Annotated in this window: 96 protein-coding genes and 3 pseudogenes (2 of these 99 cut by a window edge); 46 read left to right on the plus strand and 53 right to left on the minus strand. The window is 63.7% G+C overall.

All coding sequences use genetic code 11. The features are described 5' to 3' along the window. The 4 genes from ACVWYQ_RS24720 to ACVWYQ_RS24735 form a co-directional block, all read right to left on the minus strand. A protein-coding gene (locus ACVWYQ_RS24720) for a PAS-domain containing protein (protein WP_404545242.1) crosses the window boundary here: on the minus strand, positions 1-1613 show its 5' portion. Its footprint begins 1255 nt before the window's first position; the window shows 1613 of its 2868 coding nt (coding positions 1-1613); its start codon is at positions 1611-1613; the stop codon falls past the left edge of the window. A 228-nt stretch (positions 1614-1841) separates the two neighbouring features. After that, positions 1842-2717 carry an acyl-CoA acyltransferase gene (locus ACVWYQ_RS24725; RefSeq protein WP_275501853.1) on the minus strand — a complete coding sequence of 292 codons (876 nt, stop codon included), beginning with the start codon at positions 2715-2717 and terminating at the stop codon, positions 1842-1844. A gap of 41 nt (positions 2718-2758) precedes the next feature. Further along, positions 2759-3739, minus strand: a complete 981-nt coding sequence (locus ACVWYQ_RS24730) for an amino acid--[acyl-carrier-protein] ligase (protein ID WP_456726470.1) — start codon at positions 3737-3739, stop codon at positions 2759-2761. Positions 3740-3794: 55 nt separating this feature from the next. Further along, a complete protein-coding gene (locus ACVWYQ_RS24735) occupies positions 3795-5012 on the minus strand; it encodes an acyl-CoA dehydrogenase family protein (RefSeq protein WP_456726471.1) in 1218 nt (405 codons plus the stop codon). A gap of 360 nt (positions 5013-5372) precedes the next feature. Here ACVWYQ_RS24735 and ACVWYQ_RS24740 point away from each other — a divergent pair, with 360 nt between their 5' ends. The 3 genes from ACVWYQ_RS24740 to mtnA all read left to right on the plus strand — a co-directional run bounded on the left by ACVWYQ_RS24740 (position 5373) and on the right by mtnA (position 7744). Continuing rightward, positions 5373-5645, plus strand: coding sequence for a phosphopantetheine-binding protein (locus tag ACVWYQ_RS24740; protein WP_404545247.1), 273 nt, complete (start codon positions 5373-5375; stop codon positions 5643-5645). An 86-nt stretch (positions 5646-5731) separates the two neighbouring features. Next, a complete protein-coding gene (locus ACVWYQ_RS24745; protein ID WP_456726472.1) occupies positions 5732-6607 on the plus strand; it encodes an S-methyl-5'-thioadenosine phosphorylase in 876 nt (291 codons plus the stop codon). 30 nt (positions 6608-6637) lie between these two features. After that, positions 6638-7744, plus strand: coding sequence for an S-methyl-5-thioribose-1-phosphate isomerase (mtnA, locus tag ACVWYQ_RS24750; protein ID WP_456726473.1), 1107 nt, complete (start codon positions 6638-6640; stop codon positions 7742-7744). Positions 7745-7864: 120 nt separating this feature from the next. Here the strand turns inward: mtnA and ACVWYQ_RS24755 are convergent, their stop codons facing one another. After that, complete coding sequence (locus tag ACVWYQ_RS24755) at positions 7865-8500, minus strand: HAD-IA family hydrolase (RefSeq protein ID WP_271541764.1); 636 nt, start codon at positions 8498-8500, stop codon at positions 7865-7867. 104 nt (positions 8501-8604) lie between these two features. Between ACVWYQ_RS24755 and ACVWYQ_RS24760 the strand changes: the two genes are divergently transcribed. Next, positions 8605-9363, plus strand: coding sequence for a S1 family peptidase (locus tag ACVWYQ_RS24760; protein ID WP_404545254.1), 759 nt, complete (start codon positions 8605-8607; stop codon positions 9361-9363). 125 nt (positions 9364-9488) lie between these two features. Then, positions 9489-10991, plus strand: a complete 1503-nt coding sequence (locus tag ACVWYQ_RS24765; protein ID WP_456726474.1) for a flavin-containing monooxygenase — start codon at positions 9489-9491, stop codon at positions 10989-10991. A gap of 131 nt (positions 10992-11122) precedes the next feature. Here ACVWYQ_RS24765 and ACVWYQ_RS24770 read toward each other — a convergent pair whose 3' ends face one another. After that, positions 11123-12049, minus strand: coding sequence for a response regulator (locus ACVWYQ_RS24770; RefSeq protein WP_456726475.1), 927 nt, complete (start codon positions 12047-12049; stop codon positions 11123-11125). Then, positions 12033-15404, minus strand: coding sequence for a hybrid sensor histidine kinase/response regulator (locus ACVWYQ_RS24775; protein ID WP_456726476.1), 3372 nt, complete (start codon positions 15402-15404; stop codon positions 12033-12035). Before ACVWYQ_RS24775 ends, ACVWYQ_RS24770 begins: the two co-directional genes overlap by 17 nt. A gap of 169 nt (positions 15405-15573) precedes the next feature. Between ACVWYQ_RS24775 and urtA the strand changes: the two genes are divergently transcribed. The 9 genes from urtA (at position 15574) to ACVWYQ_RS24820 (ending at position 26658) form a co-directional block, all read left to right on the plus strand. Continuing rightward, entirely contained in the window at positions 15574-16833 is a 1260-nt protein-coding gene (gene urtA / locus ACVWYQ_RS24780) for an urea ABC transporter substrate-binding protein (RefSeq protein ID WP_456726477.1), read from the plus strand. A gap of 145 nt (positions 16834-16978) precedes the next feature. Beyond that, positions 16979-17905 carry an urea ABC transporter permease subunit UrtB gene (urtB, locus tag ACVWYQ_RS24785; protein WP_036002129.1) on the plus strand — a complete coding sequence of 309 codons (927 nt, stop codon included), beginning with the start codon at positions 16979-16981 and terminating at the stop codon, positions 17903-17905. A gap of 17 nt (positions 17906-17922) precedes the next feature. Then, complete coding sequence (urtC, locus tag ACVWYQ_RS24790) at positions 17923-19065, plus strand: urea ABC transporter permease subunit UrtC (protein ID WP_456726478.1); 1143 nt, start codon at positions 17923-17925, stop codon at positions 19063-19065. Positions 19066-19075: 10 nt separating this feature from the next. Continuing rightward, positions 19076-19831 carry an urea ABC transporter ATP-binding protein UrtD gene (gene urtD / locus ACVWYQ_RS24795; RefSeq protein WP_271541778.1) on the plus strand — a complete coding sequence of 252 codons (756 nt, stop codon included), beginning with the start codon at positions 19076-19078 and terminating at the stop codon, positions 19829-19831. A gap of 11 nt (positions 19832-19842) precedes the next feature. Then, complete coding sequence (gene urtE / locus ACVWYQ_RS24800) at positions 19843-20532, plus strand: urea ABC transporter ATP-binding subunit UrtE (RefSeq protein ID WP_036002119.1); 690 nt, start codon at positions 19843-19845, stop codon at positions 20530-20532. 27 nt (positions 20533-20559) lie between these two features. Beyond that, positions 20560-21789: a formamidase gene (gene fmdA / locus ACVWYQ_RS24805; protein WP_028133835.1), complete on the plus strand. Its 1230-nt coding sequence runs from the start codon at positions 20560-20562 to the stop codon at positions 21787-21789. A gap of 108 nt (positions 21790-21897) precedes the next feature. After that, positions 21898-22275: an FmdB family zinc ribbon protein gene (locus ACVWYQ_RS24810; RefSeq protein WP_157285380.1), complete on the plus strand. Its 378-nt coding sequence runs from the start codon at positions 21898-21900 to the stop codon at positions 22273-22275. 34 nt (positions 22276-22309) lie between these two features. Further along, positions 22310-23350, plus strand: a complete 1041-nt coding sequence (locus ACVWYQ_RS24815) for an aliphatic amidase (RefSeq protein ID WP_404545264.1) — start codon at positions 22310-22312, stop codon at positions 23348-23350. Positions 23351-23667: 317 nt separating this feature from the next. Continuing rightward, positions 23668-26658, plus strand: coding sequence for an autotransporter outer membrane beta-barrel domain-containing protein (locus ACVWYQ_RS24820; protein WP_404545265.1), 2991 nt, complete (start codon positions 23668-23670; stop codon positions 26656-26658). A gap of 101 nt (positions 26659-26759) precedes the next feature. On the opposite strand, the gene ACVWYQ_RS24825 is transcribed toward ACVWYQ_RS24820, so the two are convergent. From ACVWYQ_RS24825 to ACVWYQ_RS24840, 4 genes are all read right to left on the minus strand, one after another. Beyond that, a complete protein-coding gene (locus tag ACVWYQ_RS24825) occupies positions 26760-27584 on the minus strand; it encodes an MlaD family protein (RefSeq protein WP_404545268.1) in 825 nt (274 codons plus the stop codon). Positions 27585-27729: 145 nt separating this feature from the next. Further along, the gene (locus ACVWYQ_RS24830; protein ID WP_404545269.1) at positions 27730-29946 is read right to left on the minus strand and encodes an acetate--CoA ligase family protein; all 2217 of its coding nucleotides are present in this window, start codon (positions 29944-29946) and stop codon (positions 27730-27732) included. A gap of 134 nt (positions 29947-30080) precedes the next feature. After that, entirely contained in the window at positions 30081-30650 is a 570-nt protein-coding gene (locus ACVWYQ_RS24835) for a class GN sortase (protein ID WP_271541788.1), read from the minus strand. A gap of 175 nt (positions 30651-30825) precedes the next feature. Continuing rightward, a complete protein-coding gene (locus tag ACVWYQ_RS24840; protein WP_404545271.1) occupies positions 30826-33090 on the minus strand; it encodes a marine proteobacterial sortase target protein in 2265 nt (754 codons plus the stop codon). Positions 33091-33275: 185 nt separating this feature from the next. Between ACVWYQ_RS24840 and ACVWYQ_RS24845 the strand changes: the two genes are divergently transcribed. From ACVWYQ_RS24845 to ACVWYQ_RS24890, 10 genes are all read left to right on the plus strand, one after another. Continuing rightward, a complete protein-coding gene (locus ACVWYQ_RS24845; protein WP_271541792.1) occupies positions 33276-34046 on the plus strand; it encodes a helix-turn-helix domain-containing protein in 771 nt (256 codons plus the stop codon). A gap of 130 nt (positions 34047-34176) precedes the next feature. Further along, positions 34177-35313, plus strand: coding sequence for an acyl-CoA dehydrogenase family protein (locus ACVWYQ_RS24850; RefSeq protein ID WP_404546411.1), 1137 nt, complete (start codon positions 34177-34179; stop codon positions 35311-35313). A gap of 121 nt (positions 35314-35434) precedes the next feature. Beyond that, the gene (locus ACVWYQ_RS24855; protein ID WP_404545273.1) at positions 35435-36598 is read left to right on the plus strand and encodes an acyl-CoA dehydrogenase family protein; all 1164 of its coding nucleotides are present in this window, start codon (positions 35435-35437) and stop codon (positions 36596-36598) included. Next, positions 36598-37254, plus strand: a complete 657-nt coding sequence (locus ACVWYQ_RS24860; RefSeq protein ID WP_404545276.1) for a glutathione S-transferase family protein — start codon at positions 36598-36600, stop codon at positions 37252-37254. The genes ACVWYQ_RS24855 and ACVWYQ_RS24860 overlap by 1 nt, the downstream gene beginning before the upstream one ends. Before the next feature lie 184 nt (positions 37255-37438). Then, positions 37439-38239, plus strand: coding sequence for a helix-turn-helix transcriptional regulator (locus ACVWYQ_RS24865; protein WP_404545277.1), 801 nt, complete (start codon positions 37439-37441; stop codon positions 38237-38239). Positions 38240-38437: 198 nt separating this feature from the next. After that, entirely contained in the window at positions 38438-39304 is an 867-nt protein-coding gene (locus ACVWYQ_RS24870; RefSeq protein ID WP_404545280.1) for a BKACE family enzyme, read from the plus strand. A 121-nt stretch (positions 39305-39425) separates the two neighbouring features. Then, positions 39426-41042, plus strand: coding sequence for an acyl-CoA carboxylase subunit beta (locus ACVWYQ_RS24875; RefSeq protein WP_404545283.1), 1617 nt, complete (start codon positions 39426-39428; stop codon positions 41040-41042). Then, positions 41039-43015: an acetyl-CoA carboxylase biotin carboxylase subunit gene (locus ACVWYQ_RS24880; RefSeq protein WP_404545285.1), complete on the plus strand. Its 1977-nt coding sequence runs from the start codon at positions 41039-41041 to the stop codon at positions 43013-43015. Before ACVWYQ_RS24875 ends, ACVWYQ_RS24880 begins: the two co-directional genes overlap by 4 nt. Before the next feature lie 244 nt (positions 43016-43259). Continuing rightward, positions 43260-44063, plus strand: coding sequence for a hypothetical protein (locus tag ACVWYQ_RS24885; RefSeq protein WP_456726479.1), 804 nt, complete (start codon positions 43260-43262; stop codon positions 44061-44063). A 107-nt stretch (positions 44064-44170) separates the two neighbouring features. After that, entirely contained in the window at positions 44171-44926 is a 756-nt protein-coding gene (locus ACVWYQ_RS24890) for a ThuA domain-containing protein (RefSeq protein ID WP_456726480.1), read from the plus strand. A gap of 370 nt (positions 44927-45296) precedes the next feature. Here ACVWYQ_RS24890 and ACVWYQ_RS24895 read toward each other — a convergent pair whose 3' ends face one another. Together ACVWYQ_RS24895 and ACVWYQ_RS24900 are read right to left on the minus strand one after the other, a co-directional pair. Further along, positions 45297-45692, minus strand: coding sequence for a hypothetical protein (locus ACVWYQ_RS24895; protein WP_456726481.1), 396 nt, complete (start codon positions 45690-45692; stop codon positions 45297-45299). Positions 45693-45857: 165 nt separating this feature from the next. Further along, positions 45858-46046 carry a hypothetical protein gene (locus ACVWYQ_RS24900; RefSeq protein WP_456726482.1) on the minus strand — a complete coding sequence of 63 codons (189 nt, stop codon included), beginning with the start codon at positions 46044-46046 and terminating at the stop codon, positions 45858-45860. A gap of 399 nt (positions 46047-46445) precedes the next feature. Between ACVWYQ_RS24900 and ACVWYQ_RS24905 the strand changes: the two are divergent. Next, positions 46446-47796 (plus strand): annotated as a pseudogene (locus tag ACVWYQ_RS24905) (transposase). 137 nt (positions 47797-47933) lie between these two features. Here the strand turns inward: ACVWYQ_RS24905 and hisN are convergent. Then, positions 47934-48710: a histidinol-phosphatase gene (gene hisN / locus ACVWYQ_RS24910; RefSeq protein ID WP_271541815.1), complete on the minus strand. Its 777-nt coding sequence runs from the start codon at positions 48708-48710 to the stop codon at positions 47934-47936. Between the two features lie 627 nt (positions 48711-49337). On the opposite strand from hisN, the gene ACVWYQ_RS24915 reads away from it, so the two are divergent. From ACVWYQ_RS24915 to ACVWYQ_RS24925, 3 genes are all read left to right on the plus strand, one after another. Continuing rightward, positions 49338-50687 (plus strand): APC family permease, encoded by a 1350-nt coding sequence (locus ACVWYQ_RS24915; protein ID WP_456727205.1) that lies wholly within the window; start codon positions 49338-49340, stop codon positions 50685-50687. 293 nt (positions 50688-50980) lie between these two features. Then, the gene (locus tag ACVWYQ_RS24920) at positions 50981-51331 is read left to right on the plus strand and encodes a hypothetical protein (RefSeq protein ID WP_456726483.1); all 351 of its coding nucleotides are present in this window, start codon (positions 50981-50983) and stop codon (positions 51329-51331) included. Between the two features lie 536 nt (positions 51332-51867). Then, complete coding sequence (locus tag ACVWYQ_RS24925) at positions 51868-52290, plus strand: nuclear transport factor 2 family protein (protein WP_271541821.1); 423 nt, start codon at positions 51868-51870, stop codon at positions 52288-52290. A gap of 151 nt (positions 52291-52441) precedes the next feature. Here ACVWYQ_RS24925 and ACVWYQ_RS24930 read toward each other — a convergent pair whose 3' ends face one another. Continuing rightward, a complete protein-coding gene (locus ACVWYQ_RS24930; RefSeq protein ID WP_404654594.1) occupies positions 52442-53413 on the minus strand; it encodes a LysR family transcriptional regulator in 972 nt (323 codons plus the stop codon). Between the two features lie 95 nt (positions 53414-53508). On the opposite strand from ACVWYQ_RS24930, the gene ACVWYQ_RS24935 reads away from it, so the two are divergent. The 3 genes from ACVWYQ_RS24935 to ACVWYQ_RS24945 all read left to right on the plus strand — a co-directional run bounded on the left by ACVWYQ_RS24935 (position 53509) and on the right by ACVWYQ_RS24945 (position 55905). Then, positions 53509-54402, plus strand: coding sequence for a TauD/TfdA dioxygenase family protein (locus ACVWYQ_RS24935; RefSeq protein WP_456726484.1), 894 nt, complete (start codon positions 53509-53511; stop codon positions 54400-54402). 11 nt (positions 54403-54413) lie between these two features. Beyond that, on the plus strand, positions 54414-55385 hold the full coding sequence (locus ACVWYQ_RS24940; protein WP_271541828.1) for a Bug family tripartite tricarboxylate transporter substrate binding protein: 972 nt from the start codon (positions 54414-54416) through the stop codon (positions 55383-55385). A gap of 232 nt (positions 55386-55617) precedes the next feature. Beyond that, positions 55618-55905 carry a hypothetical protein gene (locus ACVWYQ_RS24945; protein WP_271541830.1) on the plus strand — a complete coding sequence of 96 codons (288 nt, stop codon included), beginning with the start codon at positions 55618-55620 and terminating at the stop codon, positions 55903-55905. 144 nt (positions 55906-56049) lie between these two features. On the opposite strand, the pseudogene ACVWYQ_RS24950 reads toward ACVWYQ_RS24945, so the two are convergent. The 10 genes and pseudogenes from ACVWYQ_RS24950 to ACVWYQ_RS24995 all read right to left on the minus strand — a co-directional run bounded on the left by ACVWYQ_RS24950 (position 56050) and on the right by ACVWYQ_RS24995 (position 68468). Continuing rightward, positions 56050-57400, minus strand: a pseudogene (locus ACVWYQ_RS24950) (transposase). A gap of 160 nt (positions 57401-57560) precedes the next feature. Next, on the minus strand, positions 57561-58547 hold the full coding sequence (locus tag ACVWYQ_RS24955) for an ABC transporter ATP-binding protein (RefSeq protein WP_271546499.1): 987 nt from the start codon (positions 58545-58547) through the stop codon (positions 57561-57563). After that, a complete protein-coding gene (locus ACVWYQ_RS24960) occupies positions 58544-59551 on the minus strand; it encodes an ABC transporter ATP-binding protein (protein ID WP_271546497.1) in 1008 nt (335 codons plus the stop codon). The genes ACVWYQ_RS24955 and ACVWYQ_RS24960 overlap by 4 nt, the downstream gene beginning before the upstream one ends. Next, on the minus strand, positions 59551-60444 hold the full coding sequence (locus ACVWYQ_RS24965) for an ABC transporter permease (RefSeq protein ID WP_271546495.1): 894 nt from the start codon (positions 60442-60444) through the stop codon (positions 59551-59553). Before ACVWYQ_RS24965 ends, ACVWYQ_RS24960 begins: the two co-directional genes overlap by 1 nt. A gap of 192 nt (positions 60445-60636) precedes the next feature. Beyond that, the gene (locus ACVWYQ_RS24970) at positions 60637-61584 is read right to left on the minus strand and encodes an ABC transporter permease (protein WP_036045378.1); all 948 of its coding nucleotides are present in this window, start codon (positions 61582-61584) and stop codon (positions 60637-60639) included. A gap of 32 nt (positions 61585-61616) precedes the next feature. After that, entirely contained in the window at positions 61617-63215 is a 1599-nt protein-coding gene (locus ACVWYQ_RS24975) for an ABC transporter substrate-binding protein (protein ID WP_225114825.1), read from the minus strand. A gap of 435 nt (positions 63216-63650) precedes the next feature. Beyond that, a complete protein-coding gene (locus tag ACVWYQ_RS24980) occupies positions 63651-64805 on the minus strand; it encodes an iron-containing alcohol dehydrogenase (RefSeq protein ID WP_456726485.1) in 1155 nt (384 codons plus the stop codon). Positions 64806-65175: 370 nt separating this feature from the next. Next, on the minus strand, positions 65176-65421 hold the full coding sequence (locus tag ACVWYQ_RS24985; RefSeq protein ID WP_193760713.1) for a PilZ domain-containing protein: 246 nt from the start codon (positions 65419-65421) through the stop codon (positions 65176-65178). 310 nt (positions 65422-65731) lie between these two features. Continuing rightward, positions 65732-67081, minus strand: coding sequence for a DUF2235 domain-containing protein (locus ACVWYQ_RS24990; RefSeq protein WP_456726486.1), 1350 nt, complete (start codon positions 67079-67081; stop codon positions 65732-65734). An 883-nt stretch (positions 67082-67964) separates the two neighbouring features. After that, entirely contained in the window at positions 67965-68468 is a 504-nt protein-coding gene (locus ACVWYQ_RS24995; RefSeq protein WP_456726487.1) for a hypothetical protein, read from the minus strand. Between the two features lie 256 nt (positions 68469-68724). Between ACVWYQ_RS24995 and ACVWYQ_RS25000 the strand changes: the two genes are divergently transcribed. After that, complete coding sequence (locus ACVWYQ_RS25000; protein ID WP_456726488.1) at positions 68725-69405, plus strand: hypothetical protein; 681 nt, start codon at positions 68725-68727, stop codon at positions 69403-69405. A gap of 177 nt (positions 69406-69582) precedes the next feature. On the opposite strand, the gene ftsZ is transcribed toward ACVWYQ_RS25000, so the two are convergent. From ftsZ to ACVWYQ_RS25015, 3 genes and pseudogenes are all read right to left on the minus strand, one after another. Continuing rightward, positions 69583-70839, minus strand: coding sequence for a cell division protein FtsZ (ftsZ, locus tag ACVWYQ_RS25005; protein ID WP_157288086.1), 1257 nt, complete (start codon positions 70837-70839; stop codon positions 69583-69585). A gap of 52 nt (positions 70840-70891) precedes the next feature. After that, positions 70892-71404 (minus strand): hypothetical protein, encoded by a 513-nt coding sequence (locus ACVWYQ_RS25010; RefSeq protein ID WP_456726489.1) that lies wholly within the window; start codon positions 71402-71404, stop codon positions 70892-70894. A gap of 116 nt (positions 71405-71520) precedes the next feature. Then, positions 71521-71712 (minus strand): annotated as a pseudogene (locus ACVWYQ_RS25015) (phospholipase effector Tle1 domain-containing protein); the annotation flags it as partial. 339 nt (positions 71713-72051) lie between these two features. Here ACVWYQ_RS25015 and ACVWYQ_RS25020 point away from each other — a divergent pair. After that, a complete protein-coding gene (locus ACVWYQ_RS25020) occupies positions 72052-72642 on the plus strand; it encodes a sce7726 family protein (protein WP_456726490.1) in 591 nt (196 codons plus the stop codon). Here the strand turns inward: ACVWYQ_RS25020 and ACVWYQ_RS25025 are convergent. From ACVWYQ_RS25025 to rpmB, 4 genes are all read right to left on the minus strand, one after another. Continuing rightward, on the minus strand, positions 72611-73630 hold the full coding sequence (locus tag ACVWYQ_RS25025; RefSeq protein ID WP_456726491.1) for a beta family protein: 1020 nt from the start codon (positions 73628-73630) through the stop codon (positions 72611-72613). The genes ACVWYQ_RS25020 and ACVWYQ_RS25025 overlap by 32 nt on opposite strands. A 41-nt stretch (positions 73631-73671) precedes the next feature. After that, the gene (locus ACVWYQ_RS25030) at positions 73672-74940 is read right to left on the minus strand and encodes a helix-turn-helix domain-containing protein (RefSeq protein WP_456726492.1); all 1269 of its coding nucleotides are present in this window, start codon (positions 74938-74940) and stop codon (positions 73672-73674) included. Further along, on the minus strand, positions 74937-75458 hold the full coding sequence (locus tag ACVWYQ_RS25035; protein WP_456727206.1) for a DUF6932 family protein: 522 nt from the start codon (positions 75456-75458) through the stop codon (positions 74937-74939). Before ACVWYQ_RS25035 ends, ACVWYQ_RS25030 begins: the two co-directional genes overlap by 4 nt. 102 nt (positions 75459-75560) lie before the next feature. Continuing rightward, a complete protein-coding gene (rpmB, locus tag ACVWYQ_RS25040; RefSeq protein WP_128266066.1) occupies positions 75561-75869 on the minus strand; it encodes a 50S ribosomal protein L28 in 309 nt (102 codons plus the stop codon). Between the two features lie 491 nt (positions 75870-76360). Between rpmB and ACVWYQ_RS25045 the strand changes: the two genes are divergently transcribed. The 5 genes from ACVWYQ_RS25045 (at position 76361) to ACVWYQ_RS25065 (ending at position 83276) form a co-directional block, all read left to right on the plus strand. After that, positions 76361-77176 (plus strand): DUF3108 domain-containing protein, encoded by an 816-nt coding sequence (locus ACVWYQ_RS25045; RefSeq protein ID WP_456727207.1) that lies wholly within the window; start codon positions 76361-76363, stop codon positions 77174-77176. Between the two features lie 733 nt (positions 77177-77909). Beyond that, positions 77910-81353 carry a helicase-related protein gene (locus tag ACVWYQ_RS25050; protein ID WP_456726493.1) on the plus strand — a complete coding sequence of 1148 codons (3444 nt, stop codon included), beginning with the start codon at positions 77910-77912 and terminating at the stop codon, positions 81351-81353. Between the two features lie 31 nt (positions 81354-81384). After that, entirely contained in the window at positions 81385-81636 is a 252-nt protein-coding gene (locus ACVWYQ_RS25055) for an RNA-binding S4 domain-containing protein (protein WP_074447665.1), read from the plus strand. A gap of 132 nt (positions 81637-81768) precedes the next feature. Further along, the gene (gene fdxA / locus ACVWYQ_RS25060) at positions 81769-82107 is read left to right on the plus strand and encodes a ferredoxin FdxA (RefSeq protein WP_018643465.1); all 339 of its coding nucleotides are present in this window, start codon (positions 81769-81771) and stop codon (positions 82105-82107) included. A gap of 344 nt (positions 82108-82451) precedes the next feature. Further along, entirely contained in the window at positions 82452-83276 is an 825-nt protein-coding gene (locus ACVWYQ_RS25065) for a CarD family transcriptional regulator (protein WP_074447640.1), read from the plus strand. An 84-nt stretch (positions 83277-83360) separates the two neighbouring features. On the opposite strand, the gene ACVWYQ_RS25070 is transcribed toward ACVWYQ_RS25065, so the two are convergent. Together ACVWYQ_RS25070 and ACVWYQ_RS25075 are read right to left on the minus strand one after the other, a co-directional pair. Beyond that, positions 83361-84755: an adenylate/guanylate cyclase domain-containing protein gene (locus ACVWYQ_RS25070; protein ID WP_456727208.1), complete on the minus strand. Its 1395-nt coding sequence runs from the start codon at positions 84753-84755 to the stop codon at positions 83361-83363. Positions 84756-84791: 36 nt separating this feature from the next. Beyond that, entirely contained in the window at positions 84792-85163 is a 372-nt protein-coding gene (locus tag ACVWYQ_RS25075; RefSeq protein ID WP_275501450.1) for a winged helix-turn-helix transcriptional regulator, read from the minus strand. A gap of 108 nt (positions 85164-85271) precedes the next feature. Here ACVWYQ_RS25075 and ACVWYQ_RS25080 point away from each other — a divergent pair, with 108 nt between their 5' ends. Next, the gene (locus ACVWYQ_RS25080) at positions 85272-85976 is read left to right on the plus strand and encodes a glutathione S-transferase family protein (RefSeq protein WP_404545324.1); all 705 of its coding nucleotides are present in this window, start codon (positions 85272-85274) and stop codon (positions 85974-85976) included. Between the two features lie 184 nt (positions 85977-86160). Here ACVWYQ_RS25080 and ACVWYQ_RS25085 read toward each other — a convergent pair whose 3' ends face one another. Genes ACVWYQ_RS25085 through cyoA form a run of 7 tightly spaced genes read right to left on the minus strand, consistent with a single transcriptional unit; the run spans position 86161 to position 93097 of the window. Continuing rightward, on the minus strand, positions 86161-86694 hold the full coding sequence (locus ACVWYQ_RS25085; protein ID WP_057028497.1) for a response regulator transcription factor: 534 nt from the start codon (positions 86692-86694) through the stop codon (positions 86161-86163). Then, positions 86684-88087 carry an ATP-binding protein gene (locus tag ACVWYQ_RS25090; RefSeq protein ID WP_198399954.1) on the minus strand — a complete coding sequence of 468 codons (1404 nt, stop codon included), beginning with the start codon at positions 88085-88087 and terminating at the stop codon, positions 86684-86686. The genes ACVWYQ_RS25085 and ACVWYQ_RS25090 overlap by 11 nt, the downstream gene beginning before the upstream one ends. Beyond that, on the minus strand, positions 88059-88910 hold the full coding sequence (locus tag ACVWYQ_RS25095; RefSeq protein ID WP_404545327.1) for an SURF1 family protein: 852 nt from the start codon (positions 88908-88910) through the stop codon (positions 88059-88061). The genes ACVWYQ_RS25090 and ACVWYQ_RS25095 overlap by 29 nt, the downstream gene beginning before the upstream one ends. Then, a complete protein-coding gene (gene cyoD / locus ACVWYQ_RS25100; protein WP_404545329.1) occupies positions 88907-89287 on the minus strand; it encodes a cytochrome o ubiquinol oxidase subunit IV in 381 nt (126 codons plus the stop codon). Before cyoD ends, ACVWYQ_RS25095 begins: the two co-directional genes overlap by 4 nt. Continuing rightward, entirely contained in the window at positions 89284-89913 is a 630-nt protein-coding gene (cyoC, locus tag ACVWYQ_RS25105; protein ID WP_157286618.1) for a cytochrome o ubiquinol oxidase subunit III, read from the minus strand. Before cyoC ends, cyoD begins: the two co-directional genes overlap by 4 nt. Next, entirely contained in the window at positions 89914-91911 is a 1998-nt protein-coding gene (gene cyoB / locus ACVWYQ_RS25110; RefSeq protein ID WP_404545332.1) for a cytochrome o ubiquinol oxidase subunit I, read from the minus strand. A gap of 25 nt (positions 91912-91936) precedes the next feature. Beyond that, positions 91937-93097 (minus strand): ubiquinol oxidase subunit II, encoded by a 1161-nt coding sequence (gene cyoA / locus ACVWYQ_RS25115; protein ID WP_404545335.1) that lies wholly within the window; start codon positions 93095-93097, stop codon positions 91937-91939. A gap of 181 nt (positions 93098-93278) precedes the next feature. On the opposite strand from cyoA, the gene ACVWYQ_RS25120 reads away from it, so the two are divergent. Next, the gene (locus ACVWYQ_RS25120) at positions 93279-94607 is read left to right on the plus strand and encodes an MFS transporter (RefSeq protein ID WP_157286616.1); all 1329 of its coding nucleotides are present in this window, start codon (positions 93279-93281) and stop codon (positions 94605-94607) included. Between the two features lie 59 nt (positions 94608-94666). Here the strand turns inward: ACVWYQ_RS25120 and ACVWYQ_RS25125 are convergent, their stop codons facing one another. Further along, positions 94667-95161, minus strand: coding sequence for a VOC family protein (locus ACVWYQ_RS25125; RefSeq protein WP_456726494.1), 495 nt, complete (start codon positions 95159-95161; stop codon positions 94667-94669). A gap of 300 nt (positions 95162-95461) precedes the next feature. Then, complete coding sequence (locus ACVWYQ_RS25130; RefSeq protein ID WP_456726495.1) at positions 95462-96007, minus strand: carboxymuconolactone decarboxylase family protein; 546 nt, start codon at positions 96005-96007, stop codon at positions 95462-95464. A gap of 127 nt (positions 96008-96134) precedes the next feature. Here ACVWYQ_RS25130 and ACVWYQ_RS25135 point away from each other — a divergent pair, with 127 nt between their 5' ends. Beyond that, complete coding sequence (locus ACVWYQ_RS25135) at positions 96135-97349, plus strand: acyl-CoA dehydrogenase family protein (RefSeq protein ID WP_456726496.1); 1215 nt, start codon at positions 96135-96137, stop codon at positions 97347-97349. Between the two features lie 139 nt (positions 97350-97488). Further along, positions 97489-98628: an acyl-CoA dehydrogenase family protein gene (locus ACVWYQ_RS25140; protein ID WP_456726497.1), complete on the plus strand. Its 1140-nt coding sequence runs from the start codon at positions 97489-97491 to the stop codon at positions 98626-98628. Positions 98629-98905: 277 nt separating this feature from the next. On the opposite strand, the gene ACVWYQ_RS25145 is transcribed toward ACVWYQ_RS25140, so the two are convergent. The 10 genes from ACVWYQ_RS25145 to ACVWYQ_RS25190 all read right to left on the minus strand — a co-directional run bounded on the left by ACVWYQ_RS25145 (position 98906) and on the right by ACVWYQ_RS25190 (position 110297). Continuing rightward, a complete protein-coding gene (locus ACVWYQ_RS25145; RefSeq protein ID WP_128266141.1) occupies positions 98906-99943 on the minus strand; it encodes an amino acid ABC transporter substrate-binding protein in 1038 nt (345 codons plus the stop codon). A gap of 130 nt (positions 99944-100073) precedes the next feature. Beyond that, positions 100074-100667 (minus strand): L,D-transpeptidase, encoded by a 594-nt coding sequence (locus ACVWYQ_RS25150; protein ID WP_109142148.1) that lies wholly within the window; start codon positions 100665-100667, stop codon positions 100074-100076. Between the two features lie 355 nt (positions 100668-101022). Next, complete coding sequence (locus ACVWYQ_RS25155) at positions 101023-101994, minus strand: hypothetical protein (RefSeq protein ID WP_456726498.1); 972 nt, start codon at positions 101992-101994, stop codon at positions 101023-101025. Positions 101995-102093: 99 nt separating this feature from the next. After that, positions 102094-102657 carry a redoxin domain-containing protein gene (locus ACVWYQ_RS25160; RefSeq protein ID WP_456726499.1) on the minus strand — a complete coding sequence of 188 codons (564 nt, stop codon included), beginning with the start codon at positions 102655-102657 and terminating at the stop codon, positions 102094-102096. A gap of 30 nt (positions 102658-102687) precedes the next feature. Further along, on the minus strand, positions 102688-103386 hold the full coding sequence (locus tag ACVWYQ_RS25165; RefSeq protein ID WP_456726500.1) for a cytochrome c biogenesis CcdA family protein: 699 nt from the start codon (positions 103384-103386) through the stop codon (positions 102688-102690). A 326-nt stretch (positions 103387-103712) separates the two neighbouring features. Then, positions 103713-104324, minus strand: a complete 612-nt coding sequence (locus ACVWYQ_RS25170; protein WP_456726501.1) for a sigma-70 family RNA polymerase sigma factor — start codon at positions 104322-104324, stop codon at positions 103713-103715. A gap of 405 nt (positions 104325-104729) precedes the next feature. Continuing rightward, complete coding sequence (locus ACVWYQ_RS25175) at positions 104730-105461, minus strand: response regulator (RefSeq protein ID WP_036020286.1); 732 nt, start codon at positions 105459-105461, stop codon at positions 104730-104732. Positions 105462-105486: 25 nt separating this feature from the next. Then, positions 105487-107232, minus strand: coding sequence for an ATP-binding response regulator (locus ACVWYQ_RS25180; RefSeq protein WP_157286606.1), 1746 nt, complete (start codon positions 107230-107232; stop codon positions 105487-105489). Next, entirely contained in the window at positions 107202-109232 is a 2031-nt protein-coding gene (locus ACVWYQ_RS25185; RefSeq protein WP_271546531.1) for a sensor histidine kinase, read from the minus strand. Before ACVWYQ_RS25185 ends, ACVWYQ_RS25180 begins: the two co-directional genes overlap by 31 nt. A 54-nt stretch (positions 109233-109286) precedes the next feature. Beyond that, a complete protein-coding gene (locus ACVWYQ_RS25190) occupies positions 109287-110297 on the minus strand; it encodes a TRAP transporter substrate-binding protein (protein ID WP_338025316.1) in 1011 nt (336 codons plus the stop codon). 296 nt (positions 110298-110593) lie between these two features. Here ACVWYQ_RS25190 and ugpB point away from each other — a divergent pair, with 296 nt between their 5' ends. The 4 genes from ugpB to ACVWYQ_RS25210 all read left to right on the plus strand — a co-directional run. Beyond that, a complete protein-coding gene (gene ugpB / locus ACVWYQ_RS25195) occupies positions 110594-111916 on the plus strand; it encodes a sn-glycerol-3-phosphate ABC transporter substrate-binding protein UgpB (RefSeq protein ID WP_404545353.1) in 1323 nt (440 codons plus the stop codon). 250 nt (positions 111917-112166) lie between these two features. Continuing rightward, positions 112167-113123, plus strand: a complete 957-nt coding sequence (locus ACVWYQ_RS25200; RefSeq protein WP_271546440.1) for an aminoglycoside phosphotransferase family protein — start codon at positions 112167-112169, stop codon at positions 113121-113123. A 358-nt stretch (positions 113124-113481) separates the two neighbouring features. Continuing rightward, positions 113482-115101, plus strand: coding sequence for an ABC transporter substrate-binding protein (locus ACVWYQ_RS25205; RefSeq protein ID WP_275510929.1), 1620 nt, complete (start codon positions 113482-113484; stop codon positions 115099-115101). Positions 115102-115212: 111 nt separating this feature from the next. Continuing rightward, on the plus strand, positions 115213-115343 hold the 5' portion of the coding sequence (locus ACVWYQ_RS25210; RefSeq protein WP_456726502.1) for an ABC transporter permease. The gene runs 883 nt beyond the window's last position; only the first 131 of its 1014 coding nucleotides appear in the window; the start codon lies at positions 115213-115215; its stop codon lies beyond the right edge, outside the window.

Below are 115343 nucleotides of genomic sequence, written 5' to 3' on the forward strand. Positions count from 1 at the left end.
GGCAGGTCGGTGAGCGAATCGTGCCGCGCCATGTGGGCCACCCGGGCCTGGGCCTTGTGGCGCTCGGTGACGTCCTCATAGGTCACGACCCAGCCGCCATGCTCCATGCGCTTGTGATTCAGCTTGATGATGCGGCCGTCGTTCAAATGGCGGTGCAGCGTGTGCTCGCCCTCGCGCAGCCTCTCGACGTAGTCGGCATAGAGCTTGGCGCCGGTCATGTTCGGATGGATGCCGAGCTCGCAGGCGTGCTCCATGATCTCGCGCATCGAGACGCCTGGCTTCACGATCTCCGGCGCCATTCCGTACATCTCGATGTAGCGGCGGTTGCAGACGATCACGCGCAGGCTGCCGTCGAGCATGCACAGGCCCTGGCTCATGTTGTTCAGGGCCGCGTCGAACCGGCGGTACTGCTCGCTCAGCTCCTCGATCGCACGCTCGCGCTCGGTAATGTCCTCATAGGTGGCGACGAAGCCGCCTTCGGCCAGCGCGCAATAGCGTACCGAGATCACCGTGTCGTTCGACATGCGCCGGCGCATCGGCGAGGAATCACGGCTCGCGATCCGCGCGCGGGCGGCTTTGAGGATCTGCTGCGGGCTGTATTCCGGGGAGAACGCGCCGTTCGCTATGGATCGCTCGATCAGCTCGGCGAGGTGGGTGCCGGGGCGGGTCTCCTCCGGCGACAACAGGTAGATCTTGAGGTAGGTGGAGTTGCAGACCCGAAGCCGCATGTCGCTGTCGAAGAAGGCGAGCCCGTGCGCCATGTTCTCCAGCGCCGCATCGAGGATGAAATTCTGCTGCCGCAGCGTTTCCTCGTATTGCAGCCGCTCCGTGACGTCCTCGTGCACCGTCACCCAGCCGCCGTCGGGCAGGAAGCGGGAGACCGCCTGCACCATCCGTCCGTCGTAGCGCATCACCAGCAGCGTCTTCGGCTTCCTGCTGCGCACGTCCTCCAGCCGGCTCTGGTAGAATTCGTCGCCCGACATGCCCGGCAGGTTGCCGCGCGACATCCAGTGCTCGATCACCGTGGAATGCGCGACGCCGGGCTTCACGATCTCGGGGTCGAGGTTGTAGAGCTTCAGGAACCGTTCGTTGCAGACGACGACACGGCTGTCGACGTCGTACATGATCAGTCCGTGCGACATGTTGGCGAGCGCGTGCTGGCTGCGCTCGGTCTGCACGAGCAGTTCCGCTTCGAGCCGGGCGAGGCGGGTGACGTCGTCGCAGATCGTCATCCAGCCGCCGCCGGGGAGCGGCTTCAGCTCGAGCGACATGACGAGGCCGCTCGCCAGCATTTGCTCGGTGCGGAACGGCTTGCCCGCGGCGATCTGCGCCATCCGCGTCGAATACAACGCATCGAGCTGGTCTTGCGGAAAGTTGCCGCGGCTTGCGCTGTGCGCGAGCACCTCGCGATAGCTGGTGCCGACCCGCACGATTTCGGCCGACATGTCGAACAGCGTGAGATAGCGCTGGTTCGTCACCACGATCCGGTTGTCGGCATCGTAGACGCAGACGCCCTGTTCCATGTGGTCGAGCGCAAGCTGGCTCAGCGCGACCAGGGCGCCTGGGCCCTGCTCACGACCTGTACCAAGCTCGCTGTCGTGGGTCGACGTCATGGGTCGGCAGGGCCTCGGCGGGCAATAGACTTGATGCAACCTAATTCAGCCGCCGAGGCTAGCGAACAGGCCGGAAAATTCCCTTAAGCGCCGTAGTTTACGGAGGGTGACCGGCGATGGTGAGCGCACGCGTAAACGGCCCGCTGCCAAGGCGATACGCCGTAGCTCCGGACGAGCGCGGCGATATTCCCGCTCTGCTCGTACAGATTTACAGAGCCGGGCGTTGCTCTACGGCCCGTACAGCACGAGCTCCGTGTCGGTGAGGTCGCCGAGCTGTGGCTGGTGCGGGCCCCTGAAGTATTTCCGGCCGCGCCGCTCGGTGTAAATGCCGACGAGGCCGGGAACCGGACCGTTGGCATCGACGGCCACCGCGATCTTGCCGAGCCGCAGCAGCAGCCGTCCGATGCGGCCGGCGCATTCGGCAAATTCTGCGGTGCTCCGGCAATAGATCAGCTTCATGGCGGGCGGTGCGATGAAACCGCGGCGGATGCGCACCGGTTGCAGGATGAAGGGGAAGGTTCCCTTCGGCGTGCGGCAGACGAGGCTAAGGCAATTGTAGCGCGCATGTCGCGTTAAAAGCTCGGTCTCCGTCTCGGAAAGCCCCTTGATCTCCTTGGCGTGCGGCGGAATGACCTCGATCTCGTTCCAGCGCGGGACGCGCGCCAGCGCAGGGACCGAGAAGAATATGCCGCGGCAATAGGCGCGAAAGCCCTGCGTTTCGATGATCGGCCAGGTCCACTGCGCGGGGCTGATGTTGAAGTAAGTGACGTGCTTGTGCCGCTGGGCGATCTTGGTCAGCAGCGGTGCGTAGTTCCGGTAGGCCGGATCGACATACCAGCTCGACAGATTGCACCGGATGGCGGTCTCTTCGCCCTCCTTGCGCGAGGTGTAGATCAAGAGCAGCACGCCGACCGGCGTGCCGTCGTCGTCGAGCATGTAGCCGAAGCGCGGATAACCCTCCGGCACGGCCCGGAAGGCCTGTCGGCGCAGACCCTGGATCCAGTAGTCGCGTGAACGGCCGACGAAGCCGCGCGTCAGCAAGTCCGCGATCTTATCGACGTCGGACTCGGTGATCTCGCGGCATCGGACCTTGGTATGGATCACGCTCGTTTTGCCCGTGGAAATGGCCGGCCTCGTGAGTTGCTTCAGCGCCAGCCTTCGCCATGGGCCTCGGCCGCGACGGGCGGCTGCAGGCTCAGGACGTCCCGCACCTTGGCGGGCCAGGCGGAAAGATCGGTGCCGTGGGTGTGGAACATGGCGACGGCCAAGCGGTCCATGCCGAAGGCAACGCAGCCGGTGTGGGCCGGCTCGCCGTCGGCATCCTGAATTCCCCAGGTCGTGCCGAAATGCTCGCGATGATAGTTGAAGCTCATGCATGCCGTCGGCTGCTCTTCCGAGCGCAGCGGGATGAGCAGTTCGAACTTGAGCTGCTGCTGCTTCTGGCTCACCGCCTTCATTTGGCCGACCCGGCCGAAGAACGGATCGCTGGCATAGTCGACGCGGAAGGTGAGGCCGAGGTCGGTCGCGATCTTCTGCGCGCGCACCATCCAGCGCTCGCGGAAATCGGCGACGTCGTCGGGGCTGCCGATGCAGACATATTCGCGCATGCGGAACGATTGCAGCCGGTCGAGATGCTTCGACGGCTCGCGGCGGAAGCAATCCGCGGCAACGTCGAAGCGCAGGCCACCCTTCGGCAATTGGCCGCGGCTCGCCGCGATCGGATAGACCGGATAGCAGGCGGCCGGCGACAGCACGAGATCGGCCGGCGACAGCGAAGTCGTCCAGTCGCCGCCGGCATCGAAGCGGCTCACGGCGGCGTTGATCTCGCGTTCGGTGCCGTGCAGGCCGCAGACGCAGCCGAGCAGGTTGGGAAAGCTCTTGAGATAGCCGGATTTCTCCAGCTGCGAGCGGCTCATCACCGGCGGGAAGCGCATCACCTCGGTGCCGGCCTCGCGATGACCGGTGATCAGCGCGGCGAGCTTCTCGACGATGCTCTCATAAAGTGCGGTGCGAGCATAGACGCCGTCGGCGCCCATGCGGTGGAACAGCTTGTCGGCGAGATGATCGAGCGGATCGATCATCTGCGGCGCGGTGGTGGGCGAGTCGGGGAGGACGGCAATATTCATGGGTCGATGTCCTGCTATCTCAAAATTTTCTTGTTGAAGCGGTCGCGGAGGCACGTCAGTCGCGAAGGCTCGCCGGCACCCCGCTCATCAATGTCGATGTCGCGGCATTGGCCAGGATCCGGTCGTTGTTGATCATGATCGGCGACGACAGCACGTCGCGGAGGTGACGGCCCATGGTGAACTCGCCGTCGTTGCGATAGCCGGCAAGTCCCGCGGTGCGCATCGCGTGCATCACGGTCTCGACCGCGAGCTCGGAGGCCTGCACCTTCAAGAGCGTGATCGAGGACTGGAAGTCGAGCGAGCTCAGAGCACGCTCGTCGTGCTCGACGCGGGCGAAAGCGTCGATATTGGCTGATATCAGCGCGCGCAGCTTGGCCAGCGACATCTTGGCGGCGGTGAAGTGCGCCGCGGCCGGGGGCATCTGTCCGCCGGACGAGCGGGCCGCCTTGCGGATGAAGGCCTGCGCGCGCGTCACCGCCGCAGCGGCGATGCCGGCCCAGGCCGACGACCAGCACAGATGCGCGAACGGCGTCATGGTCTGGGCGTGGATCTTGTCATAGGATTCCGGGAAGACGCGGTCGGCGGGGCAGTCGACCTTCAGCTCGAACCCGGTCGAGCAGGTGCCGCGCATGCCGAGCGTTTCCCAGCCCAGCGTCCGCTTCAGCGAATAATCGTCCTTGGCGAGCGCCAGCAGCACCTGGTCGGAGGCGGCGGCTTCGGTGGCGCGGCGGGCGATGGTGACGAGGCCATCGGCTTCGGCGCCGTAGGAGATCACGGTGGCGTCGCGCACCAGCGAGACGGTATCGCCGGCATGGTCGACCGCAGCCGCGCTGGCGCGGATGTTGCCGCCGTTCTGGCCTTCGGTGGTGGAGGAGGCGAGCAGCCACTGGTCGCGGGCGACCCGGCGCATCATGGTCTCCATCCAGGGGATGCCATGGCCGTGCCTGATGACGCAGGCGACCTTGGTCTGGTGCATCGCGTAGATCATCGCCGTAGACGCGCAGGCGCGTCCGAGCGTGTAGCAGATGTCGGTGACGTCATGGATCGAAGCGCCGAAACCGCCGAACTCGACCGGGATCATCACGCCGAGCAGCTTCTGCTCACGCGCGACGTCGAAAGCCCGGTGCGGGAAGCGGGCGTCGCGATCGACCTCGTCGGCGTCGGCCGCGGCCGCTGCGGCGGTCCGGGCGGCGCGCTCGATCAGGGAGGGACCCTGCTCGAGAAAGCTTGCCTGCATTTCGTCGACAGTGAGGACTGCTTCACGCACGTTCATGCTCGTCCGCCTCCGGTTTGCCGTTCGAGATCGCCGGCATCATTCGCGATGCCGCTTGAGGCGATCCTCCAGCCATCTTTGCTTGTGAGACGAGGCTACGGATTTAATTCAAATTCGTCGATGAAATAGAGGGTAAACAAAACCCAATTCCGAACGAACAGTTAAGGTCCGGTTGTTCGCATCGCCGGATTTTCCGGTATCGCGTTAGGACTCTGGAAGAAGCCTGGATTTCGGACAATCTGAGTCATCGTTTACTAAGAATCGCAAAGTATTGGTGCCGCCCCATTGCAGGACCGGCAGCCCGCACCCATCGTAGCCGGCAGTTCGGTCCGACCTCGATAGACAGATGGGAATTTGCCGATGCAGGCCTTCGATACCGTTTTGCGCAATCGCATCATCAAGCTGGTGAAGGGCATCCTCGAGCAGAATTCGCTCGCCGCGGACGTTACGCCTTCGGCCAAGCTCGTCGATATCGGCCTGACCTCGATGGACATGGTCAATCTCATGCTCGGCGTCGAGGCCGAATTCGACTTCACCATTCCGCAGTCCGAGATCACGCCGGAGAATTTCCAGTCCGTGCAGACGCTGGAGCGGATGGTCGCGATGCAGCTCCAGCCGGCGACCGCCGCTTAACAAGGCGCATCTCCCCCCGTTCCAAATCCGCCGCAAAACTGGCATAGCTTAACCATGTCACATTTGGCGGACAGGGTGGAGCAGGCATGACGCAGGCGATATTGGGCATCATCGGCGGCTCGGGCATCTATGACCTGCCCGGCTTAGAGGGTGCGCGCGAAGAGGTGATCGAGAGCCCCTGGGGCGAGCCGTCGGCTCCTTTAAGGCGTGGCTCCATCGCCGGCCTGCCGATCGTGTTCCTGCCGCGGCATGACAAGGGGCACCGGCTGTCCCCCTCCGACATCAATTATCGCGCCAACATCGACGTGCTGAAGCGCGCCGGCGTCACCGATTTGATCTCGCTCTCGGCCTGCGGTTCCTTCAGGGAGGAACTGCCGCCGGGCACCTTCGTTCTCGTCGACCAGTTCGTCGACCGCACCCACAAGCGCGAGAGCTCGTTCTTCGGCCGCGGCTGCGTCGCGCATGTGTCGATGGCGCACCCGGTCTCGCCGCGGCTGCGCATCCATCTGGCGGCCGCCGCGGAGGCGGAAGGCATCGCGATCGCGCGCGGCGGCACTTATGTCTGCATGGAAGGGCCGCAATTCTCCACTTACGCGGAAAGCATGACCTACAAGACGCTGGGCTACTCGGTGATCGGCATGACCAATATGCCCGAAGCCAAGCTCGCCCGTGAGGCGGAGATCTGTTACGCCACCGTCGCGATGGTGACGGATTTCGACTGCTGGCATCCCGACCACGATGCGGTCACTGTGCAGGACATCATCCGCGTGCTGAATTCGAACGCCGACAAGGCGAAGGCGCTGGTGGCGCGGCTGGCCAAGGATTTTCCGCGTGAGCACGAGCCGTGCCCGATCGGTTCGGACCGTGCGCTCGACACCGCGCTGATCACGGCGCCGGAGGCGCGCGATCCCGAGCTCCTGAAGAAGCTCGATGCGGTGGCCGGGCGCATCCTGCGAGCGTGAGACGCAAGAAAAACGAAAAGGCAGAATGCCATGAAGGTCGACGGCAAGCATTTCCGCAGCATCTGGCGCGAGCGCGACGGCTGGTCGGTCGGAGCGATCGATCAGCGCCGGCTGCCGCATGAATTCGTCGTTGCGCGGCTGACCTCGTGTGAAGATGCGGCCGTTGCTATCAGGGACATGCTGGTGCGCGGCGCGCCGCTGATCGGCGCCACCGCCGCCTACGGCATGGCGCTCGCGATGCGCGAGGATGTCTCCGACGCCGGGCTGCAACGCGCTTATGACACCCTCGTCGTGGCGCGGCCGACCGCGATCAATCTGAAATGGGCGCTGGACGAGATGCGCGCGGCGCTCGCGCCGATCGATCCGGTGGAACGGGCGGAAGCGGCCTATGCGCGCGCCGACGAGATCGCCGAGCAGGACGTCGAGATCAATCGCGGCATTGCCGACAACGGCCTGAAGCTGATCGAGGCGACCGCGGCGAAGAAGCCGGGCGAGGTGGTCAACGTGCTGACCCATTGCAACGCCGGCTGGCTCGCCACCGTCGATTGGGGGACGGCGACGGCGCCGATCTATCTCGCGCATGAGCGCGGCATCAAGATCCATGTCTGGGTCGACGAGACCCGTCCGCGCAACCAGGGCGCCTCGCTCACGGCCTGGGAGCTTGGCCATCACGGCGTGCCGCACACGGTGATCCCGGACAATACCGGCGGGCACCTGATGCAGCACGGCATGGTCGATCTCGCCATCGTCGGCACCGACCGCGTCGCCGCCAATGGCGACGTCTGCAACAAGATCGGCACTTACCTGAAGGCGCTCGCGGCGCATGACAATGGCGTGCCGTTCTACGTCGCGCTGCCGTCGCCGACCATCGATTTCGCCGTTCATGACGGCATCCGCGACATTCCGATCGAGCAGCGCAGCGGCGTGGAGGTCACCGACATGACCGGCCGCACCGCGGACGGCCGGCTGGAGACGGTACGCATCGTGCCCGAGAACTCGCCGGTCGCGAACTACGCCTTCGACGTGACGCCGGCGCGGCTCGTCACCGGTCTCATCACCGAGCGCGGCGTGCTGAAGCCGGATCGCGCCGCGCTGGCGTCGGCATTTCCGGAACGGATCGCTGCTGCGGCGAAGTAGATTTGGTTGGGCGATATCTCGCCACAACCGTCATTGCGAGCGCAGCGAAGCAATCCAGACCTCCTCCGCGGAAAGACTCTGGATTGCTTCGCTGCGCTCGCAATGACGGCGTATGTCGAACTACCCCAGCTTCAATCCCGTCGCCGTCTCCAGCTCCGCGATCGCCTGCGCGCCGCTCGTGACCTTGATCGTGGTCATGCCCATCTGGCGCGCCGGCTTCAGGTTGACGCCGAGATCGTCGAGATAAACGCAATTGTTCGGGTCGACCTTCAGCGTCTCGACCATCATCTGGTAGATGCGTGGATCCGGCTTGCGCAGACCGATCTTGGCGGATTCGATGACGTGATCGAACAGCACCATGACTTCGGCGATGTAGAGGGAGCGCCCCGTCATGCTGCCGATCGCGTTGGCCGGCAGATTGTTGGTGATGCAACCGGTCTTGAATTGCGCCTTGATGCGCTTGAGGGCCTCGACCATCTCCGGGCGCAGATCGCCCTGCAGCAGCGGCAGCACGTCTCGGCCGCGCACCTCCGCGCCGAGCGCGAGCGATTCGGCGGCGAACATTGCGTCGAACGTCTCGATGTCGACCTCGGCCCGCTCGAATTTGGCCCAGGCGTTTTCCAAATGATTGGCGGCGTTGGTGCGCCGGATGATATCGGCGGGCAGGCCGCGCTCGGTCTCGAACCGTGTGAACGCCTCGAAGGGCGAGCTCGTCAGCACGCCGCCGAAATCAAAGATCACCGCCTCGATCGCCAATGTCCTGCCCTCGTCAATTGCTTTCCAAGAGGGCTAGCATGCGCTATCGGCAAGAGCCAGTCCGAAGCAATCGCCCGCCTTCACCGATGCCGATGCGTGTTCCCATGAAGAAGCTTGCCACCTTCATCGCAGTTGCGCTGCTGCTGACTGCGCCCGCTCACGCCATCGTCGGCGGTGGCACGCCGCAGGCCGATGGCGTCGCCCGCGCCGTCGTCACCATCGTCGGATCGCGCGGCAATTTCTGCACCGGCAGCCTGATCGCCCCGAGGCTGGTGTTGACGGTCGCCCATTGCGTGCAGCCCGGCGCGGATTACAAGGTCGTCGATCGCGGCGGCGACGGCCAACCGCAATTGCTGAACGTGCGCACCATCGCGATCCATCCGAACTTCAACATGCAGGCGATGCAGGCGCATCGCGCCACCGCCGACGTGGCGCTGCTGCAGTTGGAAATTCCACTGAAGGGAAAATCCACGGTGACGGTCGGCATGCCCACGATTCCGATTCAGGTCGGCAGCCGCTTCGTCATCGCCGGCATTGGCGTCACGGTTCACGGTGACGGCAAAAGCGGTGGCACCACGCGCGTTGCCGGCCTCGTCGCAACCGGACAGCCCGGCACGCTGCAGATTCGCCTGGTCGATCCCGTAACCAACGGTGTTCGCGGCGGAATTGGCGCCTGCACCGGCGATTCCGGCGGCCCCGTGTTCGAGGACAGGTCGAACGGTCCCGTGCTCGTCGGCCTCATCAGCTGGTCGACAGGACCGAACGGCGCCGCCGGTTGCGGCGGCTTGACCGGCGTGACGCCGCTGACACTCTATCGCGACTGGATCTTGCAGACCGCGCGGAGCTGGGGTGCGGCACTGTGATTTGACCGCGACTTGATCTATGTCATTTTGAAGCGGAGGCGCGGCGGGTGATCATGCCCGTCGCGGAGGAAACGCGCCGTCCAATCAAGGACGGCCACAAAGACAAGCAAGGCATAGAAGCAACAATGAATGTCGCTGTTCGCAGTCACGCCACGGCCAAACAGGCTTCTGAACATTTCGACGTGCTGATCGTCGGCGCCGGCATCTCCGGCATCGGTAGCGCCTATCACATCCAGAAGCAGCTTCCGGGCACGAGCTACGTCATCCTGGAGACGCAGGAAACATTCGGCGGCACCTGGAGCACACATCGCTATCCCGGCATTCGCTCCGACAGCGATCTCCACACCTTCGGCTACAGCTTCAAGCCTTGGGTCGGCCCGCCGATTGCGACCGCCGAAGAGATCCTCTCCTATATAAAGGAAGTGATCGACGACAACGATATCGCGCGGCACATCCGCTACAAGCACAAGATCAATTCGGCGAGCTGGTCGAGCGAGCAGAATCTCTGGACCATCGAGGCGGTGACGACCGACACCGGCGAGCCCAGGACTTTCACGGCGAACTTTCTCTGGATGTGCCAGGGCTATTATCGCCATTCCGAAGGCTACACGCCGGAATGGAAGGGCATGGACCGTTTCAAGGGCCGCATCGTCCATCCCCAGACCTGGCCCGACGATATCGACCTCACGAACAAGAAAGTGGTGGTGATCGGCTCGGGCGCGACCGCGGCAACACTGGTGCCGAACATCACCGACAAGTGCGCCCATGTCACCATGCTGCAGCGCTCGCCGACCTACTTCCGCCTCGGCCGCAACGCCATAGAGATCGCGGAGGAACTACGACGGCTGCAGGTCGACGAAGCCTGGATCCACGAGATCGTGCGGCGGAAGATCCTGTTCGAGCAGGATGCCTTCACCAAGCTCTGCGTGTCCAAGCCCGAGCAGGTGAAGAAGGAGCTGATCGGCCAGATCAGCGCCGTGCTCGGTCCCGACTACGACGTCGAGACCCACTTCACGCCAAAATACCGGCCCTGGCGGCAGCGCATCGCCTTCGTGCCGGATGCCGATCTGTTCAAGGGCATCGCCAGCGGCAAGGCCTCCGTCGTCACCGACGAGATCGAATGCTTCGTCGAGAACGGCATCCAGCTCAAGTCCGGCAAGCTGCTCGAGGCCGATGTCATCGTCACTGCGACCGGCTTCAATCTTGCCGCGCTCGGCGATATCGCCTTCGAGATCGACGGCAAGCCGCTCGCCTTCGGCGACACCGTCACCTATCGCGGCATGATGTTCACGGGCGTGCCGAACATGGTCTGGGTGTTCGGCTATTTCCGCGCCAGCTGGACGCTGCGCGTCGATCTCGTCGCCGATTTCGTCTGCCGGCTGCTCGGGCACATGAAGGCGAAGGGCGCAAAGAAAGTCGAGGTCAAGCTGCGCCCAGAGGACCACAACATGCCGATCCTGCCCTGGATCGATCCGGAAAACTTCAACCCCGGCTACATGATGCGCAACATGAACCTGTTGCCCAAGCGCGGCGACAAGCCGGAATGGCAGCACAGCCAGGATTATTGGACCGAGAAGGACGAGATCCCGAAGACGAACCTGGACGACAAGGCGTTCGTGTATGGTTGAAGCGAGCCGCTGCCACGAACTCGTCATGCCCGGGCTTGTCTCGGGCATCCACGCCTTTCACGAAAGAAATACGTGGATGGCCGGGACAAGCCCGGCCATGACGCCGAGCAGGTAGTTGGATCTCGTCGAGCTCAAGAATTCCGCCGCGTCGCATTCGCGGCGATCGCGGCCGCGGCGGTCCGGTTCTCCACCCCGAGTTTGGCGTAGATCTGCTCCAGGTGCTTGTCGACGGTGCGCGGGCTGAGGCCCAGAATTTGCGCGATGTCGCGGTTGGTCTTGCCCTTGCTAAGCCAGGCCAGCACCTCGCCCTCGCGCGTGGTGAGGCCGAGCTCGCTGGTGAATTCGGGCGGCAGCGCGGTGCCGGCTTCCTTGGATAGCCGCAGCAGGAATTCGTTCGGCGCGGTCTCGCCCATGTAGTAGAAGCGGAGCTGCGGATTGTCGGGCAGCGACGCTGCCTGGGATTTCGAGCCGCTCTTGGCCTTCGCCTGCTCGAGCCATTGCAGCAGCGTCGGCGGCAGCACGAAGTCGTCGGCCTGCGCGCCGTGATGATCGGATAGCAGCTTCTGCGCCTGCGGCGTCGCCCACAGCAAATTGCCCTGGCGATTGACCGCGAACAGGAAACGGCCGGAGACGTCGAGCGCGGCGCGCGCGCTCTGGGTCAGCCGGGCATTGCCGAGATGGACCCGGATGCGCGCCAGCATCTCCTCGATCACGATCGGCTTGGTCACGTAGTCGACACCGCCGGCTTCCAGTCCACGCACGATGTGCTCGGTTTCGGCCAGACCCGTCATGAAGATGACCGGGACATTGGCGAGACCCGCATCGCGCTTGAGCCGGCGGCAGGTCTCGAACCCGTCGATGCCGGGCATTACGGCATCGAGCAGGATGATGTCGGGCGTGATCTGGTCGATGATGCGCATCGCCGCGGCGCCGTCGAGCGCCACCATCACCGTCATGCCGGCGCCGTCGAGCGCGTCGGTGAGCAGCCGGAGCGTCTCCGGGGAATCGTCGACGACGAGCGCGACGTCGCGCTTCTTCGATTCAATGCTCATAAGCATGCAACGTCTTCAATGTGTCCATGTACTGGTCGAGATCGAAGCGATCGACCAGCGACCGCATCTGCGCGACGAAGTCGGCATGCTCGGGGTGCTCGCTGCCGATCTCGTCCAGCTTCAGCTGGATGCCCTTGACGTAGCCGATCTGGCCGAGCCCGATCAGCGCCTCGATGTGCCGCAGCGGCGGCTTCGATCCGGTCTCCGGATGCCAGAACGGCACCGCGACCTCGTGCGAGCCGTATTGCCATTCGATCTTGAGAAGCTGGCGAATCGTTGCCAGCAGCCGCGGGATGTCGATCGGCTTCATCAGGTAGCCGTCGTGGAAGGGCTGCGCCAGCGGTGTGCCATGAGCCTCGAGCGCGCTTGCCGACACCATCAGGATGCGGGCCTGATGATGGCCGCTGGCGCGCAAGGCCTCGGCGACCGCCCAGCCGTCCATGGCGGGCATCGAGATGTCGAGCAGGAACAGATCGGGCCGGCAATGCTGCGCCAATGCGAGGCAGCCGGCGCCGTCGGGTGCGCTGAGCAGGATGAAGCCGAGCGGCGTTAGCACCTCGCGCAGGAGGTCGCGATGCACGGGATCGTCGTCGGTGACGAGGATGGTCTTGCGCGGGCCGTGATAGCCTGAGACCGGCGCCTCCACCGGCGCGGTGCGCTGGGGATTGGCGACCTCCGAGAGCAGGATCTTGACCCTGAAGGTCGAGCCGGTTCCGACCGTGCTCGTGACCTTGATGTCCCCGCCCATCACGCCGGCGAGCAGGCGGCTGATGGTGAGCCCGAGGCCGGTGCCGGTCTGCGGCTGCGAGGCGCCGAGCGCACCCCGCTCGAATGGCGCGAAGATGCGTTCGAGGTCCTCGCCCTGAATGCCCGGGCCGGTGTCGATCACCTCGAACTCGGCGACGGGGCTGCGATAGTGCACCACGAACTGCACGCTGCCGGACTGGGTGAACTTGATGGCGTTCGAGAGCAGGTTGATCAGCACCTGACGCAGCCGCTTCTCGTCGGCATAGACCACGCGCGGCAGCGTCGGCGGCCGCCTGAACACGAAGTCGATGCCCTTGGCCGCGGCCTGGAGGCGGAACATGCCGACGAGCTGGTCGAGGAACTCGCTCAAGCGCACCTCGTCGCGCGACAGATACAGCCGCCCCGCCTCGATCTTGGAGATGTCGAGGATGCCGTCGATCAGCCCGGAGAGATGGTCGGCGCTGCGGCGGACGACGCGGACCTGGTCGCGCGGCTTGGCACCAAGGCTCGTATCCTGCTCGAGCAGTTGCGCATAGCCGCTGATCGCATTGAGCGGCGAGCGCAGCTCGTGGCTCAGCCCGACCACATAGCGGCTCTTGGCGAGATTGGCGGATTCGGCGACCTCCTTGGCACGCTGGAGCTCGGCATCGGTGCGCTTGTGCGCGTCGATCTCCTGGATCAGCAGCGCGGTCTGCCGCCGCGTCTCGGCCTCGGCGGCGCGGCGGCTCTGCTGCGCCAGCACGAACAGCCACGCCACCACGCCGATGATAATGCTGAGCGAGAAGAACACCTTCCACAGCACGTCGGACACGAGCTCGTTGTCGCCGTGCACGTTCGCCGACGTCTGTAGATAGATGAGTCCCAGCACCAGGGCGATCAGGCCGGCGGAGACCACGAAGACACCGATATAGTGGCCGACTTGCGAGTTGATCCGGGCGTAGATCGGCTGCGGCATCAGCCGGCCCAGCGTTTCCGACACCTGCGCCTGGAATCTCGCGTGCGGCTTGCAGAGATCGTGGCAGCGCGCGTCCAGCGAACAGCACAGCGAGCAGATCGGCCCCGCATAAGCGGGGCAGGAGGCCATGTCCTCCGGCTCGAACGAGTGCTCACAGATGCAGCACTGGATCGCCTCGATGTTCTGCCAGCTCCGCTTCGGCTTGCGCGCGATGTAGTATTTGCCGCCTGTGGCCCAGGCGATCAACGGCGCCGTGAGGAAGGCCGCCGCGAGCGCGATGAAGGCCGACAGCGCCTTCGCGGTCGGCCCGAACAGGCCGTAGAAGGCGCTGATCGAGACGATGGTCGCGATCGTCATCGCTCCCACGCCGACCGGATTAACGTCGTAGAGATGCGCGCGCTTGAACTCGATCTGCTGCGGCCGCAGTCCGAGCGGCTTGTTGATGACGAGGTCGGCGACCAGCGCGCCGACCCAGGCGATCGCGACGTTGGAATAGAGCGCAAGCGTCTGCTCCAGCGCCTTGTAGACGCCGATCTCCATCAGCAGCAGGGCCACGACGACGTTGAAGACCAGCCATACCACGCGTCCGGGATGGCTGTGGGTCAAGCGCGAGAAGAAGTTCGACCAGGCGATCGAGCCGGCATAGGCGTTGGTAACGTTGATCTTGACCTGCGACAGGATCACGAAGGTGCCGGTCAAGGCCAAAGCGAGGTCGGGCTGCGACAGCACGTAGCGGAAGGCTTCGAGATACATGTGCGCCGGCTCGGCCGCCTCCTCGGGCGGCACGCCGTGGCTGAGCGCGAAGAAGGCGAGGAACGAGCCCGCCAGCAGCTTCAGCGCGCCCAGCACGATCCAGCCCGGCCCCGCGCTCATCAGCGCCATCCACCAGGAGGCCCTGGAGGCGCGGCGGTCGCGCGGCAGGAACCGCAGGAAGTCGACCTGCTCGCCGATCTGCGCCACCAGCGAGAACACGACCGAGGCCGCAACGCCGAACAGCAGGAGATCGAAGTGCCCGTTGAGATCGCCGTGCTCGCCGGAGAATTTGTGCCACTCCGCAAAGGAGCGCGGATTGTGCCAGGCGATCGCGGCGAACGGAATGATGTGAAGGATCACCCACAGCGGCTGCGTCCACAATTGGAAGCGGCTGATCAGCGTGATGCCGTAGGCCACCAGCGGGATGATGACGACGGCGCTGATGAGATAGCCGACCGGCCGCGGAATCCCGAAGCACATCTCGAGCGCGGAGGCGAGGATCACGGCCTCGATCGCGAAGAAAATGAAGGTGAAGGACGCGTAGATCAGCGAGGTGACGGTCGAGCCGATGTAACCGAAGCCGGCCCCCCGCGTCAGCAGGTCGATGTCGATGCCGCATTTGGCGGCATAATACGCAATCGGCACCCCGCAGCCGAAGATGATGACGGAAACCACGACGATGGCGGCAGTCGCGTTGGTGACGCCATAGTTCAGCGTGATGGTCCCGCCGATCGCCTCCATCGCCAGGAACGAGATCGCGCCCAGTGCCGTGTTGGCGACGCGGGCGGCGGACCAGCGCCGCGCGCTCTTGGCGGTGAAGCGCAGGGCGTAATCTTCCAGCGTCTGGTTGGCGACCCATTGATTGTACTGGCGCCTGACGCGGTCTATTCGCTGCCGCCCTGCCACTTAACCCCACTCCCGATACGGACCCGGACCCCTCGCAAATTCCGTACCAGAAGCCTACGTCGGCATTTTGCGGTGCAGTATACGCGATCTTGCGTATGCGTGCGCTGCATAAATTCGAGCCATCCTCACGGGCACCAATCGCGTGTTCTCGAACAAAAGTGGGGTGCTCATGTCAGACGAAGCAAACAAGGGGCTATTGTCGCCGCTGCGGCGCAGATTATTGATGGGAATGGCCGCGGTGCCGGCCATCACCATGCTGCCGCGCGGGTCATTCGCGCAGGCGCCGGCGACCTCGGCGGTCAACACCACGGGTCTGGCCGTCACCGACACCGAGGTCACGGTCGGCATCCTGCATTCGGCGACCGGCACCATGGCGATCTCCGAGACCGGCTCGATCCAGGCCGAAAAGCTCGCTATCGAGCAGATCAACGCGGCCGGCGGCGTGCTCGGCCGCAAGATCAAGTTCATCCAGGAGGACGGCGCGTCGGACTGGCCGACCTTCGCCGAGAAGGCGAAGAAGCTGCTTGTCAACGACAAGGTCGCGGCGATCATGGGCTGCTGGACCTCGGCCTCGCGCAAGGCGGTGCTGCCGGTCGTCGAGCAGTATAACGGCATGCTCTACTACCCGACCTTCTACGAAGGCCTCGAGCAGTCCAAGAACGTCATCTACACCGGCCAGGAAGCGACCCAGCAGATTCTCGCCGGCCTGAACTGGATCGCCAAGGAGAAGGGCGCGAAGTCCTTCTTCTTCATCGGTTCGGACTACATCTGGCCACGCACCTCCAACAAGATCGCGCGCAAGCACGTCGAAAACGTGCTCAAGGGCAAGGTCGTCGGCGAGGAATATTATGCGCTCGGCTCGACGCAGTTCAACTCGGTCATCAACAAGATCAAGCTGACCAAGCCGGACGTGATCTTCACCGACGTCGTCGGCGGTTCGAACGTCGCCTTCTACAAGCAGCTCAAGGCGGCCGGCATCGATCTCTCCAAGCAGGCACTGCTGACGATCTCGGTGACCGAGGACGAGATCGACGGTATCGGCGGCGAGAACATCGCGGGCGCTTATGCCTGCATGAAGTACTTCCAGTCGCTCGATAATGCGAACAACAAGGCTTTCGTCTCGGCGTTCAAGAAGATGTGGGGCGAGAAGACCGTGATCGGAGACGTCACCCAGGCTGCCTATCTCGGCCCCTGGCTGTGGAAGCTGACGGTCGAGAAGGCCGGCTCTTTCGACGTCGACAAGATCGCCACGGCCTCGACCGGCGTCGAGTTCAAGGGCGCGCCGGAAGGCTATGTGCGCATCCACGAGAACCATCACCTCTGGTCGAAGACCCGGGTGGGGCGCGCCAAGCTCGATGGCCAGTTCGAGCTGATCTACGAGACCGCCGATCTCGTTGAGCCGGATCCGTTCCCCAAGGGCTACCAGTAAGAGCGCTACCAGTAAGTCGCGACGCCCGTCGCACTTTTCCCCCAAGGCAAAACCGCTCCCTGGCGTGGATCGCAAGTCCATGCCTCAAGCCCCCGCGTCGCGAACCTGCTCGCGACGCGGGATCCTTTCCCGACGGAGGACATGGATGTTCGGCGACTATTCGATTGGCGACCTCGGCTCGATCTTCGTCATGCAGGGGTTTGCCGGACTGATCCTGTTCTCCGTCTACGTCCTGATGGCACTCGGCCTTGCGATCATCTTCGGCCAGATGGGCGTCATCAACATGGCCCACGGCGAGTTCATGATCCTCGGAGCCTACGTCACCTGGATGACTTCCAATCTCTTCCAGGCCTATTTGCCGAGCCTCTTCAGCGGCTACTTCTTCCTTGCCATGATACTGGCCTTCCTCGCATCGGGCGCGCTGGGCATGCTGGTGGAATGGGGGCTGATACGGCACCTCTACAAGCGCCCGCTCGATACGCTGCTCGCGACCTGGGGCCTCAGCCTGATGCTGCAGCAGGCCTATCGCTCGGTGTTCGGCGCGCGCGAGGTCGGCGTCGAGCTGCCGCAATGGATGCTGGGCTCGCTGCGCGTCACCGACAGCATCGAGGTGCCGATCAACGGCGTCTTCGTGATGTGCCTCACCGTGCTGATCACCATTGCCGTCGCCTACGTTCTCTACATGTCGCGCTGGGGCCGTCAGGTCCGTGCGGTCGTGCAGAACCGCATCATGGCCGGCGCGGTCGGCATCAACACCGAGAAGGTCGACCGCTACACCTTCGGGCTCGGCTGCGGCATCGCCGGTGTCGCCGGCAGCGCCTTCACCATGATCGGCTCGACCGGGCCGACGTCGGGCCAGCTCTACATCGTCGACACCTTCCTCGTCGTCGTGTTCGGCGGCGCCGCCAGCCTGCTCGGCACCATCGCCTCGGCCTTCTCGATCTCGCAGACGCAATCGACGCTCGAGTTCTTCATGTCGGGCTCGATGGCCAAGGTGCTCACGCTGCTCGCCGTCGTCGGCATCCTGATGCTGCGGCCGCAGGGTCTGTTCGCCCTCAAGGTCCGCAAATAACGAGAAGCAGGAAAGTCATGATCATCAACTCACGCTTCTTCAACCGATCCGAACTGATGGGCTTCATTGCGCTCGCCGCCGTGCTGTTCGTGATCCTGCCGCTGACGCTGGACGTGTTCCGCCTCAACCTGGTCGCGAAATACCTGACCTATGCCTTTGTCGCGATCGGCCTCGTGCTGTGCTGGGGTTATGGCGGCATCCTGAGCCTGGGGCAGGGCGTGTTCTTCGGCCTCGGCGGCTATTGCATGGCGATGTTCCTCAAGCTCGAGGCCTCAAGCGTCGAGAACACCAAGATCCAGTCGACGCCCGGCATCCCCGATTTCATGGACTGGAATCAGATCACGGCGCTGCCGTTCTTCTGGCAGCCGTTTCACAGCCTCACCTTCACCATCCTCGCCATCATCCTGGTCCCCGGCCTGTTCGCCCTGATCATCGGCACCGCGATGTTCAAGCGCCGCGTCGGCGGCACCTATTTCGCGATCATCACCCAGGCCGTCGCCGCCATCCTCACCATCCTGATCGTGGGACAGCAGGGCTATACCGGCGGCATCAACGGCATGACCGACCTGCGCACGCTGAAGGGTTGGGACATCCGGCCCGACCACGCCAAGATCGTCCTGTACTTCGTCGAGGTGGTGTTGCTGTTCGCCTGCATCGGCATTGCGCAGTTCATCCGCCTGACCAAGCTCGGACGCATCTTGGTGGCGATGCGCGAGCAGGAGGACCGCGTCCGCTTCTCCGGCTACAGCGTCGCCAATTTCAAGATCTTCGCCTTCTGCATGGCTGCGATCTTCGCCGCGATCGGTGGCGCCATGTTCGCGCTCAACGTCGGATTCATGTCGCCGTCCTTCGTCGGCATCGTGCCGTCGATCGAGATGGTGATCTACACCGCGGTCGGCGGGCGGATGTCGATCTTCGGCGCTGTCTGGGGCGCCATCCTGGTGAACTTCGCCAAGACCAGCCTGTCGGAATCCTTCCCTCAACTCTGGCTGTTCGGTCTCGGCGCGCTGTTTATTGCGGTCGTGCTCGCTTTCCCCAACGGCCTGTCCGGGCTTTGGGCCGATTACGTGCAGCCCCGCATCGACCGGCTGTTCGCCTCGCGCAAGCCGAAGGCGGGCTGGACCGACAATTCCGTCGCCGACGGCGCACCGGCAGAGTGAGGAGGCGATCATGCTCATCGGTCATCAGCCCAAGGACTTCCTGCTCGCGGTCTCCGGCCTCACCGTCTCGTTCGACGGGTTCAAGGCGGTCAACGACCTCTCCTTCTATGTCGAGGAGAACGAGATCCGCGTCATCATCGGTCCCAACGGCGCCGGCAAGACCACGGTGCTCGATTTGATCTGCGGCAAGACCAAGGCGACCTCGGGCTCGATTCAGTTTCGTGGCAAGGAGCTCACGAAGATGAGGGAGAACGAGATCGTGCAAACCGGCGTCGGTCGCAAGTTCCAGACGCCGTCGGTGTTCGAGGATCTCACCGTGTTCGAGAATCTCGAGATCTCGTTTCCGCGCGGCCGCACCGTGTTCGGCTCGTTGACCTTCCAGCGCGATCAGCCGGTGAAGGAACGGGTCGAGGAAGTCGCCGAGATGATCTTCCTCAAGGACAAGCTCAACACCTATGCCGACGAGCTTAGCCATGGCCAGAAGCAGTGGCTCGAGATCGGCATGCTGCTGATCCAGGATCCCGATCTGCTGATGCTAGACGAGCCCGTCGCCGGCATGAGCGTGTCCGAACGCGCCAAGACCGCCGAGCTGCTCAACCGCATCATCAAGAACCGTTCGGTGCTGGTGATCGAGCACGACATGAAGTTCGTCGAGGACATCGCGCACAAGGTCACCGTGCTGCACCAGGGCCAGATCCTTTCGGAAGGGACCATGGAGAAGGTGAAGAACGATCCCAAGGTCATCGAAGTGTACCTGGGCCATTAAGGAGCACGCTGATGCTGGCTATTTCCGATCTCCACGTCGCCTACGGCCAGAGCGAGGTGCTGCACGGGCTCAACGTCAAGGTCGCGGCGAACGAGATCGTCGCGATCATGGGCCGCAACGGCATGGGCAAGACCACGCTGATGAAGTCGCTGATGGGCATCCTGCCGGCCAAAAGCGGCTCGGTGAACATGGACGGCGCCGAGCTCGGCAACCTCAAGAGCTTTGAGCGCGTCGCCAAGGGCCTCGCCTATGTGCCGCAGGGCCGCATGATCTTCTCCACCATGACGGTGAAGGAGAACATCGAGACCGGGCTCGTCGTCTCGGGCGGCTCCGAGGTGCCTGACGACATCTACGAATTGTTCCCGGTGCTGCTCGAGATGAAAGGCCGCCGCGGCGGCAATCTCTCCGGCGGACAACAACAACAATTGGCGATCGCGCGCGCGCTCGCCACCAAGCCGAAGGTGCTGCTGCTGGACGAACCGACCGAAGGCATCCAGCCCTCCATCATCAAGGAGATGGCGCGCACCCTCAAGCGCATCCGCGACGAGAAGGGGCTGTCGATCGTCGTGTCCGAGCAGGTCCTCAGTTTCGCGCTCGACATCGCCGACCGCGTGCTGGTGATCGAGAACGGCGAGATCGTGCGCGACGATCCGCGCGATGCCGTCGATGCCGCGCAGGTCTCGAAATATCTGTCCGTCTAACCAACCGTGTAAAAGGGGAGCATCTCGATGCCAGAGACACTGATCAAGGTCGATCTCACCAAGTCGGCCTATGAAAACGACATGGTGCACAACCGCTGGCACCCCGACATCCCGATCGTGGCCTGGGTCAATCCCGGCGACGATTTCATCATCGAGACCTATGACTGGACCGGCGGCTTCATCAAGAACAACGATTCCGCCGACGACGTGCGCGACATCGACCTGTCGATCGTGCACTTCCTCTCCGGCCCGATCGGCGTCAAGGGCGCCGAGCCCGGCGACCTTCTCGTGGTCGACCTGCTCGACGTCGGTCCGCTCAAGGAGAGCCTGTGGGGCTTCAACGGCTTCTTCTCCAAGCAGAACGGCGGCGGCTTCCTCACCGACCATTTCCCGCTGGCGCAGAAGTCGATCTGGGACATCAAGGGTCTCTACACCTCGTCGCGTCACGTGCCCGGCGTCAATTTCGCCGGTCTCATCCATCCCGGCCTGATCGGCTGTCTGCCCGATCCGAAGATGCTGGACACCTGGAACAAGCGCGAGGCCGAGCTGATCTCGACCAACCCAACCCGCGTGCCCGGCCTTGCCAACCCGCCGTTCGCGCCGACCGCCCATGGCGGCCGCGCCAAGGGCGACGTCAAAGCCAAGATCGGTGCCGAGGGTGCGCGCACCGTGCCGCCGCGCGAGCATGGCGGCAATTGCGACATCAAGGATCTCTCGCGCGGCTCGAAGATCTACTTCCCGGTCTACGTCCCCGGCGCGGGCCTATCGATGGGCGACCTGCACTTCAGCCAGGGCGACGGCGAGATCACCTTCTGCGGTGCGATCGAGATGGCCGGCTGGCTCCACCTGAAGGTGGAAGTGATCAAGGACGGCATGTCGAAGTACGGCATCAAGAATCCGATCTTCAAGCCGTCGCCGATCACGCCGAACTACAAGGACTATCTGATCTTCGAAGGTATCTCGGTGGACGAGGCCGGCAAGCAGCACTATCTCGACGTCCACATCGCCTATCGCCAGGCCTGCTTGAATGCGATCGAGTATCTCAAGAAGTTCGGCTATTCCGGCGCCCAGGCCTATTCGATCCTCGGCACCGCGCCGTGCCAGGGCCACATCTCCGGCGTGGTCGACGTGCCCAATGCCTGCGCCACGCTGTGGCTGCCGACCGAGATCTTCGACTTCGACGTGATGCCGTCGGCGGCCGGTCCCATCAAGCACATCACCGGCGACATCCAGATGCCGATCTCGCCGGACAAGTGACGCCGCGCTCCCTCTCCCCGTTCTCTCGGGAGAGGGGCGGGGTGAGGGGCTGTCCCGGACGCCCGGAGGCAGCGCGTTGTGTGAACAGGCAAGAGCGTAGGTGATGCGATGCCGGTCTACGAATATCTCTGTGACGATTGCGGTCCCTTCAAGGACCTGCGCCCGATGGCGGAATGCGACGATCCGCAGAGCTGCCCGCACTGCGAGACGATGGCGCCCCGCGTCATCCTGACGGCGCCGAACTTCTTCTGCATGCCGGCGGAGAAGCGCAAGGCGCACGCCGTCAACGAGCGCAGCACGCACGCGCCGCAGACGCTGGCGCAATATAAGGCTTCCCATGGCCCGGGCTGCGGCTGCTGCTCCTCGGGCAAGACCGTGAAGGACAAGGGTTTGGCGGACAGGAAGAAGCCGGCGCGGCTGATGACCAAGACCAGGAGCGGCGCCAAGGGCTTTCCGACCGCACGCCCCTGGATGATCAGCCACTAACCCACGCCAGCATCAGACAACAGGAGCGCTCGACATGCTTCACGGTGACATCTCCAGCAGCAACGACACGGTCGGCGTCGCGGTGGTCAATTACAAGATGCCCCGCCTGCACACCAAGGCCGAGGTGCTCGACAACGCCCGCAAGATCGCCGACATGATCGTCGGCATGAAGGTCGGGCTGCCCGGCATGGATCTCGTGATCTTCCCGGAATATTCCACACAAGGCATCATGTACGATGCCAAGGAGATGTACGAGACGGCCTCGATGGTGCCGGGCGAGGAGACCGCGATCTTCGCGGAAGCCTGCCGCAAGGCCAAAGTGTGGGGCGTGTTCTCGCTCACCGGCGAACGCCACGAGGAGCATCCGCACAAGGCGCCCTACAACACCCTGATCCTCATGAACGACAAGGGCGAGATCGTGCAGAAGTATCGCAAGATCATGCCCTGGGTGCCGATCGAAGGCTGGTACCCCGGCAATTGCACCTATGTCTCCGAGGGGCCGAAAGGCCTCAAGGTCAGCCTGATCATCTGCGACGACGGCAATTATCCGGAGATCTGGCGCGACTGCGCCATGAAGGGGGCGGAGTTGATCGTGCGCTGCCAGGGCTACATGTATCCGGCCAAGGAGCAGCAGGTCATGATCTCAAAGGCCATGGCCTGGGCCAACAACGTCTATGTCGCGGTCGCCAATGCCGCCGGCTTCGACGGCGTCTATTCTTATTTCGGTCACTCCGCGATCATCGGCTTCGACGGACGCACGCTCGGCGAATGCGGCGAGGAGGATTACGGCATCCAGTACGCCCAGCTGTCGAAGCATCTGATCCGCGACGCGCGCCGCAACGGCCAGTCGCAGAACCATCTCTACAAGCTCGTTCATCGCGGCTACACCGGCATGATCAATTCCGGCGACAGCCCGCGCGGCGTCGCCGCGTGCCCGTATGATTTCTACAAGAACTGGATTAGGGATCCCGAAGGCACGCGCGACATGGTCGAGGCAATGACCCGCTCGACGCCGGGCACTGATGAATGTCCGATCGATGGCATTCCGAATGGGTCGTCTCCGAGCAACTATTGAGCCTTCGCCAGCCCTGCGTGTTGGACGACCAGCCAGATGTGAATAGCCATCCATGACGGCGGTCGTCCTGACGCATTCGTTCATGCGCGGAATGGGAATGGCGCTGCAAAACCGTGGCGCGGCCGCAACATGGGCTGTCGAATCTGGCCGAATCTCGGTCGCATCGGCGGATTCTCGAGCTCCCGTAGTTCTACTGCCCGTCTTCATCGCCTAAGTTCCCGCGGCGCCATTGGGGAGCGCCGCAGGTTGGGGGACGCGTGTTGAGGGCCTGGTTGCGATCGAGCGGGTGGGGTTGCCTGCTTCGGAGTGCCGCGGCCATGCGCACGGCATCCGGGGCGGGCCTCGTCTTCAGCGCGGTGTCTCTGGCCGGTCCCAGCCAGGCACAGCAGGTCTTCAACGGATCGCAGATCACGCCGAACGGCGCCGTCAACGGCGGAGGCGGCGTTTGGGACAACACCGCGACCAACTGGACGGACGCCTTCGGCGCGGTCAGCACCGCCTATGACCCCGCATCAGCCGGCACGCAATTCGGCAGCAGCGGTCCTTCGACACCGGCCACGGGCGGCACGGTGACGGTGACGCCGGTTGGCGTGCAACTCACCAGCCTGGTGGGGTTCGACATCACGGGCGACAGTTCGATCTACACCATCCAGGGCGGCGATCTCAGGCTGGCTCCGGGCGGCACCACCTTCATCACCGCGGACGTAACCGGCACCAGCGATCCGTCGGCCATGATCGCTTCGCGCATCGTCGGCAGCGGCGGCATCAACGTTCAGGGCTCGGGCACCCTGGCGCTGCTCGGGGCCAACACCTATGCCGGAGGCACATTCATCTGCAACTGCGGATCCCTGCAGCTCGGTGACGCGACGCATACCGCGAGCATCGTCGGCGCCGTCACCAATGAAGGCCTCTTCAGCGTCGTCAATGCCGACACGTCCGGGGTCACCTCGCTCCTGAACGCCTTCTCCGGGACGACGCTGTTTCGCAACGCCAGCTCCGCCAGCTCGATCGCCATCACCAACAACGGCCAGCTGTATTTCGGCGACCCGAACGGGGGCGGCTCCGACACCGCGACCGCCGGTCGGGCGACCATCGTCAACGACGGCGGCTTGATCGGCTTCTTCGCACGGACCAATGCCGGCACCGCCAGCATCACCAACCAGAACGGCGGCAGCACCGCATTCGTCGAACAGGCCTCGGCAGGCTCGGCGGCGATCGTGAACAAGGATTTCAGCGGGACCGTGTTCGGCACGCTGGCCGGCTCCGATACGGCGACCGCCGGCCATGCAACCATCATCAATGAAGCCGACGGTCTCACCAATTTCGGCGCGTTCACGACGGCCGGCGATGCGACGATCATCACAAAGGCAGGCGGCAAAACCGAGTTCTTCGACAATTCCACCGGCGGAAACGCCCGCTTCATCACCACCGGAACGGGCATCGTCGATTTCGGCGTCAGCGTCGGTCCGAACGGCGACGGCCGCATCACCGCGGGTTCGATCGAAGGCAGCGGTTTCTATTACATCGGCGGCGCCAATACCCTCGTCGTTGGCAGCAACAACCTCTCGACCGACGTCAGCGGCGTCATCGGCGATTACGATCCCTGCGGTTGCCGCCCGATCGGGCCGGGTTCGCTGGAAAAGGTCGGCAGCGGCACGCTGATCCTCTCGGGCACGAACACCTACACCGGCACCACTACGGTGAATGGCGGCATCCTGCGGGTCGATGGCGATATCTCCCAATCCAGCCTGACCACCGTCAATTCGGGCGGCGCGCTGTTCGGCGCCGGCATCGTCGGCAATACCGCGATCGCCAGCGGCGGCATCTATGCGCCGGGTGACGGGGGACCGGGCTCGAGCATGCAGGTTCAGGGCGATCTCGCCTTCCAGCCCGGCTCGGTTTACGTCGTGCAGGTCGGCAGCGGATCGAGCGCGAGCCATGCGCTCGTCAGCGGCAATGTGGCGCTGAACGGCACGGTCGGTGTCGCGCTGTATGCGGGCGCCGCCGTGATGAAGCACTACTCGATCATGCAGTTCCTCGGCACTTCCAGCGGCAATTTTTCCGGCGTTGCCGCGCCGGGCGGCCTCATCGGGACGACGAGTGTCGGATCGAACGAGGTCTTTCTCGATTTTGCGCTCGACTACGGCGCGAAGTACGCGCTCAACGTCAATCAGAAGAACGTCGCGACGACGCTTCAGGATTTCTTCAATGCCAACGGTTTCCTGCAAGCCGAATTCGCAGGCCTCGGGCCCAGCGGCCTGGCGCAGGCCTCCGGCGAGCCGGCGACCGGGGCGCAGCAGACCACCTTCAACGCGATGAACCTGTTTCTCGGCCTGCTGACCGATGTCTTCGACTCGGGACGCAGCGGCACGTCCGGTGCGACGCCGTTTGCCCCCGATGCTCAAGCGCGCGGCAAGAACGCGCGCGACGCGTTCGCCGCGATCAAGGCTCCGGCGGCGACCTTCGAGCAGCGCTGGGACGTGTGGGCGGCCGGCTATGGCGGCTCGCAGACCACCGACGGCAACGCCGGCCTCGGCTCGAACAACACCACCAGCAGCGTCTATGGCACCGCCGTGGGCCTCGACTACCGCTTATCGCCGTCGACGATTGCGGGCTTCTCCCTCGCAGGCGGCGGGACCGGATTCAACGTCAGCGGGCTCGGTTGGGGGCGCTCCGATCTGTTCCAGGCCGGCGCCTTCGTGCGTCATGCGGCCGGACCTGCCTATGTCACGGCGGCGCTCGCTTATGGCTGGCAGGACGTTACGACCAATCGCGTCGTGACGGCCGCGGGCTATGACCAGTTGCGGGCGCAGTTCAACGCCAACGCGGTCTCGGGCCGCATCGAGGGCGGCTATCGCTACGCCATGCAATGGGCCGGCGTCACGCCCTACGCCGCACTACAGGCCACCTTGTTTGGCCTTCCCTCCTACGCAGAGTCGGCCGTGGTCGGCAGCAACGTCTTCGCGCTCAGCTATGGTGCCAAGGACGTGACCAGCACCCGCTCCGAGCTCGGCCTGCGCGCGGACCGGTCCTTTGCCGCGGCCGGTGGCCTGATGACCCTGCGCGGCCGGCTCGCCTGGGCGCATGATTACAATCCGGACCGCACGGCCGCAGCCGTGTTCCAGACGCTGCCGGGTTCGGCCTTCGTCGTGAGCGGCGCCGCCCTGGCGCGCGATTCGGCGCTGACCACGGCATCGATGCAGATGAACTGGATGAACGGCTGGTCCGCATCGGCGACCTTCGAGGGCGAGTTCTCGAACGTCACGCGCTCCTATGCCGGCAAGGGTCTGGTGCGCTACGCGTGGTAGGCTAGAGAATGATCCGGAAAAGTGTGTAGCGGCTTTCCGAAAAGATCATGCTCAAACATAAGCTAAAGCGCGATGACGATTCATCCTAATCGCATCGCCCTTTAGCGTTGCTTCTGCTCCGTGGGCCGGCGCGGGGGCCGCGGCGGCGCCGGCGTGCCGCTCATTTTGTTGGCGGCCTCGCTGACGTCGAGCAGCGAGCGGCGAATGTCTTCGAGGTAGGATGCCGACTTCTTCTTCATGGTGCCGGCAAGCTCGTGCAGTCCCTGGATCTTCTCGAACAGCTCGTCGGCCTTGCCATCGACGAAGCCCGGCACCGCGCCCTCGATCTTGGCGACCGCCTTGTCGAAGCCCGCAAAGGCGCTATCGACCTTGGCCATGACCGAATCGATCTCGGCGCCCTTGCTCCTGAGGTCGGCGGTATAGGTCTCGAACGTGTGCAGGCCCTCCTTGATCCCTGGGGCGTTGTTCACGATGGTGCGGTCGACGCTGTGCAAGGTTTCGACGATGGTTTCGGCGTCGCTGAGATCGGCGGTCAGCACGGGAATCCCATCCGCGTCCAGCGGCACCGCCGGTGCAGAGGGGGCGCCGCCGATCAGCGAGATCGCGGCAATGCCGGTGAGGCCCTGGAACTCGATTCCGGCCACGGTGTCCTTGCGGATCGGTGCGGTGTTGTCGAGCATGACGAGCGCCACGATCCTGCGCGGACTCTCCAGCTTGATCGACTGGATCTGGCCGGCGGGCACCCCGTCGAAATTGACCGGCCCGCCGCGGCGCAGCCCGCTGGCGGAGCCGCCCTCGAACACCACGCGCAACTGGCTGCGGCTCTGGATGGTGCGCCATTTCTGCACGCCGAGCAGGCCGCCGAACGCCACGGCGATCGCCGCCAGCGTTGCCGTTCCGATCACAAGATTGCTCGCGCGTGCCATGTGGGGGGATTTTACGGCCAAAGCGGGGAAGTTGGAAGGAGCCCGCGATGCTACGTAGGGCGGGTTAGCGAAGCGTAACCCGCCGCTTTCGCTCCGCAGCCATGTAATTTGGTGGATTACGCTGCGCTAATCCACCCTACGCTTCTCAATGCCCGGCCGCCCGCCTTGCGGCTGCATTGTTCAGCACAATCAGGGCATCGACGGCCACGCCAGTCCTGGTGTTGATCAGGAACGGGTTGATGTCGATCGAGGCGATACGATCGCCCGCATCCACAATCAGGTTGGATAGCCCGACCAGGGCCTTCACCGCCGAGGCCTCGTGCAAGACCGGCCTGCCGCGATAGCCGCGCATCTTGATGCCGGCCTTGGTGCGGCCGATCAGGAGCCGTGCTGCGGCTTCGTCCAGCGGCGCGCCGGCGAGCGCGACGTCCTTCATCAGCTCGATGTCGATGCCGCCGGTGCCGAACAGCACGACCGGCCCCATCTCGGCGTCGAGCGAGGCGCCGACCACCAGCTCGAGCTCGGCCTTGACCTGCTGCGCGATCAGGATGCCGTCGAGCTTCGGCTTGCCCTTGAGCTTCGCCACGCGCGCGGTGATGTCGGCGAACGCCTTCTTCACCTCGGCTGCGCTGTTGAGGTTCAGCACCACGCCGCCGATGTCGGACTTGTGCAGGATCTCCGCACTGACGAGCTTTGCCACGACCGGAAAGCCGATCTGCTTGGCAATTTTGACGGCGTCTGCCGCGGTCTGTGCGATCGCCTCCTTCGAGATCGGGATGCCGTAGGCCTTGAGCAGCTTCTTCGAGGCGACCTCGTCGAGCGCGGCGCCGGTCGCCGATGTCAACGTCTTCTCCAGCACGGCGCGCGCGGCGGGTTTCGAGCTCGAGACGATATCGGGCACCTCCTTGCGCAGCTTCGCATAGGCGAGCAGCGACTTGATTGCGGTCACCGCGCGGTCCATGCCCTGCATCACCGCGAGATGCGGCAGCGACTTCCGCAAATCCTTGGTGTACTCGGTGAAGCCGATCGACATCGCGCTGATGTAGATCACCGGCTTGCCCGCCTTGCTCGCCATCTCGTTGACGATACGCAAATTTCGCTCGCGCAGCTCGTGCGGCGCCTTCGGCAGTTCGGCATCGACGATGACGATGTCGATATCGGGGTCGTCGATCATCAGCTTGATCGATTTCATGTAGACGGAGGGATCGACCACCGCGGCAAAGCCGGCATCGAGCGGATTGCCGACGATCGAGCCGGGGCCGAGCATCTTCGCCAGCTCCGCGCTGACATGCGGGCTCAGCGGCGCGAAGTTCAGGCCTGCAGCGTAGAAGGCGTCGATCAGCATGCCGCGCTTGCCACCGGAGAGCGTCACCGCGGCGAGCCGGTCGCCTTTCGGAACGGCCGCGTGCACGAAGCACTCGGTGGTCTCGATCAGCTCGTCGAGGCCGCCGACCCGGATCACACCTTCGCGCGTCGCGATAGCGTCGAACGTCTCGATCGAGCCGGCGAGCGCGCCGGTATGCGCCATCGCCGCGGCGCGGCCGCCTTCGGAGGCGCCGAGCTTGAGCGCGATCACCGGCTTGCTCGCCGCGCGCGCCGCCTTGCAGGCATCGCGGAACGCCTTGGTGTTGCGCACCCCTTCGAGATAGACGACGATCACCTTGATGCTCGGATCCTCGGCGAAATAGCGCATCAGATCCGGCGTTTCGAGCCCGGCCTCGTTGCCCGTGGTCACCATGTAGCCGACACCGACGCCCCGGTCTTCCAGCGTCTGGCGGATCGCCATGACGATGGCACCGGATTGGCCGGCGATCGCCACCGCGCCCTGTTCCATAGTGACGATGCGATCGTCGATATTGGTGAAGAGCTTTTCGCCGGCGCTCAAATTGCCGAGGCAGTTCGGGCCGGTGACGGCGAGCCCCGTCTCGCGCACGGCCGCCTGCAGTTCGGCAGCGAGCTTCTGGCTTTCGTCATCCTGCAGCTCGCTGAAGCCGGAGGTGACGATGGTGGCCGAACGCGCGCCGGCTGCGGCGGCATCGCGGATCACCTGCACGGCAAAGCGCGCAGGCACCAGCACCAGGACGTGATCGGGCTTCTCCGGAAGGCTCGCAAAATCCTTGTAGCAGGGAACGCCCCAGATGGTGTCCCGCTTGGCGTTGACCGGATAGAGCCCGCCTTCGAAACCGTACTTGATCAGATTGTTCCAGATGCGCTCGGCATAGTTGCCGGGCTTGTCGGTCGCGCCCACCAGCACGACGTTATGCGGGTGCAGCATGGCATGGATGCCCTTGACGATGTCGCTGGCATCGGGTGGCGGAAACCATGGACGGGACGCGGACGCAGCAGACACATGGGCTTCCATGGCGTGACCTCACCTGTTGTTCTTATTGGTGTCGCGTCACTCTGTTCTATGGCGAGTCCTTTGGCAACTGTGTGGCTGGTATGCCGTGTGGTGGAATGAAGCGCGCACCGGTGCGTGTCAGTCCGATCGGCGATCTATCCGTCGGCGCCAATCAATGTCGCATGCAAGATGTAGCGCTCGGGTCCGGATGTGACTGCATCGAATGGCCAGCAGGTCGCGAGAACAAGCTCGAAACCCTGTGCCATGGGATCGATGCCGGATGCATCGAAGCGAACCACGGCCGAGGAATCCGCGCGATAGCGAAAGTGTCGACCGTCACTGCGCGTGACATCGATGACGTCGCCAATGGCAACATCCTTCAGGAAGCGGAAATGAGTGTCGCGATGGGCGGCATAGACGGCAATCCCGCGTTCGCCCGCATCAGCCGTGTGCTGGATATGGCCGGGCCCGAAAGCGAGCGCCTGCCCGCTCGCGCCTTCCAGTACGATGGCGCTGGCACCGATCCGCTTCACCTCGATCCGCGCGACCGGCCAGGTGTCGGCCCATGACCAGGGCTTTACCGCGACGCCCGTCGCCACACTCGTGTCGAAAGCGCGCTCCAGCAGCACCTGCGCCAGCCACGCCTTGGCGTGGATATAGGCGCCGTCGCCGAACAGGACGAGGCCGATCAGCGCCAGGATCAGCGGAGAGATGACGCGGGGCATTTTATCCACACTCGTCATTGCGAGCGAAGCGAAGCAATCCAGAGAGTCTTTCAGCAGAGGCAGCCTGGATTGCTTCGCTGCGCTCGCAATGATGGTGAGAAAAAAGGCGCGCGCGGCCGTTTGGAAGGGACGGGCAGCCGCGCGCGCTAACAGAGGAGTTCGGGGGGCTCCTCTCTCAAGCGGCGTCGGTGAGCAAGGTCCGACGCCGGTTGAACACGAACAGGATCAGGGCAAGCACGATCAGGATGAAGCCTGCGATCATCTTCAGCTCGGCCGAGGTCGCGGTTTTGGGCAGGCGGATCGCGTCGGGCGCAGCAGGCATCGGCCGTCGCGTCGCCGGCTGATTGCGCGCATCGGCATGGCGCTCGTGCAGCTGCGTTGGCGTCAGATGCGGCCGCTCGCCGAATACCTTCTCGAAGTCCCAGCCCGCGGGCAGGTTAATCGGCAGCTCGCTGAGCTTGAGCGGTTCGCCTTCGGGACGGCTTGGCGTCTTGTCGACCGCGACGAGGCTGGTCAGCCGCGTGACGATCTGATGGTCGAGCGCCAGCGCCAGGATCGCCTTGTCAGCTTCCTCCGGCGTCATCTCGCGCAGGGTGCGCGCGGCCTCCGCATCGGCGATCTTCCGCCTGGCCCAGAGCTTCGACAAGCCCTTGCCTTCGGCTGCGTTCTGCAGCGGCAGCGTCACCGACCACGGACGGTCGCCGACGCGGCCCTTGATATCGAGCGAGCCTGCGAGCTTGTCGAGCCTCGCCGCCAGCACCAGGGGCTCGTCGCGATAGACGTCGGGAATGATCGCCGGGGTGATGTCGGCCTGCGCTTCGGAGAACGTTGCGGTGAGGCCGGTCACGGCCGGATTCTCCAGCCTGGCGAACAGGCCGCGCATGCGCTCCTCCACCTGCTCGGTGGAGCCGATATGGGTGAAGGCGCCGCGGCCGAGCTCGGCGGCGCGGGTCATCAGATAGGTGTTGGGCGCGGACCCGATGCCGACCATGAAGACGCGCGAACGGCCGCGCATCGTCGTGATCGCATCGAACAATTGCTGCTCGTTGCCGATCGCGCCGTCGGTCAGGAACACGACCTGGCGGACCATGCCGGTGTCGCCGAGCCTGTCGGTCAGCGCCGCGCGCATCGCCGGCACCATCTCGGTGCCGCCGCGCGCCTGCAAGGCGCCGACGAAGAAGGTCGCCTCGCCGATATGCGTTGCATCGGCCGGTACGGAGGCCGGAAACAGCATGTCCATGGTGTCGTCGAAACGGATCACGTTGAAGCGGTCATTCGGCTGCAGGCGGCCGAGAGCGTAGAGCAGGCTTGCCTTGGCCTGCACGATGGACGTGCCGCCCATCGAGCCGGAATTGTCGATCACGAACACGACCTCGCGCGGCAGCAGCTTCTGCGCCGCCTGCTCGGCGCTCGGCGGGGTGACGAAGGCGAGCAGGTAATCGGCATCGCCAATGTGCTCGCGGAACAGGCCGACCGACGGTGCGTTCTCGGCAACCGGCTTCCAGGTCAGCTCGAAATCACGGTCGGCGGAAACGGCTCCATCGGCGAGCGTCACCACGCGCGTCATGTTATCAGGACTTTCCGTCTTGACGTTGTGATGGTGGCTCGTGACCTCGCCGAGCGCAAAGCCGGCCTGCAGGCGCACCGTGATGCTGGTCGGATTGACCGGCGCATGTTTGGCGGGATCCAGCACAGGGGGTGAGATGCGCTCGCGATCAGGCACCGGGTCCGACGTCGCCGCGCCCCAGCCCGAGCCATCCTTGCGGAATTCGACGCTCTGGATGATTGGTGCGGGATTGTAGCGCGGCCCGACCACGAGCGGCAGGCGCAACGAATATTCGTTGCCGACTTGACGCACCGGCTCCTGGTACTCGATCTGCACCAGCACGGTTTCGCCGGGACCGATATTGGCAACCGAGTTGGTGAAGATGTTCGGCCGCTCCTGCTCGGTGAGCGCGGCCTTCTGGCCGGCGCGGCGCGCCTCCTCGTAGATCACGCGCGCCTGCTGGCGTTCCTTGATGTCTCCGATGATGACGCGATCGCCGACCACCATCTTCAGCGTGTCGACGGCGCCGCCGGCTGCGAGCGGATAGACGTAGGTGGCCTCGACCCAATCCTTGGTCGGGTTGCGGAATGCTTGCGTGACGCGGGCGCGCAAGGTCGCGCCCGACACGGTGATGTCGATATCGGTCCCGAGGCGGATCGCCTCGAGGGTGGCGCCGTCCTCCTTCAGCAGCAGGCTGCCCGACCGTGCTTCGCCGGGCTGGAGCAGGCTGGCCTGTTCGGTCGTTGCCGACCAGCTCGCCCCGAAACTCACCAGCAGGGCCAGGAAGGCGACCAGCATCACGGCGATGCCTTGCGCCAGAAGGAACAGTCCGACCTTGATGAGGCGGCTCAACAGCGGGTGGTCGTCGCTATCGGCCGTGTCGTAGGCGTTCATTTGGCTTGCTCCGAAGCAGGTTTGCTGGTCCTCAGCATCCGCCCGCGGGGCGGCCTTTCGCGAGCAGAATGATCGGCAATGTTCCGCCGCGGCCGGCCCAGGCTCGCTTGAGCCGGGGCGGTCATGTGCGGTTTTGTGCTGGTTTGTCCGCCCTGCTAGAGTGACGGCCTGGAGCGGGGCTGACGATGCAGACGCAGGACAAACTCACCGACAAGCAGCTTTCCGACGAGCAGAGCCGCGAGATCGCCGAGACCATTCGCGAGGAGCTCGCCCGGCGCCGGATGTCGCGGCAGGCGCTGGCCGAGCAGGCCAAGCTCAGCCTTTCGACGCTGGAGAAGGTGCTCGGTGGTCGGCGGCCGTTCACGCTGGCGACGACGGTCCGGCTGGAGCAGGCGCTCGGCGTCTCCTTGCGCAAAAGTGTCGTCGTGTCGACGCCGCCGGCCGCAAACGACGTCGCGCCCGACAGCCTCGGCTCCTATGCCCACCGCGCGGTGACCTGGCTCGAGGACGTCTACATCACCCTGCGGCCGTCGTTCGGCGACAAGGACGCGATCTTCGCCTATCGCACCGAGATCGCCTGGGAGCCGAAGATCTCGTCGCTGGTCTTTCGCGAGGGCGAGCGGACCGATGCCGCCTACGAGCATACCGGCGAGGTCGCCGTCCCCCATCAGTCCGGCTTCATCTACCTCGTCATCATCAAGCACGGCCAGCACCGCGTGATCACGGTGTCGCGGCCGACGGTATCAGGCGAGATGTACGGCATCATCTCGACGCTGCGCGCAGGACCCGGCTCGCAGCTCACGCCGATCGCGGCGCCGATCGCCTATGTGCCGCTCCGGAATATCCCAAAACCTTCCTTGGGCCGGGTCGCGCCCGAGGATCCCAACCATGTCCTGTACCGACAGCACTTGCGCCGCACGGTGGAAGAGCCGTTTGCGCTGTTTCTGACGTTGTGACAGCAATCCGCTGGGGGGTGCGTTGCTGGCTTGCTCGAAGCGTCCGCGCCGATCAGCCACTCCGCGCAAGTGAGCGGCCGAGGTTCGAGCCATGGTGGCCGAGACGAATCCGGTCGAGGCAAGTCTCGCGATGAAGAGCCCGTTCTATACCGCCGAGCATGACGCGTTCCGCGACGTGATGCGGCGCTTCGTCGAGAAGGAGATCGCGCCGTTCGCCCATGACTGGGACGAAGCCGGCGAATTCCCGCGCGAGCTCTATCGCAAGGCGGCTGGAATCGGCCTGCTGGGACTTGGATTCCCGGAGGAATATGGCGGCATCGCCGCCGACCAGTTCATGAAGATCGTCGCGAGCCAGGAGCTTGCGCGTGCCGGCGCGGGCGGCGTCAGCGCCAGTCTGATGAGCCACACTATCGGCTCTCCCCCGATCGCGCGGGCCGCACGGGCCGAGGTGAAGGCACGCGTGCTGCCACAGGTGCTGGCCGGCGAGAAGATCTCCGCACTGGCGATCACCGAGCCGGGCGGCGGCTCGGATGTCGCGAACCTGCGCACCCGCGCGCGGCGCGACGGCGATCATTACGTCGTGAGCGGGGAGAAGACCTTCATCACGTCAGGGATGCGTGCCGATTACCTGACGGTTGCGGTGCGGACCGGCGGCGAGGGCGCCGGCGGCGTCAGCCTGCTCCTGATCGACGGCGATACGCCCGGACTGTCGCGCACCAAGCTGAAGAAGATGGGCTGGTGGGCCTCCGACACCGCGACGCTGCATTTCGACGCATGCCGCGTGCCAGCCGAGAACCTGATCGGCGAGGAGGGCCAGGGCTTCAAGATCATCATGCAGAACTTCAACAGCGAGCGCATGGGCATGGCCGCGAGCTGCACCGCTTTTGCCCGCGTCTGCCTCGACGAGGCGATCGCCTACGCCAGGGAGCGCCAGACCTTCGGCAAGCCGCTCGCACAGCACCAGGTCATCCGCCACAAGATCGTCGACATGGCGCAGAAGGTCGCGGCATCGCAAGCCATGCTGGAGATGCTGGCCTGGAGGCTCGAGCAGGGCGAGAGCCCGGTCGCCGAAATCTGCATGATGAAGAACCAGGCGACGCAGACCATGGCGTTCTGCGCCTCGGAAGCGGTGCAGATCTTCGGCGGCGCCGGCTTCATGCGCGGCATCAAGGCCGAGCGCATCTACCGCGAGGTCAAGGTCAACGCCATCGGCGGCGGCACCGAGGAGATCATGAAGGATCTGGCGTCGCGGCAGATGGGGTTGTGAGCCCGGTCATTCCGGGGCGTGCGCAACGCGCACGAACCCGGAATCCATCGGGCCGCACGTACCGTAGAAGAATGGATTCCGGGCTCGCGCTACGCGCGCCCCGGAATGACGAGAGGACAGAATGCTATTCACCGCCGACCACGACGACATCCGCCGCTCCCTGCAAAAATTCATCGCGGGCGAGATCAATCCGCACGTCGATGAGTGGGAGAAGGCCGACATCTTCCCCGCGCACGAGCTATTCAAGAAAATGGGCAGCCTCGGCTTCCTCGGCCTGAACAAGCCGGTGGAGTTCGGCGGCTCGGGCCTCGACTATTCCTACGCGTTGATGATGGCGGAGGAGCTGGGCGCCATCACCTGCGGCGGCGTGCCGATGGCGATCGGGGTGCAGACCGACATGGCAACGCCCGCGCTGGCGCGGTTCGGCTCCGACGAGGTGCGGCGCGAATTCCTCACCCCCTCGATCTCCGGTGACTACGTCGCCTGCATCGGCGTCTCCGAGCCCGGCGCAGGCTCGGACGTCGCCTCGATCAAGACCCAGGCGCGTTCCGACGGCGACGATTACGTCATCAATGGCGGCAAGATGTGGATCACAAACGGCACCCAGGCCGATTGGATCTGCCTGCTCGCCAAAACCGGCGACGGCCCCGTTCACCGCAACAAGTCGCTGATCTGCGTTCCCATGAAGAGCAAGGGCGTCACCGTCGCGCGAAAGCTCGACAAGATGGGCATGCGCTCCTCCGACACCGCGCAGATCTTCTTCGACAATGTCCGTGTGCCCAAGCGCAACCGGATCGGTGAGGAGGGCCAGGGTTTTACCTACCAGATGATCCAGTTCCAGGAGGAGCGCTTGTGGGGCGCGGCCGCCTGTCTGAAGGCGCACGAATACATCATCGACCAGACCATCGAATACACCCGCAACCGCAAAGCCTTCGGCAAGTCCATCCTCGACAACCAGGTCGTGCACTTCAAGCTCGCGGAGATGCAGACGGAGGTCGAGCTCCTGCGCGCGCTGATCTATCGCGCCGGCGAGCAGCTGGTCGCCGGCGAGGATGTGACGCGGCTCGCGACCATGGCCAAGCTGAAGGCCGGCCGGCTCGGCCGCGAGCTCACCGACGCCTGCTTGCAATATTGGGGCGGAATGGGCTTTACCAACGAGACACCGGTCAGCCGCGCCTATCGCGACAGCCGCCTGACCTCGATCGGCGGCGGCGCCGACGAGGTCATGCTGATGGTCCTGTGCAAGATGATGGGCACGCTGCCCGGCAGCAAAGGAAACGCCTGATGATCACGCTCTATCATTGCGACGCCGCGCGCTCGTTCCGTCCGCTCTGGATGCTGGAGGAGATGGGGCTGCCCTATGAATTGAAGATGCTGCCGTTCCCGCCGCGCGTCTTCGCCAAGGATTATCTCGCGCTCAATCCGCTCGGCACCATCCCCTTCATGATCGACGGCGAGACCAGGATGACGGAGTCCTCCGGCATCTGCCACTACCTCGGCATCACATACGGCCCGACGCCCTTGATGGTCGGCCCTGAAGATCCCGCCTACGGCATGTTCCTGAACTGGATGTACTTCAGCGACGCCACGTTAACCTTCCCGCAAACGCTGGTGCTGAGATACACCCAGCTTGAGCCGGAGGAGCGCCGCAACCCGCAGGTCGCCACCGATTACGCGAAATGGTTTCTGGGGAGACTGCGCGCGGTCGAGGCAGCGACCGCGAATGCCGAAACATTGTGCGCTGGCCGCTTCACCGCCGCTGACATTGTCATCGGCTACGCGCTTCGGCTCGCAAGCAATATCGGGCTTGCCAAGGATTTCGGGCCAAACGTCGCGGCCTATTGGGCGCGCCTGCAGCAGCGCGAGGGTTTCAAGCGCGCGGTTGCTGCGGAGCAAAAGGCCGGGCAAGAGCAGAATGTCGCGCCGAGGGTGAGGGCGTAAGGAGGGCTGTCATTCCGGGGCGCGGAAGCGCGATCCCGGAACCTCGGGATTCCCGGTTCGCGCTATTGCGCGTCCACGACGCGCCATGTCTTTTGACAGCGCTATCCTACCGTGACAGCGCCCAAATTTCCGCTAAGGTGACCACCGTCCGCAGCGGCCAGAGAGCCGCGCGAGGAGGAACCCAATGGAATATAACGGTCGCGAATCCGACCACCTGATGCTGATCACGCCGGAGCGGGTGTTTTATGCAGGCCTGCTCGGCCGTCCCCGCAAACGGACACCCGGCTGCTGCCATGTCTATGTCGCGGTGAAAGGCAATCTGCACCTGACCATCGACGACGTTCTCGCCACCGGCGAGTTGTTCGTCACCCTGCCGAACCAGCGGCACTCCATCGCCAGCGACTACCGCACCGTGATCAGCGTGACGCTGGAGCCGGAAAGCATGCCGGATGGCGTGATCGAAGCCTTGGCCGCGCGCCTCACCGGACCGGACCAGGCCGCTTATGTCCGCAAGATCCTCGCCGCCTACGCCTTGCTGCGTCAGCGCCGCTATGGCGACATCACCACGGCCGAGTTCGACGAGATGTGCTTCGGCGAGGCGCTCCCGCGCCGTGTGCTGGATCCGCGCGTGATGCGCGCCGTGGCCCGCATCGAGCGCTTCTCCGGCGAGCCGGTGACGGCAGATACCTGCGCCGCTGAAGCCGGCCTCTCGGCCTCGCGCTTCCTGCACCTGTTCAAGGAGGAGACCGGCATCTCGTTCCGCTCCTTCCGCGCCTGGAAGCGCGCCCGGTATCTGCTGCACTTCGCCAACCAAGACCTCAACCTCGCCCATCTGGCGCAGGACATCGGCTATCCCGATTCTACGCATTTCAGCCACTCGATCCGCCGCTTCTACGGATTGAAGCCGCGCGCGATCTTCGTCGGCTCGCGCGATCTTGCGATCTATCGCAGCAACGAGACCGTGCGGATGGCGGAGGCGAGCTAGGCACGCTCTCGTAGGGTGGGCAAAGCGTAGCGTGCCCACCATCTTTGCCAAACACCGACAGTGGTGGGCACGGCGCAAGGGCGCCTTTGTCCACCCTACGAAAGCTCGTCTCTTCCCAGCTTCTCCGCGCAAGAAGCCGCATGTCGCGCGTCACATGATCGCAAGCGTTGAATTCTCAACCTGCGAGACATCGAACGCATGAGCGACAAGGCCGTCATCACCTGCGCGCTGAACGGCGTGCTCACCGACCCCAGGCAGCACAACGTGCCCGTGACGCCCGAGCAGATGGCGCGCGAGGCCAAGGCTGCGTTCCAGGCCGGCGCGTCCATCATGCACATCCATCTGCGGCAGCAGGCGCCGGGCAAGGGACATCTGCCGTCCTGGGAGGTCGCGGTCAGCAAGGAGATCCAGCAGGCGATCCGCGAAGCCTGCCCGGGCGTGATCATAAACCACACCTCCGGCGTGTCGGGGCCGAACTATTCCGGCGCGCTCGACTGCATCCGCGAGACCAGGCCCGAGATCGCCGCCTGCAACGCCGGCTCGCTGAACTACCTGAAGGTGAAGGCTGACAACAGCTGGGCCTGGCCGCCGATGATGTTCGACAATTCGGTCGAGAAGGTGAAGGACTATCTCGACGTCATGAACGCGGTCGGCACCATCCCGGAGTTCGAATGCTTCGACGTCGGCATCGTCCGCTGCGTCGGCATGTACCACCAGGTCGGCATGTACAAGGGCCCGCTCGAATACAATTTCGTCATGGGCGTCGCCTCCGGCATGCCCGCAGATCCCGAACTGCTGCCGATCCTCTTGAAGCTGAAGCGCCCCGAAGCGCATTGGCAGGTCACCGCCATCGGCCGCGAGGAGATCTGGCCGCTGCACCAGCGCTGCGCCGAGCTCGGCGGCCATCTGCGCACCGGGCTCGAGGACACCTTCTATCTCGCCGACGGCAAGAAGGTGACGTCGAACGGCCAGCTGATCGAGGCCGTCGCCGCCTGCGCCAGGCGCGCCGGGCGCGAGATCGCAAGCCCCGCCGAGGCGCGGAAGATCTTTGGGACGAACAGGTAGTCACACACTCCGTCATTCCGGGATGGCCCGAAGGGCCAGGCCCGGAATCCATACTCCCGATCGTGGTTATGGATTCCGGGCTCGCGCTGCGCGCGCCCCGGAATGACGGGCAGGAGCACTAATGTCCACCATCGAAAACACCATCTCCCCCGGCAGCGCCGCCTACCAGGCCAACCGCGACGGCATGCTCGGCCTGATCGACCGCATGCGCGCGCTCGAAGAACGCACGCGCGCCGCATCGGCCGCGGCCAAGGACCGCTTCCACAAGCGCGGCCAATTGCTGCCGCGCGAGCGCGTCGCGCTGGTGCTCGATCCCGGCGCGCCCTTCATCGAGCTGTCGACGCTCGCGGGCTACATGTTCGACGTGCCTGATACGAGCAAGAGCGTCCCGGGCGGCGGCGTCATCGCCGGCATCGGCTTCGTCTCGGGCATCCGCTGCATGGTCAGCGCCAGCGATTCCGGCATCGACGCCGGTGCGTTGCAGCCTTACGGCCTCGACAAGACCTTGCGGGTGCAGGAGCTCGCGCTGGAGAACAAGCTGCCTTATGTGCAGCTGGTCGAAAGCGCCGGCGCCAATCTGCTGCGCTACCGCGTCGAGGATTTTGTTCGCGGCGGCAACATCTTTCGCAACCTGGCGCGGCTCTCGGCGGCGGGACTGCCGGTCGTCACCGTCACGCACGGTTCCTCCACCGCCGGCGGCGCCTATCAGACTGGGCTCTCCGACTACATCGTCATGGTCCGCGGCCGCACCCGCGCGTTCCTCGCGGGCCCCCCGCTGCTGAAAGCCGCGACCGGTGAGATCGCGACCGAGGAAGAACTCGGCGGCGCCGAGATGCACACGCAAGTGTCCGGCCTCGGCGATTACCTCGCCGAAGACGATCGCGACGCGTTGCGCATCGCGCGCGAGATCATGGCGGCGCTGCAATGGGAGCGGCCGGGCAAAGCCTCAGTGCAGTTCAAGCCGCCGCGCTACGACCAGGACGAACTGCTCGGCATCATGCCGATGGATCACAAGCGCCCGGTCGACATGAAGCAGGTGATCGCGCGCATTGTCGACGATTCCGATTTCACCGAGATGGCACCGAGTTACGGCCCGGCCACCGTCTGCGGCCATGCCCGCATCGAGGGACAGGCCATCGGCATCATCACCAATAACGGCCCGCTCGATCCGGCCGGGGCCAACAAGGCGACGCATTTCATCCAGGCCTGCTGCCAGACCCGCACGCCGATCCTCTATCTCAACAACACCACCGGCTACATGGTCGGCAAGGCCTATGAGGAAGCCGGCATGATCAAGCACGGCTCCAAGATGATCCAGGCGGTGACGTCGGCGACGGTGCCGCAGATCACCATCTATTGCGGCGCCTCGTTCGGGGCCGGCAATTACGGCATGTGCGGCCGCGGCTTCCATCCGCGCTTCTGCTTCTCCTGGCCGAACGCCAAGACCGCCGTGATGGGCGGCGAGCAGGCGGCCGAGACCATGGCGATCGTGACCGAGGCCGCCGCAGCTCGCCGCGGCAAGCCGATCGAGAAGGACAGGCTGGACGCCATGAAGGCTGAGATCATCGGTGTGTTCGACGGCCAGATGGACGTGTTCTCGACCAGCGCCCGCGTGCTCGACGACGGCGTGATCGATCCGCGCGACACCCGCGCGGTGCTGTCGGAGGTGCTCGCGATCTGCCGCGAGGGCGATGCACGCACGCCCCAGCGCATGCAGTTTTCGGTGGCCCGCCCATGAGGAACGGATCAGTGCAGCACCGGCCGTTCTTCAAGGTTTTGGTGGCCAACCGCGGCGAGATCGCGCTGCGCGTGATGCGCAGCGCACGAAAACTCGGCCTCGGCGTCGTCGCGGTCTATTCCGATGCGGATCGCGATGCGCTCCATGTGCGCGAGGCCGACCAGGCCGTGCGCATCGGTGAAGCCTTGCCGGCGCAGTCCTATCTCAACATTCCCGCGATCATCGAAGCGGCGAGGGCCAGCGGCGCGGATGCCGTTCACCCCGGCTATGGCTTCCTCGCTGAGAACGAGGCGTTTGCGCGCGCCTGCAAGGATGCCAGCCTCGTCTTCATCGGCCCGTCGCCGCAGGCGATCGAGGCGATGGGCAACAAGGCCGGCGCCAAGGAGATCATGAAGAAGGCCGGCGTGCCCATCGTGCCCGGCTATCAGGGCACTGAGCAGGGCGACGAGGTCATGCTCGCCGAAGCCGGGAAGATCGGCTTCCCCGTGATGATCAAGGCGGTCGCCGGCGGCGGTGGCCGCGGCATGCGGCTCGTCACCGACGCGGCGTCCTTCACCGATGCGCTGCGCAGCGCGCGCTCGGAAGCGAAGGCCGCGTTCGGCGATGCCACCGTCATCCTCGAGCGGGCGATCCAGAATCCGCGGCATATCGAGATCCAGGTGTTTGGCGACAGCCACGGCAATGCCATCCATCTCGGCGAGCGCGACTGCTCGGTGCAGCGGCGGCACCAGAAGCTGATCGAGGAGGCGCCGTCGCCGGCGGTCACGCCGGAGCTGCGCGCGAAGATGGGCGAGGTCGCGGCGTCAGCGGTCAAGGCGCTGCGCTATGAGGGCGCCGGCACGCTGGAATTCCTGCTCGATCCAAGCGGCGCGTTCTACTTCATGGAGATGAACACGCGGCTGCAGGTCGAGCATCCCGTCACAGAGGCGATCACCGGGCTCGATCTCGTCGAGCTCCAATTGCGCATCGCGCGCGGCGAGCCGCTGCAGATCAAGCAGCAGGACATCAAGTACTCCGGCCACGCCATCGAGGTGCGGCTCTGCTCGGAAGATGCCGCGCGGGATTTCATGCCGCAGTCGGGTCGCATGGCACGCTGGCAGGTGCCTGAAAGCATCCGCGTCGAGCACGCGTTGCAAACGGGCTCGGAGATTCCGCCGTTCTACGATTCCATGATCGCCAAGGTGATCAGCCACGGCGCCAATCGCGAGGAGGCGAGGGGACGGCTCATCGTTGGCCTCGAGCAGCTCACCGCGTTCGGCGTGACGACCAATCAGGCGTTCCTGTTGTCGTGCCTGCGTCATCCCGGCTTTGCCAAGGGTGAGGCGACGACGGCTTTCATCGGCGCCCATCGCGACGAGCTGTTGGCGCCGCGGGCGGATGCCGCGTTCGATACCGCGCTGGCGGGCCTGCTGCTCTACGTCACCAATCCGCGCGCGCCATCGTGGCAGGGCGGACGGAGCCTTGCCGTCACCTTTCCGCTGCCGGCGAAAATCGACATCGGCGGCGATGCGCACGAGCTCGACATTACGCGCGAACGCGACGGCAGCTACACGGTCGCCGCCGAAGGACGCCAGGAAAAGTTCGAGATCGACCAACTCGATCCCGAGGCCATTCGCTTCCGGCACGCCGGCGTGATGGACAGCGCAAAATTCCTGCGGGATGGCGAACGGCTGTACGTCCAGCACCGCGGCATCCCGCTCGCGGTCACCGACCTCACCCTCGCCGCACCGCAGGCGGCCGCAAGCAATGGCGGCGACGGCAAGGTTCGCGCCGCCATGAACGGCCGCGTGGTCGCCGTCCTCGTCAAGCCCGGCGACCGCGTCACCGCCGGCCAGCCGGTGCTGACGCTGGAAGCGATGAAGATGGAGCATGTCCACAAGGCCGGCATCGACGGCGTGGTTAGCGCGATCGACGTCGCCGAAGGCGATCAGGTCACGACGGGCCGCATCGTCGCGGAGATCGGGGCGGGTTAGCGCCACAAACGCGGTCTCGTAGGGTGGCAAAGGCGTGCAGGGCCGTGCCTAGGAATGTCGATCGCAAGCGGGATCGTGGGCACGCTTCGCTTTGCCCACCCTACGGCTGTGGCAGCCGCTCACGTTCCGAAAATGAAGTAATTTAAATATCTTGATTGTCGCGTAAACCTCACGGCCTTTCTCATTGAACATAGTTCATTTTCAAGCTAACAATATTGAACGATGTTCACTTCTGGAGATGTTCATGCTGCGCGCGCGCGACCAAGCTCAACCGGCCAATGCACTGGTCCCGCCAGTCATTCGCCGACTCTCGTACGCCCCACTCCAAACCGGCGAGAAATATCTTATCGGTGCCCTCCTCGTCCTGACGCTCACCGCGCTTCTGGCGCCCGCATTGCCCGCCGCTGCCTGGCACATCCCGCATTTCGTCGACGACCGCGCCTGGCTCGGCGTGCCCAACGCCGGCGATGTGCTGAGCAATCTCGCCTTTCTCGCGATGGGCGTGTGGGGGGCGGAGCGGCTGCGCGCCCGCTATGATGCGCCGGTGGGTGCGAGCTGGTTCTTCGTGGGGTTGATCCTCACTTGCCTCGGCTCGGGCTTCTATCATCTCGACCCCGATGCGCCGCAACGGCTCGTCGCCGATCGTCTCGGCATGGCGGTGGCGTTCGCAGGCTTTCTGGGCATCGCGGCCAGCGAGCGGATCAGCACGCGCGCAGGCGAGGCGGTGCTGGTGCTGACGATGATCGCGGGCCTGTTAGCCGCCTGGGTGGCACGCGAGAATCTCACGCCATGGGTGGTCGTGCAGTTCGGCGGCATGGCGCTGGCCGTGGGCCTGGCGTTCACACGCCCGCGGCCCGGCGCACTTGGCGTGCCGCTCGGCGGCGTGATCGTCTTCTATGTGCTGGCCAAGCTGTTCGAACTCGGCGACGTGACCGTGTTCGAAGCGACGGGGCATATCGTCTCCGGCCATACGCTCAAGCATCTGGCTGCGGCACTGGCGGCGTGGCCGGTGATCCGGGCGCTGGGATCTAGGCCGGGTACTCATTGAGCGGCTGGCCGCCGCTTGATGTCCCCTGCGTAGGGCGGCGCCGCAGGGCGCGCGGCGCGCCGATATGTGCTAAGCTTCTCTGGCCGGTTGAGCATCGGGAGAGGATTGTGACGCGACGCGAGTTCATCGCGCTCGTCAGCAGCGCGGCGGCAGTCCGACCGCTCGGCGCGCGTGCAGAGCGCCCGCCAGAACGTGTCCTCTATTTCACATACTCGGCCGGCTATCGCCACGACGTCATACCACTTTCCGAAGCAATCCTGACGCAGCTTGGAAGGAATTCCGGTGCCTTTGAGGTCATCGCAACCGAAGACTTGTCTGAATTTTCGACCGGAAACCTCGAGCGGTACGCCGCTGTGATGTTCTACACAAGCGGTGAAATTCCGATGAGCGGCGCCCAAAAGATGGCACTTCTCAACTTTGTGCGTTCGGGCCGTGGCTTTCTCGGCGTTCACTCGGCCACGGACACATTCTACACTTGGCCAGACTATCTCGATCTGATCGGCGGCTACTTCAACGGTCATCCCTGGCATCAGGGTGTGACCATCGAGGTTGCTGATGTTGCAGATCCACTGGTGGCGTTTCTGGGGAATTCGTTGCAGTTGAACGATGAAATCTACCAGATCAGCGACTTCGACTATCGCCGATCACGCGTGCTCCTGCGCCTCGATCAAAGTTCGGTGGACCTCAATAAGGCCGGTGTGCATCGACGCTTCTATGGTTGGCCGCTCGCCTGGAAACGATTTTACGGCCAGGGGCGAGTATTCTATTCGGCGCTTGGCCACGAGGCGTCGGTCTGGCAGGACCCGCGCTGCCAGAAAATCCTGACTAACGCTATCCTCTGGTCTACGAGACGGTCGGCCTAGTGCAACCGGATTGCTATGCCGCTTATGCCTTTCCTACAGCCAAATATTGTGACGGCTATCGATAATGCCGCTTGCCTTATCGAGACTGGCTGTCGCCCGGCATCTCGGATTGTCGGAAGTATCCGACGCTGCAAAGAACTGAAAGACAAGAGCATAGAGGCGTTGCGGTACCAGCATCATCCGGGCCTGTGCGAGCATTGCCGGGCCGCGCGGCCTTGTCGGTGATTGCCGTGTTCCCATGGGATGAGGCGGCAGCAATCGAGAAAGCGAAGAAGCCACCGTTGCGGGGGGATTGGTCCGGTTGGCTAGCGGTCGCCGAGAATCCGCGCACAACAGCGAAACAGTTGGCAATCAGTTCTTACAAGGCCGATCAATCGTCTACGCCAAAGTCCGTTAATTTCCAGCCGGATTCATCCTTGGCGAACGAGTAGATGATCGAGTCGCAAAAGGCAGAGTAAGTAACCACCCCCTTAGGGGATGTGTCCTTGACAGGCTTCTGCTTGGCAAGACACGCCCGGTGCGCAGGTCTGAAAGCACCCTTCCAGATCACAGGAAACTCCGCCGCTCGCCGCAGATCCTGGTAGAGGACAGGATATTTAATCATGTCCGATACGGCCTTCTGGTCGCTCTTGCCGACTGCAGCTTTGAACTGCGTCCAGAACGTTGCGAAACCGTCATCGCTCCCTGCCGCAAGCCCCGGTCCCGCTGATGTCAGGAAACCAGCTACAAACAGCGTCCCGCCGATGACCGGTCCCATCCAATTCATTCTAATCTCTCCAGCGTCCACGATCGGCACTTGAGACCAGCCGGGCACCAAGACCTCGCGACATCTGTCGCAGGAGAGAACTTGTAGGTTCACAAGGAGAGGCCGCCTGCCCGGAGTCATTGCGGAAGCGTTCTTAGGAGGCCGCGACGGGCTTGCTGCCTGCATTCACCCTCGTTGTTTCTCTTCGGCGCTTTTTCCATCGGAGCTTTTAGAACGCTCTTCGAAACGATCAGCGCCCTTGGCCAGATCATGCCCTATCTTGCTCTCGTTTCTCGCTTCGTCTTCGGAAGCCGCTTCGTGCAAACCTTCAGCGGCCTGTTCCCCCGCTTTTGATGATTTTGGTTCGTGAGCCATTTGTGAAACCCTCCTGATAAAGGGGCTTTCCAGGAAACTTGCTGGTCTAGCCAGCTTGACGAACCACTTTCCAATCAGATCGCCTGGGCATTGTTCCAAGTCCCATTGAGGCTCTTGGTCGCCGCGTAAACGCCTAGCAGTACAGGCTAACACCAGCGGGAAAGAACCTATGGTGTGTGAGCTCCGAAGCGTAAGCGCTTCCAATTCGAGCCGGAATGTCCGCTTGGGGTCATGAGCTCTCTTCGGAGCGACGGTTGCCTGCTTCCGGTCTACTCCAATGAGGCGACCAACCGGGACGCGCCGAGACTTCGCCTTCGGGCCGATTTTGTTGAAAAACGCGGCAGTTGCGACTCAAGGATAGCAGTGATTCAGTCTGTCTAATTGGCAGGACTGAAGATCATGATGGGGCATCAGCAAGTCGAGCAGGCTGCGTTGTTCTATGAGTTCTCGCTCGAGAAGCATATTCCCTCCGACCATCTTTTGAGATCGGTCGACAGGTTCGTCGACCTGCAAGAGATCAGGCGGGAGCTGGCACCTTTCTACAGTAGCATCGGCCGACCTTCGATCGATCCCGAGCTGATGATCCGGATGCTCCTGATCGGCTACTGCTTCGGCATCCGGTCGGAGCGGCGCCTGTGCGATGAGGTTCACCTCAATTTGGCCTACCGGTGGTTCTGCCGGCTCGGTCTGGATGGGGCGGTGCCCTCATTCGACCTTCTCCAAGAACAGGCATGGCCGCTTCCGGCAGAGCGACCTCTTCCGTCGCGTGTTCGAGAGCGTGCTGCGCCGCTGCATCGAGGAACGACTGGTCGGCGGTGAGGGATTTGCGGTTGATGCGAGCCTAATCAAGGCCGATGCCAATCGGCAGAAGGGCATCGAAGGCGATAAGGGACTTCCGCCGGAGGCTGCCGGCCGAGCAATCGATGAGTATCTGGCTGTCCTCGATGATGCCGCGTTCGGAGCGGCGACCGAGGTTACCCCGAAGTTCGTATCGCCCTCCGACCCGGCGGCGCGCTGGACGGGGGCGCACGGTGGCCAAGCGTTTTTCGCTTATTCGACGAACTACCTGGTCGACGTCGAGAACGCGATCATCGTCGATGTTGAGGCAACGACGGCGATCCGGCAGGCGGAGGTATTGGCCGCCAAGCGCATGATTGAACGATCGCTGGAGCGGTTTGATCTCTATCCGAGCCGGCTACTCGGTGACAGCGGCTATGGCTCGGCCGAGATGCTCGCTTGGCTGGTCTATGAGCACGGCATCGAACCGCACGTTACAGTCTTCGATAAGTCCGCCCGCACAGACGGTATCTTCTCGCGCGACGACTTCACCTATGACCATGCTGGCGACATCTATCGTTGCCCTGGTGGCAAAGTTCTTACCACCACCGGAACGTTGGTGAATGATGGTGCCACCATGCTTTACCTCGCCAGCAAGCGCGATTGTGATCGATGCGCATTGAAGGCTCGGTGTTGCCCCAAGCAGGCATCACGGAGGGTGCCGCGCTCCATCTACGAAGGCGCTCGCGACATGGCGCGCCAGATCGCCAAATCGTGGGAGGGAGGCACCTCGCGCCGGCTTCGCAAGAAAATCGAGATGTTGTTCGCCCACCTCAAGCGCATCCTCAAGCTCGACCGTTTGCGTTTACGAGGCCCGAACGGCGCGCGCGATGAGTTCATCCTCGCGGCCACCGCCCAGAACCTTCGAAAGATGGCCAAGCTCATCCCGATGCCCATCGCGAGGCTCGCATAGGGTCGATGGAGCAGTTCGGTCACGTCGCGACGGAGCTATTACAACAAAATACTGCCGGCCTTTTTCAACGGAATCGGCCAGAAGCGGAAATCTGTCGCTGCGGCAGAGATGTCCATCAACCCCGCAGGCTAACTCCGTTAATTGAGGAGGTGAAGGGCCGCTGCATGAAGACCGGCAGTTGCTGAAGCTAAGACCGGACCACCCTCCTCAGCCCTTCCCCCATCGATGCGCGTCACCACTCCGCCCGCCTTTTCGATGATGGGGATCAACGCGACGATATCGTAGGATTGGAGCGAAGGTTCGACTGCGAGGTCAATGCGACCAGCAGCGACCATCGCAGTGGCGTAGCATTCGCCGCCGTAGCGAGTCATCCGGACTGAGGCGGCAAGGCGATCGAAGGCCTGCTTGAGCTCACCATCATAGCGATCAGGCGAGTTCGTATGCAGGATGGCCCGCGACAGCGTGCCGACGTCTCGCGTGGACAGTCGCTCGCGCTTGCCTGCATATTCGTACCAGGCTCCATCGGCGGTGGCCCAGAAACGCTCACGCGTGAAGGGCTGGCTCATCATTCCCTGTTCGGCTCGACCATTGACGGTGAGCCCGATCAGTGTGCCCCAGACGGGAAGGCCGCAGATGAAGGGACGCGTCCCATCCACGGGGTCTAAGACCCAGCGGCAGGAACCGCTTCCGGTTAGACCGAGTTCTTCGCCCAGAATGGCATGGTCGGGATATTCGGCCTCGATCGCAGCTCGAATAGCAATCTCGGCCTGCCGGTCAGCGTCGGTCACCGGGTCGAAGTAGCCCTCTCCAGTTTTGGAATCGATGGCAAGGGCGGTGCGAAAGCGTGGCAAGGTTTCGCGATCGGCGATATCTGCCAGTCGATGGAGGAAATCGGCGCTCGGTAGTCTCGGCATCAAACACTCCAATTGTGCACGCTCACTGCCGTTGTATCCGGATGGCTGGCGAACTACATCCTAAACTTGCATAATGTCCGGTGGTGATCTTGAAGGTCGCCCTCGAGACCTCGCCAGGCGCTATAAGTCGCTCGACCTGATCCGGTCGCCTCCTGGCGACGTATTGAATACCGAGGCGGTGGGCTGCACTCATCAACGGAAAGACTCGCGCAAGCACAACGAGCAGGTCCAGCCCTCCGTTGGAGGGCATGCGAACGGACAGCGGCGTAGCAGGGGTAGTGTTCGCACCATCACTGGAGGCTGAATACCAGGCTGATTTTGTCCCGGGACGTCACTCGCCAAAAGAACAAGCCTGCATTCGGTTCCATTTCGCACCCGCACCCACTTTCCACATCGCAGATCGATCATCCCCACAATAAGTCTTGGCCGTGCGGCGTGAAAGCCAATACGCTGTGTGGTGGCAATGACGCCAGACGCACTCGTGGGTCGCAACAGCGGGTATCAGCATTGCGGACAAGAGTGCGTGCGTGAGATCCGTTGAGAGGCTGCGCGATGACCGATCTTTCCTTGAAAGCCGCGACACCTGCTCCACCCGACACCGATGCCGAGCCGAGCCTGCGCCGGGTCATGGGCCCGTGGCTCCTCTTGCTTTTCATCGTCGGCGACATTCTCGGCACCGGCATCTATGCGCTCACCGGCCAGGTCGCCAACCAGGTGGGCGGCGTCGTCTGGCTGCCGTTCCTCGTCGCCTTCGTCGTGGCGCTGATCACTGCGCTGAGCTATCTCGAACTCGTCACCAAGTATCCGAAGGCCGCAGGCGCCGCGCTCTACACCCACAAGGCGTTCGGCATCCATTTTATCACGTTCATCGTTGCGTTTGCGGTGATGTGCTCGGGGATTACCTCCGCTTCCACTGCCTCTCGCGCTTTCTCTGCAAACATGTCGAACGCGTTTGGCCTGGGCCTGTCGGGGTTCGGCATTACCATGACTGGGCTCGTCTTCATGGCGGTTGTTGCCGCGGTCAACTTTCGCGGCGTTGGCGAAAGCGTCAAGGCGAACGTTGTTCTGACCTGCGTCGAGCTAACGGGCCTCTTGATCATCATCATCATCGGCCTTTGGGCGATCGGCCTCGGCCAGGGTGACGTCTCGCGCGTCACGCAGTTCAAGGCAGGCGATGCCGGCATGTTCTGGCCGGTGATCGCTGCGACCACGCTCGCGTTCTTTGCCATGGTCGGCTTCGAGGATTCCGTCAACATGGCGGAGGAATGCAAGGATCCGACACGGCATTTTCCAATCGTGCTGCTTGCCGGACTGCTCATCACCGGCGCAATCTACGTGCTGGTCTCGATCTCGGCGATTACGCTGGTTCCGCCGGAGAAGCTCGGCGAAGGCGAGACGCCGCTGTTGCAAGTGGTGAGGGCCGGCGCGCCGAACTTTCCGCTCTGGATCTTCGGCTTCATCACCATGTTTGCGGTGGCCAACTCCGCGCTGATCAACATGCTGATGGCGAGCCGGCTCGTCTACGGCATGAGCCGCGAGCATGTGCTGCCGCCGGTGCTTGGCAAGGTGCATGCGAGCCGGCGTACGCCCTACATCGCGATCGGCTTCACCACGCTGCTGGCATTCGCACTGATCACCTTTGTCGGCGAAGTGCCGGCGCTCGGCGGAACGACCGCGCTGCTTCTGCTCTGCGTGTTTACGGTGGTCAATATCGCGGTGCTGGTGCTGCGCAAGGACAACGTCGCACACGACCATTTTCGTACGCCGACGATCCTGCCGGTGCTGGGGGCAATCTCCTGCGCATTCCTGGCCGGGCCATGGACCGGACGGGCGATGGTCCAGTACCAGGTCGCGGGGGTCTTGATCGCCATCGGTGTCGTGCTCTGGGTGATCACGACGCTCGTCAACCGCGCCCAAGGCGTCTGGCCCGAGCAGCCAGACATGGAGACGATCGGCGGACGGGGACCTGTGAACTAGCTGCAGCTCGGGTGGTGCGATGCTGCCCGACGCGGCGAGGTCGGCTATGGGTCATTCGCGTCGATTTCGCCGCGTCACCACCACGTCCGGTCTAGCCCCGGCTGCTGACGTGCACGGCGCCATCGCGATCTTCGCCTTCGGGCCAAAAGCGGAAATAAGGGAGGACATGTGCGCCTGACCAGAGGCCATTCGGCTCGCAACCAGCGGGTTCGATTGATCTACATCAACCTCCTGTGCAGAGAGAGCCGCAATCTGGCAAGCGGGGCTTGAAGAATTCAACGAAAGGTTCCCTCATGCTCCGCTATATTCTCGCTCCCCTTGCCGCTTTCGTTTTGCTCGTGGTCTGCTTGATCCCCGATGATGCCGAGGCTCGGCGCGGCGGAGGTGCCTATCGGGGTGGCGGCGGTTACCGCGGCGGTGCGGTCGCAGTTCGAGGACCGCGGGGCGGCGGCGCTGTTGCGGTGCGCGGCGCTGGCTACCGGGGCTACGGCTATCAGGGCGGCTATCGCGGTTACGGCTATCGGGGCTACGGTGTCGGAGCGGCAGCGGTAGGCGCGGCTGCGGTAGGCGCGGCTGCGGTTGGCGCTGCTGCGTACCGCCGCAGTTGCTACGATGCGTACGGAAACTATATTTGCGCCTATTAATCCGTGGCGCCGCGCGATAGCCCGGCTGGCCCTCTGCGCACAAGCGCGGGCGGTGACCGTCCGACGATGGTGACCCCCGCAAGCGTCAGTGGTCTATCCTTCTTCGCTCACGATGAGGGCAAGCGTCTCAAGCTGGTTTCCCAGCGCCGTCCAGCTATGCGAAATATTGGTCAACACGGCAGCTCGGCGGGCCGAATTGGCTGGATCGGCTGCGAGGATTTTGTAGTTCGCCGCATATGTTCTGCATTGGTCAATGGTTGGCACTAGGACCCTTCCGGCGGGGTAGAACTCACCCGTGTTAGGGGCAACATTACCGGCCTTCTGCAAGTTCCTGCCTGGTATCAGTTAGGGCAGGTGAATTCCTGCTGGGGCCGCGCGACGGCCTGTGTAAACGTGTTCCAAAATCATTCTATCGCTCTAAATTACACAGGTCATGTACTAACCTGCTTTTCCGAACGGGGGGCGGAAAGGCTGCACTAGGCTTGGAGTTCTTTTCGGCCGTTCGCTAAGGTTTGCCCATAGCTCGGGAGGATGCTGTGACTGCTTTGAGCGAACAACGCGTCCGTGAGATTTACGAGCATTTCGCCCATGGTCGTTTAAGGGACCTTGAGGATGCTTTAGACGAGCAGATCGATTTTCTGAGCCATGCTCCGCCTGATCTTTTCCCGTACCTCGGAAGGCGGCGCGGCCGGGCCGATGTTCTGCGAGCATTCGCTGAAGTGCATGAAAAGCTGGAAGTTCTGTCGTTTTGGCCTATGACCATTGTGGTCAATGATGACCGCGCGGCTCTCTCGGTTATTATTAAGGTGAAGGATCGCGCCACGGCACGGTCTGCCCACTACCTTGCAGCACACTTTCTTCGGTTTCGCAAAAACCGCATCATCGACTTTTGCGCCATCATCGACTCCCTCGACGCAGCGCGCCAATTGGCTGGGCAGGAGCCTACCGTTCAAAGATAGCTAATGGAGTCACGGGAGGTCCGCTTTGGGTCATTCGCGTCGGTTTGCCGGTGCGGCAATGACTTCCGGTCTAGCCGGACAAGCGGACGTGGTCAGATCGGGCCCGCAGGTCTCGAACGGGCCAACAGCAGACTCAGTCCAATCAAGCGTACTAGCGACTGGATTGTGAAGTTATCGCCTTCCCGACTTTGCGGATGTGCTCCACGAAAAGGCCGACGGCCGGGCTCAAGGTGCGATTCTTCAAGGTAAAGATCGCTACGGGCCGCGCTGTCGCCTGTGGGCCGAGATCGATCGGTAAGGTCTTCACGACCAAACGTTTCACGTTGAGGACGGGGACCGCGGAGGCGGCGACGATGCTCAGGTACTTGCCGGTCATTAGCAACATGTCGCGCAGTTGGAACGAATAGGTCAGCACGCTCGCCTGCGGAACGCTCAGGCCGCAATTGCGGAAAGCTTCCTCGATGAAGATGCCCGGCATTTCGTTCGGCGGATACAAAATCCACTTCTCGTCCATGAGGTCCGCGAGTTCGAGCGTCCGACGCCGCGCCCACCTGCTTGCCGTTCCGGCAACGACAACGAGCGGGTCGTGATACAGAATCTCGGCGTCCAAATCCTCCTCGGCGAATGCCGGCCCGATACGGCCGAGCATCAGGTCGACGTTCCGGTCGCGCAACTCACGGATATCCAGGGCCAGGGGGTTGGTCTGGATCACGTGCAACTTGATGCCGGGATACTGATCGCCAAGCTGTTCCACGACGGCCGGAAGCAGGGTCGCCGCCAAGGTTTCGGGGCATCCCACCCGGACCTCGCCAACGCGCGGATCAGACATGAACTCGATTTCGCCGACCCCCTGCCGCAGCTCATCGAATACGCTAAGGCCGCGTTGCACAAAGGCGCTGCCATAGGCAGTGGGTTCGATGCCCTGAGGACCGCGATCCAATAGTCGCACGCCGAGCGCATGCTCCAGATCGGCAATGGACTTCGAAACCGCGGGCTGCGTGATGGACAACTGCTGCGCCGCCTTGGCCATGCTGCCGCGCTGCACGACGGTCAGCAGTACGTGCAGGTCGCGCAGACGGATGCGGCGACCGATCCGAGTGTCCCAATGCTCACGCGAAGGCATAACTTTTTCCTCATTTAGATAGTCCCAATTCGCGTATTCCCTTTATAGCGCGCCCCCATATCCTCCGCAGCAGATTTCGAGGACGGAGGTTCGCGGTGGCAATCCAGAGTCGGCAATTGCATCCCCTCTTCGTCGCCGAGATAACCGGCGTCGACCTGCGTACCTGCGGTCCCTCAACGACCGTCGAGATCGCAGCGGCACTTGAGCGCCACGGCGTGTTGGTATTTCGCGGGCAGGCACTCGAGGACAGGCACCAGGTCCAGTTCAGCAGGCTGTTCGGGTCGCTGGAAGCCCCGATTGGAACGATCCGCCGTGATCGCAAGCACCGCCTGGGTCGCGAGCTCGCGGACATTTCGAACCTCGATGAGAACGACAATATCCGCGCATCGTCCGACCGCTGGCGCATGATGCTGCGCGCCAACGAGCTTTGGCATACCGACAGCTCGTTCAAGCCTGTTCCGGCGAAATTCTCGCTTTTGTCGGCGCGCGAGGTTCCGCCGGAGGGTGGCGAGACTGAATTCGCCGACTTGCGAGCCGCCTACGAAGCGCTTGACCCTTCGACCCAGGACAAGATCGCACCGCTCGTCGCCGAGCATTCGATCTTTCATTCGCGCAGCCTCGTCGGCTACACGGAATTTTCCGACGAGGAGCGCGCCGCGTTGCCGCCGGTTCAGCAGCCCTTGGTACGCCTACATCTCGGCTCCCAGCGCAGGACGCTATTCCTCGCATCGCACGCATCGCACATCGTCGGGTGGCCGATCCCGCAGGGTCGCGCGCTGCTCAAGGACCTGACGGATTTCTCGACCCAGCCGCGCTTCGTCTACCAGCACCATTGGCGCGTCGGCGATCTCGTCATGTGGGACAATCGCTGCACCTTGCATCGCGCCCGGCCGTACGACGACATGCGATGCCGCCGCGACATGCGCCGCACCACGGTCGAAGATTCGACGGCGCCGCAGTCGCACTCCTTCAATCCCCCAGCAGCCTGAAGGAGATGGCTATGACCAAACTCACACGTCGCTCTGTACTTGGCGGTCTCGCAGCTTCCGTGGTCACGCCCCTTCACGCCGATGCCGTGTGGCCGAGCCGTCCCGTCACCCTGGTGCACGGCTGGCCGCCAGGCGGACCAACCGACACCGTCGCTCGCCTTATCGCCGAGGGGCTTGGGCGCCGTCTTGGTCAACCGGTCGTGATCGACCCGCGGCCCGGAGCAGCCGGAACAATCGCCGCAGCGCACGTCGCTCGCACGGCACCTGACGGCTACACGTTAATTGCGATCCCGGGCGGACATGCGAGCACCGCCGCGCTCTACAGCAAGCTGCCCTATCGCACCGTCGAAGACTTCTCGATGATCGGAATGATCGCCGACTATCCGTTCGTCGTTGCAACTTACCAGGACCACACGATCAGGTCGATGACGGACCTACTCGGCGAAGCGCGCACGCGCGGCGCACCGCTGCTTTACGGCACGCCCGGCGTCGGAACGACGCATCACCTGCTGATCGAGCTTCTCGCAAAGACAGCCGGGGTCCGATTCCAGCACGTCCCCTATCGGGGTAGCGCTCAGGTCGTTACCGACCTCGTCGGCAGGCGAATCGACTTCATGGTCGATCCGCCGACACTGGTAGCCAAAATGGCACGTGAAGGTCAGATGCGCGCCCTCGCGACCACCGGCACCACCCGTTTCTTCAGCCTACCGGAGGTCCCAACCATCGCGGAGGCAGGCCTTCCCGACTACGCCGTCACATCCTGGCAGGGCCTCGCGGGACCGGCCGGAATGCCGGCGTCTATCGTGCAACGCCTGAATGCCGAGATCGCCGCTATCCTGGCGGAGCGTCCTTTCACCGAGCGCCTGCGTGCGCTCGGCAACGAGCCGCGATCGTCGACCCCAGACGAGTTCAAGGCTCGTGTCATCCTCGATGTCGCCAAATGGACGAGCGTCGTCGCCGACGCCAACATCGAGCGCCTCTGAGAACTGCCGCCACGACGCATGCGCTGGCGCGTCGACGGCGTCGTTCTCTCGACTTAAAAGGCCGCCATGAGTGAACTTCTTCCCGCTTTGGCTTTTCAGTCTCGCCATCCCTGCGCAGTTTCTTGCTCGTCGCGGGGCTTGAGCTTGAGCGGGAGGGGGCTCAAGCAGCGCAGATTCCAATCGGCGCGTCGATGAGCCCGCCGCCAGCAGCGCATGCAAAAGAGGCGCGGCCATGCAATTGCCAGAGATCACGCTCATCTTCTTCTACGTGTTCAACGTATTGCGGATTGCTGCTTACCTTCCGCAGATTCTGCGTGTCGCGGCTGATCGCGATGGTGCCAGGGCGATCTCGTATACGACGTGGTTCGTATGGATCGGTGCCAACGGTTCGACCGCGGCTTACGCACTGGTCATTGCTCCAAGCCTGGCCCTGTTCGTGGTCAGCATGCTCAACGCGATTGGATGCGCGGCCGTTGTCGTGCTCACAGCCTGGAAGCGTCATCAGCTCGGAGCCGCATAAGCAACTACAAGACCACCGGCGTACTGTCAGGAAGAAGTGTTGTGCATTGATCACCTTCTGCTTTGGGTCGATTCCGTTGAAAAAGGCCGGCAGTATTTTGTTGTAATAGCTCCGTCGCGACGTGACCGAACTGCTCCATCGACCCTATGCGAGCCTCGCGATGGGCATCGGGATGAGCTTGGCCATCTTTCGAAGGTTCTGGGCGGTGGCCGCGAGGATGAACTCATCGCGCGCGCCGTTCGGGCCTCGTAAACGCAAACGGTCGAGCTTGAGGATGCGCTTGAGGTGGGCGAACAACATCTCGATTTTCTTGCGAAGCCGGCGCGAGGTGCCTCCCTCCCACGATTTGGCGATCTGGCGCGCCATGTCGCGAGCGCCTTCGTAGATGGAGCGCGGCACCCTCCGTGATGCCTGCTTGGGGCAACACCGAGCCTTCAATGCGCATCGATCACAATCGCGCTTGCTGGCGAGGTAAAGCATGGTGGCACCATCATTCACCAACGTTCCGGTGGTGGTAAGAACTTTGCCACCAGGGCAACGATAGATGTCGCCAGCATGGTCATAGGTGAAGTCGTCGCGCGAGAAGATACCGTCTGTGCGGGCGGACTTATCGAAGACTGTAACGTGCGGTTCGATGCCGTGCTCATAGACCAGCCAAGCGAGCATCTCGGCCGAGCCATAGCCGCTGTCACCGAGTAGCCGGCTCGGATAGAGATCAAACCGCTCCAGCGATCGTTCAATCATGCGCTTGGCGGCCAATACCTCCGCCTGCCGGATCGCCGTCGTTGCCTCAACATCGACGATGATCGCGTTCTCGACGTCGACCAGGTAGTTCGTCGAATAAGCGAAAAACGCTTGGCCACCGTGCGCCCCCGTCCAGCGCGCCGCCGGGTCGGAGGGCGATACGAACTTCGGGGTAACCTCGGTCGCCGCTCCGAACGCGGCATCATCGAGGACAGCCAGATACTCATCGATTGCTCGGCCGGCAGCCTCCGGCGGAAGTCCCTTATCGCCTTCGATGCCCTTCTGCCGATTGGCATCGGCCTTGATTAGGCTCGCATCAACCGCAAATCCCTCACCGCCGACCAGTCGTTCCTCGATGCAGCGGCGCAGCACGCTCTCGAACACGCGACGGAAGAGGTCGCTCTGCCGGAAGCGGCCATGCCTGTTCTTGGAGAAGGTCGAATGAGGGCACCGCCCCATCCAGACCGAGCCGGCAGAACCACCGGTAGGCCAAATTGAGGTGAACCTCATCGCACAGGCGCCGCTCCGACCGGATGCCGAAGCAGTAGCCGATCAGGAGCATCCGGATCATCAGCTCGGGATCGATCGAAGGTCGGCCGATGCTACTGTAGAAAGGTGCCAGCTCCCGCCTGATCTCTTGCAGGTCGACGAACCTGTCGACCGATCTCAAAAGATGGTCGGAGGGAATATGCTTCTCGAGCGAGAACTCATAGAACAACGCAGCCTGCTCGACTTGCTGATGCCCCATCATGATCTTCAGTCCTGCCAATTAGACAGACTGAATCACTGCTATCCTTGAGTCGCAACTGCCGCGTTTTTCAACAAAATCGGTCACAAGCGGAAACGCTCTGCCCAGCAGAAGATGTCCTCTCTTCCTTCAGGAGCTGACATCGCTTTTACGAGTACACGCCCTACTGGCTCCGCCCCGTCCCGTCATTGAGCAGACACGCCACCTGATGCCCGTCTCCGGCATCCACCAGCGCCGGCCGCTGCGTCTTGCACCGCTCCATCGCAAACCGGCAGCGGGTGTGAAATGCGCAGCCCGACGGCGGATTGACCGGGCTCGGCACGTCGCCGTCGACCAGCGGCGCGAGCTTCTTCGCCAGCGGATTGGCGACCGGCACTGAGGCGAGCAGGGCCTGGGTGTAGGGATGCCTGGGGTTGCGGAACAGCTCGTCCTTGTCGGCGATCTCGACGATGCGGCCGAGATACATCACGGCGACGCGGTGGCTGATATGCGCGACCACGGCGAGGTCGTGCGCGATGAAGAGATAGGAAAAGCCGTGCTGCCGCTGCAGGTCGATCAAAAGGTTGATCACCTGCGCCTGGATAGAAACATCGAGCGCGGAGACCGGCTCGTCGCAGACGATCAGGCGTGGCCCCAGCGCCAGCGCGCGGGCGATGCAGATGCGCTGGCGCTGACCGCCGGAGAATTGATGCGGGAAATTGCGCATCTGGTCGGGCCGTAGTCCCACCTGCTCGAACAGCCTTGCGACCCGCGCTTCCAGCTCCTTGCCGGTCGCGAGCCCGTGCACCGCGATCGGTTCGCCGACGATGTCGCCGGCGGTCATGCGCGGATTGAGCGAGGCGAACGGATCCTGGAACACGATCTGCATCGAGCGGCGGTGCGGCCGCATCGCCGTTTTCGACAGATGCGTGATGTCCTCGCCGTCGAGGCGGATCTGACCCGAGGTCGGCTCGACCAGCCGCAGCACGCTGCGCGCCACCGTGGACTTGCCGCAGCCGGATTCGCCGACGAGGCCGAGCGTCTCGCCGGTGCCAAGCGCAAAGGAGACGCCATCGACCGCGTGCACGGTGCCGACCTGCCTTCGCAGCACGCCGGCGCGCACAGGGTAATGCTTCTTGAGATCGGTGACTTCGAGCAGCGCCTCGGTCATGCCACCTCCGCGACTTCTTCCGCGCGCCAGCAGGCGACCAGATGCCCGCCGCCCCAATCCGCCAGCGGCGGATATTCGGCCTCGCAACGCTTGATGGCGAGCTTGCAGCGCGGCGCGAAGGCGCAGCCTTGCGGCAGCCGCACCAGCGATGGCACCGTGCCGGGGATTTCGTTCAGCCGCGCTTGAGCGGCGGCGCCGGAGGCCGGCACGGCTGGGATCGAGGCCATCAGCCCGCGCGTATAGGGATGCTTCGGCGCGGCGAACAGCGCCTCGACGCTGGCCTCCTCGACCTTCCGCCCCGCATACATCACGATCACGCGCTGCGCGGTCTGCGCGACCACGCCGAGATCGTGTGTGATCAGCACGAGCCCGGTGCCGAGCTCCTTCTGGAGGTCGAGGATCAGCGCCAGGATCTGCGCCTGGATGGTGACGTCGAGCGCGGTGGTCGGCTCATCCGCAATCAAGAGCGCCGGCCGGCACGCCAGCGCCATCGCGATCATCGCGCGCTGGCGCATGCCGCCGGAGAGCTGGTGCGGATATTCCCGCGCCCGCCGCGCCGGCTCGGGGATGCGCACCAGCCGCAGCATCTCGACGGCGATATCTTGCGCCTGTTTCGCCGAGATATTCCGATGCAGCCGCACGGCCTCGACGATCTGGTCGCCGATCCGCATCACCGGATTGAGCGAGGTCATCGGCTCCTGGAAAATCATGGAGATGCGATTGCCTCTGACCGCGCGCATCTGCGCCTCATCCAGTGCCAGCAGGTCGGTCCCTTCCAGCGAGACGGAGCCGCCGACGATGCGGCCGGGCGGATCGGGCACGAGCCGCATCACCGACAGCGCGGTCACGCTCTTGCCGCAGCCGGATTCGCCGACGATCGCCAGCGTCTCGCCCCGCCTGACGCTGAAGGAGAGGTCGTCGACAGCCCTGAACAGGCCGGAGTTGGTGAAGAACACCGTCTTCAGGTTCTTCACATCGAGCACGAGATCGGTCTTGTCCGCCATCAGCCGCGCTGCCTCGGATCCAGGATGTCACGCAGGGCGTCACCGAACAGATTGGCGCCGAACACGGCGAGGCTGATCGCGACGCCCGGGAAGATCACCAGCCACGGCGCGGTGCGGACATATTCGGCGGCGGATTCGGACAGCATGCGGCCCCATGACGGATAGGGCTCGGGAATGCCGAGGCCGAGGAAGGACAGCGAGGCCTCGGTCAGAATGGTCGAGCCGAGCTGGGCGGTGGCGAGCACGATCAGCGGCGCCAGCGTGTTCGGCAGCACGTGGCGCAGCGCAATCCGCATCTCGCTCATGCCGATCGACTTGGCGGCCTCCACGAACGGCTGTTCGCGCAGCGCCAGCGTGTTGGCGCGGATGACGCGCGCGACCGTCGGGATCAGCGGAATGGCGATGGCGATGATCACGTTCGGCAGCGACGGCCCGAGCGCGGCCGTCATCACCAGCGCCAGCACCAGCAGCGGCAGCGCCTGCAGCACGTCGGAGACGCGCTGGAACACGAGATCGAACCAGCCGGAGAGATAGCCGGAGGTGAGGCCGACGATCACACCGATGGTGCCGCCGAGCACGGTCGAGCCGATGCCGACCGCGAGCGAGATCCGCGCGCCGTGGATGATGCGGCTGAACACGTCGCGGCCGAACGAATCGGTGCCCATCCAGTGCGCCAGGCTCGGGCGCGCCAGCGCGCGGGCGGAATCCACCGTCAGCGGATCATAGCGCGCGATGAAATCGGCGAAGATCGCCGTCAGCACGAACAATGTCATGATGACGAGCCCGGCCGCGCCCAGCACGTGGCGCTGCGCCATGAACAGCACGCGCCGCCAGCCCCCGGTCGCATGCGCCCCGGCCCGCCTCAGCTCAACGTCGAAGTCGATTGCGGCCATGTTCCTCTCCACGGGGAGAAACACCTCTCCCCATCGGGGGAGAGGTCGGCGCGCAGCGCCGGGTGAGGGGGCTCAGTCCTCAGAAGAGAGCGTAACCCCTCACCCGGACCGCATCTTTCGATGCGATCCGACCTCTCCCTACGGGAGAGGTGGAGCACCGCCGTCGCATCTGCTTGTTTCCACCTCATTGCGCTAATCCGTGTACCTGATCCGCGGGTCGAACACCGCGTAGAGCATGTCGACTGTGAAATTGGCGAACACCACCACGACCGCGATGAACATCACGAGGTTCTGCACGATCGGATAGTCGCGCCAGCGGATCGCCTCGACCAGGAAGCGCGCGACGCCGGGGATGTTGAACACGGTCTCGGTGACGATCAGGCCGCCGATCAGGAACGCCGCCTCGATGCCGATCACGGTGATCACGGGCAGGATCGCGTTCTTCAGCGCGTGGTGATAGTTCACCGCCGCCTCGGATGCCCCCTTGGCGCGTGCGGTGCGGATGTAGTCCTGCCGCAGCACCTCCAGCATCGAGGAGCGCGTGATGCGCATGGTCAGCGCCGCGCTGCGGAAGCCGACGGCGGCGGCCGGCACGGCGTAGGTCGCGAACGCCTCGAGCCAGGTCTTCGGATTGGGATTGAAGATCGGCATCTGCCCGAACATCGCCACCGACGCTGTGAGGATCAGAAGGCCGAGCCAGAACGAGGGCAGCGACAGCCCGCTGAGGCTGACGACGCGAAGCGCGTAGTCGAGCTTCGTGCCCTGCTTCACCGCGCTGATGACGCCCAAGGGGATGCCGATCGATGCCGAGAACAGCAGCGCGAGGCCGGCGAGCTTTGCCGTGATCGGAATTCGCGGCAGGATCTCCTGCAGCGCCGGCTTCTCCGAGACATAGGAGAAGCCGAAATCGCCGCGCAGGAAGCCGCTGATCCAGTGCCAATATTGCACGATCAAGGGACGGTCGATGCCGAGCTCCTTCTCCAGATTGGCCTTGTCGGCCGGGTCGACATAGCCGGCGGCGGCGAACAGGATGTCGACGATGTTGCCCGGCACGATGCGCAGCAGGAAGAAGATGACGATCGAGATCCCGAACAGGGTCACGAACATCAGGAACAGGCGCCGCACCAGATAGGCAAACATCACCGCCCTCCGCGCTAGCCGTCAGCGTCGCGTCACTTGTCGAGCCACACGTCCTCGTAGCGGAAGCCGTTGTAGGAGCTGTTCGACATGATCGTGACGCCCTTGACGTGCGGGTGCCAGCAGGTGCCGGCCCGTGCATGGAAAATGATCGGGCGGGCGACGTCCTCCTGCAGCTTCTTGTCGATGTCCCAGACCAGCGGCCTGCGCTTGGCGAGGTCGGTCTCCTGCGACTGCACGTCGAACAGCTTCTCGATCTCCTTGTTGCAGTAATTGGTGTAATTCCGCTCCGAGCCGCAGGCATAGTTCTCGTAGAACGACTGGTCGGGATCGTCGACGGCATTGCCGGTCAGGTTGAGGCCGAGCATGTAATCCTTGCGCGCGACCTTCGGGAACCAGTTCGCGGTTTCCACGACGTCGAGCTCGCCGTCGATATAGATGGTCTTGAGCTGGTCGATCAGGATCACGGCGGGGTCGCGATATTCCGCGATGTTGCGCGTCGAGACTTTCACGGCGAGGCGCTTGTCCGGACCGTAGCCCGCCTTCTGCATCAGCTTCCTGGCTTCCTCGCGGTTGGCGTTGATGTCGCGGCCATAGCCCGGAATGGTCTCCAGCCTGTCCTTCGGCATGCCCCAGAGGCCCTGCGGCGGCGGCAGCATGGTGCCGCCGATGTCGCCCTGGCCTTCGAACAGGATGTCGACGAACGCCTTGCGGTCGAGCGCGAGCGCCATGGCGCGGCGAATGTCGATGTTGTCGAACGGCGCGGAGGTGGAATTGACGATGATGTTGGTCGAGACGTTGGTCGGCTCGACGACGCAGGTCGCGTTCGGCGCCTGCGACTTGATGTCCTTCAAAAGCGGGATCGTGATGTGCGTCGGAAAGGTCATGTCGAACTTGCCGGCGACGAAGGCCAGGATCGCGGTCGAGCGGTTGGTGATGATGGTGTATTCGATGCCGTCGAGATAGGGCAGACCCTTCTTCCAATAGTTGGGATTGCGCGTCAGCTTGATCGATTCATTGGCCTTGAACTCGACGAACTTGAACGGTCCGGTCCCGATCGGATGGGTGCGCATGTCCGCCGGCGAGACATGGCAGGGATAGACCGGCGTGTAGCCGGAGGCGAGCATCGCCAGCAGCGAGGGCTGCGGCCGCTTCAGGTCGAAGGTGACCTCGAATTCGCCGTTGGTCGTGACCTCGTTGACCTCGCTGTACCAGGCCTTGCGCGGATTCTGCCGCAGCTTCTGCTGCGACTTGCCCATCAACAGATCGAAGCTGCATTTGACGTCGGCGGAGGTGAACGGCTTGCCGTCGTGCCATTTCACGCCCTGGCGCAGCTTGAACGTGAGCTTCTTGTTGTCGCTGCTCCAGGACCAGCTTTCGGCGAGATCCGGCCGCAGCGTATCGGGGCTGTTCTGCGCGATGTGCTGATCGTAGATGAGGAGATTGTTGAACACCCCCATGAAGGGGATGTTGATCGAATAGGTCGCGCCTTCGAGGATCGAGGCGTTGGCCGGACTGTCGCGGTGATACATCCGCAAAATGCCGCCCTGCTTGGGCTCGCCGGCGAGCGTGGCAGTTGAGGCCGTCAGCACAGATAACGCCGCCATTGCGGCGAGCGCCCACACGCTCCGCATGCTCATCCTCCCTGGACCTCGGCCTTTTGCGGCCCGTTTATCCAGACGATAGCGAGGCGCGTGCAGCGAGGCAACCCGCAAGGCCAGCTGCGCTCTCGACAATTCGGATGACGGAATATCTGAGGTGCCTCTCTCGCGATGTGAGAGTGCAGGTGCGAAGAGGTGGTGCTTTGAAACCCGGTCGTCATCCCGGACAAGCGCGCCCTCAGCGCGCGCAGATCCGGGATCCATAACCCCAGGAAGATGTTTGGCGAAGACTCGGAGTTGCCGGCCCATGCCGCAACTCCTTCCTGGGGTTATGGGTCCCGGGGTCGCGACTTCGTCGCGCCCCGGGACGACAGCAGATCTTGTGGCGCTTGCGGTGCGCGCTATCCGGTACAACCCTCACACGATCCGCGACGCCTTGTTCCCCCAGTACCGGTCCCGCAACAGCCGTCAGGCGGCAAGAAGCAGGATCTCGCGCACGTCCGCAGGACCTTCGATCCTGCGCGGGTTGCGCGGAATCCAGTTCGTCCGCATCGCGGCTTCCGCGATCGCATCGAAATGCTCCGGGGAGATGCGCACGTCGGCGAGGCTGCGCGGCATGCCGAGCGAGCGGATGAAGGCGTCGAGCACGTCGGCCGCGTCACGGCCGGGATAGCCCATGGCGGCCGCGACGATCATCTGCCGCTCGGCATTGTCGCGCGCGTTCCAGCGCATCACCGCCGGCAGCATGACGCAGGAAGTGTAGCCGTGCGGCACGTCGAAGGCCCCGCCCAGCACGTAGCCGATGCCGTGGCTCGCGCCCATGGGCACGCCGGCGGCAAGCGCGCCCATCGACAGCCAGGTGCCGATCTGCGCGTCCATCCGCGCGTCGAGATCGCTGGGGTCGGCCTTCACCCGCGGCAGCGCGTCGGCGAGCATGGCGAGGCCCTTCACCGCTTGCGCATCGGCGTAAGGATGCGTCTCGCGCGAGCAGATCGCCTCGACGCAATGGTCGACGGCCCTGATGCCGGTCGACAGGAACAGCCATTCCGGCGTGTGCACGGTGATGGCAGGATCGAGGATGGTCGCGCGCGGCACGGCGAGCGGATGCCGCAGCATCTGCTTCACGTGGCTCGCGCGGTCGGTGACGCCGGCGATCGATGAGAACTCGCCGCCGGCGATCGTGGTCGGCACGCTGACCTGCCGCACGATTGGGGCCTTCATCTCGGGCGCAACGCCCTTGTGCACGCGGATGCGGTCGATGCCCGCGATATCGTCGATGCCGTTGGCAAGGCAGAGCTGCACCGCCTTGGCACCATCGGTGATGGAACCGCCGCCGATTGTGACGATCAGATCCGCCTCCACCGCGCGCGCCGCTTGTGTCGCCGCGATCACCGCCTCGCGCGGCGTATGCGCCGGCATGGCGTCGAACAGCTCGGCGCAGCGGGAGCCGAGCGCGTCCCTGATTTTCGTGATTTCGTCGGTCTGCCGGTTCAGCGTCCCCGACACCATCAGGAAGGCGCGGCTTGTTCCGAGCCGGTCCATCTGCGCGACGATGGCTTCGGCCGCAGGATGGCCGAACACGACCTCCTCGATCGCGCCGAACACGACACGTCCCTGGTGCACGCCTGTCCTCCCCGGACAATTCGGTCTTGTTGTTGGGCCGCAATCTACCCGACCCCGCCACGTCGGTCATGCGCGAAGACGCTGGCCCGTTTCGCAGCGCAGGGGCAGGGCTGTTGCAGATCGTGTCAACGATGCTTCAACGTCGGGACTGCGCTCCCTCTCCCGCTTGCGGGAGAGGGTTGGGGAGAGGGCTCTCTCCGCAGCGGGGGCCGTCGCGGGTATCCCGCAGAGGTCTCTCGCCGCGCAGGGATAGTCTCGGTCAATTCTCGACAACCCCAACGCAGAGACACCCTCTCCCCAACCCTCCCCCGCAAGCGGGGGAGGGAGCACACTGCCGATGCCGCTGCATGTGAGGTCAGGAACTATTCCCTCAAAACACCACGCCCACGCGCGTGCCGCGCTTCCAGGCGATGCGGCAGCGCTTCTTGGTGTTGACGTGCAGCAGCTCGAAGCGATCAGGGATATTCACCTGGCCGCCGAGATCGACGCAGGCCCCGCCCGGCGAATAGTCGATCAGCGTGCACGGGATCACCGGCGCGCGCGGGTCGGTGATGATTTTGGCCTGGCGTGACACCAGGCCCGCGGGCTTCACACGGACGAACTTGCGCGGATGCATTGGCACGTCTCCTCCAATTCCGCAGGTCTCGCGGCGGGTGATCTGTCCCAATCATGGAAAAGAGATGATGCGATCCCCCTAAGCCGCGCCGGAGAATTTTAACGAAAAGTGTCAGCGAATGCGGAAAGCGCCGGTAGCGGAGTGCGCTCACGCTCTCGCATAACGGGAAATGGCGATGTGGCGCGCCTCTGCTTCCACACCGTCATTGCGAGCGAAGCGAAGCAATCCAGAATCCCTCCGCGGAGGCAGCCTGGATTGCTTCGTCGCAAGGGGTCCTCGCAATGACGCGGTGGCGAGCGGTGCCCACGCCTCACCCCGTCACGCCCACCACCTCCGCCCCCGCCGCCAGCTCCACCCCTGGCGGCACCGGCATCGGCACCGTCACATAATTCTTCGGCAGGTTGACCGGCCGGTAGTCCGGCTCCACCGCCATGCGCTTCAGCACGCTCTCATGCACATGCGCGCCTTCGGGGATCAGGCGCGGCTCGCCATCGGGGATGTAGAAGCCGAAATAGACCTTCCGCTCCGGCCATTCCCGGTACTTCGCGCGCTTGGGCAAGAACTCCAGCACGCGCCAGACCGCCGTCATGGAATCGTGCAGCATGCCGCTCTTGCCGGTAAAAGCGGGCTCGACGTATGTGAACGGCGAGTTCTTGCGCTGGATGCCCCAGGCGAGCTGGTTCACCGTGCGCGGGTTGAACTTCAGCCCGGCCTTCTCGGCCTCGTCGATCATCCACAGCAGCGGATATTTGGATTGCCCGCTCTCGGCCTCCGGATAGCCGCCGCCGACGTCGCAATGCACGCCGGCGAACCACACCTGCATGATGTCCTGCGGCACCTTCTTCTCGTCCGGCACGTAACGGTTGCTCCAGAATTCCTGCGGCTCCGCGTAGGGCTTCAGGCGGAACATGCGCCGCCGCTCGTCGATCGCGATCGCCTGCCGGAAGATCCTGATGCTGGGATCGCGCAGTGTGAAGGCGAGCTCCTCCAGGCTCGGCCAGTAGAAGCGGTCGGCGCGCGGCACGATCACGCTCGCCACCGTGTCCCACACGCCGACGAAATGGATGGTCGGCCAGCGCGTCGAGGTGATGCGCGCGAACTGCGCGGCGAGGTCGAATTCGTCCTTCGGCAGCGGCCCGCTCTCATCAAACACGATGTTCTTGATGTCCTCGACGTCGTTGCCGCGCCCGCTGCCGGAATATTGCTTGTAGGCGATGAGGCCCGAGCCTGCGAGGTTCGCCTGCTCCGGCGAGATCAGCCCGATCTTGTGGATCAGCCCCGCCAGCACGCGCACCGTGTAGGCCCCGCGCGAGAAGCCGAACAGATAGATCTTGTCGCCCGGCGCGTAATGCTGAACCAGGAAGCAATAGGATGAGAGCACGTTGTCGTCGAGCCCGTAGCCGGTGGCGAGCCCCCACACCAGCTTGATGTTGGCCTTCCAGCGCCCCCACGTCGACGGCTCCGTCATGGTGCCGACCCCGGGATCGTAAAACACCATCTGCCTGGGCTGGGTCCTGTCCGTCTTGCGCAGGCAGCGATAGAGCTTCAGGACGTTGGAGATGTTCTCGCTGATCTCGTTGCCGGTGCCGTCACAGCAGATGACGAGGTTCTTCGGCTCGGGCTTGCGATCGGTGGTGTGGGCGGTTGCTGCGTGCTCCATGAGCCGCTCCGTAGTAGTGCTGCTATCTAAAACGTCGCTAAACATCCGTTTTGCCGATCGAGTCACGAAGTCTCGATCGGCCGGCTCAAACTGCTGCGCAACATCAGATACCAAGTCGAAAATCCTGTCGCCAAATCGAGCTCGAATGTTCTTAAGCTTAATGAGCAACAGCCCTGGATTAAGGAGCTTGTCGGATGCAGATGCTACAAACGCTTGTTTGACGTCTTCGTAGCTACCGCTTGCAGAAACGAGCGTCAGCCAATGGCCAATGTATTTTCGACGGAGGTCGACTTCAGTATTGAGCGCAGCGATCGTTGGCGGAAGTCCCAGATCCATCAGAGTGAGCATTAGGCCTAGTCTAACTTCTCCTCGATTGGACTGCTCGGAAAGGATCTGAATCTCCTTCGCAAGTCGTTGATCCCTTAGCTCCAGCTGACGCACTATGTGTCGACCAAATTCGACAAATTTTTCTCCCTCCTTAATCAAGTTCGGGTAGAGCTGAATCAAGTAGCTTACAAGACCTTCGCGGTCGCCCTCACGGCGTACAACTTCAATAGCCTGATCGAGCGGTGTTTTGCCCGATTTGTCGTGAACGCCTTGCGCCGTTGGGCGTAAGCTGTTTGTTATGTCATCAAAGGACATAGTTAGGCCGCCTTAAAGCAGATCATCTTACGTTTGATCGCTCCGAATTTGGGAGAGCCTGCAACGAATTCCTCCAAACCTTCCTTTAGGCACGAGGTTGGTGTATCTGCCAGCGGCATTGTAAGTCCATTGGGACGCCAGTAAGCGTGCATATCCCAGTCAACGTCGACGAAAACTGCTGAGCGCGGATCTTTCAATTGAAGAGGGTCAATATCGAGTCCGACGTACTCAGATCCTGAACTTACGTACTGAAGTCCAAGCCGCCATGGCAGACATTCGGGGGTGTTGGAAAATGGCTTGTTCCCCCGTATCCGAAAATACCATCCGCTTTGAGCTTCAATGGGTTGATCTGCAAGAAAAGTATCAAAAAGAAATTCTGCCGCCGAGTCTTCCATTTCGAGGGCTCGTTGAGCATCCAGCTGGCAAGGTCTTCTACCTCAGATACGTCAATGCCAGATCCGACAGAAGCTTGGAGCCGGTCGACCAATTGTAAGACAAACCTAGGCCGATAGCGCACCCGTCCAACGCGTTCATTAGCTCCGAATGTTTTCGGGTGACTCGAAAAGCCGCTATTCTGAATCGTTGAGCGGCGCCATTCCTCATAAATGCGCTTAGCGTCGGCCTCGTCTTTTGCCAATTCCAGGGCGCTGAGAACCTGGTCCTTGAGATGATCCAGGGATAAGCTATCTGCATCAATATTGCCAAAGCACTGCGCATTGACGTAGGTCGGACAATTGCGAGTCACGTCAGGCTCCTTGACGGTATGCGCTTCAGGTGTGGCTGGCGAATAGTGTTGCGGGTCAGTGCTGCTAGGAGTCTGCGCTCGTGTTCCATGGGATGCGCCTCCGGGGGATGCTACCGGGGCGAGTATAGCGGAAAATGAGCGGCAGCGAGGAGAGGAAGGCGGCGCCGCCGGCAAGCAGCCCCATGTCCGCATCGTCTGTTGACATTAACCTCTTGTTAACCATGCGGTCGCCTAATGTTGACGATGGGGGATCACCATGTCGGCCCATGTGACGCGACGGAAATTGATGCCTGTTTCGGCCGATCCGGCCATCCGGTCGGTGGCGAGGCTGGGGGTTCGCGTCAAGGCCGTCCTACAGGGCAGAACGCCTGTCCTATGGAGCAAAGCCATGTTCGCAAGGGACGACTTAGTGGACAATCTCTGCCGCGATCTCGATCGCGCGCGCGGAAGACGTGATGCGCTCGCATCCGAAGCCACGACCCTGACGGCCCAGATCGCCGAAATTGAAGCTCGCCTTTCGGAGGAGAAGAAAAGGCGGGAGCGTGAGCGCGTCCTGAGCGAGATCGAACTGATCAAGACGCGAATCAAGCAAGCCGCCGGCGCGTTTGCACCTGTCGTCGACGGTCTCTCCAGGGCGGTCGAATCGGCTGCGGCAGTTGTGCCCGAGGCGCGCGAGCTCAATAGTTTCCTGGTGTCGGTGGCGACCGAGATCGACAGCGTGCTCGATCCCCTCTTGCGTGAACTGGATCAGCGCGCGGATGCGGTGCGATCCGGCCAGGCAGCGCTGGACTTGCCGAGTTCGGCCGTTGAAGCGCCGCCCATCGAGCTGCCGAAGGACACCAACGAACGCCTGCTTCGCTTTCCGGCCTGGCTGTCCCGCGACAAGGAAACGGACAAGAAGGAAACCGCCGAGAGCCCTCGCAGCGCGGCGGCGTGAAGCATCGGCGGCTGTGCACGCTATACGCGGTCATTCCGGGGCGCGCCTCTTGGCGCGAACCCGGAATCCATCCCTCAACAGTCACTGCGGCCAAATGGATCCTCAGATGCGCAATTGCGCATCATAGCTCGCGACTTCGTCGCGCCCCGGGATGACGATCTAGTGTTGGGCCACCACTCAGCTCGCCGCGCGGCGCAGGAAGGCCGGGATATCGAGAACGGCCTCGTCGGGCGCATTGCGCGCAGGCGCGCGGCCGTAAGGATCGAGCGGCTGAAGCGCCGCCTGCCGCGCATAGTCCAGGCCCGGCCTTGCCGGTGGCCCCACGGGGTGATGCGGCTGCGGGCGGAGCGGCGGGCTGCCCGCTTGCGGAAGGGCGGCGCTGCGCTCGATGCGATCGGCAATGCGGCGGCCGTCGCTGCGCAGCCTGCCGGCGAGCTGCGTGAGGGCGGTTTCCACCGGGTGCGCCTGCGCCGGATCGAGATTATCGATTCCGGTCGCCACCACCGAGACGCGGACGATGCCTTCGAGGCTTTCGTCAAAGGACGCGCCGACGATGATGTTGGCGTCCGGGTCGGCCTCGTCGCGAATGCGGGTTGCCGCTTCGTCGACCTCGTACAGCATGAGATCCTTGCCGCCGGTGATGGAGATGATGAGACCACTGGCGCGCTTGATCGAGGGATTTTCGATCAATGGATTGGAGATCGCGGCCACAGCGGCGGCGAGCACGCGCTTCTCGCCGGAAGCCTCGCCCCGTCCCATCATGGCCTTGCCCTTCTCCTTCATGACGGAGAGGACGTCGGCAAAATCGAGATTGATCAGGCCTTCCTTGACGATGAGGTCGCTGATGCAGGCCACGCCCGAATAAAGCACCTGGTCGGCAAGGGCAAAGGCATCGGCGAACGTGGTCTTCTCGCTGGCCACCCGGAACAGGTTCTGGTTCGGGATGATCAAGAGGGTGTCGACCGTCTTCAGCAGCTCCTCGATGCCGGCTTCGGCAAAGCGCATGCGGCGCTGGCCCTCGAAGTAGAACGGCTTGGTGACCACGCCGATGGTGAGAATGCCGAGTTCGCGCGCGATTCTGGCGACGATGGGTGCAGCCCCGGTGCCGGTGCCGCCGCCCATGCCGGCCGTCACGAACACCATGTGCGCGCCGGTCAGCTGATCGCGGATCGTGTCGATCGCCTCTTCGGCCGCGGCGCGTCCCAGTTCCGGCTGCGAGCCGGCGCCGAGGCCTGCGGTCACCCGGGTGCCGAGCTGGATGAGGCGCTTCGCCTTCGACATCGCCAGCGCCTGCGCGTCGGTGTTGGCGACCACGAACTCGACCCCTTGCAGCCCGGCCGTGATCATGTTGTTGACGGCATTGCCGCCGGCGCCGCCGACGCCGAACACGACGATGCGGGCTTTCATTTCGTGAATGTCGGTATTCCCAGCCATTTTTCCCTCACGATTGGTCCGCCAAGCCGGGGACTAAAGAAAGTCTCGAGTGCTACCAGCGCGCTGCGCGGTCTGCTTTGACGATGGCAGCGGCCAGATGTCCCAGGCGACGCGCGGCGTATCCCGCGAGCGAGCCGCCCGCCCGGCGATCGGTCCGCAGCGCCGCCATGTCGTCTTCCAGTCGTGCCGCCCATGCATTGGCGGCCGACGCCTCGGCGGTCGCCTGTTGCAGCTCGACGGCGAGGCGATCGGCACGCTCGCGCTCGCGCTCGAACACGGCCCTGTAGGCGGTTGCGACGGATTCGAGCCGCGCGATCTCCGCCTTGAAGACCTCGGTCTTGACGGCCTCGATCCTGGCCAGGGAGGCCGCGATGGGATCTGCCTGGCGGGCTCGTCGCGGGCGGGGCGTGTAGCGGAGCTCGGCGAGATCGACGCTCACCACCGCCTTGCCGTCGTCCGACCGCGAGCGCGGCAACCGTCGACGCCGCGCCAGTGACCGCGCGGCCTCGCGCGAGACATTGAGGCGGGCACCGAGATCGGCATACGTCAACAACTCAACGCACATCGGCGCTTCTCCTGGAGCGAACCGGGAAGGCATTTCGAGCTAATGATGGCTGGACGATTACCGCAGGCTAGGATGCGTTGGTTAATGGACGGTTAACGAGCGCGGGGGGCGTTTACGGGTGGCGCTGCGGTTGCCGGCGCGGGATCGCAGGGCAGCATCTGCAGCGGCTGCGTCTTGTCCGTCTTGCGCAGGCAGCGATAGAGCTTCAGGACGTTGGAGATGTTCTCAGAGATCTCGTTGCCAGTGCCGTCACAGCAGATGACGAGGTTCTTGCCGGCGGGGTGATCGGGGCTGTGCGCGGTGTCCATGGGATGCGCCTCCGGGGGATGCTACCGGGGCGAGTATAGCGGAATTTGCAAGTCGGGTCCGGCGAGTAAACCGACCTTTAGTCCTCCAATTACACCCACCGTACGCCCCACCAAGAGCGAAGCGTTCAACGCGTTGACTACGTTCGGCATTCAGGCCGTCTGGACCACTTGCCGCTTCGGTGTGTTCGCATTACGTTCTCGTGTGTGATTCTCCCATGATTATCCACGATGTCCCCCATATCTACACGACAATAAAGATTGGGTGCTGTTTCGCCGTTTGCCGCTTGGCGTCAGCGAGTCGCTGGGACATTGATAATCCCTACCTTAGAAATGTTTGCGATGGCTCTCACGACCGATACCGAGATTCGGCAGGCGCTTCACATTAAGAAGCTAGCACTCCATCGCCGTACTCCCGGAACAATCGTGATCGACGAACTTGGGCTCTCCCATTCGAAGGTTCGGATCGACGTTGCTGTGATAAACGGCGTCGTACACGGCTATGAGATCAAAAGCGCCGCGGATACGCTAGATCGACTACCAAACCAAATTGAACTTTATAGCCGATGCTTGCAAAGGTTGACGATTGTTTGCGCGCCCCGGCACTTGGAGAAGGTCAATACCTTAGTCCCTGAGTGGTGCGGAATTGTTGAGGCGTCCAAAGGTCCTCGCGGCGCCATTGGATTTTCAACGATCCGTCGCTCGCGGTCAAACAGCGAGATCGAGGCTGCTCAACTGGCTCATCTCCTTTGGAGGGAGGAAGTCATAGAATTGTTGGTTCGTCTCGGAGTAGCTCAAAAGTCTTGTAGAGCTCCTAGAAAGGAACTGTACTCTCTCCTGGCGAATCTGCTGACAGTTCCGGAGATTACCCACGAGATCCGAACGTTTATGGCAGCACGATCTAAATGGAGAGGTCCTCTAGCACGTGCATAATGTGGTGGTTTATCGCGACTTGCTTCCAAAAGGGTTGGTTGCTTGGACCAACAGCTCTTCTTGAGCACAGCTCGATAAAGTTATCTCCATCAGAAAAGGAGGCTCCGCGAAATCTGCCTGATGAAACTATGAATGCGCAATGATCATGCATCTGGGATGGGTTGTCCCGAAAAGAACCTCCCTTTCGGATAAACCATTCGCCGTTTGAAGTGTAGACGACTTTGCCTCCCGCTTTGATCAGGCGCATGTCTTTAGGTGTGAACTGGGGATTGACGATAGTGTAGTCTCCGTAGTTTGGGACGCGGTCAGTTGCTCGCAATTTTCCAATAAACGTTTTGAAAAATTGCCAATCATGCCGGATGAGAACACCGCCGGGCTTGTCGAGAGGTACCGTTTCGGGATAGGCGCAACCTAATATAGCGTAGGTTCTGAACGCTGAAAGGTCCCCAAGCGCGTCGAGAGCAGCAATGAGTGCGTCTGCAAAGTCGTCATATGGTTCGTAGTTCGGTGAACCTAGATCAACGATTAGATCGCTCTCTTTCGCTGACACGCCAACACGACTCATCAGCGAGGCTAAATCGCTTCGCGCGCTACGTCTCATCAAGTTCTCGACTCGAAGGCGGATTGCGGCGCCACGACGGTCGCGCTTCACAATCCCTGCGACAGCGGTCGCGATGCTGTTGGGTACGTCTAGTGAGATGGCGGGGACAGCACGATTGCCCTGGTGGAGTTTCTCGAAGACATAAGCAATCGGTAGGCTTCCGTCACCCATCAACTCAGTTTGAACGACTGGATGAACATCAATCCACGCGGGGCGGTCACCCCACTTCTGTTTGTAACGCTTGGGGAAGGGTTCAAGGTGTTCTTGCATCGACTTCTTCGGCGCCCAATCGTCGAAATCAAATTCGATCTCAGGAATGACGATGAATGGTACGACTCGATCTTTGGCCGCGTCGGAGAGGCGAGACAACGCTTGGTATTCGCCCATGCGCCATCTAACGGAGGGGATGTATGTATGGGGACCAACCATCATTGCTTGGCTTCCTCAAACTGCGATCTCACAGAGCCTGCTCCAACGAGATTGTTCAGTATTCTGTAATTGCGTCGTTCCTTTCTTATCCGTCCTGCAATTATGCTAGGATGGATACCTAACTTCTCGGAATCGATGAGGACCGCTTCTTCTGTAAGCGCAAAGCGAGAGAGACATCGCTTCCAGCTCTCTTCTGAAATCAGATGATCAAGAGCGAATTTATCTGCTTCTCTTTCAGTGCTATCACCATTGCTTCCGTCCTCTTCATCGAAGAAATCCAGCCTTAATGCTCCATAGAGGTGGAGGAATACATGTCCGAGCTCGTGGAAAAGGACGAACCAGAAGTTGTCGAGACGATCGTATCGTAGGGTCAGCGCGACAATAGGGTGGCCAGCTTGAGACAGCATCGCAGCGCCATCAAGATAAGTTCCTGGCAGATGCCGTTCTAGAATCAGGGCAATGCCGTTGCGACGAAGAAGTGCACGCGCCTTTTTTGGACCAAAAGGATCGAGTGTCAGAGATACTAATTCCGAGAGCCAGTTATCGTTGTGCTTGAACTCCTGGATGACCCCGTTTTTAAGTTCTGAATTGGCCAGATCCAGCACGCGTGCTTGCCAAGCAAGGAGAGCGTACTCATCGGCTGGGGTGCCCGTCCGAACTTTCTTGCGGTGAAGAGCCGTCGCGAACTGCGGTCCAGCGGAAGCTAAGAAATAATCTCGTGCTGCGGCAGCAAGATCAGTACCTGCAAACCAGCCTCGCCTGGTCATCTCCTTTAGAGGAAAGCGACTCCAGTCCACGTCACGGATGCTGCTCCAGGCGAAGAGAGCGTTATCTGAGGAAGAGTCTTCAATCGGCTTCGAATATGATTGCGACACACGGACGCTGAGCACGTCTGCCACTTCAATTAGGCGCGATAAACTTGCACTCATATAGTCCGTTGCTTCGTATCGCTGAATCTGCTGAGGCTTCATATTCAGCCGCTCAGCAAGATCGGTCTGGCTGAGGCCTTGAGCTATACGCGCTTGAATGAGGATGCGTGGGAGGTCAGAGAGCGAATAGCTCTCGGAGAACGTGACTGTTCCTGACTTTAGGAGATCGTATTCAGCGATTTCCTGCTCGATGTCAGCAATTTGACTTCTCAGTGCGCGCGACTCAATCTCTCGCAATTGGGCGACTTTTGTTGAGTCCTCACGAACTGAATTGAGTACGCCTCTTAGTTTGGCGACCTGCTCTTGAGACACAGTGTATTGGCGATCACTGAAGATCATCGCTTTATCCTCCGCGTCACCGTTCCGTCCAAAGAAATGGCCAGCGAAAGAATCCCCTTCTTTTGCCCTGTGAATCGATCGATTTGAAAGAACTCTGTAAATGCAGCACCGATGTCGGCTGCAATCATAGTCGACGGAAAAAATTCTCCGCCGAAACGAGCTTTCTGATTTGCGCGACCGTTTTCGAAATCAGCAAAAACAGGATCTAGCTTCGTAAAGTCTATCCCGTGTGGACTCCAGCACGCATCGAAGTCGCCAGGCAACGGTTTGCTCGAAACGAAGCTGCCGTCCAAAATGAGTTCTTGGCATCCCGCGGTGACTAGATGAACGGCTGCATCGACGAGGCCGGAATAGAGCGACCGGCGATGTGCATTGAAGCAAAATGTCGCCTCGATCTCGCAAAGCGTTGCTGAATGAACACCAGGTGGGAGGACGTCCCAGGGCGATCCATTCAATACAATAAGCTGAGGAATCATATTACAACAATAATGTTGTAAGACTTGGAAGTCAATTGCCACAAACAAAAACGGCCGGATCTCCCGATCCGGCCGCTACTCAAACTCTACTCGGCTAAGCCTACGCCACGCGACGCAACTTAGCCCCCGCCCTAACGGTAAATCTCAGCTCGCCTGCTTCGCCGGCTGCGTGTCGCCGACCTTCTTCTGGATCGCGCGCTTCAGCTCGAGGGCGCGCGGGGAGAGCGCGTCGGCGTTGGCCTTGAGCAGGAAGGGGTCGAGGCCGCCATTGTGGTCGACGCTCTTGATCGCGTTGGTGGAGACGCGCAGGCGCACGTTGCGGCCGAGGGCTTCCGAGATGAACGTCACGTTGACGAGGTTCGGCAGGAAGCGGCGCTTGGTCTTGATGTTGGAGTGGCTGACCTTGTGGCCGACGAGGGGGCCCTTGGCCGTCAGTTCGCAGCGGCGAGACATGGTAGAAATCCTTATAGTTCGAACCCCCAACGAGTGCGGCCGCCATCTCGGCGCCACGGGGGCAAATTCTGTCGTCCTTGCAGGGAGCGGGCGGACGTATAGGGGGGAAGGGGCCTTGCGTCAAGGTTTTGGGTGGTCTTTTGGAGCCGCCCGGGCGGTGCGCTCCCTCTCCCGCGCTTGTCGCGCCGAAGCCTTTGGCGAAGGCGGATGCGGGAGAGGTCGGAACGCCCCCCTTCCCGCCGGATCACCAAAACGGCAATGATTGTCACGCCTTACCATCACATAAAGGGCGTATTCGGCGTCGAAGAGTCCTTTGGAGTTCCCGGGGCTGCACGCTCCGACACATTGTTTGTCGCGGTTTTTGGCTTAAGTAATAGCGGATCGCGCCCCGATTGGATTATTTCGTGCCGATAACGCTTCATTTCGCGCAAGTCCTGCGCTCTGCCTGTCTGTGTCGGGGCGTCCGCTTGGACGTCCCCTTGGCCGGCCGGCTGATGGCGCTTTGCGGCCTGGCGCTGGCTATTGCGGGCGGCGCGGCGCCGGCGGCGGCGCAAGGCAAGCTCGAGGCGCAATATGAGGCCTCGCTGGCGGGCATTCCCGTCGGCAAGGGCGCCTGGAACATCGATATCCAGGACGACGTGTTCTCGGCGGCGGCCGCCGGCGGCACCACCGGGCTTTTGAAGTCGTTCACGGGCGGGTCCGGCACCGGCGCCAGCCAGGGGCGCGTGGTCAATGGCGCGCTGGTTGCGACCGGCTACCAGGCCTCCACCACCACCCAGAAGAAGACCGAAGAGATCCGCATCACCCTCGACAAGGGCAATGTGAAGGATTTTGCGATTTTGCCGGAGCCGCCGGTCGATCCGGATCGTATCGTCGTCACCGAGGCGCATCGCCGCGGCGTGTGGGATCCGATGACCGCTTCGCTCTTGCGCGTGCCCGGCAACGGCGATCCGGTGTCGCCGGAGGCCTGCCACAATTCCGCGCCCGTGTTCGACGGCCGCATGCGCTACGAGCTCAAGCTCGATTTCAAGCGCATGGAGACCGTGAAGGCGGAGAAGGGCTACAAGGGCCCGGTCGTGGTCTGCTCGATCTATTTCGTGCCCATCGCCGGCTACATCCCCGACCGCCCGGTGATCAAATACCTCGCCGCCCAGCGCAACATGGAGATCGCGTTCGCCCCGATCGCCGGCACGCGCATCCTGGTCCCGTTCTGGCTGAAAGTGCCGACGCCCCTAGGGCCGGCCATGCTGGAAGCGACGAGCTTCATCACCACCCCCCAGCCGCCACGCGTCGCGAAGACGCAGTAGGCAGGTCTCGTCCGCGCGCTCTCTCCGCCGTCATTCCGGGGCGCGCCGAAGGCGCGAGCCCGGAAATCCATCGGGCCGCAGCGACGGTCTCACGATGGATTCCGGGCTCGCGCCAAGGGGCGCGCCCCGGAATGACGAAAGAATTGGGGTTCAGAAATCGACCTTAATGATTTCAATAACTTACCTACTGTGCATGGGGTTGTTTTTCGCAACTTTCGTTTCGGCCCCCCCGATCCCGGAATCCATTTGACTCCTCCCCGATTCTGATTCGACTCGAGGCCGTCCCCAGCTTTAACCACCCCGCGCGCTTGTGCGCCTCCGCAAAACTCCATCTAGTGCGCAACCAAGACGAGTCCCGCGACATGTTGCGTGAACGGAACGGGACTCGTCAGGGAGTCAGCGATTCGGCCGCGATTCGTTCTAGAGTCGTTCCGAAGCTTAAAGCGAACGGGAAAAGCGTCGCAAAGTGAGACAGTTGCGCAGGATTCGGGGAGGGCGCTCTCACACCGTCGGTGTCATCGCCCGGCTTGACCGGGCGATCCAGTACGCCCAAGCGGTTGGGGTTGAGCCGACGGGCCGCGGCGTACTGGATGCCCCGGTCAAGCCGGGGCATGACAGCAGAGTGCTGCGCCCCGCCCCAGCGTTCGGAGACATAGCTGACACCTCGGCGTCGCCTCACCCCCCCGGATAGCACTGACATTCGCCCAAATCGCCATTACCTAATCCGATAGACATGGCTTTTTCCTCCTCCCCCTTCGCCTCCGAGCGCGCACCCGGCGCGGGCGTTACTGCGGTGCTCGGGCCGACCAACACCGGCAAGACCCATCTCGCCATCGAGCGGATGCTGGCGCATCCCTCGGGCATGATCGGCCTGCCGCTGCGCCTGCTCGCGCGCGAGGTCTACAACAAGATCGCCGACAGAGCCGGTGAAGCCAGCGTCGCGCTCGTCACCGGCGAGGAGAAGATCAAGCCGAAGAATCCGCGCTATTGGGTCTCGACCGTGGAGGCGATGCCGCGCGATATCGACGTCTCCTTCCTCGCCGTCGACGAGGTCCAGATCGCCGCCGATCTCGAGCGCGGCCACGTCTTCACCGATCGCATCCTCAACCGCCGCGGCCACGACGAGACGCTGCTGTTAGGTGCCGCCACCATGCGCCCGATCATCGAGCGCCTGTTGCCGGGCGTGTCCATGATCACGCGGCCCAGATTGTCGCAGCTCGAATTCGCCGGCGACCGCAAGATCACGCGCCAGCCGCGCCGCACCGCCATCGTCGCGTTCTCGGCCGATGAAGTCTACGCGATTGCCGAGCTGATCCGCCGCCAGCACGGCGGCGCCGCCGTGGTGCTGGGCTCGCTCTCGCCGCGCACTCGGAATGCGCAAGTCGCGATGTTCCAGAACGGCGACGTCGATTATCTCGTCGCCACCGACGCCGTCGGCATGGGCCTCAATCTCGACGTCGACCACGTCGCCTTCGCCTCCGACCGCAAGTTCGACGGCTATCAGTTCCGCCGCCTGACGCCGTCCGAATTCGCGCAAATCGCAGGCCGCGCCGGCCGCGCCACCCGCAACGGCACTTTCGGCACGACGGGCCGCTGCGCGCCGTTCGAGCCCGAGCTCGTCAACGCGCTGCAGAACCACACCTTCGATGCCGTGAAGGTGCTGCAATGGCGCAATTCGAAGCTCGATTTCTCCTCGCTCGGTGCGCTCCAGGTCTCGCTGAACCTCGCGCCCGGCCACGAGACGCTGACGCGCGCGCCGATCGCCGAGGACATGCGCGTGCTCGATCACGCCGCCCGCGACGGCGAGGTGCGCGATATCGCGCATGGCAAGGCCGCCGTGGAGCGGCTCTGGGAAGCCTGCCAGGTCCCGGACTACAGAAAGCTGTCGCCGGCCGCCCATGCCGAGCTGGTGACGACGCTGTACGGCTTCCTGATGCGCAAGGGCTGCATTCCCGATGCCTGGTTCGAGTCACAGGTCACCCAGGCCGACCGCATCGACGGCGACATCGACACGCTGTCGGCCCGAATCGCCCAGATCCGCACCTGGACCTTCGTCGCCAACCGCCCGGACTGGCTGAAAGACCCGGAACGCTGGCAGGGGATCGCGCGGGAGGTCGAAAATAAATTATCGGATGCGCTCCATGAACGCTTGACTGAGCGTTTCGTTGATCGCCGGACCAGTGTATTGATGCGCCGCCTGCGGGAGAACACGAGCTTGAATACTGAAATCGGCAAGACCGGCGAAGTCATCGTCGAAGGCCATGTCATCGGCCGCCTCGATGGCTTCACCTTTGCACCGGATGCGGCGGAAGCCGGCTCCGATGCGAAAGCCTTGCAGGCTGCAGCGCAAGCGGTGCTCGCCGGCGAGATCAACGCGCGCGCCGAAAAGCTGGGCAATGCGCCGGACGAGCAGTTCGTGCTCACCTCCGAAGGCATCATCCGCTGGACCGGCGATGCCGTGGCGCGCCTCGCTGCCGCAGACGAGGCGCTGCATCCGCGCATCCGCATCATCTCGGACGAGCGCCTGACCGGCGCCCCTCGCGACAAGGTGCAGGCGCGGCTCGAGCTCTGGCTCAAGACCCACATCGAAAAGCTGCTCGGGCCGATGTTCGAGCTGTCGAAGGCCGAGGACGTCACCGGCATCGCCCGCGGCATCGCCTATCAGCTGGTCGAGGCGCTCGGCGTGCTCGAGCGTCCGAAGATCGCCAGCGAGCTGAAGGATCTCGACCAGCCCTCGCGCGCCGTGTTGCGCAAATACGGCGTCCGCTTCGGCGCCTATCACATCTATTTCCCCGGCCTGCTCAAGCCCGCCGCGCGTGCGCTCGCCGCGCTGCTCTGGGCGCTGAAGCAGGACAATGTCGATCTCTCCGCGCTCTCGGGCGCGCAGCATCTGGCCTCCTCGGGGCGCACCTCGTTCCCGGTCGACAAGGCGCTGCCGCGCGATGCCTATCGCGTGCTCGGCTACAAGCAGGCCGGCGAGCGCGCCGTGCGCGTCGACATCCTGGAACGCCTCGCCGACCTGATCCGCCCGGCGCTGGCCTGGCGCGAGAATTCGCCGGGCGAAAAGCCCGCCGGCGCGTTCGACGGCCGCAGCTTCGTGGTCACGCAGGCGATGACCTCGCTGACCGGATCTGCCGGCGAGGATTTCGCCTCCGTGCTGCGCGCGCTCGGCTATCGCATGGAGAAGCGCCCGCCGCTGCCGCCGAAGCCTGTCGTGACCGAGCAGGTCGTGACCGAGACGGTCGTGACTGAGACGGTCGCGGCCGAGACGCCGCCCGCTGAAGGCAGCGCGGAGACCTCGACCGAGGCTGCAGCGGAAGCCGTTGCCGGCCTGCCGGCTGAGGCCGCGGCCGCTGAGGCTACGGCCGAATCCGTCACCGTCGAAGACGCGCCCGGCATGGAGCCGCACGACGAGCCCGCTCCTGCGGAGGCTCACGAGGAGCCGGCGCTGGAAGCGTCTCCGGAAACCCCCGTCACCCCCGAGGACGCCCCCGGCATCGCGCCGCCCGCAGAAGAGGCTGCGACGCCCGCCGAGGCTGCCGGCCTCGAAGCGGCTGCCGCCGAGATCGCCGCGACGGAAGCTGCTGCATCCCCCGATGCCGCCGCGCCTGAGGCAACAGTCGCACCGGCCGAGCCCGAGCTGGTCGAGGTCTGGCGCCCCGCCGGCCGTCACGAGGATCGCAAGCCGCGCCACGAGCGCCATCGCCATCAGCGTCACAACAACCAGCGTGCGCGGCCCGGCGCCGAGGCCGGCGCTGCACCCGATGCAGCGAGCGCCGCGCCCGGCGAAGCCGCCGACGGCGCGAAGCCGGGCCATCGTCATGGCGGCGGCCATCGCCGCGATGGCGGACGCGACTTCCGCAAGCCGCGTGAAGGCGGCGAGGGCGGTGAGCGCCGCGACGACCGCAATCGCAGCTTCCAGGGCAAGGGGGACCGCGACAAGGATCGCGATCGCAACCGCGACAACAAGAAGTTCGGCGGAGATCGCGACAAGGGCCGCGACAATCGCGGCCGCGACCGCGACAAGGGCCGTGACCGCCGTGATCGCGAGTCGGGTCCCTCACTGCGTCCCTACGCCTCCAGCGCGAATCCGCGCGAGCGCGATCGTCCGATCGATCCGAACTCGCCCTTCGCCAAGCTCGCCGCGCTGAAAGAGCAGCTGGGGCGGAAGGAGTAATCCCACGACGACGACGACCGAGCGGCAGCGTATCGACAAATGGCTGTGGCACGCGCGGGTGGTGAAGGCGCGCACCTCTGCGGCCGAGCTCGTCGTCACCGGCCATGTCCGCGTCAACGGCGTGCGCGAGACATCGCCGGGCCATGCGATCAAGCTTGGCGACGTCCTCACCATTGCGCTCGATCGCACCGTGCGCGTACTGAAGGTCACCGCCTTCAACGAGCGCCGTGGCGATGCCGCCTCGGCTCGCGTGCTGTATGAGGAGCTCGGCACGCGCAATTAATTGCGCTTGTTATTCATTTCTTGATCGATCAAACGCATAAAGCCGTCATGTTCGGGCCTTCCCGACCTTGCGGCGCCCGGCCATCCGCGCTAGGCAAGCCGCGACTTCTAAAAGAGCTTTTCGGAGCGTTGGATGACTTACGTCGTCACTGAAAACTGCATCAAGTGCAAGTACACCGACTGCGTCGAGGTCTGCCCGGTCGATTGCTTCTACGAGGGCGACAACATGCTCGTCATCCATCCCGACGAGTGCATCGATTGCGGCGTGTGCGAGCCGGAATGCCCCGCCGACGCCATCAAGCCGGACACGGAACCGGGCCTCGAAAAGTGGCTCCAGGTCAACGCCGACTACGCCAAGAGCTGGCCGAACATCACCCAGAAAAAAGAATCACCTGCCGACGCCAAGGAATTCGACGGCATGGAAGGCAAGTTCGAGAAATATTTTTCTCCGAACCCCGGCTCTGGGGACTAATTCGCGCCCAAACTTAACCCTAATAGCGGCGCTGCCGCCGAAAACCAGCCCTGAAGACCCCTAAATCATTGATTTTTGCGGGAAATGTGCTATATTGGGCACATTAAGCCGAACCCCGTCAGCCCCGTTGGCCCCTCTGGGTTCCCGTGAAACCAAATGTCGAACAGGGGCGTGGCAGTTTCCGCGCGCAGGCTGTGTCACAGAAAACGCGTAAAAAGAGTACTTCAGCGAGGGCTTCCCATAAGGAGGCCAAAAAAGTCGCCGCGGCCAGCCGTAGCGCATCCAAGGGTCGGACCGCGACGAAGGCGCCGGCTGCAAAGTCCTCGAAGAACAAAAGAAGCGCAATGCCTAACAAGACTGCCAAACCGGCCGCGAAAGCGACCGCTGCCAAGCCTGCTGCCGCCAAGCCTTTGAATGTCAAGCCTGTGACTGCCAAGGCCCCCGCTGCCAAGCCCGCCGCGACGAAGGCCCCTGTTGCCGTTGCGCCCGCCAAGGCTCCCGTCGCCGCCAAGCCGGCTGCCAAGCCCGCGGCTGCGCCGAAGGTCGAGGAAAAGAAGGTCGTGACCCAGCGTCAGGGCTTCAAGGCCAACGAATTCGTGGTCTATCCCGCTCACGGCGTCGGCCAGATCCTGGCCATCGAGGAGCAGGAGATCGCCGGTGCGAAGCTCGAGCTGTTCGTCATCAACTTCATCAAGGACAAGATGACGCTGCGCGTGCCGACCGCCAAGGTCGCCAATGTCGGCATGCGCAAGCTGTCCGACCCGGCCCTGGTCAAGAAGGCGCTGGAGACCCTGAAGGGCCGCGCCCGCGTCAAGCGCACCATGTGGTCGCGCCGCGCCCAGGAATACGAAGCGAAGATCAATTCGGGCGACATCGTCGCGATCGCGGAAGTCGTGCGCGACCTCTATCGCTCGGAATCGCAGCCCGAGCAGTCCTACTCGGAACGCCAGCTCTATGAAGCGGCGCTCGACCGTCTGTCCCGCGAAATCGCGGTGGTGCAGCACTCGACCGAGACCGAAGCGGTCAAGGAGATCGAGGCGCAGCTTGCCAAGAGCCCGCGCCGCAATGCCAAGGCGGAAGCTGCCGAGGGCGAAGCTGACACGGATGCCGAGGGCGATACCGACGATACCGATGGCGACGACAGCACCGTCGCCGACGAGGCCGCGTAAGCCGGCACCGAACGCAAGCAATCAAAAGCCCGGCCGTTTGGCCGGGCTTTTTGTTTGGCTTCCTGAGGCCGCGGGAGTTCGGCTCTACGCGCCGCGCGGCTGGGTCCAGATCGAGATCGGCTGCTGAATGCCGCGGACCGCCCGCGCCTCTCGCGCTTCCAATGACTGAAACGTTGCGGCTGCACCGCCAAGCTCGGCCTTCGCCTGGCTGACGAGGTCGTCACTCGCCACCAGCGCGCAGCCCAAGGTGCGGGTCAAAGCCTCGAGGCGGCTTGCCACGTTGACGGTCGCGCCGATCACGGCAAATTCCAGACAGGTCTGCCCGAGGTCGCCGAGCACCACCGGCCCATAATGCAAGCCAAAGCTCACATGCAGCTTTGGCTCGCCTGACGCTGCCCGCTGATCGTTCCAACGCTCCGCCGCCGCGATCATCGCCTGGGCACATCGCAGCGCGTTGCTGGCGTCGTGCTCGCCGGCAAAGGGCGTTCCGAACGTCGCCATCAATCCGTCCCCGAGATATTTGTCGAGCGTGCCGCTATGGCGGAAAACCTCCTGCTCCATCAATCCGTGGAATTCCCGCAACGTCCGCACCACCTCCTGCGGCGAGCGCGCATCGGCAAAGGCCGTGAAGCCGACGATGTCGACGAACAGCACCGCGACGTGTTGCGTGCGGACCTGCTTCAACGGCTCGTCCTGTTTCGACAATTCCGCCACGACATTCGGTGAAAAGTAGCGTGCGAGGTTGCCGCGCTCGCGCTCCACCGCGGCATGCCGAATCAAGAGGTCGTTGCTGCGGCGGACCGCGAGCGCCAAGGTCGCGGCCACGATCAGGAATACGACGATCTCCTGGACCCGAACGTGGAATCCGATCGCGCTGGGCGAGATCATTGCAAACAGGCGCTCATCGCTGCCTGTTGCGGCCGCGATGCGGGCCGTCAGCGCAGGATCGCGATCGGGCTGCCACCAGACCCAGGCAATGCCGATCAGCCAGAGCGCGGTCGTCCACATGCCGACCGCAATGACGGTCCGCCAAGTATAGGCCAATGTGGCGCCTGCGAGCAGGACGAAGAAATAAATGAAGTTGCCGAAATGGTACTGCATTGCGACCGGCCAATGCGAGGCTCCGAACGGATTCGGAACCACAATCAGGTACGTCAGCAGCGCCAAGTCGCAGAACAGCAGTGCCAATTCCGGCCGTGACAGGCCCACCCGCCCAACCCGGACCTGGGCCCAGCCGATCAGTGCGAACAAGCCGAGCAGCGCCACGTAGTAGAGCTGCTCCCAGGCCGGGTTGATCACCATGATCAGGCAGCCAATGACGACGAGGGCGACATAGCGCGCCCGCACCGCAAGTTGCAGGCCCTCCCGCTTGGCGGAAACCAGCGCGGCCTGTGCGAACTGAACTGTTTCGGCATCGCGCTCGCTCGGCGCGGGCGAAGGCGCAGCCGCAGCCGGCAGGTTGAAGCGCTCGACGAGCATCGTCACGGCAGTCTCCTCACTTGGGCCTTGGCCCGTTCAAGTCCGCTGCGTCCTCGCGGAGACGCTCATTTCAGCTCGGTGACCTTCTGCATCAGCCGCCGCCGCAACCGACGTCCACCAGTCCCCCAAGGCATCGATCAAGGGCACGAGCGCGTGACCGGCGGAGGTCAGATCGTACTCCACGCGCAGCGGATATCCGCCGAATTCGGTGCGGCTGACGATGCCGGCGTCCTCCAGCTTGCGAAGCTCGAGCGCGAGCATCCTGTGTGAGATGGTCGGATTGTCGCGGCGCAGATCGCTGAAGCGCTTGGTGCCCTGCTTCAAATAATAGATCAGCAGCGTCGGCCAGCGACCGCTGAGAATTTGCATCACTTCCTCGATGGGACATCTCGACACGAGATCCTTCATCGGTGCCTCCAGGTTACAAAAAAGTTCGTAATTTACTTGATGCGGCGAGCGGCTAGGGTCGCATCACCGCTGCGCAGCGTGATCATCAGAAATCACGGAGAATGGATCATGGACCCAATTCTACTCTACGGCTTCCCGAAGGGAAGCTCCATGGGGCTCGTTGCGGCTCTCGAATGGCTGGGCAAGCCATATCGGCTGTGTCGGGTCGATATGTTGGGCGAGATGCGAGACCGGTCATACGCCCGTATCAATCCGCGACACGAGACGCCGGTCTTCATCACCGAGCAGGGCGAGGTGCTGACGGAAACGATGGCTATCGCGGCCTGGTTAGAGGCCAGGGATGTCGAACGCCGCATCAGCTTCGATCCCTCATCGCGGCAAGCCGATCGCATGCATCAGCTCATGGCGTTCGTGAATACCGGTTTCACCGCCGCCTTCGCGCCGCTGTGGGCCGCATTGGAAGCCGAAGCCATGGAGCCTGCCGCGAAGTCGGTCCTGCGCGCCTTCGGCACAGCAAGGGTCATCGAGCGTCATGACAAGCTCGAAGAAATGATCGAAACGCGGCAATTCCTGCTCGGGGAGCGGCCGACCCTCGCCGACGCCGTGCTCGTCGGCGTCGCGCGCTGGCTCGACTTCCATGCGGTTGCGGAGAGGAGCCGCTGGCCGAAGCTGGCGGCGCTGCGAGCTCGCCTCGAGTCCGATCCCGCGGTCCTCTACGCCACCGCTCTGGAGGACGGCGACTCGCATCGGGGAACGGGATCGTGCACAGGCCACGTCGCGCTGGCCGAATTGATCGCGCAGTTCGGCAAATAGCGGCCGGTGCGCACGCCTCGTCCTTCGAGAGGGCGCTGCCGCGCCTCCTCAGGATGAGGCACATCAGCATCAGTGCTCGTTGAAAACTGCTGCCGCGCACTCCGCCCTCATCCTGAGGAGCCCGCCTAAAGCGGGCGTCTCGAAGGATAAGCCGCAGGGAATGCTCTCAAATGCGATAGCGCTCCTACTTCACCGGGCGCTTCTCGAGCTTCCTCGCCAGCGTCCGCCGGTGCATGCCCAGCCGGCGGGCCGCTTCGGAGATGTTGAAGTCGGTCTCGATCAAGGTCTGGTGAATGCGTTCCCATTCCAACGTCTTGATCGAGGTCGGCCGCGAATCGAGCGCGACCTCGGCGTTGCCTTCGGCCTTGTGGAAGGCGGCCTCGATGTCGTCGGTGTTCGACGGCTTTGCCAGATAGTGGCAGGCCCCCAACTTGATCGCCTCGACCGCGGTGGAGATGCTGGCAAAGCCGGTCAGCACCACGATCAGCATGTCGGGATCGTGCGTGTGCAGGAGCTCGACGCAGGCAAGGCCCGAGGCGCCGCCGAGCTTGAGGTCGACCACGGCATGACCGAAAGAGCGTTCCTCCAGCACCTGGCGCACCTCCTCGATCGAGGCGGCGAGTACCACCTCGTAGCCGCGGCGCTCGAACGAGCGCTTCAGCGTGCGGGCAAAACCCGCATCGTCCTCGACGACGATCAGCGAACGGTCAGGCGTCAAAATTCCCTCCGATCGCCAATGTTGCGAGCGGCAGCGTGAGGCGCACCGTGGCGCCGCGCTTCCTGTGGTTCTTGGCGCTCACGGTGCCCCCCAATTTGCGCACGACGTTCACCACCAGGAACAGGCCGAGCCCGCCGCCGGCGCGACCCTTGCTCGACTGATAGGGCTTCCCCAGCTGCGCCAGCATCTCCGGCGCAAAGCCCGGGCCGCGGTCGGAGATCGACAGCACGAGATTGTCGCCCTCGCGCTCGGCGACGAGCTCGACCCACTCGCGCGAGACCTCATAGGCGTTGTCGAGCACGTTGAAGATCACCTGCTTCAGGGCGACGTCGGAGACGATTGCGACGTCCTCGCCGAAGGTGTTGACGAAGTAGAGCGTGCGGGCGGAGCGCGCATTGCGCCATTCGTCGACCAGCGCGGTGACGAAGGCCGTCACCGTCGTCGGTGAGGAGCCTTCACCGCGCGCTTCGCCCGCCGACACCAGGATGCCTGTCACGATCGACTTGCAGCGCTGCAACGAGGTTTCCATCTCCGCGAGGTCCTCGGCAAGCTCCTGATCGGCGGCAAGATCCGGCATGCGGCGCCAGTCGCTGAGGATTACCGAGAGCGAGGCGAGCGGCGTGCCGAGCTCATGGGCCGCGCCGGAGGCGAGCAGGCCCATGCGCACGATATGGTCCTGTTCGGCGGCATGCTGGCGCAGCGCCGCCAGATGCGCGTCGCGCTCGCGCAAATTCCTGTTGATGCGGGTGACGAACACGACGAGCAGCACGGCGTTGAGCACGAAGCCCAGGAGCATGCCTGTTACGGTGAGCGTATAGGTCTCGCTCAACGGATTGGGCGGCAGATCGAGCGGCCGGTAGGCCAATGTCAGCCAGACGAAGCTGGCGCAGGTCAGCGCCACCAGCGACCAGGTCGATCGGGCATCGAGCAGCACCGCACCGAGCGTCACCTGGAGCAGGAACAGCGAGGTGAAGGGATTGGTGGCGCCGCCGGAGAGATAGAGCTGCGCGGTCAGCGCGGCGACGTCCAGTATCAAGGCGACCAACAGCTCATTGTTGGTGATCGCAGCGCGATGGCGCACCCAGACCAGGCTGGAGACGTTGAGCAGCACCAGCGCGCCGATCACCGCGCCCATCCGCTCCAGCGGCAGGGGGATGCCGAGGCCGAAATGCACGGTACCGATGGTCACGATCTGGCCGACCACCGCGGTCCAGCGCAGCTGGATCAGCAGCGCCATGTTCTTGCGGTTGGTCTCGTCCTCGGTCGGCATGGTGCCGATCAGCTCGCTGCGCGCGTCGGCCTGCGATTGCAGCGTGACGGCTTGCCCGTCACGCCCAAGCGTCTGGGAAAGCGTTTTCCCGTCGTCAGGTCGGCTCGACGATCGTTCCAGCATCTGATCCCGTCCTGCGGGCGTCGGCATCCGAGCCGCCGGCCTTGTCGTGGACGAAGCGCTTGCGACGGAACAGCCCGCCGCCGAATGTGACGAAAAGTCTGCCGGCCAGCATGAAAGCCAGGGCAAACCACGTCAGCGCGTAGATCAGGTGGTTATTGGGAAAGCGGATCACGGTCAATCCGCCGATTGGGCCGCCGGCGATTTGTGATCCGGCGTCGGCGTCCACGAAGAAGGGCGCGACCTCGCGAAGGCCGCGCGCCGCCGCAATGGCGGCGACGTCCCGCGAGTACCAGCGGTTGTGCTGGGGCACGTTGGTGCGCAAGAAACCGCCCTTCGGCTCGGTGATGCGCAGGAGGCCGGTGATCTCGACCCGACCTTGCGGATTGCCGTTCCGGCGCGTCGATGCGTCGCGGCGCTCGGACGGCACGAAGCCGCGATTGATCAGGACCAGCGTGCCGTCGTCGCGCTGAAGCGGCGTCAGCACCCAATAGCCGGGGCCTTCCTCGGTGACGGCCTGAACCAGCGTCTCGCTCTCATGCAGGAAGCGCCCGCTGAGGCTGACATGCCTGTATTCGTCGCTTGCGGCGCTGACGGCGGGCCACGAAGCAGGCAAGGGGATCGGCTGCGCCGGCGCGTGGACGCGCTGCTCGACCCGGTCGATCAGCGCCAGCTTCCAGGCGCGGCGCTCGATCTGCCAGACGCCGAGCGCGATCAGAAGCACGAAAGCAATGAGCGAGAGGATCGTGAGCCACAAGGACGCCGGCCGCGCAGCCTTGCTGCGCGCATCTCCGTCCTCGCCCGTCACGGTCCCGGTTTCGCTCACTTCATTCCGCTCATCTGGTGCATCGGCATCATGTTGCTGTTGAGGTGGCTCATCACCCACAGCGAACCCGACAGCGCGATCACTACCATCACGATGGTGAAGATCAGCGCCATCATGGTCCAGCCGTTCTCGGAGGTCGTGTTCATGTGCAGGAAGTAGACCATGTGCACGACGATCTGCACGATTGCGAAGGCCATGATCACCAGCGCGGTGATCTGCTTGCTCGGCAGCGCGCCGCTCATCACCAGCCAGAACGGGATCGCGGTGAGCACGACCGAGAGCACGAAGCCGAGCATGTAGCCCGAGAATGTGCTGTGGGCTTGGCCGCCCTCGTGGTGATGGTCGTGCGCGCCGGCTGCGTGGGTATCGGTGCTCATCGCAGAACTCCCAGGAGATAGACGAAGGTGAAGACGCCGATCCAGACCACGTCGAGGAAGTGCCAGAACATCGACAGGCACATCAGGCGGCGGCGGTTGGCCTCGATCAGGCCGAACTTTCCGACCTGCACCATCAGCGTCACCAGCCAGATCAGGCCGCAGGTGACGTGCAGGCCGTGGGTGCCGACCAGGGTGAAGAAGGCGGAGAGGAAGGCGCTGCGCTGCGGCGTTGCGCCCTCGTGGATCATGTGGGCGAACTCGAAGAGCTCGATGCCGATGAACGCGGCCCCGAACAGGCCGGTGATCGCGAGCCAGATTTGCGTCTGCGCGACCTTGTTCTGCTGCATCGTCAGCATCGCAAAGCCGTAGGTGATCGACGACAGCAGCAGCATGGACGTGTTCACCGCGACCAGGGTCAGGTCGAACAGGTCCTTCGGCGCGGGGCCGGCGGCATAGTTGCCGCCGAGCACGCCGTAGGTGGCGAACAGGATCGCAAAGATGAGACAGTCGCTCATCAGATAGATCCAGAAGCCGAGCGAGGTGCTCCAGCCTTCCGGATGCGGATGCTCGTCAGCGAGGTAGAAGACCGGCTCGCCGGTCTGCGAGGGATGAACAGCGACAGTCATTTACTTGGCTCCGGCGAGCAGCTTGGTGCGCGCGTCCTCGGTCCGGATGACGTCGTCAGCCGGAATGTCGAAGTCGCGGTGATAGTTGAAGGTGTGGCCGATCCCGACGGCGAGCATCGCGATGAAGCTCAGGGCGGCGAGCCACCACATGTACCAGACGAGAGCAAAGCCCATCGCGGTGGCGAAGCCGGCGAGGATGATGCCGGTGCCGGTGCTGCTGGGCATGTGGATCGGCTTGAACCCGGTGAGCGGACGCTGATAGCCGCGCCGCTTCATGTCCCACCACGCGTCATTGTCGTGAACGACCGGGGTGAAGGCGAAGTTGTAGTCCGGCGGCGGCGAGGAGGTCGCCCATTCCAGCGTGCGCGCGTCCCAGGGATCGCCGGTGACGTCCTTGAGCTGCTCGCGCTTGAGCAGGCTGACCGCGAACTGCATCAGCATCGCGAGGATGCCGATGAAGACGAACACGGCACCGATCGCAGCGATGACGAACCAGATCTGCAAGGACGGATCGTCGAACACGCGCAGGCGGCGGGTCACGCCCATCAGGCCGAGCACGTAGAGCGGCATGAAGGCCAGGTAGAAGCCCGTGACCCAGAACCAGAACGACATCTTGCCCCAGAATGGATCGAGCTTGAAGCCGAACGCCTTCGGGAACCAGTAGTTGATGCCGGCGAACGCGCCGAACACCACGCCGCCGATGATCACGTTGTGGAAGTGCGCGATCAGGAACAGGCTGTTGTGCAGCACGAAGTCGGCCGGCGGCACCGCGAGCAGCACACCGGTCATGCCGCCGATCACGAAGGTCAGCATGAAGGCGATGGTCCACATCATCGGCAGCTCGTAGCGGATGCGGCCGCGATACATCGTGAACAGCCAGTTGAACATCTTCGCGCCCGTCGGGATCGAGATGATCATCGTGGTAATGCCGAAGAACGAGTTGACGCTGGCGCCCGAGCCCATCGTGAAGAAGTGGTGCAGCCAGACCAGGTAGGACAGGATGGTGATGACGACCGTGGCGTAGACCATCGAGGTGTAGCCGAACAGCCGCTTGCCCGAGAAGGTCGAGGTGACTTCGGAGAAGATGCCGAACGCCGGGAGAACCAGGATGTAGACCTCGGGGTGGCCCCAGATCCAGATCAGGTTCACGTACATCATCGGGCTGCCGCCGAAATCGTTGGTGAAGAAGTTGGTGCCGACGTAGCGGTCGAGCGACAGCAGCGCGAGCACCACGGTCAGGACCGGGAAGGAGGCGACGATCAGCACGTTGGTGCAGAGCGAGGTCCAGGTGAACACCGGCATCTTCATCATGGTCATGCCGGGGCAGCGCAGCTTGACGATGGTGCAGATCAGGTTGATGCCGGATAGCGTCGTTCCGACGCCGGCGATCTGCAGCGCCCAGATGTAATAGTCGACGCCGACGTCGGGACTGTAGCCGATGTTCGACAGCGGCGGATAAGCCAGCCAGCCGGTGCGGGCGAATTCGCCGATGAACAGCGAGGCCATCACCAGCACCGCGCCGCCGACCGTCATCCAGAAGCTGAAATTGTTCAGGAACGGGAACGAGACGTCGCGCGCGCCGATCTGCAGCGGCACGACGTAGTTCATCAGGCCGGTGACCAGCGGCATCGCCACGAAGAAGATCATGATCACGCCGTGGGCGGTGAAGATCTGGTCGTAGTGATGGGCGTTGAGATAGCCTTCGGAGCCGTTGAACGCGAGCATCTGCTGGCCGCGCATCATCAGCGCGTCGGCAAAGCCGCGCAGCAGCATCACGATGCCGAGGATCATGTACATGATGCCGATGCGCTTGTGGTCCACCGTGGTGAACCATTCGCGCCAGAGATAGCCCCAGAGGCGGAAATAGGTGAGGCCGCCGAGCAGCGCGGCGCCGCCGAGCGCGACCACTACGAAGGTGCCGACGACGATCGGCTCGTGCAGCGGCAGCGATTCGAGGCCGAGCCGGCCGAAGATGAGCTTGAGAAGATCAGGAGACATGCGAACTCTCTTTAGGAGTCTGACTTCAGGAATCGGACTTGGGACGCTGTCCGAGGAAGAAGGACGAGGACTTCAGCGGCGTGAACGACGGCCGCTTCAGGCCGGCACCCAGGAGCGGCGCGAAATCGGTCGGAGCCTTGATCGAGGCGGTGGTCTGCCCCTGCGGCGCATCCGGCGTGCAGGTGCCGGCGACGAAGGTCGGCTCGGGTCCGAGCACCGTGCCTCGGCGGGCATACTTGTCGTAGGCGAGCGGCAGGGTGTTGTTCAGGCCCTGATGGCCGTTGCCGCCCTTGGCGTCGATCGCCATCATCTCGCTCTGGCACATCTTGCCGGTCTCGACGCACATGTTGAGGATCAGGCGGTAGAGATCGGCATCGACGGTGCCCCAGCGCCGCACCGGCTCGTTCTGGCTGGGCTTCTCCAGCTGGAGATATTCGGCGCGGCCAAGCGAGCCACCGGCCGACTTGGCGCTGGCGATCCAGGCATCAAAATCCTTGTCGTCGAGGCCCCTGAAGTTGAAGTGCATGCCCGAGAAGCCGGCGCCGCTATAGTTCGCCGAAAAACCCTTGTAGGTGCCGGCACGGTTGACCACGGCGTGGAGCTTGGTCTCCATGCCCGGCATCGCGTAGATCTGGCCGGCGAGCGCGGGGATGTAGAACGAGTTCATCACCGAGGACGCGGTGATGCGGAAGGTGATCGGGCGATCGACCGGAGCTGCGAGCTCGTTGACGGTGGCGATGCCGTAATCCGGGTAGATGAAGAGCCACTTCCAATCGAGCGCGACGACGTCGACCTCGAGCGGGGCCTTGGACCTGTCCACCGCGCGCTCGGCATGAATGCGGCCGAGGGTGCGATAGGGGTCGAGCAGATGCGTGCCCATCCAGGTCAGCGCGCCCAGGCAGACGATGATCAAGAGAGGCGCGGACCAGATCACCAGCTCGAGCTTGGTCGAGTGATCCCAGTCCGGCTCGTAGCGGGCCTCGGTGTTGGACTGGCGGTAGCGCCAGGCGAACAGCACCGTCAGCGCCATCACGGGCACGACGATCAGCAGCATCAGGACGGTGGAGATGATGACGAGGTCACGCTGTTGCGCGGCGATATCGCCGGCTGGCGCCAGCACGACGTAATCGCAGCCGCTGAGCGCGGCAGCCAGAGGTAGTAGCGCCAGGATCTTGAGACGGGACACGGGCCGAGCCTTATGAGAATGAGTTTCCTTTGCGGGGCCAAGGGGTAGCTGCGGCGCAACAATGGGGACATTGGACAATTTGTCCAATGTTGCAGTGCGGGAGGTTGCGCCAGATAGGGCCAGATTGCTTGGCGCCCCGCCGGGCGGTCGGCTTTGGTTTCAGGACGTTAAGGGCGCACGAATGGCGACGGCACAGACCCCCGCAATGGCAGACCTCCACACGGGCGAGCACGGCCACGACCAGGCCAGTCCCGGCGAGATCGCCATCGGCGTCATCATCGGCCGTACCTCGGAATTCTTCGACTTCTTCGTCTTCGCGATCGCCTCGGTGATCGTGTTTCCGCGCCTGGTGTTTCCGTTCGCGAGCGAGCTGACCGGGACCCTCTATTCCTTCATGGTCTTCGCGCTGGCCTTCATGGCCCGTCCGATCGGCACCGTCATTTTCATGACGATCGACCGCGAATACGGCAAGACGGCCAAGCTGATCTCGGCGCTATTCCTGCTCGGCACCGCCACCGTCGCGCTCGCGTTCCTGCCCGGCTATCAGGAGATCGGCGTCGCCGCGATCTGGCTGCTCGCGCTGGCGCGCATCGCGCAGGGTCTGGCCTGGGGCGGCGCCTGGGACGGCATGGCTTCGCTGCTGGCGCTGAATGCGCCGGCCTCCCAGCGCGGCTGGTACGCGATGGTGCCGCAGCTCGGCGCCCCGCTCGGGCTGATCGTGGCGAGCGCGCTGTTCGCCTATTTCGCCGGCCTCCTCTCGGCCGATGACTTCTTCGACTGGGGCTGGCGCTATCCGTTCTTCGTCGCCTTCGCCATCAATGTCGTCGCGCTGTTCGCGCGCCTGCGCATGGTGACGACGGAAGAATACGCCACGCTGTTCGAGACCCGCGAACTCCAGCCGGCACGGATCTCCGAGACGGTCGCGCGCGAAGGCCAGACCATCATGCTAGGGGCCTTTGCGCCGCTGGCGAGCTTCGCGCTGTTTCACATGGTCACGGTGTTCCCGCTGTCCTGGGTGTTCCTGTTCACCCACGAAAGCCCGGTGCGCTTCTTGATCATCGAGATCGTCGCTGCCGTGTTCGGCGTCGCGGCGATCGTGGCCTCCGGCATCATTGCCGACCGCGTCGGGCGCAAGTCGCTCTTGATGGGATCGGCGATCGCGATCGCGATCTATAGCGGCTTCGCGCCACAGCTGCTCGACGCCGGCGCGTTCGGCGAGACCATCTACATGGTGATCGGCTTCATCCTGCTCGGCCTGTCCTTCGGCCAGTCGTCGGGTGCGATCGCCTCGAACTTCCGGCAGGCCTATCGCTACACGGCGTCGGCGCTGACCTCCGACATGGCTTGGCTGTTCGGCGCCGGCTTCGCCCCGCTGGTCGCACTGCTGCTCGCCACCAATCTCGGCGTCATCGCCTCGGGTGCGTATCTGCTCTCCGGCGCGTTCTGGACCCTGCTCGCGCTCTGGCTCAGCGGCCAGCGCGAAGCGGGGGATATGGACGCCGGGCGCTGATCGCTCGGCGCGTGCTGGGTGGGCAAAGGCGCTGGTGGCGCCGTGCCCACCTCTAGGCATCACCCCTCGCGCTGCCGCAACAGCGCTTCGACATCCAGCCGCTTGGTGAACATCGCGAGCTTCCCGTCAGGCCCGAACGGCCATTGTTCCCGCGGCTTGTCCCAATACAGCTCCACGCCGTTCTGGTCGGGATCACGCAGGTAAAGCGCCTCGCTGACGCCGTGGTCGCTGGCGCCATCCAGCGCAATGCCGGCCGTGAGCACCCGATGCAGCCCATCCGCCAGCGCAGGGCGCGTCGGAAACAGGATCGCGGTGTGATAGAGCCCGGTCGCATCACGCGGCGGCGGTGAGCCGCCCTTGCTCTCCCAGGTGTTGAGCCCGATGTGGTGATGATAGCCGCCAGCCGCGATGAATGCCGCGCCCGAGCCCATCCGCTGCATCAGCTCGAAGCCGAGCACGCCGCAATAGAAGCCGAGCGCACGATCGAGATCGGCGACCTTGAGATGGACGTGGCCGATCCTTGTGCCGGCAGGAATGACTGGGCTTTGCGACATGTGAATGCTCCCTCGAAAACATGCAGGTAAGCCCGGGTTCGTGAGTGTGCTACGGCCAAACGCGAAACCCATCGTTTCTGGATCGGCAACTAAACCGGAATGGCTTCAGGGTGAAGCGATTGCCGCGGGCTCGGTGCAACCTCTCCCGCTTGCGGGAGAGGTCGCGCCGAAGGCGCGGGTGAGGGCTTTCTCCTCTAGGGGACTATCCCATCGCGGAAGCACCCTCTCCCCAACCCTCTCCCGCAAGCGGGAGAGGGAGTGCACTTTCCTCGTAGCAATCAAACCTGATCTCATCTCGCTCTAGCTAAGCTCCGATATCTCGCCCTCGGGCAGGTCGAACTCGAACGTGTTCAGCGTCATCGACACCAGCGTGTAATAGCCGCACAGCCCGATCACCTCGACGACGCCGCGTTCGCCGAGCAGCTTCACGGCGTCGTTGTAGAGGCCCTTCTCGACGCCGTGGCCCTCGTGCAGCGACTTCGCGAGATCATAGATCATCTTAGCCTTGGCATCTTCGAAGTTGGGCGTACGGCGGTCGCGGATCGCGTCGATAATCTCGGGCTTCATGCCGCCGGCGAGCGCGAGGCGCTTGTGCGCATACCATTCGTAATGCGCGGTCCAGTGCCGCGCCGTCACCAGGATCGCGATCTCCGAGAGCTTGGCCGGGAAGATGGTGTCGAAGCGCAGCACCTCGCCGAGCCGCGTGGCATGGCGCGCCATCTCGGGGCTGTTCAGCCAGGCCATCATTGGCGGCGGCGGCTTGCCGCGCTTGCCGGCGATCGACTCGTCATAGGTCTGCCGCTGGCTCTCGTTCATTTCGCCAGGCGAAAGAAGTTTTAGGCGCATGGTCGTTTCCTCTGTGTTTTCAAGGCTCGCTGTCGCCGCGACTATAAATGATAAGTGGTTGAATTCCGCGGGGGCTTGGCCCAGACTCGCTGTCAACAATTCGAATGTTGGGTGATGGAAACGACCAATGACCGATCTCAAGACCAGCGATTCTGAATCCGCCGATCTCGAAGCATTCCGCAACGAGACACGCGCCTGGCTGGAAGCCAATTGCCCGCCGGAGATGCGCAAGCCCGCAACGTCGGACGCCGACGTGTTCTGGGGCGGACGCAACGCAAAATTCTCGTCCGAGCCGCAGCGCATCTGGTTCGAGCGCATGCGCGACAAGGGCTGGACCGTGCCTGACTGGCCGAAGGAGTATGGCGGCGGTGGCTTAAGCGCTGCCGAGCACAAGGTGCTGCGCGCGGAGATGGCGAGGATCGGCGCGCGGCCGCCGCTGTCGAGCTTCGGCATCTGGATGCTCGGGCCGGCGCTCTTGAAATACGGCAACGAGGCCCAGAAGAAGGAGCATCTGCCGAAGATCGCCACGGGCGAGATCCGCTGGTGTCAGGGCTATTCCGAGCCGAACGCCGGCTCCGACCTCGCTTCGCTCCAGACCCGCGCCGAGAGCGACGGCGACGACTTCATCATCAACGGCCAGAAGATCTGGACGTCCTACGCCAATTACGCCGACTGGATCTTCTGCCTGGTGCGCACCGATCCGACCGCCAAGAAGCACGACGGCATCAGCTTCATCCTGTTCGACATGACCTCCAAGGGCGTCTCGACCAAGCCGATCCTCTTGATCTCCGGCTACTCGCCGTTCTGCGAGACCTTCTTCGACAATGTCCGCGTGCCGAAGTCGCATGTGGTCGGCACCATCAACCGCGGCTGGGATGTTGCGAAATATCTGCTCCAGCACGAGCGCGCGATGATCTCGGGGATGGGCGAGCGCGGCGTCGGCCGGCCGCTCGGCCAGATCGCGGCCGATTCAGTCGGCACCGATGGGCAAGGCAAGCTCGACGACGCCATGCTGCGCGGCCAGATCGCGCGCTTCGACGTCGATGAAGCCGCGCTGGCTGCCTGCGCCGAGCGCGCGGTCGATCTCGCCAAGGCCGGCCAGGCGCATCCGGCGTTCTCCTCGGCGATGAAATATTACGGCACCGAGCTCAACAAGCGCCGCCACGAGATCCTGATGTCGGCCGGCGGCGTCGATGCGCTGGAATGGGAGAGCGAGCGCTCCAGGCAGGGCGCCCGCCCGCGCGCCTGGCTGCGCACCAAGGCCAACTCGATCGAGGGCGGCACGTCCGAGGTCATGCTCGGCATCGTCGCCAAGCGCATCCTGGATCTGCCGGGGGCGTAAGCCTTTCTGTCATTCCGGGGCGCGCGTAGCGCGAGCCCGGAATCCATAACCACCAGTCGGGAGTATGGATTCCGGGCCTGCGCCTGCGGCGCATCCCGGAATGACGAGACAACATAGATTTCGAATCGGAAACACGCACATGGCCCTCGTCCTCACCGAAGAACAATCCATGCTCCACGACTCCGCGCGCGGGCTGATCAGCGACAAGGCGCCGGTGTCGCACCTGCGCCATCTGCGCGACACCAAGGATCCCACCGGCTTCTCCAGGGAGCTCTGGCATTCCTTCGCCGAGATGGGTTTCGCCGGTCTGCTCGTGCCCGAAGAATTCGGCGGCAGCGGTCTCGGCTACGTCGAAGCCGGGATCGTCATGGAGGAGATCGGCCGCACCTTGATGCCGTCGCCCTTCCTCGCGACGTCAGTGGTGGCGGCATCAGTGCTGACCCGCGGCGGCAATGCCGCGCAGAAATCGGAATATCTGTCGAAGATCGCGAACGGCTCGCTGCTCGCGACGCTGGCGATCGACGAGGGCGCCAAGCATCGCCCGCTGCAGACCAGCCTCAAGGCCGTGCGCGCCGGCAACGGCTTCAAGCTCTCCGGTGCCAAGGCGCTGGTGGTCGACGGTCATGTCGCCGATCTCGTCATCGTCGCCGCGCGCACCGCGGGCTCTGCCGGCGAGCGCGAGGGCCTGACGCTGTTCCTGGTTAACCCCAAGGCCAAGGGCGTTGCGATCGAGCGCACCATCATGGTCGATGCGCACAATGCGGCGCGAATCGAGTTCGCCAATGTCGAGGTCACCGCCGACAGCGTGCTCGGCGAGGTCGACCAGGCGGCCGGCCTGCTCGATGGCGTGCTCGATATCGGCCGCGGCGCGGTCGCCGCCGAAATGGTCGGCCTCAGCGATGAAGTGTTTGGCCGCACCGTCGAGTATCTGAAGAGCCGCAAGCAGTTCGGCAAGCTGATCGGCGAATTCCAGGCGCTGCAGCATCGCGCCGCCGAGCTCTACATCGACATCGAGATCACCCGCGCTGCCACCATGAAGGCGCTGCAGGCGCTCGATGCCGACGTTGTCAAGGCCGCACCCGCCGTCGCCGTGGCTAAAGCCCGCGCCGGCACCACCGCCACACGCGCGGTGCAGGAAGGCGTGCAGATGCACGGCGGCATGGGCATGACCGACCAGTTCGACATCGGCTTCTTCATGAAGCGCGCCCGTGTCTGCGAGGAGCTGTTCGGCGATGCGAACTACCACACCGAGCAGCTGGCCAGGGCGCGGGGCTATTGAGGCTGGGGCAATAGCGCGAACCGTCATGGCCGGGCTTGTCCCGGCCATCCACGTTCTTTGGTGCCTCGGAAACGTGGATGCCCGGGCCTTCGCCTCGCCGAAGCGGCTTCGGCCGCGCAGGCGGGACAAGCCCGGGCATGACGATTGAGAGCGTGGCGTGAGCCTGTATCAACCTCGTCATTGCGAGGAGCGCTTGCGACGAAGCAATCCAGACTGTCGCCGTGGAAAGACTCTGGATTGCTTCGCTTCGCTCGCAATGACGCGTGGTTAAACCGCCCTACCGCATCGGCGGTGCGTACTGCACGCCACCTGCGTTCCACAGCTGGTTCATGCCGCGCGGGATCTTCAGCTTCGACTTCTCGCCGATGTTGCGATCATACATCTCGCCGTAATTGCCGACGTGACGGATGATGCGGGCGGCCCAGTCCTTGGTGAGGCCAAGCTGCTCGCCGTAACGGCCTTCGGTGCCGACGAGGCGCATCACCTCCGGCTTCTTCGACTTCAGGGCTTCGTCAATGTTCTCCGAGGTCACGCCCAGCTCCTCGGCGTTGATCATCGCATACAGCGTCCATTTCACGATCATCATCCAGTCGTCGTCGCGCTGACGCACCACGGGGGCGAGCGGCTCCTTGGAGATCATGTCGGGCAGGATCATGTGGTCGCCGGGCTTCGTCAGGTTCAACCTGAGAGCATAGAGCTGAGAAACGTCGGCGGAGAACGTGTCGCACTTGCCGGTGTCGTAGGCCTTCACCACGTCGTTGAGGTTATCGAACTTCACCTCTTCATACTTCATGTTGTTGATGCGGAAGTAATCGGCGACGTTGAGTGTCGTCGTGGTTCCGTTCTGCACGCAGACCTTGCTGTCTGCCAGGTCCAGCGAGGTCTCCTTGTTGCGCGTGCGCGGCACCATGAAGCCGACGCCGTCGTAATAGGCTACGGCCGGGAAATACAGGTCGAAGTCGAGCTCGCGCGCCATGCTCCAGGTCGTGTTGCGCGAGAGGATGTCCACCTTGCGGCTCTGCAGCTCCTTGAAACGCTCGTTGGCGTCGAGCGGAACGAACTTCGCCTTGCCGGGGTCGTTGAAGATCGCAGCGGCCACCGCACGGCAGAAATCGACGTCGAAGCCGGTCCAGTTGCCCTTGTCGTCGGGGATCGAGAAGCCCGGCAGGCCCTTGTTGACGCCGCACAGCACCTCGCCGCGGCGAACCGTGCGCCTCAGGGTGCGGGTGTCGTAAAACTCGTAAATGATCGCGCCGATGGCGACCAGCACGGCGATGGCGACCCCGATCAGTAGGCCGCCACGAAAAGTGCGCATCATGTTGCTCTCTCGAAAAATCGGGAAAAGGAATCAGGCGAGGACGGAGTGCATGATCCGGATCCGGACGGCCGCGTTGGCGCAAGGCACGCTGCGGCCGTCCGAAGCAATCATGCCGGGATCATGAACGTTAGAGCTCGGGCTTCTGCCGGATGACCACCTTGGTGCCGACAGGGACGCGATCGTAGAGGTCGGCGACGTCGGCGTTGACCAGGCGGAAGCAGCCCGACGACACCTTGGTGCCGATCGTGTCGGGTCGGTTGGTGCCATGGATGCGGTAGACCGTGGTGCCGAGATACATGGCGCGGGCCCCCAGCGGGTTGCCTGGACCGCCGGCCATGAAGCGCGGCAGATAGGGCTGGCGCTGGATCATCTCCGGCGGCGGTGTCCAGTCCGGCCACTCCTTTTTGTTGGTGATGGTCACCAGCCCCTGCCACTGGAATCCGTCGCGGCCGACGCCGATGCCGTAGCGGATGGCGCGCCCGCCGGGCTGCACCAAATAGAGGTGACGTTCGGCCGTCGAGACGATGATCGTGCCCGGCGGCTCCGTGGTGCGGAAGTAGACCACCTGTTTCTGCCATTCCGGCTCGAGCTGGTATCCGTCATCGGCGATCAGGCCCGGCTCGTCGCCGCGGTCCGGCTGCTGGGCGAAGGCGTGCGGCGTGGACAGGACCAGTCCCATCGCAGCCACGAAAATCCCGGTCAGGCGACGAAAATCCGTCATTCAAGCTCTCCCCGCTGCCACACAGCGCAAATCATTCGGAACCATCAAACCTGAGGGGCAAGTTCATGGCAAGTTGATGGCGCGCTGCCCCGGCATGTCACGAGAATGCTTTGGTTTTTTGACGTAGATCAACACCATGAACAGGGTGGGTTGGCGCGAAAAGCAGTGATCGGCGCCGCGGTGGAGGTGCGCTCCCTCCCCCGCTTGCGGGGGAAGGCTGGGGAGAGGGTGTCTCTGCAATGGGATTCCCCGAGAGGATAGTACCCTCACCCGCCGCTTCGCGGCGACCTCTCCCGCAAGCGGGAGAGGCTCAGACCGAACGCGCGGTGAGATCGAGGCCGACAATTTGCGCCAGCTAGATCTTGTTGCTCTCCGGCGCGATCCCGAGTCGCCGCACGATCTCCCTCGCCACGGCGCGGGCTTCGACGCGCGAGCCGATGCGGGGGCTGCGAAACCGCCGCCCCGAATGCAGCCGGATCACCACGATGCAATGCTCGTCCTCGGAGCGGCCGCGGCGCTCGACCGTGATCGTTTTCACGTCGGGTCCGGCGATGCGGTCGGCGCGCAGGCTGCCGTCGCCCCACAGGCGCTCGACACGAATATCGTTCGGCCCGATGATCCAGAACGCGCCGGTCGCAAGGTTGGCATAGCGATAGACGGCGAATGCGGCGATCGCGCCCAGCGGCAGCAGCAGGATATCGACATGGCTCGGCGAGAGGCCGCGCCACAGCTTGTAGGCATAGGGGGCCGCGGACAAAGCCACCGCGATCAGTGCGACGATGCGGATCTCCCGTGCAGGAAACGCCTCGAGCGGCTCGCCGAGATGCATCTCGGGATTGCTGGCATCGAGCGGGTTGCTCGGCGCCTCGACATTGGGAACGTCGAAATGCGCCGCGATCCACGCCACGGTGTCGCGGACATGGGTGACATCGGAAATCGGCGGTGAGGTCAGCCGCTCGCCCGAGGCCAGGGTGAAGACGAGCTGGAAGCGGGCCTTCACCCTCTTGCTGCCGGGGACCTGCAGCGCCGTGATCTCGTCCTTCCCGACGAGGCGCGTCCTTAGTTTTCCGAACGGCCGTTGCCGGCCGATCAGGATCTCGTCCGCCGTGATGATCCACACCACCGCCGGCGCCATCATGATGCCGACGACGAATCCGGCTCCCACCAGCAGCGCCACCGTCGATATCGTGATTTCCAGGACGTCCTGCGTGAACAGACCCGGCGTGAAGCAGAGCGCGACGGCAGCCGCACAGCCGGCCACGACCAGCCGCTGCGCGATCGAGGAACCTTCACGAAGGCGGATGTCGGTGCTGGTGGTCGCGTCCATTGCGGGCGGCTGATTGCGTCAGTTGCGAAACTCCACGGACGGCTCCGTGGAGTCAAGCAACAAGGGCGACAACTGCCGCCGCGCGATGGCTGCGCGGCGTCAGCTGCTCGCGTTCAGCAGCTTGGCCACCGTGCGATCGATCTCGTCATAGCTGCCTTCGCCGGCGTGCTGGAACACGATGTTGCCACTCTGGTCGACGATGTATTGCGCCGGCCAATATTGATTGCGATAGGCGTTCCAGGTCTTGGACTCATTGTCCTGCGCGACCGGATAGGTGATGCCATGGCGCTTCAGCGCGGCCTGCACGTTGGCGGCGGAGCGCTCGAACGGGAATTCCGGCGTGTGCACGCCGACCACGACGAGGCCTCGATCCCGGTACTTGGCGTAGAGCTCGGTGACGTGCGGCAGCGTGTTGACGCAGTTGACGCAGCCATAGGTCCAGAAATCCACCAGCACGACCTTGCCGCGGAGATCGGCGATGCTCAGCGGCTTCGAGTTGAACCAGTTAGTGATGCCGGTGAAGTCGGGCGCGGCCTGCTGGTTTGCGGCGGCGGTGACGACAGGCGCAGCGCGTGCGGCCTCGTCGCAGATGCCGGGGATGATGGCGCCGGTCACGGTGATGCCGATCAGTGCAGCAGACATTGCGAGCAGCTTGAGAGTCATGGAAAGCGTCCTCCGGTGAAGATGAGGGGATCACAGGCCGATCTGGCCGGTGGGGTAGAAGCCGGTGAGCCACGCCACGATCAGCGTGTCGTATTGGAAATAAGCGGCGACCGCGAAGCCGATCACGACGACGCCAAAGCCCTGCTGGAGGCGTGGCGAGATGCGCGCGAGACTGCGCACACGCGTGGTCGCGGCCTGTCCGCCATAGGCTATTCCCAGCATCGGGATCGCAGCGCCAATGGCATAGGCGACCAGCAGCGTGCCGGCCCAGCCGAGATTTTTCGAGGTCGCCACCAGCGTCAGGATCGAGCCGAGCACGGGCCCTGCGCAGGGCGTCCAGACCAGTCCCAGCGTCGTGCCGAGGATCAGCCCGCCGAGCACGCCGTCGCGCTGCATGGCGCCGATGTTGCCGAGATCGAGCCAGCCGTTGATCCGGATCGACAGCCATTCGAACGGCGCCGGCCACAGCATCAACAGGCCGAAGCCGAGCAGCAGGACCGCTGCCGCCTCGCGCAGCACGTTCGGATCGAAATCGAAGGCCCGCGTGATCGCGCCGAGCGCCAGCGCGACCACCGAGAAGGAAACGACGAAGCCGAGCGCGATCATCGCGGGTCGCAGATGCCCCGCGCGCCCGATCGAGGCGCCGAGCAGGATCGGCAACATCGGCAACGTACAGGGCGCGGCGATGGTGAGGATGCCGGCGAGGAGAGCAAAGAGCAGGTCGAGCATGAGGCACTCGTGAGGGAGGTCACGAGGGCTGTTCGCGTGCGGTGGGGCGGTCGTTACGCAGCGTCACGGCTTCGTGACGGGGCTTTGAGGCATTCTGTTCGACACGACGGCGCTGCGCGCCACCCCAAATAAAAACGACCCGGACGGGGCATCGTCCGGGTCGCTGGAGGTCTTGGGAGGTTTAACGAAACCGTATGGGAGCTTTATAGAGGGGAAGTTTTTCCGCCTGATGTTGTCGTTTGTTTCAATTGTTTCGCCGGCGGTAACGCTTCCGTGTCCGGGGAGAGGGCCAAAACCGAGGTCCTATCCCCTTGAAATTATTATTGTTAAGCGGCGAAACGGTCGACGCCGGCGCCCTTAAGCAAATCGGCGAGTTGCTTGCGGGCGTAGAACATCCGCGTCTTCACCGTGCTCTGGGGAATGCCGATGATCTGGCCGACCTCCTCCACCGACTTCTCGTGGTAATAGACGAGGTTGATGATCTCCCGATGCGCCGGCGACAGCTTCTGCACGCAGGCGCGCAGGATGGCGCTGGTGTCACTGCGGTCGAGCGAAGTCTCCGGCGTGTCGCAATCATCAGGGATCTGACGCACGTCCTCCTGATCGATGTCCTCGAAGCGACGCTGGCGCATCGCGGTCAGCGCCTTGAAGCGGGCGATCGAGAGCAGCCAGGTGGACACCTGCGAGCGGCCCTGGAATTGGCCGGCGGTCCGCCACACATCCAGAAACACCTGGCTGACCAGATCTTCCGCCGTGGTGGCGTCGCGCACGATGCGCAGGATGAAGCGGTACACCCGTACATTGTGCCGGCAGTAAAGGATGTGCATGGCCGTCCGGTTGCCGTCGGCAATGCTTGCGAGGAGCATGTCGTCCGAGGTCGCCTGAGCGGAAATGATGCTCTGGCTGGCTTGGGCGTTGATGGCAATGACGTTCGGCATGGACTTGGCTCCCCGTAGCGCCGCAACCGAGCGGCGTTTCCTTGGGTCAAAGTGTTAATGAGCCAACGTTTCGGGACGTCTGCACGAAAAGCGGAAAATGGTTTCGTGCGCCGTCAAATTGTTTCGCCGGACAGGGCGCGACGAAACATTCGGGGCAAAAAACCTCGTGATTTCAACGTACGGAAAATACGGGGTGGCGATTCGGGGCCGGACGGGCGCGCCGCGGAACGAATTTAGGGGGATTGCGTTTGGTCGCGCCACACCTACCGCTGTCGTCCCGTGGCGATAATCTCGTAGCCCGGATGAAGCGCAGCGAAATCCGGGGCAACTCCATCCGCGGCTACAGCACCCCGGATTGCGCTGCGCTCCATCCGGGCTAGGGCAGAGCGGGCTGTGCCGCTCGCCCTACGCCTTCTCGCCCTGCGGCGAGAACAGATAGCCGCCGCCGCGGATGGTGCGGATCACCGCGGGCTTGGCAGGATCGGGCTCGATCTTGCGGCGGATGCGCATGATGCGCAGATCGACCGCGCGGTCGAAGGCTTCGGCATCGCGGGCGTTGGCAAGCTCGAGCAGGCGCTCGCGCGACAGCACGCGCTTCGGATTGGCCGCGAACACCTTGAGCAGCCCGAACTCGGACGCCGTCAGCGGATGCTCGTTGCCCTCGTCATCGCGCAAGGCCTGCGCTTCGAGGTCGAGCCATTTGGTGCCGAAGCGCACCAGCTGCTCCTTGTCCGACTTCGCCGCCGGCGCGTCGGCCGCCTTGGCCGGTCCGCTCCGCCGCAGCACCGAGCGGATGCGCGCCATCAGCTCGCGCAGCTCGCAGGGCTTTGCCACGTAATCGTCGGCGCCGAGCTCGAGGCCGACGACGCGGTCGATCGGGCTCGCGGTCGCCGTCAGCATGATGACCGGCACGTTGATGCGGCTCTTGAGGTCGCGGATGATCGAGAGCCCGTCTTCCTCGGGCATGTTGAGGTCGAGCACGACGAGATCGGGCATGCTGCCCTGGATCGCGGCGCGCAAGGACTTGCCGCCGTCGCACAGCGTCACGGTGAAGCCGTGCATCTTGAGGTAATCGCCGACCATCTCCCGGGCCGGAGCCTCGTCGTCGACGATCATGATGTGCTGGCTTTGGGTCATGGGCTTTGCATCACGGGCTTTGACATCACGGCGCTTCAGTCGCAGGGAGGGTGATGGTGAAGGTCGAACCCTTGCCGGGGCCCTCGCTTTCGGCGGTCACCTCGCCGCCGTGCATGTCGATGATACGCTTGACGATGGAGAGCCCAAGTCCCGTCGAGCTCTCCCCGGCGGTCGGCTTGGCCGACAGCCGTTGGAACCGGCCGAACAGCCGGCCGAGGTCCTCCGGCGACAGGCCGGCGCCCTCGTCGCTGACGCTGACGATGGTGTCGCTGCCCTCGTGGACCACGGTGACGTCGATCTTGCCGCCGATCGGTGAGTATTTGATGGCGTTGCTGATGAGATTGTCGATCGCCTCGCGGATGCGGTCGGTGTCGCACATGGTGACGATGTTGGGCGGCGCGGTGACGCTGATCGCCTGCTGCTTGTTGACCGCGAGCGGCTGGTTGGCCTCGGCGACCTCCTTGACCAGGGCGGCGACGTCGACCGGCTCGCGGCGGATGGTGATGTCGAAGGCATCGGCCATCGCGTCCGAGATCAAATGATCGACCATCGTGGTCAGGCGCTTGGTGGCGTCGCGGATGTGGTCGACCTGGGCGACGACCCCGCTTTCCGAGGCGCCGGTCGAGATCAGCTCCTTGAGCATCTCGGTGCGGCCGAGAATGACGCCGAGCGGGTTCTTCAGGTCGTGCGCGACGGTGCCGAGAATCTCGTTCTTGAAGCCGTTGGCGCGCTGCAGCCGCAGCCATTGCGCCGAGAGGCGGCGATTGGCCTGCATCAGGGCGCGGGTGCGCTGGGCGACGCGGTCCTCCAGCTGGGTATTGGCGTCCTGCAGCTGCTGATAAAGGATGACGTTGTCGAAGGCGATCGAGAGCCTGGAGGAGAAGATCTCGACCAGCGAACGGTCGGTCTCCGACAGCTCGCGCTCGGCCTGGAGCAGCACCACGACCTCGCGGCCGGATCCGGTGCGCAAATAGATCACGCTGCGGTGGTCGGCGAATTCGTTCTTGCGGCGCTGGAACGCGGCCTCCACCATCTCGCGCAGCTCGGGGTCGAGCGCCTTCGACGAGGTGGTGCCGATGAAGCGGCTGTAGCAGCCGCTGCCGGCGAGCACCGAGAGCTCGGGATCGATGCCGCCATTGTCGCGCAGCACCAGGATGCCGGCGCAGTCGACGTTGAGGAGCGAAGCGAGCTGGGTCAGGACGCCCTCGGCGAGCCGCTGCATCGACTTGAAGTCGTACAGCGTCGAGGCCGCGTCGATGATGATCTCCAGCCCGCGCCGGGTCTGCACCATGCGCTCGAGCTGCTGGTAGGAGCGCAGCGCCGCGGTCAGCGAGGTGAACAGCTTGTCGGCGGTGAGCTCGGTCTTGGCCTTGTAGTCGTTGATGTCGTACTGCACGATGACGCGCCGCTCCGGCGCCTGGCCGGGCTGGCCGGTGCGCAGGATGATGCGCACGGTCTCGTTCCGGATCTCGTTGCGAATGAACTCGACCAGCTCGAGGCCGGCGACGTCGGTCTCCATGATGACGTCGAGCAGCACGGCGGCGATGTCGCGGTGCTCGGCCATCAGCTTGCGCCCTTCGGCCGCGGAATAGGCCGACAGGATCTCCAGGCTCTGGCCGTTCAGGCTGTAGTCCGACAGCGCAAAACGCGTGCCGTCATGCACGGCCGGATCGTCATCGATGACGGCGATCTTCCATTTCCGGGCGTTGCTGTCCTCCGACGCGGTACCGGTGTCGTCGATCAGGTGGAGGACATCGTCCTGTTCGGCCATTGCGAAGATCCGTCACTTTCTGTGCTTTGCGCGCCGCCCTTGGCGACGCGGGGCATGATAATGCGAAAAGTAGTGCCTTGTCCCAGCTTGGATTCCAGCATCATCCGGCCGCCGAGCTGCTGGGTGACGAGGTTATAGACGATATGAAGGCCAAGTCCCGTGCCGCCTTCATTGCGCCGGGTGGTAAAGAAAGGGTCAAAGGCCTGGCGCTGCACGTCCGGGGTCATGCCGGCCCCGTCGTCGGAGAAGCTGATCTCGATGTCCTCGGTGCCGCGCGGCCGCGCCGAAATCGCGATCCGGCCGGCGCGGCCGTCGGCGAAGGCGTGGTTGGCGGCGTTGAGGAAGAGGTTGGTCAGGATCTGGCCGTAGGAGCCGGGATAGCCGTCGAGCAGCAGCCCCTCGGGGACGTCGACCTCCAGCGTGATCGGCGAGCGCTTCAGCACGGGCTTGAGGCTGGCGATGATCTGGTCAGTGGCTTCGCTCAAGGAGAACTGCCGCCGCTCGGCATGGGAGCGGTCGACCGCGACCTGCTTGAACGACTGGATCAGCTCGCCGGCGCGCTGGAGATTGGCGACGAGCTGCTGCGAGGCGTCGCGCGAGGATTGCACGAACTCCTCCAGCTGCGAGCGGCGCAGGCCGCCCTCGCCCTTGAGCTGGGCTTCGAAGATCTCGGTGCGCCGGGCAAAGCTCGATGCCACCGTCAGGCTGATGCCGATCGGGTTGTTGACCTCGTGCGCGACGCCGGCAACGAGGCCGCCGAGCGCGGCCAGCCGCTCGGCGTCGATCAGGTTCTGCTGCGCGGTGTTGAGCTCGAGCAGGGCGCTCTCGGCCTTTTCCTTGGACGCGCGCAGCTCATCCTCGGTCCGGCGCTTGGCGATCGCGTTCTCGCGGAACACCTCCACCGCGCGTGCCATGGCCCCGACCTCGTCGCGCGCTTTCGTGCCCTGCACCTCGCGGTCGAGATCGCCGAGCGTGATCGCGCGCATCGCGGACATGATCTGCTGCAGCGGCAGGCGGATCGACAGCGCGATCAGGACGCCCGCGGTGAGGATGATGCCGAGGAAGATCACCGCGATCGACAGCACCCGGCGTGAGATATCCGCCAGCGTGCGGTCGAACACCTCCTGCGCCTTCTGCTCGCGCTGGCGCATCTTGGTCGAGAGGTCGTCGATGGCGCCGATCGCCTCGGCCTGGCTGGCGTCGATGGTGTTGCGCAACAGCTCCGTGCGGCTCGCAAGCTGCTCGGAGAGTTTTGCAAAACCCTCGCGAAGTGCGGCGGTGCGGGCCGCGAGCCGCTGCAAGGCCATCTTCTGCAGGTCGTTGTCGGCGAGATCGATCATGACCGGGATGGTCCTCTCGATCGTCTCGGTGTGGCGGCGCGCGTCGTCGGCGGCGCCCGACGACTGCGACAGATAGTAGGAATTGGCCGCGACCAGCATCGCGGTGAAGGCTTCGCGGGATTTGCCGAGCGAGGGCCAGATCAGCGCGTCGCGATGGCCGGTGGCACCCTCGATGATGGAGTAGAGGCCCGCCATGTCCCTGGCCGGGCCCTGCACCTGCTCCTCATAGGTCTTGGCGATGGTGGACTGCACGCTGCGCAGCTCGCCGAAGCCGTTGAGGAAGCGGTCGGTGGTGCGCTCCAGCTCCTCGACCGAGCCCGACAGCATCGGGTCCTTGGCAGCGCGGTTGGTCAGCGTGCCCAGCACCGCCTCGCGCAGCAACAGGATCTCGGCGAACAGGTCCGGGCTCGGCTGGTTGATGTAGCGGTGGATCAGGTTTTGCAGCCGCCCGGTCTCGCTCTCGAGCAGCGCCAGGATCCGGTCGGACTCGCGCACCTGGCGCACGTCGTCCCAGGCTGAGCCGAGCACCTTGGCGCCGTTCCAGATCATCGCCACCAGCACCACGACCACGGCGGAGTTCAGCGCGGCGATCGACAGGATGCGCCAGCGGATCGGCACCGCCCGCAAGAGGCCGACGATGCGCGCGCGCAGCTGCCCGATCGGGCCGGGCGGCTTGTCCGCGTGTTCGCTATGTCCAAGCGCAGCCAACAGGCCTCACTCCACCTTGCGAATCCGTTCGATCAGCGCGGCCGCCGCGGGGTCGCGCGCGGCCTTGGCGTAGATTGCGGCCATGGCGTCCTCGAACGGCTTGCGGTCGATGTCCCTGATGATGGTCACGCCGGCTTCCTGCGCCTTGCGCTGCGACTGTTCCTCGAGGTCGTGCCACTTCTCGCGCATGAACCGGCTGGAGCGCTGCGCGGCCTCCTTAAAGATCGTCTGCTCCTCCGCCGACAGGCTGTTCCAGGCCTTCAGAGAGATCACCAGCACCTCCGGGCTCATCGTGTGCTCGGTCAGCGTGTAATGGCCGGCATGCTTGTAATGATTCGTGGTCACGAAGGATGGCCAGTTGTTTTCGGCGCCGTCGATCAGATGGTTGGCAAGCCCGGTGAGCACCTGCCCGTAGGGCAGCTCGACCGGTTCGGCGCCGAGCGCGCGCATCATCTGGCTCATTAACTCCGACTGCTGCACGCGGATCCGCAATCCCTTGAGGTCCGCGATGGTCTTCACCGGGCGGACCCCGTTATAGATCGACCGCGCACCCGAATCGTAGAAGGCGAGCCCGACGAAGCCGTAGGGCTCGAAGCTACCGAGGATCTCGCTGCCGACAGGTCCGTCCAGCACCTTCTGCATGTGCTCGATGGACCGGAACAGGAACGGCATCGCCAGCACGTTCATCGCCGGGACGAAATTGCCGATCAGGGCGACATTGGTCCGGTTGAGGTCGATCGCACCGGCCCGGGTCTGCTCGATGGTCTCCTTTTCCTCCCCGAGCTGGCGGGAGTGGAACACCTTGATCTCGTGGCGGCCCTTGGTGCGCTCGGCGATCAGGGCGCCCATGTAGCGCAGCGCCTGGACGGTCGGGTAATCCTCGGCCTGGGTGTCGGCGGCGCGAAATTCGCGCGCAACCGCGCTCGTCGTGCCCATGCTCGACGAGACTGCGGCAAGCAGAAGCGCAACGAAGACCACCCCGGTCCGCGAGAGTTCGGCACGGCTCAACACTGGCACACTCAACCCCTCAGTGGTGGAGTCTATGGCGGAAGGAAAAGGTTCAATGCAATCTAAAGCGTTTTCAAGCGAAGTGGATACCGGTTCGCGTAAAGAAAACGCGTCAAATTGAGAATCTAGAGCCTGTTCCGATCGGAACGGGGCTCTAGCAGATGGTGAAGGGAAGGCCATCCCGCGCCCGGCCAGCGGGCTGATTGTGCGGCGCGGCCGGCGTTCATTCCCGGTTGAAACGGCCACTGCCGGGCCTTAAGCAGGACAGCCGCCACGTCGACCGCGGCCTGGGAAGAGCCATCCTGATGTCAGCCTTGCGCCTTTTGCAGCTCGTTGCCGTCTTTGCGGCCCTCGCATTGGCCGCCCCTGCGCGGGCTGCCACCGAGATCGCCTGGTGGCACGCCATGTCCGGCGAGCTCGGCCGGCAGCTGGAAAAGCTCGCCGCCGACTTCAACGCCTCGCAATCCGATTACCGCATCGTGCCCGTCTACAAGGGCAATTACACCGAGACGGTGACGGCCGCGATCTTCGCCTTCCGCTCGCGCAGCCAGCCCGCCATCGTGCAGGTCAACGAGGTCGCCACCGCCACCATGACTGCGGCCAAGGGCGCGATCTATCCGGTGTTCAGCCTGATGCGCGACCAGGGCGAGCCGTTCTCGCTGGGCGATTATCTGCCGGCGGTCTCCGGCTATTACACCGATGCCGCCGGCAATCTGTTGTCGTTCCCGTTCAATTCCTCGACCCCGATCCTGTACTACAACAAGACCATGTTCCGCGACGCCGGCCTCGATCCGGAGGCGCCGCCGAAGACCTGGCCGGAATTGGGAGCGGCCGCCAAGCGCCTGCGCGACCGCGGCGCTGCTTGCGGCTTCACCACGTCCTGGCCGTCCTGGATCCATGTCGAGAATTTTTCGGCCTTCCATAATCTGGCGCTAGCGAGCCGGGCCAACGGCTTCGCCGGGCTGGATGCGGAATTGACCATCAACAATCCGAGGCTGGTGCATCACGTCGCGGCGCTCAGCGAGTGGCAGAAGACCAAGCTGTTCGACTATAGCGGCCGTGGCCAGTCGGCCGAGCCGCGCTTCCAGAAGGGCGAGTGCGGCATCTTCATCGGCTCCTCGGCGACGCGCGCCGACATCAAGGCCAATTCGAAGTTCGAGATCGGCTACGGCATGATGCCCTATTGGCCCGACGTGAAGGGCGCGCCGCAGAACTCGATCATCGGCGGCGCCACGCTGTGGGTGCTGCGCGACCGTCCGCGCGAGGAATACAAGGGCGTGGCGCGCTTCTTCGCCTATCTGTCCCAGCCCGGCGTGCAGGCCGCCTGGCACCAGAACACCGGCTATCTCCCCGTGACCCGCGCCGCCTTCGAGCTGACGCGCTCGCAGGGCTTCTATGAGCGCAATCCGGGCTCGGCGATCTCGTTCGAGCAGATCACGCTCAATCCGCCGACCGAGAACTCCAAGGGCATCCGGCTCGGCTCCTTCGTCCTGATTCGCGGCGTGATCGAGGACGAGCTCGAGCAGGCCTTCGCCGGCCACAAGAGCGCGCAATCAGCGCTCGATTCCGCCGTCGAGCGCGGCAACAAGCTGTTGCGCCAGTTCGAGCGCGCGAGTCCCGAGCGGTAGGGTGTGTTGCGATTAGGTTTCGCCGCCGCTGCGAACGAGGTGCGCTCCCTCCCCCGCTTGCGGGGGAGGGTTGGGGAGAGGGCTCTCTCCACGTTGGGATTGCCTGAAGTCTGCGGAGAGTGTCCCCACGTGGAGAGAGGCCCCACCCGGCGCTTCGCGCCGACCTCCCCCGCAAGCGGGAGAGGTGCACCGTCTCTTGGCTCGCATCGAGCCAACCAAAGTTAACCCTGCTCTCAATACGCAAGCGCCAATGACAATCACGCCGCAACAGCTGCCTCACCTCGCCGACGCCGCAAGCCTCCGCGCCTTTCGCTCCGATCCCTTACAATGGCTGCCAATCGCTCTCGACATCGCGCGCAGCCACGGCCTCGATGCCGGCTCGCCGCATGTGTTCGCGGCCGGCACCAATCTCGTGGTCGGCCTCGGCGACAAGCTGATCCTGAAGATCTTTCCGCCGCCGCTCGCAGCGCAATTCGTCTCGGAGCGCGCCGCGCTGGCGCAGCTCAAAGGCCGTCTGCAGCTGCCGATCCCCGAGATTGTCGCGGAGGGGATGCGCAACGGCTGGCCCTATCTCGTCATCACGCGTCTTGCCGGCACGCTGGGCTCGGAGGTCTGGCCATCACTGCCGGAGCCGCAGAAGGAGCGCCTGCTGCGCCAGATCGGCGAGACCATTGCGAGCGTGCAGCGCGCGCCGCTTGGACCGCTCGCGCATATCGAGCCGCGCTGGGACGCGTTCATGCGCGCCCAGATGCAGGGCTGCCGCGCGCGGCACACGCGTCTCGGCCTCGCACCAAAATTCCTCGCCGGCCTCGATGATCTCCTGCGCGACGCCGCCAAGCTGATCCCGATGGATGCAGCGCCCGTGATCCTGACCGGCGAATACATCCCCGAGAACTTTCTGCTCGCCTGTGACGACGGCCAATGGTCGCTCGGCGGCCTGTTCGATTTCGGCGACGTGCTCACGGGGTGGCGTGACTACGATCTGCTCGGCCCCAGCGCCTTCATGGCGGCGGGCCGTCCGGGCAGAGTGAAGAGCCTGCTCGAAGGCTTTGGCTATGCGACGCTGGATTTCACCCTCAAGCGCCGCCTGATGGCCCTGATGCTGCTGCACCGCGCCAGCGACCTCAACAGCCACATCTGCATCGAGGGTTGGCAGGAGCGGGCGGATGATCTGGTTGAACTGCAGGAGTTGATCTGGCCGGGCTGAGCGCCCCCTCCGTCATTCCGGGGCGCCGCGCAGCAGCATCGAGCCCGGAATCCATTGTGCCGCGCGTTCTGCCGCCCGATGGATTCCGGGTTCGATGCTGCGCATCGCCCCGGAATGACTCCTGGGGGCCGGGAGAGCGCCGGCGACTGCCTCCATAATGATCTCTCAAGCCAATCAGCCTAAGTTTTACGCAATCGCGCATCTTTGTATGCAATTGTGCGCTGCGGTGCAGAGTGGTGAGAACAGGAATACTTTGTTATATCAGTGACTTAGATGGACTTTAGTCTTCCGTTAAGCCTTGGCACAAACCTTGCGAATCCAGCTCCAGCCAAAAAACCTTTGTGTTGGAGCGAATTTCATGAAGCGCCGCGATTTCCTCAAATCCGTTTCCGGGTTGGCCGCTGGCGCGGCGCTTCCGGCCATGCCGTCCGTGATCTCCTCGGCCAAGGCCGATGCCCGCTCGGAGACCTTGCTGATCGTTTCCGAAGGCGGCCCGAACAATCTCGACATCCATGGCATCGGCACAAACGTGCCCGGCTATGAAGTCTCCTGGAATTGCTACGACCGCCTGATCAGCCACGAGATGAAGAGCGGTCCCGGCGGCGTGCCCTATTACGACCGGGACAAGTTCAAGGGCGAGCTCGCCGACGACATGAAGATCGACGACATGTCGGTCACCTTCAAGCTGAAGAAGAACGCCAAATTCCACGACGGCGCGCCTGTTACCGCGAAAGACGTGAAATGGTCGCTCGACCGCGCCGTCAGCGTCGGCGGTTTCCCGACCTTCCAGATGAGCGCGGGTTCGCTCACCAAGGCCGAGCAGTTCGTCGTGGTCGACGATCACACCGTGCGCGTCGACTTCCTGAAGAAGGACAAGCTGACGATCCCCGATCTCGCCGTGATCGTGCCCTGCATCGTCAATTCCGAGCTGGTGAAGAAGAATGCCAGCGAGAAGGATCCCTGGGGCCTCGAGTTTACAAAACAGCAGACCGCCGGCTCCGGCGCCTACAAGGTGACGAAGTGGACCGCCGGCACCGAAGTGATCATGGAGCGCAATGAGGATTGGGTCGGCGGTCCGCTTCCCAAGATCAAGCGCGTGATCTGGCGCATGGTGCCACAGGCCGGTAACCGCCGGGCGCTGCTCGAGCGCGGCGATGCCGACATCTCCTATGAGCTGCCGTTCAAGGATTTCCAGGAGATGAAGGCGAACGGCAAGCTCAACGTGGTGTCGCTGCCGTTCTCCAACGGCATCCAATATATCGGCATGAACGTCACCAAGCCGCCGTTCGATAACGTCAAGGTGCGGCAGGCCATCGCCTATGCGCTGCCGTATCAGAAGATCATGGACGCGGTGCTGTTCGGCCTCGGCAATCCCATGTTCGGCGCAAAGGACAAGGCGACCGAAGTCGCCTGGCCCCAGCCGCACAAGTACAACACCGACATGGAGAAGGCGAAGGCGCTGTTGGCTGAAGCCGGTTACGCCAACGGCTTCGAGACCACGATCTCGTTCGATCTCAACTTCGCCGGCGTCAACGAGCCGCTCTGCATCCTCGTGCAGGAGAGCCTCGCCCAGCTCGGCATCAAGACCACCATCAACAAGGTGCCCGGCGCCAACTGGCGCACCGAGCTCAACAAGAAGGAGATGCCGCTCTTCACCAACGTGTTCTCGGGCTGGCTCGATTACCCCGAGTACTTCTTCTACTGGTGCTATCACGGCAACAATTCCGTCTTCAACACCATGAGCTACAAGTCGGCGGCGATGGACAAGTTCATCGACGGTGCGCGCACGGCGGCCGCCACCGGCGACAAGGCCGCTTACGATGCCGACGTGAAGGGCTTCGTCGATCTCGCCTTTGCCGACCTCCCGCGCATCCCGCTCTACCAGCCCTTCGTCAACGTCGCGATGCAGAAGAACATCAGCGGCTACCAATACTGGTTCCACCGGCGGCTCGATTATCGCGCGATGGCGAAGGGGTGAGGAAAGCGAATAGGGAGTGGCGAATAGCGAATAGGGGGACGTGATGGTCGACAGGAGCGAATGTCCATTCGCCACTCGCTATTCGCCAGTCGCGCGAGCGGAGCGAGCACCATGCTGACCATGATCGGCAAGCGCCTGATGTTCGCGATCCCCTCGCTGATCGGCGTCGTCATCGTCACCTTCCTGCTGACGCGTGCGCTGCCGGGCGATCCCGCCGCCTACTTCGCCGGTCCCGCCGCGAC

The organism is Bradyrhizobium sp. USDA 3397, assembly GCF_054060965.1.

Excerpts from the sequence above, each read along its gene's own strand:
- ACVWYQ_RS24730 (WP_456726470.1), bottom strand. The coding sequence starts at position 3,739 with ATGAATATTGCCGTCCTCCCCGACTCGCCCACCACCGCGCCGCAGATG.
- ACVWYQ_RS24735 (WP_456726471.1), bottom strand. The coding sequence starts at position 5,012 with ATGAACGTGCGTGAAGCAGTCCTCACTGTCGACGAAATGCAGGCAAGC.
- ACVWYQ_RS24740 (WP_404545247.1), top strand. The coding sequence starts at position 5,373 with ATGCAGGCCTTCGATACCGTTTTGCGCAATCGCATCATCAAGCTGGTG.
- ACVWYQ_RS24745 (WP_456726472.1), top strand. The coding sequence starts at position 5,732 with ATGACGCAGGCGATATTGGGCATCATCGGCGGCTCGGGCATCTATGAC.
- mtnA (WP_456726473.1), top strand. The coding sequence starts at position 6,638 with ATGAAGGTCGACGGCAAGCATTTCCGCAGCATCTGGCGCGAGCGCGAC.
- ACVWYQ_RS24760 (WP_404545254.1), top strand. The coding sequence starts at position 8,605 with ATGAAGAAGCTTGCCACCTTCATCGCAGTTGCGCTGCTGCTGACTGCG.
- ACVWYQ_RS24765 (WP_456726474.1), top strand. The coding sequence starts at position 9,489 with ATGAATGTCGCTGTTCGCAGTCACGCCACGGCCAAACAGGCTTCTGAA.
- ACVWYQ_RS24770 (WP_456726475.1), bottom strand. The coding sequence starts at position 12,049 with ATGCTTATGAGCATTGAATCGAAGAAGCGCGACGTCGCGCTCGTCGTC.
- urtA (WP_456726477.1), top strand. The coding sequence starts at position 15,574 with ATGTCAGACGAAGCAAACAAGGGGCTATTGTCGCCGCTGCGGCGCAGA.
- urtB (WP_036002129.1), top strand. The coding sequence starts at position 16,979 with ATGTTCGGCGACTATTCGATTGGCGACCTCGGCTCGATCTTCGTCATG.
- urtC (WP_456726478.1), top strand. The coding sequence starts at position 17,923 with ATGATCATCAACTCACGCTTCTTCAACCGATCCGAACTGATGGGCTTC.
- urtD (WP_271541778.1), top strand. The coding sequence starts at position 19,076 with ATGCTCATCGGTCATCAGCCCAAGGACTTCCTGCTCGCGGTCTCCGGC.
- urtE (WP_036002119.1), top strand. The coding sequence starts at position 19,843 with ATGCTGGCTATTTCCGATCTCCACGTCGCCTACGGCCAGAGCGAGGTG.
- fmdA (WP_028133835.1), top strand. The coding sequence starts at position 20,560 with ATGCCAGAGACACTGATCAAGGTCGATCTCACCAAGTCGGCCTATGAA.
- ACVWYQ_RS24810 (WP_157285380.1), top strand. The coding sequence starts at position 21,898 with ATGCCGGTCTACGAATATCTCTGTGACGATTGCGGTCCCTTCAAGGAC.
- ACVWYQ_RS24815 (WP_404545264.1), top strand. The coding sequence starts at position 22,310 with ATGCTTCACGGTGACATCTCCAGCAGCAACGACACGGTCGGCGTCGCG.
- ACVWYQ_RS24820 (WP_404545265.1), top strand. The coding sequence starts at position 23,668 with ATGCGCACGGCATCCGGGGCGGGCCTCGTCTTCAGCGCGGTGTCTCTG.
- ACVWYQ_RS24825 (WP_404545268.1), bottom strand. The coding sequence starts at position 27,584 with ATGGCACGCGCGAGCAATCTTGTGATCGGAACGGCAACGCTGGCGGCG.
- ACVWYQ_RS24830 (WP_404545269.1), bottom strand. The coding sequence starts at position 29,946 with ATGGAAGCCCATGTGTCTGCTGCGTCCGCGTCCCGTCCATGGTTTCCG.
- ACVWYQ_RS24835 (WP_271541788.1), bottom strand. The coding sequence starts at position 30,650 with ATGCCCCGCGTCATCTCTCCGCTGATCCTGGCGCTGATCGGCCTCGTC.
- ACVWYQ_RS24840 (WP_404545271.1), bottom strand. The coding sequence starts at position 33,090 with ATGAACGCCTACGACACGGCCGATAGCGACGACCACCCGCTGTTGAGC.
- ACVWYQ_RS24845 (WP_271541792.1), top strand. The coding sequence starts at position 33,276 with ATGCAGACGCAGGACAAACTCACCGACAAGCAGCTTTCCGACGAGCAG.
- ACVWYQ_RS24850 (WP_404546411.1), top strand. The coding sequence starts at position 34,177 with ATGAAGAGCCCGTTCTATACCGCCGAGCATGACGCGTTCCGCGACGTG.
- ACVWYQ_RS24855 (WP_404545273.1), top strand. The coding sequence starts at position 35,435 with ATGCTATTCACCGCCGACCACGACGACATCCGCCGCTCCCTGCAAAAA.
- ACVWYQ_RS24860 (WP_404545276.1), top strand. The coding sequence starts at position 36,598 with ATGATCACGCTCTATCATTGCGACGCCGCGCGCTCGTTCCGTCCGCTC.
- ACVWYQ_RS24865 (WP_404545277.1), top strand. The coding sequence starts at position 37,439 with ATGGAATATAACGGTCGCGAATCCGACCACCTGATGCTGATCACGCCG.
- ACVWYQ_RS24870 (WP_404545280.1), top strand. The coding sequence starts at position 38,438 with ATGAGCGACAAGGCCGTCATCACCTGCGCGCTGAACGGCGTGCTCACC.
- ACVWYQ_RS24875 (WP_404545283.1), top strand. The coding sequence starts at position 39,426 with ATGTCCACCATCGAAAACACCATCTCCCCCGGCAGCGCCGCCTACCAG.
- ACVWYQ_RS24880 (WP_404545285.1), top strand. The coding sequence starts at position 41,039 with ATGAGGAACGGATCAGTGCAGCACCGGCCGTTCTTCAAGGTTTTGGTG.
- ACVWYQ_RS24885 (WP_456726479.1), top strand. The coding sequence starts at position 43,260 with ATGCTGCGCGCGCGCGACCAAGCTCAACCGGCCAATGCACTGGTCCCG.
- ACVWYQ_RS24895 (WP_456726481.1), bottom strand. The coding sequence starts at position 45,692 with ATGAATTGGATGGGACCGGTCATCGGCGGGACGCTGTTTGTAGCTGGT.
- ACVWYQ_RS24900 (WP_456726482.1), bottom strand. The coding sequence starts at position 46,046 with ATGGCTCACGAACCAAAATCATCAAAAGCGGGGGAACAGGCCGCTGAA.
- hisN (WP_271541815.1), bottom strand. The coding sequence starts at position 48,710 with ATGCCGAGACTACCGAGCGCCGATTTCCTCCATCGACTGGCAGATATC.
- ACVWYQ_RS24915 (WP_456727205.1), top strand. The coding sequence starts at position 49,338 with ATGGGCCCGTGGCTCCTCTTGCTTTTCATCGTCGGCGACATTCTCGGC.
- ACVWYQ_RS24920 (WP_456726483.1), top strand. The coding sequence starts at position 50,981 with ATGCTCCGCTATATTCTCGCTCCCCTTGCCGCTTTCGTTTTGCTCGTG.
- ACVWYQ_RS24930 (WP_404654594.1), bottom strand. The coding sequence starts at position 53,413 with ATGCCTTCGCGTGAGCATTGGGACACTCGGATCGGTCGCCGCATCCGT.
- ACVWYQ_RS24940 (WP_271541828.1), top strand. The coding sequence starts at position 54,414 with ATGACCAAACTCACACGTCGCTCTGTACTTGGCGGTCTCGCAGCTTCC.
- ACVWYQ_RS24945 (WP_271541830.1), top strand. The coding sequence starts at position 55,618 with ATGCAATTGCCAGAGATCACGCTCATCTTCTTCTACGTGTTCAACGTA.
- ACVWYQ_RS24955 (WP_271546499.1), bottom strand. The coding sequence starts at position 58,547 with ATGACCGAGGCGCTGCTCGAAGTCACCGATCTCAAGAAGCATTACCCT.
- ACVWYQ_RS24960 (WP_271546497.1), bottom strand. The coding sequence starts at position 59,551 with ATGGCGGACAAGACCGATCTCGTGCTCGATGTGAAGAACCTGAAGACG.
- ACVWYQ_RS24965 (WP_271546495.1), bottom strand. The coding sequence starts at position 60,444 with ATGGCCGCAATCGACTTCGACGTTGAGCTGAGGCGGGCCGGGGCGCAT.
- ACVWYQ_RS24970 (WP_036045378.1), bottom strand. The coding sequence starts at position 61,584 with ATGTTTGCCTATCTGGTGCGGCGCCTGTTCCTGATGTTCGTGACCCTG.
- ACVWYQ_RS24975 (WP_225114825.1), bottom strand. The coding sequence starts at position 63,215 with ATGCGGAGCGTGTGGGCGCTCGCCGCAATGGCGGCGTTATCTGTGCTG.
- ACVWYQ_RS24985 (WP_193760713.1), bottom strand. The coding sequence starts at position 65,421 with ATGCATCCGCGCAAGTTCGTCCGTGTGAAGCCCGCGGGCCTGGTGTCA.
- ACVWYQ_RS24990 (WP_456726486.1), bottom strand. The coding sequence starts at position 67,081 with ATGGAGCACGCAGCAACCGCCCACACCACCGATCGCAAGCCCGAGCCG.
- ACVWYQ_RS25000 (WP_456726488.1), top strand. The coding sequence starts at position 68,725 with ATGTCGGCCCATGTGACGCGACGGAAATTGATGCCTGTTTCGGCCGAT.
- ftsZ (WP_157288086.1), bottom strand. The coding sequence starts at position 70,839 with ATGGCTGGGAATACCGACATTCACGAAATGAAAGCCCGCATCGTCGTG.
- ACVWYQ_RS25010 (WP_456726489.1), bottom strand. The coding sequence starts at position 71,404 with ATGTGCGTTGAGTTGTTGACGTATGCCGATCTCGGTGCCCGCCTCAAT.
- ACVWYQ_RS25020 (WP_456726490.1), top strand. The coding sequence starts at position 72,052 with ATGGCTCTCACGACCGATACCGAGATTCGGCAGGCGCTTCACATTAAG.
- ACVWYQ_RS25025 (WP_456726491.1), bottom strand. The coding sequence starts at position 73,630 with ATGGGCGAATACCAAGCGTTGTCTCGCCTCTCCGACGCGGCCAAAGAT.
- ACVWYQ_RS25030 (WP_456726492.1), bottom strand. The coding sequence starts at position 74,940 with ATGATCTTCAGTGATCGCCAATACACTGTGTCTCAAGAGCAGGTCGCC.
- rpmB (WP_128266066.1), bottom strand. The coding sequence starts at position 75,869 with ATGTCTCGCCGCTGCGAACTGACGGCCAAGGGCCCCCTCGTCGGCCAC.
- ACVWYQ_RS25050 (WP_456726493.1), top strand. The coding sequence starts at position 77,910 with ATGGCTTTTTCCTCCTCCCCCTTCGCCTCCGAGCGCGCACCCGGCGCG.
- fdxA (WP_018643465.1), top strand. The coding sequence starts at position 81,769 with ATGACTTACGTCGTCACTGAAAACTGCATCAAGTGCAAGTACACCGAC.
- ACVWYQ_RS25065 (WP_074447640.1), top strand. The coding sequence starts at position 82,452 with ATGCCTAACAAGACTGCCAAACCGGCCGCGAAAGCGACCGCTGCCAAG.
- ACVWYQ_RS25070 (WP_456727208.1), bottom strand. The coding sequence starts at position 84,755 with ATGCTCGTCGAGCGCTTCAACCTGCCGGCTGCGGCTGCGCCTTCGCCC.
- ACVWYQ_RS25075 (WP_275501450.1), bottom strand. The coding sequence starts at position 85,163 with ATGAAGGATCTCGTGTCGAGATGTCCCATCGAGGAAGTGATGCAAATT.
- ACVWYQ_RS25080 (WP_404545324.1), top strand. The coding sequence starts at position 85,272 with ATGGACCCAATTCTACTCTACGGCTTCCCGAAGGGAAGCTCCATGGGG.
- ACVWYQ_RS25090 (WP_198399954.1), bottom strand. The coding sequence starts at position 88,087 with ATGCTGGAACGATCGTCGAGCCGACCTGACGACGGGAAAACGCTTTCC.
- cyoD (WP_404545329.1), bottom strand. The coding sequence starts at position 89,287 with ATGAGCACCGATACCCACGCAGCCGGCGCGCACGACCATCACCACGAG.
- cyoC (WP_157286618.1), bottom strand. The coding sequence starts at position 89,913 with ATGACTGTCGCTGTTCATCCCTCGCAGACCGGCGAGCCGGTCTTCTAC.
- cyoB (WP_404545332.1), bottom strand. The coding sequence starts at position 91,911 with ATGTCTCCTGATCTTCTCAAGCTCATCTTCGGCCGGCTCGGCCTCGAA.
- ACVWYQ_RS25120 (WP_157286616.1), top strand. The coding sequence starts at position 93,279 with ATGGCGACGGCACAGACCCCCGCAATGGCAGACCTCCACACGGGCGAG.
- ACVWYQ_RS25125 (WP_456726494.1), bottom strand. The coding sequence starts at position 95,161 with ATGTCGCAAAGCCCAGTCATTCCTGCCGGCACAAGGATCGGCCACGTC.
- ACVWYQ_RS25130 (WP_456726495.1), bottom strand. The coding sequence starts at position 96,007 with ATGCGCCTAAAACTTCTTTCGCCTGGCGAAATGAACGAGAGCCAGCGG.
- ACVWYQ_RS25135 (WP_456726496.1), top strand. The coding sequence starts at position 96,135 with ATGACCGATCTCAAGACCAGCGATTCTGAATCCGCCGATCTCGAAGCA.
- ACVWYQ_RS25140 (WP_456726497.1), top strand. The coding sequence starts at position 97,489 with ATGGCCCTCGTCCTCACCGAAGAACAATCCATGCTCCACGACTCCGCG.
- ACVWYQ_RS25145 (WP_128266141.1), bottom strand. The coding sequence starts at position 99,943 with ATGCGCACTTTTCGTGGCGGCCTACTGATCGGGGTCGCCATCGCCGTG.
- ACVWYQ_RS25150 (WP_109142148.1), bottom strand. The coding sequence starts at position 100,667 with ATGACGGATTTTCGTCGCCTGACCGGGATTTTCGTGGCTGCGATGGGA.
- ACVWYQ_RS25155 (WP_456726498.1), bottom strand. The coding sequence starts at position 101,994 with ATGGACGCGACCACCAGCACCGACATCCGCCTTCGTGAAGGTTCCTCG.
- ACVWYQ_RS25160 (WP_456726499.1), bottom strand. The coding sequence starts at position 102,657 with ATGACTCTCAAGCTGCTCGCAATGTCTGCTGCACTGATCGGCATCACC.
- ACVWYQ_RS25165 (WP_456726500.1), bottom strand. The coding sequence starts at position 103,386 with ATGCTCGACCTGCTCTTTGCTCTCCTCGCCGGCATCCTCACCATCGCC.
- ACVWYQ_RS25170 (WP_456726501.1), bottom strand. The coding sequence starts at position 104,324 with ATGCCGAACGTCATTGCCATCAACGCCCAAGCCAGCCAGAGCATCATT.
- ACVWYQ_RS25175 (WP_036020286.1), bottom strand. The coding sequence starts at position 105,461 with ATGACCCAAAGCCAGCACATCATGATCGTCGACGACGAGGCTCCGGCC.
- ACVWYQ_RS25180 (WP_157286606.1), bottom strand. The coding sequence starts at position 107,232 with ATGGCCGAACAGGACGATGTCCTCCACCTGATCGACGACACCGGTACC.
- ugpB (WP_404545353.1), top strand. The coding sequence starts at position 110,594 with ATGTCAGCCTTGCGCCTTTTGCAGCTCGTTGCCGTCTTTGCGGCCCTC.
- ACVWYQ_RS25200 (WP_271546440.1), top strand. The coding sequence starts at position 112,167 with ATGACAATCACGCCGCAACAGCTGCCTCACCTCGCCGACGCCGCAAGC.
- ACVWYQ_RS25205 (WP_275510929.1), top strand. The coding sequence starts at position 113,482 with ATGAAGCGCCGCGATTTCCTCAAATCCGTTTCCGGGTTGGCCGCTGGC.